Below are 106,719 nucleotides of genomic sequence, written 5' to 3'. Positions count from 1 at the left end.
GCCGCGAGCGGCGGCAACGATGCCTGTGTTTGCGCGAGCAGCGCACGCTGTGCATGCACGTCGGCCCGCGACACGCCACCCGCCGCGAAGCGCGCTTCGACGATGCGCAATTGCCGCGCCTGCGCGTCGACGAGCTGCCGAGTGAGCGCGACCTGCTGCGCGAGCGACGCGCGCAGGATCGCGGTCGCGACGACGTTGCCCGCGAGTGTCAGGCGAGCGGCATCGAGCGTGTACGCCTGATAGTCGACCTGGGCACGCAGCGCTTCGAGTGCACGGCGGTCGCCGCCGAACACGTCGAGTGCGTACGATACGTTCACCGATGCGTCATACAGCGTGAATGGCCCGGGATTCGGCACGCTCGCGGGCAGCCCGAACGCGGCGATGTCGACCTGCTCGCGCGTGGCAGACAGGTTTGCGTCGACGCGCGGCAGCATCGTCGCGCCGGCCTGGGCCACATGGTTCTGCCGCGCCTCGTCGAGCCGCGCGCGGGCCTCGGCGAGCGTCGGGCTGTTGTGCCATGCGGTATCGACGAGGCGGTCCAGCGGATCGGAGCCGAACGCCGTCCACCAGCGTTGCAGCGTGTGTGCGGACGGCTCGAACGTCTGCGCGTCGCCGGCCGGGCTGCCGGCGGCCACCGTGGTCGTGGGCGCCGCATCGCGCGTGTACTGCGGCGTGGCCGGCGGGTCAGGCGCGCGGAAATCCGGCCCGACCGCACATCCGGCGAGCAGTGCGACGGCGGCCAGCACGCTGCCGTGGGCAGCGGGGGAGGCGCGACGCGAAGCCGGTTTCATCGTGCGGCCCCTAATCGAGCGTGCGCCGGTAGAAGCGCAGCGCGATACCCATCGCGACGACGGTGAACAGTGCGACGGGCCACACGGACGGCCACAGGTCGCTCCAGTCGTTGCCTTTCAGCAGGATGCCGCGCACCAGGCGGTTGAAGTAGGTGAGCGGCAGCAGGTTGCCGATGAACTGCGCCCACTTCGGCATCCCGGCGAACGGGAACATGAAGCCCGACAGCAGGATGTTCGGCAGGAAGTAGAACACCGCGAGCTGCATCGCCTGCAACTGGTTCTGCGCGAGCGACGACAGCGTGATGCCGACCGTCAGGTTCGCGGCAATGAAGAGCAGCGCGGCCAGGTAGATCGCGAATACGCCGCCGACGAACGGCACCTCGAACACGTACCGCGCGGCGGCGAGAATGATCGACACCTGGATCAGCCCGATGAACACGTACGGGACGATCTTGCCCGTCATCACCTCGAGCGGCCGTACGGGCGTCGCAAGCAGGTTTTCCATCGTGCCGCGCTCGCGTTCGCGGGTGATCGCGAGGCCCGTCATCATCACCATCGTCATCGTCAGGATCACGCCCATCAGGCCGGGCACGACGTTGTACTGCGTGATGCCTTCGGGGTTGTACAGGCGATGCAGCACAACGTCGAACGCGGGCGGGCGGCCGTTCAGGTGCGCAAGGGGGCCCGTCAGATCCTTGTCCGCGACGGGCTGCACGAGGCCCGGCAGCGCACCGATCGCCGACGCGGTCGCGACGGGATCGGTCGCGTCCGCCTCGACGAGCAGCGACGGATGCTCGCCGCGCAGCAGCCGTTTCGAGAAATCGGCCGGCACGCTCAGCACGAACTGCACGTCGCCGCGCGCGAGCGCATGCCTGCCGGCCGCTTCGTCGGGCAGCGCCGCGACGATGTCGAAATACGCGGAATTGCGCATCGCCGCGATGAAGCTGCGTGCGAAGGGGCCCGGATCGGCGACGATCACCGCGGTCGGCAGATGCTTCGGATCGGTGTTGATCGCGAAGCCGAACAGCGCGAGCTGGATGATCGGCACACCGACGATCATCGCGAACGTCACGCGATCGCGGCGCAACTGCAGGAATTCCTTCATCACGATGCTCCACCAGCGCGTGACCGAGAACGACTCGCGCAGGCTCGTCCACGCGTTCATGACGACGCTCCGTCGGGCGCCGCGGATGCACGGCCCATCATGTAGATGAAGACATCTTCGAGCCCGGTGTCGATCGGCGCGACCTGCAGCGATGCGCGACCGTCCGCCCGTGCGGCGGCCTGCGCCGCAACCTGCGCGAGCGTGGCGTCGAGCAGCGCACGATCTCGGCCGCTCACGTGCAGCGCGGAGCCGAACACGACGGTCTGGTCGACCCCTGGCATCGTGCGCAGTTGCGCGGACAGTTCGGCCAGGTGCCCGCCCGTGATCGAGCGGGTCGACAGGTGCTGCGACGCGACGATTTCCGTCGATGTGCCCTGCGCGAGCAGTTTGCCTGACGCGATGTACGCGAGCTTGTGGCAGCGCTCGGCTTCGTCCATGTAGTGCGTGCTGACGAGCACCGAGATCCCTTGCGCGGCCAGCCGGTGCAGTTCTTCCCAGAAGTCGCGGCGCGCGGCAGGGTCGACGCCGGCGGTCGGTTCGTCGAGCAGCAGCAGTTCCGGTTCGTGCAGCATGCACGCGGCGAGCGCGAGGCGCTGTTTCCAGCCGCCGGACAGCGCGCCCGTGAGCTGGTCCGCACGGCTTGCGAGGCCGAGCCCGTCGAGCGCGCGCGCGACGGCCGCGTGGCGATCGGGCATCCCGTACACGCGCGCGACGAAATCGAGGTTCTCGCGAATCGACAGGTCTTCCCAGTACGAGAAGCGCTGCGTCATGTAGCCGACGCGCCGTTTGATCTGCGCGCTGTCGCGCACGATGTCGTAGCCGAGGCAGGTGCCGCTGCCCGAGTCGGGCGTGAGCAGGCCGCACATCATCCGGATCGAGGTGGTCTTGCCGCTGCCGTTCGGTCCGAGAAAGCCGAAGATCTCGCCGCGCGCGACGCGCAGCGATACGTCCTTCACGACGTGCTTGTCGCCAAATCGCTTGTTCAGGCGGTCGACGTCGATCGCGTACGGAGCGGACGGCAGGTTCATCGCACCCTCACGGCGACGGGTTGGCCCGGATGCAGCTTCGGCGCGTCGGCGAGCGCCGGGCGCGCCTCGACCATGAACACGAGCTTGGTCCGGCTCGCGTTGCTGTAGATCACGGGCGGCGTGTACTCGGCCTCGCTCGACACGTAGGTGATATGTGCGGGCAAGTCGGCCGGGCAGCCGTCGCAATGGACCGAGATCGTCTCCCCCGGGGCGAGCGATGCAATGGCTGCCTCCGGCACGAAGAAGCGCACCTTCAGGTTCTGCGGCGGCAGCATCTGTACGACCGGATTGCCGGCCTGCACCCATTCGCCGACACGGTACAGCGTGTCGTACACGCGCCCGGCGGCAGGCGCGGCGATACGCTTCTGGTCGAGCTTCCATTGCGCTTCGGCTACTGCCGCCTGCGCGGCGTCGACCTGCGCGGCCTGGGCGGCGATCTGCTGCTCGCGGCCCGGCAAACGCGCGACTTCGACCTGGTTGCGCAGCTCGCGCATCTGCGCGGCAGTGGTCTGCGCGGACGTGCGCGTATCGTCGAGCTGCTGCTTCGACAGGCCGCCGGCCGCGTACTGGCGTTCGTCGCGCACGAGTTGCGCGGCGGCCCGTGCCGCCTGTGCGGTGGCCTGCGCGAGCTGGGCGCGCGCGACCGCGACCTCCGGAGGACGCTTGCCGGTCTGCAGATCGGCAAGCTGCGCGCGAGCGGCCGCGAGCTGGTGTTGCGCCTGCCGCAGAGCGGCCGTTTCGCTGACGGCTTCGAGCGCGAACACCGGCGTACCGGCCGCGATGGCCTGGCCGCGCTCGACCGACAACTGGGTCAGCGTGCCCGCTTGCGATGACGACAGGTACACGAATTCGCCTTCGACATAGCCCTGGTAGGTCGTGCCGGTGTCCGCCGATCGTCCGCAACCGGCGAGCAGCGTGGCGGCGGCCAGCGCGAGCGGCAGCGCGCGGGCGGTGCTCACGACGGCCTCCGTGGCGCGCGCGAGCGCGCATCCGGCGCGGTGGCGGGCGCCTGCATGCCTGAGTCGAGCAGCGCGCGGACGTGGCGGTGCAGCACGTCGCGATCGATCGGCGGCAGGCCGCGCGCGCTTTGCCACAGCTTCGCGGTCGCAAGCGGCAGCATCACGAGCGCGATGACCGAATGGAACAGGAATGCGGGTTCGAGCGACGGGTTCAGCGTGCCGGCCTGCTGCGCGGCGCGGATGCGTTCGGCAAAACGCCCGACATGCTCGAGCGGAATGCGGCGGACCATCCGCTCGCGCAGCAGGCCACCTTCGTGGACGATCTCGCGCAGCCAGATCGACGGCAGCCACGGCATGCGATGCGTGACGTCGAAAAAGCGGTCGACGAGTTCCGCGACGAGCGCGAACGGATCGCTTTCGATCTGCGGCGCGGTCGGTCGCCACACGAACGCGATGACCTGCGCGAGCCGCTCCTCGACGATCGCGTCGAGCAGTTGCTCGCGACTCGTGAAGTAGTAGTGGACCATCGCCGATGTGACGCCGGCCGCCGCGGCGATCTGCGCAACCGTCGTCGCGGCGATGCCGCGCTCGGCAAACAGCTGGATCGCGACGTCGAGCATGTGGTCGCGCAGGTCGAAGTCCTCCACCGACGGGCGGCGCCCGCGTGGCCTGGCGACGGTGGATTTCGCATTCATGAAATCGACGCTAATTGATGAGTTAGTTAATTTCAAGGAAGGGTTTTCGCCCGCGTTGATCGAGATCAGGCGAGTGTCGAATGGCGGTGCGGACGAGCGGGGAGGCGCTCGACGGAGGGCCGTGCGCGGGTGGCGGCGTGTAGGGAGCGGTTAATGCGGAAACGGCGGATGGAGACGGCCGAAACCGGTGGGGCACCGGCCCTGAGCCGGCGGGGAAACCGGTCGTGAAGCAGGCGTGCGCGTGCGCCTCGGCACGCGCGCCTGAAACGTCGTCACTGATCGATCGGCGACTTCAGCGGATCGTGCTCGCCGGTCAACCCGAACACGACGAGTTGCGCGGGTTCGGTGGCGCTCGCATTGTGCGACACCTGATGGCGCGAACCGGGCGGCTCGTACCAGCCTTCGCCGGCGCGATAGCGGCGCACCGGGCCGCCGTTCACCTGCGACAACACTTCGCCTTTCGATACGACGGCGAACACCGAGCCGAGGTGCCGGTGCGGTTCCGACGCCTGGCCGGGCGCATAGTCGACGGTCGCGACGACCGCGAGCTTGCCGGGCGCTTCGGGCACGGCCTGGCGCATGATCGCGTGCACGTTGTCGCCTGCCTCGTGCGCATGGACGGCGGCCGGCAGCGCGGCGCCGAGCGCGAGCAACGCGCACAGGAACGTATGACGGAGAGGCGAATGCATCATCATCGTCTCCGTTATTCGGGCATCTTGCGGAACGCGATCGCGAAGCGGTTCCACGCGTTGATCGTCGTGATCAGCAGCGACAGCTCGAACAGTTCTTCGTCGCTGAAATGCGGCTTCACGGCTTCCCAGACGGAATCGGGCACGTGGTTGTCGGCGACCAGCGTCAGCGCTTCGGTCCATTCGAGCGCCGCGCGTTCGCGCTCGGTGAAGAACGGCGTTTCGCGCCACACGACGACGGTTGCCAAGCGGCGCTCGGTTTCACCGCCCTTGCGCGCGTCTGTCGTGTGCATGTCGACGCAGAACGCGCAGCCGTTGATTTGCGATGCGCGCAGCCGGACGAGTTCGGCGAGCGGTTTTTCGATCGTGCTCTTCGCGAGGAATTCCTCGGCGTTGCGCATCACCTTGATGGCGTTCGGGCTGGCGGCGTAGAAGTTCAGGCGCGGTTGCATGGTGGGTCCTTGGCGGGTTGATGCGCACGGCGGCGCGACAGGACCTACTGTATGCCGCTCACTGGCCTGCTTGAATGGCCAATTTCCGGAAAATTCAGGTAACCAGTGGCATGTGACCGGTGTCGTCCGGACCCAGCAGCGCGGCCAGTTTCACGAGCGCCGTGTCGATACGCAGCGCGTCGATCCCGCCATAGCCGAACAGCAAGCCCGCGCGGGCCGGCGCGCCGACATGGAACGCCGAGATTCCGTACAGGCCGATGCCGTCGGCGCGGGCCGCCCGGACCAGCGCGGTTTCGTCGAGCCCGGGTTTCAGCAGCGCGGCGAGGTGAATGCCGGCGGTCGGCACGATCGTGTCGAACCACGGCGCGAGCCCGCCGCGCAGGTGTGCGATCAGCATCTTGCGGCGTGCGTCGTAGTGCTTCTGCACGCGTCGCAGGTGCCGCGCGAAGTCGCCTTCGAGCATGAAGCGCGCGAGCGCGGCTTGCGTCAGCGAGCAGGTATGCCAGTCGACGATCTGCTTGGCCTTGGACAGCGCGCCGCGCAGTGCGCGCGGCGGTATCGCGTAGCCGATCCGCAGTTCCGGGAAGATCGTCTTCGAGAACGTCCCGACGTATGCGACGAGGCCGGTGCGGTCGAGACTCTTCAGCGATTCCACCGGGCGGCCTTCGAAGCGGAACTCGCCGTCGTAGTCGTCCTCGATGATCACCGCGCGGCGGCGCTGCGCCCACTCGAGCAGCGCGACGCGCCGGTCCAGCGTCATCGGCATTCCGAGCGGGAACTGGTGCGACGGCGTCACGTAGACGAGGCGCGCGTCGTCGGGCAGCCGTTCGGTGACGATGCCGTGCGCATCGACCGGCACGCCGATCACCGTCGCGCCGAGCGACGCGAACGCCGCGCGTGCCGGCGGATAGCCGGGATTCTCGACCGCGACGATGTCGCCCGGCCGCACGACCACGCGCGCGATCAGGTCGAGCGCCTGTTGCGCGCCCTGCGTGACGAGCACGTCGTCCCAGCCGCAAGCGACCGCGCGACTGAACCCGACGTAGCGCGCGATCGCGCCGCGCAACTGCGGATCGCCGGCCGGGTCGTGATACTGGCCGGGGCCGCGCGCCTGCTGGCGCAGCGCGTGATGCAGGCAGCGGCGCCACGCGTCGAACGGGAATAGCGTCTTGTCGGTCACGCCGCCGCGAAAGTCGAAGGCAGGCGAATCCTGCGGCGTGGGCATCGCGAGCGCATCGGGCAGGTCGTCCCACAGTTCGCGCGCGTCGACGGCATGAACCTGCGGCGTGGCTTCGACGAGCGACGGCGTTGCCGCTGCCGCCGCATGCGGCACCCGTGCGAGGCCGTCGGCGACGAACGTGCCGTCGCCCGCGCGCGTGTTCAGATAGCCCTCGGCGACGAGGCGCTCGAACGCGTCGAGCGTGGTCTTGCGCGATACACCGAGCTGTTTCGCGAGGTCGCGCGTCGACGGCAGGCGGACGCCGCCTTCGAGCCGCCCGTCGACGATGGCGGTGCGCAGTTGGCGGAAGATCTGTCCGGTCAGGTCGTGACGGCCTTCGATGCGGATCGCGATGTCCATCGCAGTGGTTACCTCGAATGCTGGAATTCGGCATCGATCAGCATACCGGAAGTTCGTGGCTGGATTGGCGCTGGACCGGCGCTCGGGAGGGCGGGCATGTGCGGCTTCGTGCGTCCCGGGGAATGAGCGTGCCTGCGGTCATGGCGAGCCCGGTTTGCGAGCCTGTCCGGATGCACGGGATCGCCCCTCTTCGCGAAGGCGGCCCTGCATCCGCCACACGCCCGGCGCAGCGCCATTCGATTGGACCGTCGCCCGCCGCTGGCTTACGATCCACCATACCCCCCGACCGGAGTGCCGCTCATGTTGTCCGAAGACGAACTCGCGCTGCTCGATGCGATCCGTGCCACCGGCAGCCTGTCGCGGGCGGCCGCGCGGCTCGGCAAGGCGCCGTCGACGGTGTCGCACGCCGCGCGGCAACTCGAAACGCGCTTCGACGCGCTGTTGTTCGACCGGCGCGGCTACCGGCTGCAGCTCACGCCGGCCGGCCAGTTGCTGACCGACGAGGCATCGCGCCTCGCGCTGGACGTCGCGCGGCTCACGCAGCGCGTGCGGCAGGTCGCGAGCGGCTGGGAGGATCGCCTGTGGATCGTCAGCGACGAGGTGCTGGAGTTCGATACGTTGCTGCCGGTCGTGTGTGCGTTCGACGCGCTCGATTCGGGCGTGTCGCTGCGCTTCACGCACGAAGTCCTCGGCGGCACCTGGGAGGCGCTGCGCGACGGTCGCGCCGATCTGGTCGTCGGCGCGACCAACGAGCCGCCCGCAATTCCGGGTTTCAAGTGGTTCGAGCTCGGCGCGATGGAATGGGTGTTCGCGGTATCGCCGCGCCATCCGCTTGCGGCGTCGAGCGAGCGGCTCACGCGGGATGCGATCGGCGCGCACCGCGCGGTCGTCGTCGCCGATTCTTCGCGGCGCTCGGCCGGCCGGGCGTACGGGCTGCTCGGCGGGCAGGCGGTGCTCGCGGTGCCGTCGATGCGCGCGAAGATCCTCGCGCAGCGCGACGCGCTCGGCGTCGGCTGGGTGCCGCGCCGGCGGGTCGCGTCGCTGCTTGCGCGCGGCGAGCTGGTGGAGAAGGAAACGGCCGATCCGCGCGAACCGAACGTGTTGTATGTCGCGTGGCGCGGCGATCGCGACGGTCGCGCGCTGCAATGGTGGCTCGAGCAACTGCGGGAACCGCGGCTCGCGCAGCGGCTGCTCGACGGGATCGACGTGGCGGGTTGAATGCGCGGACCGGGCGAGCCTCCGAAAACACGTTCGAAGATTTCGAACGTATCTGCTGCGCCCGTCGTACGGCAATCCCCGGCGCCGCGCGCATCCTGTGTTCACGGTCAACTCACCGGTTCACAGGAGAACATCATGCAACGCTTCGAAGGAAAAACGGTACTCGTCACGGGCGGCAACAGCGGCATCGGCCTGGCGGCCGCACGGGCATTCGCTGCCGAAGGCGCGCGGGTCATCATCACCGGTCGCGACGAGCAGACGCTCGCCGCCGCGCGCGAGACGCTCGGCGACGGCGCGCGCGCGATCCGCAACGAGGCCGGCGCCGTTGCGTCGGCGCGGGCGCTGGCGGATGCGATCGCGGCGTCCGGCGCGCGGCTCGACGCCGTGTTCATCAACGCGGGCGTCGCGAAACTCGCGCCGTTCGCGGATACCGACGAGGCATTGTGGGACCTCGTGTTCAACACGAACGTGAAGGGTGCGTATTTCCAGATCCAGGCGCTCGTCCCGCTGCTGAACCGCGGCGCGTCGATCGTGATCAACGGGTCGATCAACGCGCACATCGGGATGCCGGGTTCGTCCGTGTACGCGGCAAGCAAGGCGGCGGTCAATTCGTTCGCGAAGACGCTGTCGACGGAATTGCTGCCGCAAGGCGTGCGTGTGAACGTGGTGAGTCCCGGGCCGGTCGAGACGCCGCTGTACGGCAAGCTCGGGCTCGATGCGGCGACGCTCGACGAGACCGCGGAAAAGATCAAGGGGCTCGTGCCGATCGGCCGGTTCGGCACGCCGGACGAAATCGCGTCGACGGTGCTCCACCTGAGCGCGCCCGAGTCAGCGTTCATCGTCGGCGCGGAAATCATCGCGTCGGGCGGGATGGGCTTGCTCTGAGCGTAAAACCGGCCAGGCTGCACCGCCTGACGCGACGTCGGGCGGTGCAGCGTCCCGGCCGGTAATGCGTATCGCTGGCGAGATGGGCCGTCGTCACGGCATCGCGCCGCGTCGCCGTCGGCCCTCGAAGCATCGCGCGGCCCTGCTCGGCGAATACGACGCTGCGATCCGCATCACGCGGCGCAAAGGTCAGGCCCGTCGGCGCCACGCGGCCACCGTTCGCGAACACGTCGACCGAACCGCGATCGATGACGATTTCCAGCCCTGTGGGCGGCCGTCCTCGCACGGCAGATCGGCGATGTGGTCGCGGCTGAACGTGCTCGCGAGAGCCGCTACATCGGAGCGGAAAGGGGGGCGCGATCGACAGCGGACGTTGCCGGATGCGCTCCGTTGCAAAAAGCCATGACGGTGGCAGGGCTGAATCACTGATCTCTAGACGACCGGTCTAATCCGGGGCTATCATCCAGCTTCATGAATGCGACGCCGGGCGCAGACGCGAAAATGCCACATCGTGCTGCGATGCTGCTCGTGCAGGAGAGGTCGTCGTTTTTTTGATGCCGCGACTAGACGACTGGTCTAATAGCGTCGGGCAACCAACATTTTCGATGCGCGACCGGCACGCCGGCGCCCGCCAGCGGACTAACCGGCAGGCGCGCGTTGTTTGCGGCACGCAGCTTGCGCCATGTTGGCTGCCGCGCGACGCGGCCCCGTTCCCCCATTTCGAAGGAGTGTCCGATCATGAAGATTCTGGTTGTCCTGACCTCGCACGACACGCTCGGCGACACCGGCAAGAAGACCGGCTTCTGGCTCGAGGAACTGGCCGCGCCGTATTACGCGTTCAAGGATGCCGGCGTCGAACTGACGCTTGCGTCGCCGAAGGGCGGCCAGCCGCCGCTCGACCCGAAAAGCAGCGATCCGGCTGCGCAAACCGACGCCACGCGCCGTTTCGACGCGGATGCGGCGGCCAAGGCCGAACTTGCCGCGACGCGCAAGCTGGCCGACGTGTCGATCGACGATTACGACGCGGTGTTCTATCCCGGCGGCCACGGCCCGCTGTGGGATCTCGCCGAGGATTTGCATTCGATCGGCCTGATCGAGCGCGCGTTGTCGGCTGGCAAGCCGGTCGCGGCCGTGTGCCACGCGCCGGGCGTGCTGCGCCACGTGAAGGACCCGAAAACCGGCGAGTCGGTCGTGCGCGGCAAGCGTGCGACGGGCTTCACCAACAGCGAGGAAGCGGCCGTCGAGCTGACGGAAGTGGTGCCGTTTCTCGTCGAGGACATGCTGAAGACCAACGGCGCGCAGTTCGAGCGCAGCGCCGACTGGGCACCGCACGTCGTCACCGACGGGCTGCTGATCACGGGGCAGAACCCCGCGTCGTCGGCACCCGCGGCCGAGGCACTGCTCGCGCAGCTCAGCCGTCGATAAAAGTTCGCCCGGCGCCGGCATGACCGGTGCCGCGCCATTTCCGTCGCCGGGCACAGCCGGCCCGACGACGGCCCGAATCGTTCCGCCGCACGCACCTGCGCGGCGGGTCGTCCAGTCGTTTCGCAGAACCAAGCAAAGGAGTGGTGGATGTCTGCCCTGTTCGAACCGTTCAAACTCAAGGATGTCACGCTGCGCAACCGTATCGCGGTGCCGCCGATGTGCCAGTACGTCGCCGAAGAAGGCGTCGTCAACGACTGGCATCACGTGCATCTGGCCGGCATCGCGCGCGGCGGTGCGGGCCTCGTGATCGCGGAGGCGACGGCCGTGTCGCCGGAAGGACGCATCACGCCGGGCTGTGCCGGACTGTGGACCGATGCGCAAGCCGAGGCGTTCGCGCCGTCGGTCGCGGCGATCAAGGCGGCGGGCGCGGTGCCGGGCATCCAGATCGCGCATGCGGGCCGCAAGGCGAGTGCGAACCGTCCGTGGGAAGGCGACGATCACATCGCCGACGGCGATCCGCGCGGCTGGCAGACCATCGCCCCGTCGGCCGTTCCGTTCGGCGCGCATCTGCCGAAGACGCCGCGCGCGATGACGCACGACGACATCGCGCGCGTGCAGGCCGACTTCGTCGCATCGGCGAAGCGTGCACGCGACCTCGGCTTCGAATGGCTCGAACTGCACTTCGCGCACGGCTATCTCGGCCAGAGCTTCTTCTCGGTGCATTCGAACCGGCGCGACGACGAATACGGCGGTTCGGCGGAAAACCGCGGCCGTTTCCTCGTCGATACGCTGAAGGCAGTGCGCCAGGTATGGCCGGAGCACCTGCCGCTGACCGCGCGCCTCGGCGTGATCGAATACGACGGCCGCGATGAAGAGACGCTCGCCGAATCGATCGCGCTCACGCAGCGGATGAAGCAGGAAGGGCTCGACATGCTGAGCGTGTCGGTCGGCTTCTCGACGCCGAACGCACAGATTCCGTGGGGCCCGGCGTTTCTCGCGCCGATCGCCGAACGCGTGCGCCGCGAGGCCGGCCTGCCGGTGTCGTCGGCGTGGGGCATCGACACGCCGCAACTGGCGAACCGTGTCGTCGCCGAGCAGCAGCTCGACCTTGTGATGATCGGCCGCGCGCATCTTGCCGATCCGCACTGGCCGTACTACGCGGCCAGGCAGCTCGGCGTCGAGCGTCCGTCGTGGACGCTGCCCGCGCCGTACGCGCACTGGCTGGAGCGCTATCGCGTCGCCGACAAGGTGGCCTGAGCACGCGTCCGGTCGCGCGGCGGCTCGGCGTTCGCGGCCCGCGCTCGGCGACGTGGCGCGCGACGTCGGCATGCCGTCGCGGCGACGATGGATAGAATGGCGGTTTCGACCGGGTTTTCGGCCCGGGCGAACCGCCATTTTTTCATTTCGACAGAGGTGCCATGCGCGCACATGTCCCGCCCTCCCAGGATGCCGCCGTGCGACCGCGCGTGCAGCAGATTGCCCGCGCCGTGCTGTATGCGGTGTTGCTGGTGCTCGCGCTGTGGGTGATCCGCGATTTCATTCCCGCCATTGCATGGGCATGCGTGATCGCGATCGCGCTGTGGCCGTTGCTGAAACGCTTCGAGTCGGACCGGTGGTTTCGCGACCGGCCGACCCTGACCGCGACGGTGATCACCGCGGGGATTTCGCTGCTCGTCGTGCTGCCGGTGGCGCTCGCGCTCGGGCAGGCGTTCGCGCAGGAGCACGACCTGCGCATGTGGCTGCATTCCATTCAGGACAACGGCATTCCGCTGCCGGACGTGGTCGGGCGGCTGCCTTACGGGTCCGCGCAGATCACTCAATGGTGGCAGGCCAATCTCGGTCATCCGCTGCATGCCGGCACGGCGATGCACGGTGCGAGCGGCGCGAAATTCATCGCATTCGGCCGGCAGTTCGGCACGAAGCTCGCTCACGGGCTGTTCGAATTCGGCTTCATGCTGGTCACGTTGTTCGTGATCCTGCGCGCCGGCCACAAGCTGTCGGGGGCACTGCTGCAGGGCGCGCGGCGCGCGTTCGGGCGCGGCGGCGCGGACCTGATCGAACGGATGGTTGCCGCCGTGTACGGCACGGTGACGGGGCTGGTCGTCGTCGGGCTGGGCGAGGGCGCCATTCTCGGCGTCGCGTATGCGCTCGCGGGCGTTCCGCACTCGGCGCTGCTCGGCCTCGTGACGGCCATCGCCGCGATGCTGCCGTTCTGCGCGCCGATCGTGTTCTGCGGCGCGGCGCTATGGCTGTTCGTGCAAGGGGCGACCGTGTGGGCGATCGTGGTGCTGGCGGTCGGCTTCGTGGTCGTGTTCGTCGCCGAGCATTTCGTGCGGCCGGTGCTGATCGGCAGCTCGACGCGCTTGCCGTTCCTGCTCGTGCTGTTCGGCATTCTCGGCGGCGCCGAGACGTTCGGCCTGATCGGGCTGTTCGTCGGCCCCGCGCTGATGACGGTGCTGACGATGCTGTGGGCCGAGTGGGTTGCATGACGGTGCCGGCCGCTGCGCCGGTCCGCCACGCCGGCGTAACGGTGTATCGGTGTATCGGTGTATCGGCGAGTACGGATGAAAGCCCGTCCGGCATTGCTGCGCGTTACCGCGGTCCGGTTTGCTCGCGGCGTGCACGATCCGCGCGGCCGGACACCGATCTCAACATTTCTTTTCGATCCGAACCCCAAGGTCTAGTAGCATGGGGCTTTCGATCGCGCCGGCACGGCGCAGCAGATTCCTCCAAGCATGCGATTGATTCCGATGTCCCGTCCCGCAGCGACGCTGTCCCTGGCGGCCAGCTGCCTGATGCTGCACGGCTGTGCGTGGTTCGATTCGTGGCTGCCGTTCTCGTATTCGCGTACCCCGCTGGCGAGGGCCGCGTCGCGGCATGGCGCGATGCGCGCCGACGTCGTCCGCGCGGGCGGCAATCCGCGCAGCGTGTGGATGGTCCGTAACGGCAGCGGCGTCTGCTACAACTACTTCATCGAGCACGGCAACGATCATCGGCCTTATTTCGTCGTGTTCGATCATGCCGGCGCCGTTACGCAACGCGGCTTCGATACCTGCATGGACGCCGACCGCAAGGGCGCGCTGCAGCCGGGCAAGGCCGCTTCCCGATAGCGATGCGGCCGTCGGCCGTCGGCCGCGCCTGCCGTATCGGCCTTATCGCGGCCGGGTTTGCCGTTACGCGATCGTGTCGACCACGCCGCCGTCGACACGCAACGCCGCGCCTGTGGTTGCCGATGCCTGTGGCGAGCACACGTACACGACAAGGTTCGCGACTTCCTCCGTCGTCGCCGGCCGCTGGATGATCGAGCTCGCCCGCTCGTTGCGCACGAAATCCACGGCAACATCGTCGATGCTGCGGCCCGTTTCGTCGGCCGTCGCCTTCAGCATCGCCCGCACGCCTTCGGACATCGTCGGCCCCGGCAGCACCGAGTTGACCGTCACGTTCGTGCCGGCCGCGAGTTTCGCGAGGCCGCGCGCGATCGCCAGTTGAGCGGTTTTCGTGAATCCGTAATGAATCATGTCGACCGGGATGTTCAGGCCCGATTCCGACGAGATGAACACGATGCGGCCGGTGTTGCGCGCGAGCATCCCCTTCAGGTAATGCCGAGCGAGACGCACGCCGGACATCACGTTGGTCTGGAAGTAATGCTCCCATTCGTCGTCGTCGATGTCGAAGAACGCCTTCAGCCCGTAGATGCCCGCATTGTTGACGAGGATGTCGGCCTCCGGCGTGTGCTGCGTGATGCGCGCCACGCCGTCTGCGCCGGACAGGTCGGCGGCGACGCCGTCGACGTCCGCGCCGGGCACCGCGGTGCGCAGCAGCGCGAGCGCGGCGTCGACCGACTTGTCGCTGCGGCCGTTGACCACGACGCGCGCGCCCGCGTGCGCGAGCCCTTCGGCGATCGCCAGCCCGATGCCGGCGGTGGAGGCGGTGACGACCGCGGTCTTGCCTTTCAGATCGATGTGCATGAGCGTACCGGTTTGAAGAGGGAACGGAACCCGCCGCGTGTGCCGCGGCGGCCGGAATTCAAAGCTTAGGCGATCCGGCCGCGACGCGTCGGCTCGCGGTTGCGTCGCGTCGCGCAGTCTTGTACGGTGTGCGTTCGCCATCCGATCCGGGAGCCTGTCGCGTGAGCCGTTCCGCCAACCCCCTCGCCGTGCCGTCGCCATTCTGGCGCGACGCCGCGCTGCCGTTCATCGAGGCGCGCACCGTCGACGACGGGCGGACGATCTGCTACGCAAAACACACGCATGACACGTTTTCGCTCGGCGCGATCGTCGGCGGCACGAGCACCTACCTGAACGGTCCGACGAAAGAGCACGTCGGGCGCGGCGTGCTCGTGATCATCGATCCGGAACAGGTGCATGCATGCAACCCGTACGGCCCCGACGCGTGGGCATACCGGATGGTCTACGTCGACGTGCCGTGGCTCACGCGTCTGCAGCATTCGCTGGGGCGCGATCCGAATGGCGATTTTCAGGGCTTTTCGCCGAAGTTGACGCAACGGCGCGACCTGTTCGCGCAATTCGGCGGGTTCTACCGCACGCTCGTATCGCCCGGCGTCGATCCGCTCGGCAAGGAAAGCACGGCGGTCGAATTCTTCACGCAACTGCACGGCGCGCTCGATCGCGACCTGCCTGTGGAGGTCGCGCGCGGCGCCGACAACGCGAAGCTCGCGCGCGCGGCCGATTACATCGCCGCGCATTGCCGGCAGGCCGTCACGCTCGATGCGATCTGCGCGGCCGCCGATCTGTCGCCGTCCTACCTGATCCGCGCGTTCAACGCCCGTTACGGCATGACGCCGCACGCGTTCCTGATCGATCGTCGCGTGCAGTACGGCCGCACCGAGCTGCGCCGCGGCCGGCCGATCGCCGACGTCGCGCTCGATGCGGGCTTCGCCGACCAGGCGCATTTCCAGCGTGCGTTCCGCCGCATCGCGGCCGCAACGCCGGGACAATATCGAAGCGCCGCGAGCTGAGCGGCGGAGCGGGCAAGGGGGGCGGACCTCTGCGGCGCCGTACGGCGGCAGGTCGCCATCGGTTTGCGACGCCGTTCAAATACGGCACTCGGCGTAACGCGCGTATCGCGAAACGACCGCGCTAGAGGTCGAGCAGATAGAGCGCGCTGCCCGCGAGCAATAGCGCCATTGCGCGGTTGAACAGCCGCATCCGCCGCGCATTCGCGAGCCGGTGCCGCAGCGATGCGCCCGCATACGCCCAGCATGCGATCGATGCAAAGCAGATCACCAGATACAGCGCGGCGAATTGCCAGACCTGCGTACGGTCGCCGTCGGCCGCATACGCGCCCATCGCGGCCACGCACGCAAGCCACGCTTTCGGATTCAGCCACTGCATCGCCGCGCCGGCCGCCGCCGACGGGCCGGAGACGTTCGGCGCGTCCGGATCGGTGGGGTCGGCCGACAGCCGGCCGTCGTCGAGCGCGAGCCGCAATGCGAGGTAGAGCAGGAACGCGATTCCCGACCATTGGGTGGCCGTGGTCAGTATCGGCCAGCGCGCGAGCGCCGCGTGCAACCCGAGGCCGATCAGCAGGAACAGGGCGACGAAGCCGAGCGTCGCGCCGGCCGCGTAGCGCAGGCTTGCGCCGAGACCGTGGCGCGCGCCTGCACTGAGCGCGACGATGTTGACGGGACCGGGTGTGATCGACGACGCCAGCGCGAACGCGGCCATCGAAACCAGCATGCTCATCGGAAGTCTCCATGCGAATGTGAAAGTCGCATCGAGACTAAAGAAGCCGGGCGGGCCCGTATTGAAGAAAACTGCCCTCGGCGGCGTGGCCGCCGTCAGTGCATCGCGCGCGGCGCGTGCGCCGGGAGCGGCGCATGCGGATCGGCCGCGTCGGCCGCGCGCAGCGGGGTGCCGGTGAGCGGCTGCGTCGACACCGAGAAGCCGAACGTATTGATGCCGCCCGAGCATGCGACGAACACGCTGCCGCCATGCATCTCCGCGACGGCCTTGACGATCGATAGCCCGAGCCCGTGATTCTCCTTGCTGTTCGCGCGCGCTTCCTCGAGCCGGTAGAAGCGCTCGAACACGTGTGAACGCTGCACGGGATCGATCGGCTCGCCGGGGTTCGCGACCGACACGTCAACGAGCGTGTCGCGGCGTGTGATCGTCACGTTCAGCGTCGCGCCGGGCGCCGAATGCTGGATCGCGTTGATCAGCAGGTTGGTCATCGCGCGGCGGAACAGCGACGGATCGACGGCCGCGCGCGCGTCGCCGTGCAGTTCGGCGCGCAACTGCGCTTCGTCGAGCGGGATTTCGAGAAAGTCGAGCATGCGCCGTACCTCGTCGGCGAGCGACACGTGCTTCAGGTCGGTCGCGCGCTCGCCGCGATCGCTGCGCGACAGGAACAGCATGTCGTTGATGATCACGCGTAGCCGTTCGAATTCCTCGAGGTTCGACTGCAGCGTCTGGCGCATCCGGTCGACCGAGCGGTCACGGCTCGTCAGCGCGACCTGGGTCTGGCCGATCAGGATGCTGATCGGCGTGCGCAGCTCGTGCGCGACGTCCGCGTTGAATGCTTCGAGCCGCGCGTAGGTTTGCTGGATGCGTTCGAGCGCGCCGTTGAACGAGGCGGCGAGATCGCGCAGCTCGGTCGGCAGCGCTTCGGTCTGCAGCCGCTGGCGCCGGTTGGTGGCGCTGACGGCTGCGGCGTCCTGCGACAGCCGTTCGAGCGGCGCGAGCCCGAAGCGCGCGACCGCGCGGCTCAGCAGCAGCGTGATGACGGTGGCCGTCGCGATCAGCGCGGCGAGCGTCCATACGAAACGGCGCAGCATCCGCTGGGTGCGCTCGCACGACGTCGCGACGATCAGCTTCAGTGCAGGTCGCTCGCCGCTGCCCGCGACCGCGACGGTCTTCGTCATCACGTCGTAGCTGCTGTCGTTGAGCGCGTATTGCTGGAACGCACCGAACGGTTTGCCGACGGGCACGCCGTCGACCGGACGACCGAAGCGGAAGTCGGGGTCGGGGCTGTCGACCTGGTAGCGCGTCGAGCCGTCGGGCGGCTCGAGGTCGGCGAGCTTTTCCTGCATCAGCCGGCCGCGCGCGGCCGTGGTCGCGTGCGACACGATCATCTGCGCGACCTTTGCGCGCGTGTCGATCGTCGCGCGCAGTTCGGCGAACAACTGGCGCTCCATCATCACGAACAACCCGCAGCCGACCAGCGTGAACACGAGCAGCGACACGATGCCGAACATCGCCGAAAGGCGCAGGGTGATCGAGCGTTTCATGGGTGCCTCTCGCCGTCGGCGTCCTCGCGCGCCTCGAGCACGTAGCCCATGCCGCGGATCGTGTGCAGCAGTTTCTCGGCGAATGGGCCGTCGAGCTTCGCGCGCAGCCGCTTGATCGCCGTCTCGACGACGTTCGCGTTGCTGTCGAAATTCACGTCCCACACGAGTTCGGCGATCGTCGTCTTCGACAGCACCTCGCCGCTGCGCCGCGCGAGCACGCCGAGCAGCTGGAATTCCTGCGCGGTCAGGTCGAGGCGCGTGCCGTCGCGGGTTGCGCGGCGGCCGATCAGGTCGACGCGCAGGTCGCCGATCGAGATCAGCGTCGATTCCTGCACGCGCGCGCGTCGCGTCAGCGCGCGCAGCCGCTCGATCAGCTCGAGGAACGAGAAGGGTTTGGTCAGGTAGTCGTCGGCGCCCCCGCGCAGCCCGCGCACGCGGTCGTCGACGCGGTCGCGCGCGGTCAGCATGATGACGGGCGTCTGTTTCTGCGCGCGCAACGCGCGCAGCACGCCGAAGCCGTCGAGTTTCGGCAGCATTACGTCGAGCACGACCACGTCGTAGTCGAACTCGACGGCCTTCCACGCGCCGTCCTCGCCGTCGAGCGCGGTATCGACGACCCAGCCTTCCTCGGTCAGGCCGCTTTTCAGGTATTCGACGACTTTCGGTTCGTCTTCGACGATCAGGACTTTCATAGGCTTGTCCGCATAACCGGGTTAGGGGGCCACGCCCGCGTCGTGCCGCGGGGCCGCCGCCGCGACGGCGGTCGACGCCGCGCCGTCCCAGCCGCCGCCGAGCGCCTTCGCGAGAAACACGACGAGCGCCGCGCGCTGGCCCTGGATCTGCACGGCCTGGCGCTCGCTCGTCAGCAATTGCTGCTCGGCGGTCAGCACGTCGATGAACGGCGTCAGGCCACCCGCGTAGCGGTCCTGCGCGAGCGACACGAGCTTGCGCGCATCGTCGACGGCGGCCGCCGCTTGCTGCGCGGCCTGCGCGAGCACCGACAGGCCCGTTACGGCATTCTGCACCTCCTGGAACGCGGTGAGCACGGTCTGCCGGTAGTTGGCCTGCGCGGCCACGTAGCCGGCCTGCGCGAAATCGACCCCGGCCTTCAGCTTGCCGCCTTCGAACAGCGGCTGGCTGACCGACGCGCCCACCGACCACAGCAGCGCCGGCACGGTGAACAGGCCGGCGAAGCGCGTCGCATCCCAGCCGAGGTCGGGCGACAGCGCGATGCGCGGGAAATACGCGGCGCGCGCGACGCCGATCTGGGCGTTCGCGGCGGCCATCGCGCGTTCGGCGGACGCCACGTCCGGCCGCCGCTGCAGCAGGTCGCTCGGCATGCCGGTCGGCAATTCGGGCGCGTTGATCGGCACGACGTGCGCCGGCAGCGAGAACGCCGGGGCCGGCGTGCCGACCAGCGTCGCGATCGCGGTTTCCACCTGCGCGCGCTGCTGGATCAGCAACTGCGCCTGCGTGCGCGTCGCATCGAGCTGCGAGCGTTGCTGCAGCAGGTCGAGGCCCGAGACCGCGCCGAGGTCGTGGCGCGCGCTCACGTAGTCGAGTGCCTTCTGCTGCAGGTCGATCGAGCGCCTGACCACGTCGATCTCGGTATCGAGCTCGCGCAGCGCGAAGTAGCTCGACGCGAGATCGGCGCTCAGCACGAGGCGCGCATTCGCGAAATCGTCGCGTGCCTGCTCCGAGCTGGCCTGCGCGGACTCGACGCTGCGCCGAACGCGGCCGAACAGGTCGAGCTCGTAGCTGACGCTCGCGCCGACCTGGATGTCGTTCTGCACGGTCGACGCGTTCGGCGTCGCATAGTTGGTCTGCGGCCGGTCGGCGGAGATCTTGAAGCGTTGGCCGCTCGCGTTCAGGCCGACAGCCGGATATTGCGCGGACGCGACCGACGCGAGTGTGGCCTTCGCCTGGTCGTAGCGTGCGGCGACGGCCTTCAGGTTCTGGTTGTTGCGCAGCGCATCGGCTTCCAGCGCATCGAGCTGCGCATCGCCGAACGCGGTCCACCATGCCGGATCGAGCGGCGCGCGGGCCGGCGAGGCGGGGTGCCAGTACGCATCGGCCGGGTCGAGCCGCCACGCGGCCGGCGTATCGACCGCCGGGCGGTGGTAATCGGGGCCGACGGTGCAGCCGGCGAGGGCCGCGAGCGCGACTGTCGCCACGGCCGCAGCCGCCGTCGGACACCGGCGGGCGCGCATCGCGATCACGACTTCGCTCCCGCAACCGCGGATGCCGGCTGCGCGGCCGGCGGCTGCACGACGACCGTGTCGCCGTCCGCGAGCGCGTCGCTCGGGTTCGCGACGAGGCGGTCGTTCGGCGCGAGCGGGCCGTCGACTTCGAGCGTCTGGCCGATCGTGCGCACGACCGACACGGCCTTCAGGTGTACGTGGCCGTTCGCGCCGACGGTCGCGACCGTCGGCCCTTCGGCGCGGAACAGCAGCGTGTTGGCCGGAATCTGCAGGCGGCCGACCGGTGTCATCGGCAGCGTCGCCTGCACGTATGCGCCGGGCAGCAGCCGGCCGTCCGGGTTCGGCAGCGTGATCTCGATCTGCAACGAACGCGTCGCGACGTCGATCGCCTGCGACGTGCGCGTGATCGTCCCGTCGAAGGTCTGGCCGGCCAGTTCGGCCTGCGCGATGCTCACGTGCTGGCCGACCTTCACCTGCTGCGCATACGCCTGCGGCACCTGCACGTACAGGCGCAGCCGGTCGGCCTGCACGACGGTGAACAGCGAGCGCCCCGCGTTGCCGGCGTTCACGAGATCGCCGACGTCGACGTTGCGCTGCGTGACGATCCCGTCGATCGGCGCGACGATGCGCTGGAAGCCCTTCAGTTCGGTGAGCCGGCGCACGTTCGCGTCGGCCGCGGCGAGGTTCGCGGTGCCCTGGTTGAACGCGCCTTGCCGGTCGTCGAGTTCCTGCTGCGACACCGCATCGCGCTGTCGCAGCTGCTGCGCGCGGTCGAACGACGTCTTCGCGAGCGCGAGCGTGGCCTGCGCCTGCTGGCGCTGCGCGGTGGCCTGCGCGAGTTCCTGGTTCAGCTCGGGCGTGTCGAGTTCGGCGAGCAGTTGTCCCTGCTTCACATGCGCGCCGATGTCGGCCTGCCAGCGCAGCACGTAGCCGCTCGCGCGCGCGTAGATCGGCGCCTCGATGAAGCCGCGCAGCGTGCCGGGCAGCGTCAGCTTGCCGCCGGTGGCCGCATCGACCGGATGCACGACGTTGACGTACTGGCGCGTGTTCTGCTCGGCAACGGCGTCGAGCTGGTTGCGGTTCAGCACGTTGACGACGATCGTGCGCGCCGCGCCGGCGGCCAGCAGCAGGCCGATCACGATCAGCACGATCCGCCCGCGCCGCGACACCGACGTGCGGCTCGGCAGGTGCATGCCCTGTTCATCGACCTGGATGCCGACGGCGCTGTGATGTTTCTCTTCCATGAATTAACCGGTCTATAGGCGAAAGTCAGTGTCCGGCCTGGCGCGCGCGCCGGCGGGCCAGCCGCGAATGCACGCCGCCGAACACGAGCGGCACGAACAGCAGCGTCGAAACGGTTGCGAACAGCAGGCCGCCGATCACCGCGCGGCCCAGCGGCGCGTTCTGCTCGGCGCCTTCGCCGAGGCCGAGCGCCATCGGCACCATTCCGATGATCATCGCGAGTGCCGTCATCATCACCGGCCGGATCCGCGTCGCGCCGGCTTCCAGCGCGGCCGTGAGCGGCGGCGCGCCGGCCGCGAGGCGCTGCCGCGCGAACGACACCACCAGAATACTGTTGGCGGTCGCGACGCCCACCGTCATGATCGCGCCGGTCAGCGCGGGCACGCTCAGATGCGTGCCGGTGATGAACAGCATCCACGCGATGCCGGCGAGCGCGGCCGGCATCGCGCTGATGATGATCAGCGGGTCGAGCCATGACTGGAAATTCACGACGATCAGCAGGTAGACGAGCACGATCGCCATCGCGACGCCCGCGCCGAGGCCGATATAGGACGTGCGCATCGTCTCGACCTGGCCGCGCACCGACAGGTCGGTGCCGCGCGGCAGCGTCGCCCGGGCGTCGGACACGACCCGGTCGATCTCGCCGGCGACCGAGCCGAGATCGCGGCCTTCGACGCTCACGTACAGGTCGATCGCCGGCCGGATGTTGTAGTGCGTGATCACGGCCGGGGTCTGGGCCGTGCGGATCTGCACCAGGTTGCCGAGCAACTGCAGCGGCGTGCCCGCGCGGCCGCTCGCGGAAACCGGCGTGCCGAGCAGGTCGTCGACCGATGCGATGTTGTATTGCGGGGTCTGGATCTGCAGCGGGTACTGGACGCCGGTGCGCGGGTTGATCCAGAACGACGGGGTCGTCTGCGAACTGCCGGACAGCGAGATCAGCATGTTCTGCGCGACGTTCTGCGCGGAGAGATTGAGCTGCTGCATGCGCGTACGGTCCATGTCGGCCAGCAGGGTCGGTCCGTCGTTGCGTTGCAGCACGTGCACGTCGACGGCGCCGGGGATTTGCCTGATCTTCTTCATCAGGCTGCTCGCGATAGCCATGTTACTCGCGAGATCGTTGCCCAGCACCTGCACGTCGATCGCGGCCGGCTGCCCGAAGTTGAGGATCTGCGTGATGATGTCCGACGGCTGGAAGAAGAACTCGACGCCCGGGAAGCGCTGAGGCAGCAGCGCACGCAGCGTCCGCACGTAATGCTCGGTCGCTCGGTGGCCCGGCTTCAGCGCGATCAGCAGTTCGCCGTCGAGCGAGCCGATCGTGCCCGCATTGCTGTACGACAAGTTGATGCCGCTCACCGGCAGGCCGAGGTTGTCGACGATCGCGCCGAGCTCGTCGGGCGGCACGGTTTCGCGGATCACGCGTTCGACCTGGTCGGCGAGACGCGCGGTTTCCTCGATCCGGTAGCCGGTCGGCGCACGCATGTGCAGCCGGATGTTGCCGGAATCGGCATTCGGGAAGAAGTCGCGGCCGAGCGTGAACACGAGGCCGGTCGACAGCACGCAGAAACCGAGGAAGCACATTGCGTAGAAGCGGCGGCGCACGAGCAGGATGCTGAGCAGCACGATGTACCACGCACGCAGCCGCTCGAACGCGTTGTTGAACGCATGATGGATGCGTGCGAAACGCGACGTCGAATGATCGGGGCCGGTGCTCGCCTGCTGCGGGCGGAACAGCAGCATCGCGAGCGTCGGCACCAGCGTGCGCGACAGCACGTACGACGCGAGCATCGCGAACACGACGGCCTCGGCGAGCGGCACGAACAGGAAGCGCGCGACGCCGGTCAGGAAGAACATCGGCACGAACACGATACAGATGCACAGCGTCGACACGAACGCGGGCACCGCGATTTCGCCGGCGCCTTCGAGGATCGCATCGTGCAGGTTGGTGCCCAGATGCAGGTGCCGCTCGATGTTCTCGATCGTGACGGTAGCGTCGTCGACCAGGATCCCCACCGCGAGCGCGAGCCCGCCGAGCGTCATGATGTTGATGGTCTCGCCGAGCGCCGACAGCGCGATCAGCGACGTGAAGATCGACAGCGGGATCGAGATCGCGATGATCAGCGTGCTGCGCCAGTTGCCGAGGAACAGCAGGATCATCATCGCGGTCAGCACGGCGGCGATCAGCGCTTCGTGGATCACGCCCTGAACGGCCGCGTTGACGAACACCGACTGGTCGAACAGCGGCGTGATCGTGAGCCCTTCGGGCAGTGTCGGGATCACCTTCGGCAGCAGTGCCTTCAGGTCCGACACGACCTTCAGCGTCGACGCGTCGCCGCTTTTCAGGATCGAGATGAGCACGCCGCGCTGGCCGTTCTGGCGCACGACGTTGGTCTGCGGCGCGAAGCCGTCGCGTACCGCCGCGACTTCGCGCAGGTAGGTCGTCGCGCCGTTGACGGTCTGGATCGGCAGGTTGTTGATGTCGGCGATCGTGTCGGCCGACGCGTTCGTGTCGATCCGGTATTCGGTCTGGCCCATCTTCGCGGTGCCGGTCGGCAGCACGAGGTTCTGCGCGTTGATCGCATTGACGATGTCGGCGGGCGTGAGGCCCTTCGCGAGCAGCGCCTGCGGATCGAGGTCGATCGCGACGACGCGTGTGCGGCCGCCATACGGGAACGGGATCTGCGCGCCGCGCACCGTGATCAGCTGCGGCCGCAGGAAGTTCAGCGCGATGTCGGCGAGCGACTGTTCGCTGAGCGTCTTGCTCGACAGCCCGAGCTGGATCACCGGAATGCTCGACGCGGAATAGGTGATCACGAGCGGCGGCGTCGCGCCCTGCGGCATCTGCCGGACGATCGCCTGCGCGGACGACACCGTCTGCGCGATTGCCGTCTGCACGTTCGCGCCCGGTTGCAGGAACACCTTCACGACCGCGATGCCGGGCAGCGACGTCGATTCGATGTGCTGGATGTTGTTGACCGTCGTCGTCAGGATCCGCTCATGGACGGCCGTGATCCGGTTGGTCATATCCTGCGCCGAGAACCCGTTGTAACTCCAGATCACGCTGATGACGGGGATGTTGACCGCCGGCAGCACGTCGACGGGCGTGCGCATCAGCGCAAGCGGGGTGGCCAGCACGATCATGATGGCCATCACGATGAACGTGTAGGGGCGCCTGAGGGCGAGGTTGACGATCCACATGGAGGCGGCGGGACGGGCGGTGATCAGGCGGCGGTGAAGGGAACCCGAATGATAGGCGTCGGGGCTGAACGCGTTACTGACATGAAACTGGCGGAATCGTCAGTTTCGGGTGCGGTGGAAGCCGGGCGATTCGTCCGATGGAAAAGAGGCCGGCGCGGGAGCCGGAAAGCGGCTGCCGCACCGGCTGCGCGCGCCGTATGGACGACGGTTTCGTTCATCGGGCCGCGCTCAGATCTGCTCCATGCCGACCCGCGCGAGCGCGGCCAGGTCGACGACTTCGATCTGGTTGTAGGCGAGCCGCAGCACGCCGAGTTTCTCGAGTTGCTGCAGCGCCTGGTTGATCCGCTGCCGCGACACGCCGACGAGCATGCCCAGTTCCTCCTGCGAGATCGCGAGCGACGGGCCGGTGTCCGGATACAGATCGGGATTGAACAGTTGCGCGAGCGCCTGCGCGACGCGCGCATCGACGTCGAGCAGCCGGCTGTTCTGGATCGATGCGATGAACTCGCCCATCCGGTTGTTCAACTGGTGGATCACGAAGCGTGTGAACGGCAGGCTGCTGTCGAGCAGCGCGTGGAACGTGTCGACCGGCACGAACAGCACGGTCGAGCGCTGGACCGCGACTACTTCGTATTTGCGCAGTTCGCGCTTGATCACGCTGCCTTCGCCGAACCAGCCGCCCGACGGCACGCCGGAGAACGTGCAGCCGCGTCCCGACGCATTGAAGATCGCCAGCTTCAGCAGCCCGCGATGCACGCCGATCCAGTACTCGGACGGCGCGAGTCGCTGCGCGATCACGTCGCCGGCCTCGCGCTGCTCGGCGCGCGACTGTGCGAGCACCAGCGCCTGATGTTCCGGCGCGAGCGCGCGGAACCAAGCGCATTGCCCGAACAGCGTCGACAGCGCCGGCAACGGGCCCGGATCGAACGGCGTGCCGGCCGTGGTGGCCGGGGTGGCGGCCGCGTCGGGCGGCGCAACGAGGTGGTCGTGCATGAGTGCGGGTTTGCGAGGATAGGGATAACGCGCAGCGCTGGAAAGGCACTCTGTCGTTTCGATGACAGACGGCTCACAATAGCGCCCGTTAGGCTGTCGGCAATTGAACCACATCAAGACGAATCGGGGTGCATGCACTCCGGCTGAACACGAGACCGATGCATGCGCCGCGGCGTCGACGCACGCGCCGGTCGACAGAAACGGGAGACAGGATCATGACGCAGATGTTCGAGGCCGGACTCGGCCGCCGCGACGCCAACTACGTGCCGCTCACGCCGATCGACTTCCTGGTCCGCGCGGCCGAAGTCTACGGCGCGCGCCTGGCCATCGTGCACGGCGACGTGCGGCGCACGTGGGGCGAGACCTACACGCGCGCAAAGCAGCTTGCAAGCGCGCTCGCACAGGCCGGCGTTACGCGCGGCGACACGGTTGCGGCGCTGTTGCCCAACATCCCGGCGATGGTCGAGGCGCACTTCGGCGTGCCGATGGCCGGCGCGGTGCTCAACACCATCAACACGCGGCTCGACATTTCGTCGGTGCTGTTCATGCTGCGCCATGGCGAGGCGAAGGTGCTGATCGTCGACACCGAATACGCGGATCTCGCACATCGCGCGGCGCTCGAGGTGCCGGGCCTGAAGATCGTCAGCGTCGCCGACGCGATGCCGGCCGACCCCGCGCGCTTCGCCGGCGCGACCGACTACGAAGCGTTCGTCGCGGGCGGCGACCCCGACTACGCATGGACGTCGCCCGCCGACGAATGGGATGCGATCGCGCTGAACTACACGTCCGGCACGACCGGCGACCCGAAGGGCGTCGTCTATCACCATCGCGGCGCGTATCTCGCGGCGATCAGCAACATCCTCGAATGGGACATGCCGAAGCACGCCGTGTATCTGTGGACGCTGCCGATGTTCCACTGCAACGGCTGGTGCTTCCCGTGGGCCGTCGCGGCGCGCGCGGGCGTGAACGTGTGCCTGCGCAAGTTCGATGCGAAGACGGTATTCGACCTGATCCGCCGCGAACGCATCACGCATTACTGCGGCGCGCCGATCGTGCAGAGCGCGATCGCGAATGCGCCGGCCGAGTACCGCGAAGGTATCGATCACACGGTGCACGCGATGGTCGCCGGTGCGGCGCCCGCACCGGCCGTGATCGCGAAGATGAAGGAGATCGGCTTCGACCTGCTGCACGTGTACGGGCTGACCGAGGTCTACGGCCCGGCGACCGTGTGCGCGAAGCAGGCGCACTGGGACGCGCTGCCCGACGACGAACGCGCGCGGCTCAATGCACGCCAGGGCGTGCGCTATCACCTGGAAGCGGGCGCGACGGTGCTCGACCCGGACACGATGGCGCCGGTGCCCGCCGACGGCGAGACGCTCGGCGAGATCATGTTCCGCGGCAACATCTGCATGAAGGGCTACCTGAAGAACCCGCACGCGACGGATGAAGCCTTCCACGGCGGCTGGTTCCATACGGGCGATCTCGGCGTGCTGACGCCGGACGGTTACATCCGCATCAAGGATCGCCGCAAGGACATCATCATTTCCGGCGGCGAGAACATCTCGAGCATCGAGGTCGAGGATGCGCTGTACCGCCATCCGGCCGTCGAGGTGGCGGCCGTGGTTGCGATGCCCGATCCGAAATGGGGCGAGGTGCCGTGCGCGTTCGTCGAGCTGCGCAACGGGATGAGCGCGACGGAGGAGGAGATCGTCGCGCACTGCAAGCAGCTGCTCGCGGGGTTCAAGGTGCCGAAGGTCGTGCGCTTCGGCGAGCTGCCGAAGACGTCGACCGGCAAGATCCAGAAATTCCAGCTGCGCAACGCGGTCGGATCGGACAAGGCGATCGATCTGGCGGGGGACAAGAAGTAAGCGACCGATGCGCACGCAGACGCGTGACACCGGGACGACCGGCGGCCGACCGCCCAGTGACGGGCGCCGGTCGTCGAGAAGGAGCGCGGTGCGGCCTTGTACTTTGTGATGTCAGGCGTGGGCGAATTCTCGAGGCTCGATGCGTTTCCGGATCTCGCGGCCGTGGTCGCGCTCGGCGATTTTCAGGTCATAGGTGGCTTGCAGGTTCAGCCACGTTTGCGGATCGCCGCCAAAGTAACGGGCAAGGCGCAGCGCCGTATCGGCGGTGATGCCGCGCCGCTCACGGACGATATCGTTGATGCGGCCGGCCGTGACGCCAAGTGCGCCGGCCAACGCGTTCGCGCTCATGTCGAGCGGGATGAGGTAATCCTCACGAAGAATTTCGCCCGGATGGACCGGGCGCATACCGTTTTTGAACCGGGTCATGTCAAGCTCCATTCAGTGACAGTCGGCGATTTCCACATCGGCCGGCCCGTCATTGCCCCATGTAAAGCACACACGCCATTGCCCGTTGATTCGGATACTGTACTGGCCAACACGATCGCCTTTCAGTGCCTCAAACCGGTTGCCCGGCGGTGATTTCATCGCATCCGGCGTCGCCGCGTTGTCGAGTTGCGTAAGACGACGCATTGCGATATCGGCAATGTCCCGTTTCGAAAAGCTGCCGTGCGTCTTTGCATTTGAACGATTGGATCATCGCCATATTTTATGCCGTTTATCGGTAAACGGTAAATCGGTCGCCGGCTGGCAAGACTCGTAAAAATCCATCCGGGCAATGTGCGTCGCGCACCTCAATGCACGACGAGCCACGCGATCACCAGATACCGGCCGACCTTCGCGATCGTGACGATCGCGAGGAAGGTCGGCAGCGGCTCGCGCAGCACGCCGGCAATCATCGTCAGCGGATCGCCGATCACCGGCGCCCAGCTCAGCAGCAGCGACCAGCGGCCATAGCGCCTGTACCAGCCCTCGGCGCGCGCGAGCGCGGCCGGCTTGACCGGAAACCAGCGGCGATCGCGGAAATGCTCGATGCCGCGGCCGAGCACCCAGTTGATCGCCGAGCCGGCGACGTTGCCGACGCTTGCGACCAGCACCAGCGCCCACACGGGCTCGCGCCCGGCGAGCAGCAGGCCGGCGAGCACGGCTTCGGACTGGAGCGGAAACAGGGTCGCGGCGACCATCGACACGGCGAACAGGCCGCCGTAGGTGAGCAATTCGGACATCGCGCGATTGTACCGGCCGCGCATCGGCCGGCGCCGGTCACGCGGCGTCGGCGGTGCCGAACAGCAGGTGCGAGATCACCGACTTGTCGACCGGTTCGTCGTTGAGCGTGCTCGCGAGCAGTTCGCCCGCGAGCTGCTGCGGCGAGAACACCATGTCGGGCTTCAGCAGGCGCAGCCGTTCGAGGTTGCGCTGCTGGTTCACGAGCGCCACCGTGCGCACCGCCGGTGCGATCTCGCGGATCGCGAGGATGATGAATGCGTTCTCTGCATCGTCGGAGCGCAGCGCGAGCACCGCGCGGGCCGTTGCCGCGCCGGCGCCTTCCAGCACCGCGTGGTCGGTGGCGTCCCCGACGATCAGGTCGGTCCCGCCCGCATAGTTGTGCTCGACGCCGGCCGGTACGATGACGGTCACGGCGTAGCCGCGCTTGCGCAGCCCGTCGTGCACCGCATGCGCGACAGGCGTCGCGCCGACGATCAGGAAATGATGCTTGCGGATCACGTTCGAAATGCCTCCCTTGACGATTCGTTTCAGATTGCCGCCGATCACCGGGCCGACGACCGCGCTGATCGACGTCGCGAACACCGTAATGCCGAGTACGATCACCGACGCGGTAAAGAGGCGCGCCGTAGGCGCGTGCGGAACGATGTCGCCGTAGCCGACCGTCGACATCGACACGATCGAGAAGTAGACAGCGGTGGCGAGATCGTGGATCGGCGGCGTGAATTCGTCGCCGAGATAGAGCACGCCGAAGGTCGCGTAGATCAGTAGCGACACGATGCTGAGCAGCGCGAACAGGCTGCTCGCGGCGACGCTCGCGCGGTCGAAGTGCCGCCAGTAATAGATCAGCGCGACGGCGAGCACGGCCGTGTAGACGAACACGGCATGACTGCGATAGCCGCCGACGATGCTGATCGCGGCGGCCGCGACCAGCAGCAGGATCGACAGCACCCATGCGACGCGTGCGCGCAGCACGATGCCGATGGCCATCGTTGCGAGACCGGCCGCGACGACGACCTGCGGCAACACGACGAGGCCCGCGTTGTCGACGAGGCTCAGCGCATCGGCGAGCCACGCATGATGGACACCGAGCTTCGCATGCGCGACGACGGGGCGCAGCACCATCAGTGCATCGAGCGCGAGGAGGAGAGCGAGATACCAGTGCAGGCCGATCGGCGCGAACAGGCGCCGCAGGCGGGTAGCGATGTGCTTCATGCGATCGCCCGGGCGGGCCGGGCATGTCCAAAGAGCCAGGCGCTACCCTAAAGCATTCCGCGACCGGCTGCTTTTTCGAGAGGTGTGGCGGGCGGCGCGGCACCCGCTGGCGCAGCTGCCCGGTCTTCGGCCTCAGTTCCAGCCGACCATGATCGCGCCCATCCCGACCAGCAGCCCGCCCGTCACGCGATTCATCGCGCGCATCCGCGCCGGCCGTTGCAACGCGCGGCTCAGCCGGTGCGAGAACAGTGCCATCGACGCGACGCCGCCGGCGAACAGCACCGCGAAGGTCGTCGCGAGCAGCAGGAACTGCAGGTTCAGGCTCCAGTCGGCGTTCGGGACGATGAACTGCGGAAAGAACGACGGAAAGAACAGCAGCGTCTTCGGATTCAGCCCGGACGTCGCCACGCCGCGCCAGAACAGCGCGCGCCCGGTGTCGGCATCGGATGCGGCAGCACCGGTTTCGGCCGACGCGGCAGGGGCAGGCGCGTTCGCCGGTGCGCGGCCGAGCCATTGCTTGCAGCCGAGCCAGACGAGGTATGCGGCGCCTGCCCAGCGCAGCACGGTCAATGCATGTTCGTTGAGATGGACCAGCGAATTCAGGCACAGCGCGGTCAGCGCGAGTTGCAGCAGCACGGCGAGCGTGCCGCCCCATACGCACGGTAGCGCGCGGCGCCAGCCGGTGCGCAGTGCCTGGTTCATCGTGAGGAGGTTGACGGGGCCGGGGGCGTAGATGAGAACGGCGGATGCAGCGAGGAACGACAGATAAAGCCTGAACGACATGACGGGATAGTACGGGAACAGGGAAGTCGGGCGCCGGCCCGGCAGCCGGATAGGCCGCGCGGGAGGCGGGGAATCGCATGCCTGCAGGTCCGGCGCCGCAACTCGTGATTGCGGCCGGGCGTCCCGGTGCGAAGGGGTTGTCGCGGGGAGCGTGCCGGACAGGAGGCATGGAGAAAATGTATCAAGCCAGCCAGTTAAAAGGCTTCCTGTTTTCCAGTAAAACAGGCCCGAAACAGGAATTCCGTTCAGATAGAATGCCGATTTTAAGTAGAAGATTCTTCCTGTCATGGCTACCCGCGAACGCTCGCCGAAAACCCTCGACAATCAGGACCGCAAGATCCTCGGTGCACTGCAAAAAAATGCACGTCTGTCGAACGCCGAACTGGCCGAACAGATCGGCATGTCGACCACCGCATGCTGGAACCGCACGCGGCAACTCGAACTCGACGGCTACATCGACGGGTACGTCGCGCTCGTCAACCAGAAGATGCTCGGCTACGCCGACATCGTGATCCTCGAAGTCACGCTCGACCGCCACGAGGACGACGCGCTGGCGCGCTTCGGCGCCGAACTCGCGGCCCTGCCCGAGGTGCTCGAGGCGTATCTCGTGTCGGGCGAATACGACTACTGGATCAAGGTCGCGGTGGATGGCACGGCCGGCTACGAACGTTTCCTGCGCGAGAAGCTTTACAGGATTTCGAGTATCCGCCACAGCCGCTCGATGTTCGCGCTGCGGTGCATGAAGGATGTGCCGTCGATTCAGGTCTGACGGGACAGCGTCGGGCCGACGATCCGTCGCGGTAACGATGGATTCGGCTGCGCTGAAAAAAGGCGGTGATCGGGCTGCACGACGCGTGTGCGCGGCCCTGAACCGTAGACGGGCGGGAACATGCCGACGGGGCCGGAAAACGGATGAATCTTCCGCGGCGCCCCGGCCAGGACCATGCGGCCCTGTTTCATGAGATTCGTCCGGCGCTCCGATGCCGGACGCGGCGGCCTTGCGGCGCGCGTCCTGGCACTCGGATCGGACCGGTCATCGTGCCGCCGGCCGGCGGCCAGTTGCCGCGCTTAGTGCGGCAGGCGTGCGTGCGCTTCAGCGATGACTTCGCAGTTTTCCAGGTGGAGCGCCCAAGCTTCTGCGATCAGCTCGCCAACACGTGCGAGCCAGCCAGCGGATTCGGTGGAACGGTTCGAAACATTAGACGTTTGCATGACGAAACCCCAGGTAAGTAGTGGATTAGGGATAACCCTAATCATAAAGAAACTTCCCCGCTTTGTGAAATGCGATTTCGTTATATGAGAATTACTGACATTCTCTGTTGCTGCTGCGCAACACAGAGCGCGCGTATGCGGATCGTCGTGGCGGGCAGGCGCGACGAGGCCGTGGCAAGCACGGCCTCGCATCGAGGAAATGGAACAAGGGAAGTCGGCCGGGGAGGACGAGCGGCGGTGGTGTGGCAGTAGCGGGCGATCAGGCGCCGATCCATCCGAACCGCCACGACAGCCGGCGCGTCGCCGCGAGCAGCGTATGCGCGAGCGCGCTGTCTGGTCCGCGCGGGAAGCCGCGCGACGAGCCGATGATCGCGATCACGAGCCGGATGCTGCCGGTGTGATCGAACACGGGCGCGGCGATCGTGCCGATGCCGGGCACCGGCGCGTCGAACGCAAAATCGAGTTCGTCCGCGCGGATCGCCGCAAGCCGCGCGCGAAACGCGTCGTCGACCTGTGCTGCGCCGCCGGCAAGGCGCACCGGCTCGTCGGCCAGCAACCCGGCCAGCACGTCGTCGGACATGCCGGCCGCGAAGATCCGGCCGATCGCCGTATTGACGAGCGACATCACGGTGCCGACTTGCAGGCTCACGTGCTGTGGCCGCGCCGATTCCTCGAGCCGGATCACGGTCGGCCCGAGCGGCCCGAGCGTCGCGGCCGCCACGCTCATGTCGGTCACCCCGGCGAGCGCGACGATTTCGGCTTCTGCATCGCGTGTCGGCGACACGCGTTGCATCGCGATCAGGCCGAGCGCCTGCGCGAGCGGGCCGCCGCCGAAGCAGCCCGCGTCGTCGCGGCTCAGCAGGCCAATTTTCTGAAGGCTCACCAGATGTGGAAACGCCTTGGCAGCCGGCATCCCGGCCGCCGCCGCGAGGTCGCGCAGCGGCAGCGCGCGGCCTGCGGACACGAGTGCGAGCAGCAGCTCGCCCGTGCTGTCGAGTGCATTGATGCCGCGTTGCGTCTTCGCGTCGTCGCCGAGCGCGGGCGGCACGCGCGGCGTGGCCGGCGCCGCGGCCGGCAGTGCCGGCCGCGCGTCGAGCGACGCCGTGGCCTGCCGCGCGGCGTCGCGCAACGCCGCCGCGATTGGGCCGTCCAGCCGACGTCGATCGACCCGGTCGGACCGATCACGGTCAGCGCGAGTTGCAGGCGCCGTCGGCATCCCAGCACCGGCACGCATCGCGCTGACGCCGGGGCTCGGCCGATCGACGCCGCGCTCGATTCCGCGCGCGCGGATCGCGTCGAGTTCGGCCTGCTGCGCGCGGGCATCGGAAGCCGGCTGCTCGCCTTCCGCGCCGGCGAGCGTGTCGCCCGCGCCGGCCTGGCTGGCCGCCATCGCATCGAGCTGCGCGGGATCGCCGAATGCGCGGAACACGCGGCCCGTGGCGGTCGTGTCCAGCGACATCACCGACCCGACGTGCAGGTTCACGTGCAGCGGATAGCCGCCGTGCTCGATGCGCACGATCGTCGGCCCGAGCACGCCAGGCACCGACAGCGCGACGCTCAGGCCCACCGTTTCCGCGAGCTGCGCCGCGTGCGGCAACGCCGCGCGGTAGGCCGGCTGGCGTTCGATCGACATCAGCCCGAGCCGCAGCGACAGCGGGCCCGGCTCGTAGTTGCCGGTGATCGCGTCGCGTTTGACGAGCGCGAGGCGCGTCAGGCTCACGAGATAGGTGTGCGCCTGCGCGCTCGACAAGTCGGCCGCGCCCGCCAGCTCCGACAGCCCGAGCGGCTTGCGCCGGCGCGCGAACGCGTCGAGCAGCCGGCCACCGACCTCGACGCTCTGGATGCCGCGCTGCGCCTTGGGCGGCGCGTCGTCTGCGCTGACTTCGTGGTTCTGCACGCGATGATTCTTCCGTTGACGAAACCCCGCATGGTATCCGACGCCATTTCCAGCGCCAGCCCACACGTTTACCCGCATTAGACAATAGCAAGTCTATTTGCCATTGACAAATATTTGGCGCGGGACGATGATCCGCTCACTCCCCTCAACACATGGCTCGCAGCCACGGAACGCAACATGGCCAAAGCATTCGCATCCCAAGCCGATCTGGAAGAGAAGAAGGTCACCTGGACGAAGCTGTCCGAGAACGCATACGCGTACACCGCCGAAGGCGACCCGAACTCGGGCGTGATCATCGGCGACGACAGCGTGCTGATCGTCGACACGACCGCGACGCCCGCGATGGCGCAGGACCTGATCGCGAAGATCCGCAGCGTGACGGACAAGCCGATCAAGCACGTGGTGCTGTCGCACTATCACGCGGTGCGTGTACTCGGCGCATCGGCCTATTTCGACGAAGGCGCGCAGCACGTGATCGCGAGCCGCGGCACGTACGAAATGATCGTCGAGCGCGGCGAGGCCGACATGAAGTCGGAGATCGAGCGCTTCCCGCGCCTGTTCGCGGGCGTCGAGACGGTGCCGGGCCTCACGTGGCCGACGCTCGTGTTCGAGCGCGAGATCACGCTGTTCCTCGGCAAGCTCGAAGTGAAGATCATGCACGTCGGCTCGGGCCATACGAAGGGCGACACGATCGTCTGGCTGCCGTCGCAAAAGGTGCTGTTCTCGGGCGACCTCGTCGAATATGACGCGGCCTGTTATTGCGGCGACGCGCAGCTCGAACAATGGCCGACCACGCTCGAGGCGCTGCGCGCGCTCGGCGCCGAGAAGCTCGTGCCGGGCCGCGGCCCCGCGCTGCTGAATCCGGCCGACGTGAACAAGGGCCTCGACTACACGAAGGATTTCGTGACGACGCTGCTCGCGCAGGGCCGCAAGGCGGTGGAGCGCAAGCTCGACCTGAAGGCGTCGATGGCGCTTACGCGCGAAGCGATGGACCCGAAGTTCGGACACGTGTTCATCTACGAACACTGCCTGCCGTTCGATGTGTCGCGCGCGTTCGACGAGGCGAGCGGCATCACGCATCCGCGCATCTGGACCGCGCAGCGCGACAAGGAAATGTGGGACGCGCTGCAGGACTGAGCGGGTCACGGCGGCGGGGCGTCCGGGCGGACGTCCCGCCGTTTTTCTGAAGGCTCGTGAATGGCGGCGGCGTTGTGCCGTGGTCCACGGCGCCGATTTCCGATCTCACAAGAAAGCAGGGCGCATGCACGCCCTCGGAGACTGCTGCGCGCTCGATTCGTGCAGCCCGTTTGGAGAGAGACATGCCCCGATCGCTTCCCGCCGAAGCGACGATCGCGCACCCGAGTGCCGCGGCGTCGACTTCCGCATACGAGACTTCCGCATATGCGTCCGGATCCGAATCCGGCGATGCGCTGCTGTTCCGCAAGATCGCATGGCGGATCGTGCCGTTCCTGTTCCTCTGCTACGTCGTGTCGTTCCTCGACCGCATCAACATCGGCTTCGCGCAGTTGCAGATGAAGCACGACCTCGGCTTCAGCGATGCGATGTACGGCCTCGGCGCCGCCGTGTTCTACGTCGGCTACGTGTTCTGCGAAGTACCGAGCAACATGCTGCTCGCACGCTTCGGCGCGCGCCGCACGTTCACGCGGATCATGCTGCTGTGGGGCCTCGCGTCGACAGGGATGATGTTCGTGTCGCAGCCGTCGCATTTCTACGTGCTGCGCTTCATGCTCGGCGTGTTCGAGGCCGGCTTCTTCCCCGGCATCGTGCTGTACCTGACCTACTGGTTCCCCGCGAACCGGCGCGCGGCGGCGATCTCGGTGTTCTTCGCGGGCGTCGCGGTCGCCGGCGTGCTCGGCGGCCTGATGTCGGGCTGGATCATGCGCGACATGAGCGGCGTGTTCGGCTTGCACGGCTGGCAGTGGATGTTCGCGATCGAAGGCGCGCCGGCCATCGTGCTCGCGTTCTTCGCGTTCACGTATCTGGTCGACCGGCCGCAGGATGCCGCGTGGCTCACGTCCGACGAAAAGGCGCGCGTGGCGGCCCTGTGCACGGAAAGCCGCACGCACGGCGCTGCGCACGACGCGCGCAGCGTGGCGGCCGCGCTCGCGAACCCGCGCGTCTACCTGTTCGCGTTCATCTATTTCGCGCTGACCTGCGCATCGCTGACGCTCAATTTCTGGATGCCGCTGATGATCCGCGACTTCGGCGTGACCGACGTCGTGGCCGTGAGCCTGTACACGGTCGTACCGAACGCGGTCGGCGCGGTGGGCCTGATCCTGATCGCGCGCCACTCGGACCGCACCGGCGAACGCCGCAAGCATTTCGCGTGCTGCACGATCGGCGGCGGGCTCGCGCTCGCTGCATTGACGCTGCATCTGCACAGCTTCGCGGCGATGCTCGCGTGCCTGTCGATCGCGGCGACGCTGATCTTCGCCGCGCTGCCGATCTTCTGGACCGTGCCGACCCGTTACCTGTCGGGCAACGAGGCCGCGGCCGGGATCGCGCTGATCAGCAGCATCGGGATCACGAGCGGCATCGTCAGCCCGTGGGTGATCGGGATGATCCGCACGCGCACCGGCAGCATGGATCTCGCCGTGTACCTGCTCGCCGCACTGCTCGCGCTGAGCGGCGCCGCGTTGATGCTCGGCGTGAAGGGCGATCCCGCGTCGCGCGACTGAACGCGGCCGGTCGCTGCCCGCGGGCGGCGGCGACCGGCGTTCGATTTTCCGGCCCGCATTCGTACCCAGTATTCGCATCCATCGAGGAGACGATCGATGTCAGCCCCTCTTCAGGCGGACGCCGCGCAAGCGGTCGCGTCCGGTTCCCGCGCATCGGACAACGACGCGCTGTATCGCCGCATCGGCATGCGGATCGTGCCGTTCCTGTTCATCTGCTACATCGTGTCGATCCTCGACCGCAGCAACATCGGCTTCGCGCAGTTGCAGATGCGGCAGGATCTCGGCCTGACGGACGCGATGTACAGCCTCGGCGCGGTGCTGTTCTTCGTCGGCTATGTGCTGTTCGAGGTGCCGAGCAACGCGCTGCTGCGCCGTTTCGGCGCGCGCCGGACGTTCGCGCGGATCATGTTCCTGTGGGGCGCGGTGTCGGTCGCGATGATCACCGTCGACAGCGCGAAGCATTTCTACGTGCTGCGCTTCCTGCTCGGGCTGTTCGAAGCCGGCTTCTTCCCGGGTGTCGTGTTCTACCTGACGTACTGGTATCCGGCGCGCCGGCGCGCGTCGGTGCTGTCGATCTTCTATGCGGGCGTCGCGGTGGCCGGGATGATAGGCGGGCTGCTGTCGGGCTGGCTGATGCGCGGGATGTCCGGCGTGCTCGGGCTGCACGGCTGGCAATGGATGTTCGCGATCGAAGGCGCGCCCGCGATCCTGCTCGGCGTGATCGCGTGGTTCTGGCTGTGCGACCGTCCCGAGCACGCGCACTGGCTGTCCGACGACGACCGGCAACGGCTGGCGGCCGACCTTGCCGCCGATCGCGCCGGCGCATCCGCGCATGTGGCGGGGTCGTTGCGGCAGGCGCTGGCCGAGCCGCGCACCTATCTGTTCGCGTTCATCTATTTCTCGCTGACGACCGCGCTGCTGATGCTGCTGTTCTGGATGCCGCTGATGATTCGCGAATTCGGGATTCACGACGTCGTGCGGATCAGCCTGCTGTCGATCGTGCCGAACGCGGTCGGCGCGGCCGGCCTGATCGCGATCGCGCGGCGTTCGGACCGCAAGCGCGAACGGCGCTGGCACTTCGCCGCGTGCGCGTTCGGCGGCGCGGTGGCGCTTGCGTTGCTGACGCTGCATCTGCAGAGCATCGTCGCGATGATGGCGCTGCTGTCGATCGCTGCAATGCTGATCTTCGCCGCGCATCCGGTGTTCTGGGCCGTGCCGTCCGCGTATTTCGCGGGCGCCGGCGCGGCCGGCGGGATCGCACTGATCAGCAGTATCGGCGTGTCGAGCGGGATGATCACGCCGTGGATCGTCGGGGTGATCCGCACGCGAACCGGCGGCATGGATCCGGCAATGCTGATGATCGCGGCGCTGCTGGCCGCATGCGCGGTCGCGATGCTGCTGGGCGTGCGCGCCACGCCGCGCGAGGCGGCGCAATCGTAGCGTTGGAGGCGTGAGCGACGGCGCGCGGTTACGCCTGATAGACCTCGATCCGGTTGCGGCCGTGCTCTTTCGCGGCATACAGCGCCTTGTCGGCACGCGACAGCGACTGGTACGCGCCGAAGTCGGTCATCCGCATCGCGTCGATCCCGATACTGACCGTCAGCGCGACGCGCTGATCCTCGTGCATGAGCCGCGTGTCGGCCGCGCGCTGCTGCACGCGCAGCGCGAGCGCGAACGCCGCGTCGACCCCCGAGCGCGGCAGCACGACCGCGAATTCCTCGCCTCCGATGCGCCCGACGATGCCGTCCGACCCGATCTCCGCGAGCAGCAGCCGCGCGAAATGGCGGAGCGCGCGGTCGCCGAGCGGATGGCCCCAGCGGTCGTTCAGCGCCTTGAAGTGGTCGAGATCGAGCATCAGCACCGCGGCGTCCTGGCCGGTCGCGCGCACGCCGCGCAACGCGGCCTCGCTTTGCCGCATGAACGCGTGGCGGTTCGACAACTGGGTCAGATGATCGGTCGTCGCCATCCGGTGCAGTTCGGCCTCGATGTGCTTGCGCTCCGTCGCGTCCGTGATGAAGCCGTGCCACACCGTGCCGCCGTCGGACGTGCGCTGCGGGCGCGCGTCGCCTTCACGCCAGCGCAGGCCCTGATCCGGCAGCATCACCCGATACTCGAGCCGCCACGGCGTCAGCCGCTCCGCCGACGCTTGCAGCGACTGACGGTACGCGGCCAGATCGGCCGGATGGATCCGGATTTCGACCGCATCCGCGTCGCGGGCGATCTGTTCGGGCGTCAGCTCGTAGATGTCGCGCACGCCGGCGCTCGCATACGAAAAGAAGCGGCGGCCGTCGGTCGCCTGGCGCAACTGGAACACGAGACCCGGCACCTGGTCGGTCAGGCTGGTGACGAGCGTGGCGGAATCGCGCAGCCGGTCGGCGAGCTCGCGCAGCGCGGTGATGTCGGTGGTCGTGCCGACCATGCGCAACGCGCGGCCGTTGTCGTCGCGCGCGATGACCTTGCCGCGGCTGCAGATCCATTTGTACGAGCCGTCCTTGCAGCGGATGCGGTGCTCGACCGCGTAGCTGTCGGTCCGGCTCTCGAAATGCGCGAGCATCGTCGCCTTCACGTCGTCGACGTCGTCCGGGTGCAGTCGCTCGTACGCGTCCTCGATGCGGCTGGTCAGCTCGTGCGGCGCGTAGCCGAGCAGCGCCTTCCATGCCGCCGAGTAATGAATTTCGCCGGTTTCCACGTTGCGATCCCAGACGCCGGTGCCGCTTTCCGTCAGCGCCAGCGTGGTCAGCGCACTGTGTTCCTCGATCGCGCCGAGCCTTTCCCGCAGCGCGGCTTCCGAGATTGCGCGGCCGATCGCACGTTCCGCCAGCGTGGCCAGATCGTCGAGGAGGGTGCGTTGCGCGATGTCGAGCGCGAAGTCGCCGTCGCTCACGACGCACAGCGCGCCGAGGCTCGCACCTTCGGGCGCGATCAGTTCGCAGGCTGCGGCGATGTGCGGTGCGTGACGCGCATGCGCGCTCGCATCGGGCGCGATGAATCGTCTGCCGACAGGCGACGCGTGGGCGACCTGCGGCGGGAACAACCTGGCAGGCAGCGACGCAGGCAGCGTTCCGTCGAACGCGAGCACGCATTGCGCGCCGGCCTCTCCGTGCACGACCAGCGCGCCGGCCGTGCCGGCCTGTGCACGTGCGATCCGGCACAGGGCCTCCAGCTCGGGTAACGGCGCAAACGCGGCCCGGCCATCGGCGGGCACGCGGGAAGAGCCAGGCGTATCGCCCGCCCCGGTGGTGAACATACGGAACCGCATGGTGGAATTTCGCAACGATCAATAGCGCCGATGATCGGACGAATGCCGGGGCGCTGCTCCGGAAACTGCAATCGTAGAGATTACTGTTGCGGGGAGGGCATGGCAAGCGGGTCGGAACGTGCCGGGGACGGGACGAAACGCGGTGACGGTGGCGCATCGCGGCAGCGGCGGCGGCTCGCGGCTCGCATGCCATCGACGCCATTGGAATCGACGGCGCTACGCTGGAAACGGGGCAGTCGCCGGCGAAGGCGAAGGCGAAGGCGAAGGCGAAGGCGAAGGCGATCGAGCGGCTGACGATCGAGCGGAGCCGGCATCCGTTCGACGTGATCGCGAAGGAGGCCGGCTGTTGCGCGACGCGTTCATGCGAGGCTTCGGCGTGCTGCCGCGGGCGATTCGGCGCAGGGACGAGCGCGAGATGGCCTGAAGGGCCCGAACGGGCCGGTCCCGGTTGCGCGGTTGTTCAGCGCGTGACGAACGGCGCCGCGTCGTTCGGCGCCGTGCGCGCATGCTTGCGCTGGCGCAGCAGCGCGACCCGGCAATTCTCGCGCGCGGTTTCACGGCCATCGTCGTCGAGCAGCACCAGATCGCCGCGCATCACATTGAGCGTGATCACGTCTTCGCCGGGCGCGCCGAGCGTTTCCGGCGTGTGAACCGATCCGGCCGGTTCGAGCACCGTCGAGCCGGCCTGCGCGATCCAGTCGTACTCGAGGTAGCGCCACGCCCCCTGCAACGTATGGACGAACACCTCGCCGTCGTGACGATGGCGCGGCAGCCTGCCGCCGGCGGGCATCTTCAGCAGCGCGGTCAGCGTGTCTTCTGCCGCATTGATATGCAGATACTTGATCGCGAGCCCCGGCAGGTCCTCGCTCATCGGCAGCCACGGCAACGCGTCGCCGGGCAGGCACGAAATCGGCGGCAGGTCGGTGGAGAGCGGGGCGGACGGCTGCGTCATGGTGGAAGGCGGTGCGGGAACGGGAAGCCCGCATTATCGCAGAGCCCGATCGGGCCGAAGAGCGGGGCCGGATCGCGTGCAGCGCCGATGAATCAGTCACGCGTCACCCTTGAGGCTATATATACAGTTTAACTGTACAGTTTTCCTGTGGATATGCTATCTTGGGTTCATGAACACACCATCCTTGCCCCCCGACGCGCTGCATCTGGCCGGACTCGCCGGCGAACTCCGCATCTCCGTCAGCAAGCTGATGCGGCGGATGCGCGAGCAGACCCACCCGAACGATCTGACGTCGTCGCAGAAATCGGTCCTGCTGCGTCTCGATCGCGACGGCGCGGCGACCGTTTCCGCGCTTGCGCGCGCCGAAAGCGTGCGGCCGCAGTCGATGCGCATGACGGTGGCGACGCTGGAGTCGATGGGGGCGGTCAGCGGCGCGCCCGATCCGAACGACGGCCGGCAGACGCTGATCGCTCTCACGCCCGCGTTCCGCAAGCGGCTGCAGGCCAACCGCGCAGCCAAGGACGACTGGCTGTTCCGCGCGCTGCATGCGCAGTTGTCGACACGCGAGCAGGCCGAGCTTGCGGCGGCCGTGCAACTGCTGCAGCGGCTTGCGGAATTCCACGACGGCGCGCCCGCGCACTCGATCGACGTGCCTGGCGGGAGGAACGCCGGAACATGAACATCCTGCATCTCGTGTGCTGCTTTTTCGGCGGCGCCTTTCTGGCGAATGCAGTCCCGCATCTCGTCAGCGGTCTGCGCGGCGAGCCGTTCCAGACGCCGTTCGCGAAGCCGCCCGGCCGCGGCCTGTCGTCGTCCACCGTGAACGTCGTGTGGGGCGTCGTCAATCTTGCGATCGGTTATGCGCTGCTTTGCCGGATCGGCCGCCGTTTCGACCTGATGCGTACCGCCGACGCGGCCGCATTCGGCCTCGGCGTGCTCGCGCTCGGCCTGTATCTCGCGCGGCACTTCGGCGCGCTGCACGGCGGCAACGCCCAGGAGCGGCCATGAGCGCGCCGGCCGCGGGCGTGTTCCGCTCGCTGCGCAGCTTCAACTACCGGGTCTGGGCGGCCGGCGCGCTGGTGTCCAACGTCGGCACGTGGATCCAGCGCACCGCGCAGGACTGGCTCGTGCTCACGCAGCTCACGCACCACGACGCGTCGGCGGTCGGCATCGTGATGTCGCTGCAGTTCGGCCCGCAGCTCCTGCTGCTGCCATGGACGGGCTACGCGGCCGACCGCTTCAACCAGCGCCGGCTCCTGATGACGACGCAGGCGCTGATGGGCGGCCTCGCGCTTGCGCTGGGGCTGCTGACGGTCACGGGCGTCGTGCAGCTGTGGCACGTCTATCTGTTCGCGTTCCTGTTCGGCTGCGCGTCGGCGTTCGATGCGCCGGTGCGGCAAACCTTCGTCGTGGAACTGGTCGGCGACCGCGAACTCGCGAACGCCGTCGCGCTCAATTCGACGTCGTTCAACGCGGCGCGGATGATCGGGCCCGCGGCAGCCGGCTTCGTCATCGCGTCGGTCGGCACCGGCTGGGCGTTCCTGATCAACGGTGTCAGTTTCGTCGCGGTGCTCGCGTCGCTGTCGCTGCTGCGCGCGGACCAGCTGCGCGAGAACGCGCGTGCCGGCCATGCGAGGGGGAGCCTGCTCGACGGGTTCCGCTACGTGTGGCAGCGTCCGGACCTGAAAGCGACGCTCGCGATGCTGTTCCTGATCGGCACGTTCGGGCTGAATTTCCCGCTGTTCATCTCGACGATGGCGGCCGGCGTATTTCACGTCGACGCGCGCGGCTTCGGGATCCTGTCGTCGATGATGGCGGTCGGCACGATCTCGGGCGCGCTGCTCGCGGCGCGCCGCGAACAGCCAGTAGCTCGGCGCGATCGCACCGAGCTACTGGCTGTTCGCGGCAGCGCTCGTGCTGACCGGGATCGCCGCGATGACCTTCACCACGTCGACCAATGCGCTGATGCAGCTGTCGACCGAGCCGGCGATGCGCGGACGCGTGATGGCGCTGCGCCTCGCGGTCGCGTTCGGCGGCACGCCGATCGGCGCACCGGTCGCGGGCTGGGTCGCGAACCATCTGGGTCCGCGCTGGGCGCTCGGCGTCGGCGCGGCGTCCGGGTTCTCGGCGGGGCTCGTCGCCGTCTATTTCCTGATGCGGATGGGGCGACGCGCGCAGGCCGGCGGCGGCGCCTGAGCGGGCCGGCAGCCCGGCACCGGTTACGCGTTGCCGTCGCGGCCGGCCTGCTGCGCCGCCGCATGCGCGGCCTCGAGGCACGACTGGAACAGCAGCGCCGCCCGTGACGGCCGCGGCGAGCGCCGCAGCAGGCTCACGAACCGGCACCGGTAGTTGAACCGGTGCGGCGCGATCGCCTGCATCAACCCCTTGTTTTCGAAGCTTTCCGCGTAATGGTCGGGCAGGAAGCCCAGGTAGCGGCCGGACAGGATCAGCGTCGCGATCGATTCCTGGTCCGATGCCGTCGCGCTGCGCGTGAGCTTCGCGCGGTGGCTCAGTTCCATGTTCGGCGAGTGGAAGCCGAGTCCGGCGAACGCATGGTTGCGGATCGTCGTCCACGTGAGCTTGCCGTGCGGCGCGTCGTACAGCGGATGCTGGCGGCCGCAGTACAGCAGCATCCGCTCGTCGAACAATTCCGAATACACGAGGCTGCCCGAGCTGCGGTGCGCGGGAATGATCCCGACCTGATAGCTGCCGTCGATGATCCCGCGCTCGACTTCGTTGATCGACGCGACATGCAGGTTCAGGGCGACGTCGGGCGCTTCGTCGGCGAACTGGCGGATCGCGTCGCCGAGCCGCGCATTCGCGTTGGTGGCCGTCTTGTCGAATACGGCGATGTGGAGTTCTCCGCCCATCTTGTCGTGAATGCCGTCGATCCGGCTGCGAAATGCTTCCATCGACGCGAGCAGCCGCAACGTCTCCTCGTACACGGTCTGGCCTTCGGCCGTCAGCGTGAAGCCCGCGCGGCCGCGCCGGCACAGCACGAGGCCGAGGCGCGTTTCGAGATCCTTCACGTGCCGGCTGATCGTCGAGATGCCGATATTCAGCTCGAGTTCGGCCGCCGCCATCCCGCCGCACTGCACGACGCCCTTGAAGACCCGCAGCAGCCGCAGGTCCATGTCGCTGAGCTGCCCGAGCAGCGCGCGACTCTTCGGTTTCTTTGCTTGCATGATTGCGCAAGTGAACATTGATATTGCGATATTCAAAAGACTAATTGGCGTCCCGACAATGCGCAACATCAACACAAGGAGGAGGGGCGCGCCGCGCCGACCGACATGACCGACACGACCATCGCCAACCAGCACGAAGAGACGAATCTCCGCACCGACGCCGCCTGGCTCGACGCCCACTGGATGCCGTTCACGGCGAACCGCCAGTTCAAGTCGGACCCGCGCATGATCGTGTCGGCCAAGGACGCGTATTACACGGACGGCGAAGGCCGCAAGATCTTCGACGGCCTGTCGGGCCTGTGGTGCACGGGCCTCGGTCACGGCCGCACCGAAATCACGGAAGCCGTGAGCCGCCAGGTCGCGCAGCTCGACTACGCGCCTGCATTCCAGTTCGGCCATCCGAAGTCGTTCGAGCTGGCGAACAAGATCAAGGGCCTGACGCCGGCCGGCCTCGACTACGTGTTCTTCACGGGTTCGGGCTCGGAAGCGGCCGACACGTCGCTGAAGATGGCCCGTGCGTACTGGCGCGCGAAGGGCAAGGGCACGAAAACGCGCCTGATCGGCCGCGAGAAGGGCTATCACGGCGTGAACTTCGGCGGCATCTCGGTCGGCGGGATCGGCGCGAACCGCAAGCTGTTCGGCCAGGGGCTCGACGCCGATTTCCTGCCGCACACGCAACTCGCCGAGAACAGGTTCTCGCGCGGGATGCCCGAGAACGGCGCCGATCTGGCCGATCGCCTGCTCGACCTGATCACGCTGCACGACGCATCGAACATCGCGGCCGTGATCGTCGAGCCGTTCTCCGGCTCGGCGGGCGTGGTCATTCCGCCGAAGGGCTATCTGAAGCGCCTGCGCGATATCTGTACCGCGCACGACATCCTGCTGATTTTCGACGAAGTCATCACGGGTTTCGGCCGTGCCGGCGCGATGACGGGCGCCGACGCGTTCGGCGTGGTGCCGGACATCATGAACTTCGCGAAGCAGGTGACGAATGGCGTGCAGCCGCTCGGCGGCGTGATCGCGACGAAGGAAATCTACGACACGTTCATGGCCGCGGGCGGCCCCGAGTACATGCTCGAGTTTCCGCACGGCTACACGTACTCGGCGCACCCGGTTGCGTGTGCGGCCGGCGTCGCGGCGCTCGACCTGCTCGTGAAGGAAGACGCGGTGAACCGCGTGCGCGATCTCGCGCCGCATTTCGAGGCGGCCGTGCACGGACTGAAGGGCCAGCGCCATATCGCGGACATCCGCAACTACGGGCTGGCCGCCGGCCTGACGATCGCGGCGCTACCGGGCGAGCCGGCACGGCGCCCGTACGAAATCGCGATGCGCTGCTGGGCGAAAGGCTTCTACGTGCGCTACGGCGGCGACACGATCCAGCTCGCGCCGCCGTTCATCGCCGAGAAGCGTGAGATCGACAATCTCGTGAACGCGCTGTCCGACGCGCTGAACGAAGTGGACTGAGCCGCGGCCCGCCCCCAAGCGATAACCGAATTCACGAAAGAGCCAGAAACATGAAACACGACAGCAATGTGACTTCCACCGTCGGCCACCTGATCGACGGCAAGCGCGTCGACGGCGGCAGCCGCGTCCAGCCGGTGTTCGACCCGGCCACCGGCGAATCGGACAAGAGCGTCGCGCTCGCCGACAAGCTGACCGTCGAAGCCGCGATCGCGTCCGCGCAGGCCGCGTTCCCCGCGTGGCGCAACACGCCGCCGCTGAAGCGCGCACGCGTGATGAGCCGCTTCAAGACGCTGCTCGAGGAGAATGCGGAAGAGCTGTGCGCGCTGATCACCGCCGAGCACGGCAAGGTGCTCGCCGACGCGATGGGCGAACTGCAGCGCGGGATCGAGAACGTCGAATACGCGACCTACGTGCCCGAGCTGCTGAAGGGCGAGCACAGCAAGAACGTCGGCCCTGCGATCGATTCATGGAGCGAGTTCCAGGCGCTCGGCGTCGTCTCCGGCATCACGCCGTTCAACTTCCCGGTAATGGTGCCGCTGTGGATGTGGCCGATGGCCGTCGCGTGCGGCAACACGTTCGTGCTGAAGCCGTCCGAGCGCACGCCGTCGTCGACGCTGCGCATGGCCGAGCTCGCGCTCGAAGCCGGCTTGCCGCCGGGCGTGCTGAACGTCGTGAACGGCGACAAGGAAGCCGTCGACACGATCCTGACCGACCCGCGCGTGAAGGCGGTGAGCTTCGTCGGCTCGACGCCGATCGCCGAATACATCTATTCGACCGGCTGCGCGCACGGCAAGCGCGTGCAGGCGCTCGGCGGCGCGAAGAACTTCGCGGTCGTGATGCCCGACGCCGACATCGGCAACGCAGTAAACGCGCTGATGGGCGCTGCGTACGGTTCGTGCGGCGAGCGTTGCATGGCGATCCCGCTGGTCGTGGCGATCGGCGACGAAACGGGCGACAACGTCGTCGCCGGGCTGAAGGCCGAGATCGAGAAGATGAAGGTCGGTCCGGGCAACGGCGCGGGCGTCGACATGGGGCCGCTCGTCACGCAGCAGCATTTCGAGAAGGTGACGGGCTTCGTCGAGGCGGGCGTGGAAGCGGGCGCGACGCTCGTCGTCGACGGCCGCAGCGTGAAGGTCGACGGCCACGACGGCGGCTACTACCTCGGCCCGTGCCTGTTCGACAACGTGAAGCCCGGCATGCCGATCTATCAGCACGAGATCTTCGGGCCGGTGCTGGGCGTGATCCGCCTGAAGTCGCTCGACGAGGCGATGGCGCTGATCGACGCGCACGAATACGGCAACGGCACGTGCCTGTTCACGCGCGACGGCGAAGCGGCGCGCTACTTCAGCGACAACATCCAGATCGGCATGGTCGGCATCAACGTGCCGCTGCCGGTGCCGGTCGCGTATCACTCGTTCGGCGGCTGGAAGCGCTCGCTGTTCGGCGATCTGCACGCGTACGGGCCGGACGCGGTGCGTTTCTACACGAAGCGCAAGACGATCACGCAGCGCTGGCCGTCGGCCGGCGTGCGCGAAGGCACGGTGTTCAGCTTCCCGTCGAACCGCTGATATTGCCGGCGCGCGCCGCGGCTGCGCGCGTCGTCCGCCAGCGTGAGGACGCACCGGCCCGCCCCGGTCTTCGATCGGGGCGGGCCTTTTTACGTGTGCGGCGGTTACGCCGTTGCGGAAGGCGGGGAAAGAACGCTTACGGCGCGACTACGTGCCACATGTTCTTGAAGTTGTCGCCGTTGCGGTCGCCCTGTTTCATGTCCTTCGAGAAGAAGTACAGCGGCTTGCCCTTGTATGCCCATTGCGGGCTGCCGTCTTCGCGCTTGACGATCGAGTAGGGCCCGACCGGAACGTCGGTCGCGCTGGCCTTGTATGGCGGCCAGAAGGTTTCGCACTGGCCCGAACATGCGCTGGTGCCGGCGTTGGGCTTGTCCTTGTCGAACGAATAGACGGTCATTCCGTTCGCGGCGACGAGTGCGCCGTCTTCGACCTTGGTGATCGAGCCTTGAGCCGAAGCCGAAACGGATGCGAGGGCGAGCAGGGCGGAACTGAAGAGCAGCGCGGCTTTCATGGGTACCTCCTGGTAGTCCGGTGGGCGGCGCCGTCGCGGGCATGGCCGGGCGTGCCCGCGACGGTGGGGAATGGTGCCGGAACGCTGCGCCGTGGCCGCCGGTGCGAGCGACCTGGCGTCGAATGGCGGCAAAGCGGGCGCGCTTCTTTCACCATAGGCGGTTTTTGGCGCGGCTGCGAGAAGAACCGGGGGCGTATCCGCGCCGCGTATGTCTGACGCAACGACGCGACCTCCGCAGCCGGGGGACGGCATCCGACGTCCGTCCCGGGCCCGGTGCGAATCGCGTGAAGCACGCACCGCGGGGTCAGTGTCGTGCGCGATTGGTCAGTGCGACACCTGCGATCACGAGCGCGCTCGACAACCGGATCGACCGCGACGCGTATCTCGCGCGCTGCTGGCCGAACAGCGCAATGCTCGCCGGTTTCGAGTGTGTCGACGTTGCCGTGCACGGCGAATACGTGTTCGTCGTGTACGAAGCCGAAACGAGCACCGGCAGGCGGTTCCGCAACGCCGAGCGGCTGCGCGTGCGCGACGGCCGGATCGTCGCGGCCGAAGTGTATTTCGGCTGGTACGTGCCGCACCCGGCGCCCGATGGAGGGTTCGTCGAATCGGGGAGGCTGATGCGGGGCGGGCAGCCGCCCGTCACACCCAGAGCCGGTACATCCAGAACGATTCGTCTTCGGCGAAGCGTCGTACGAACTCGGTCGGCGAGAAGCCCGTGATGCGCCGCGTTGCGCGGCTCAGGTGCGCCTGGTCGGCGAACCCTTCGTCCAGCGCGAGCGTGGCCCAGTCGACCGGCTGCCCGGCGTCCTGCTTTTCCCGCGCAGCGAAGAACACGCCTTCGGTGCGCACCAGCGTCTGCCAGTCGCGCAACGAGCGCCCGCTGTACGACTTGATGCGCCGTTCGACCTGACGCGGGCTGTGGGTGTGGCGCCATTCGCGCGCTTTGGATGCGAGACGCTCGACCCAGCTGCGCCCCGCATCGCGCAGCGACGACAGCGGCGACACGCTGCCGCGCAGCGCGTGCCAGCGGGGGGCAAGGTAGCGGTCGAGCGCGGCCAGCGCGTCGTCGTCGTGTTCGGCATTGCCCAACGCGTCGAGCAGTGGCCGCCAGCTGTCGTCCAGGCACGCGCGCGTATCGACGAAGGTGTCGTGAAGCGCCGGCAGCGCGATGCCGAACAGCGCACGTGCCGCATCGGCATGCAGACAGACGATGCCGCCTTGCCCGTCCGTCGGCGCCCAGCTTGCGATCGGCATCGACTGGCTGCCCGACAGCGTCGCCGATGTACCGAACGGGCGCCACACTGGGCCGTCGTCGGTACGCCGGACGAGCCCCGCGTCGAAACCGCGATACCACGACAGGCAGACGATCGGCGACGCGGGGAAATGCGTGAGCCGTTGCGCATCGGTCAACGTGAAGCCGCGCGTGTCGCGGCTGATGGTCGCGACGACCGCCCCTTGCAGCGCGGCCGACGGCGGATACAGCCGCGTGTGCGGCGACCGGCCGGTGCACGACACGCGCGGCGCGCGCGCGAGCGGATCGGGACACGGCGGCAATGTCGGGGACGGACCGGAGGGCATGACGCCGGAGTATAGGCACCGGCGCCACGCGTGTCGATGTCGTTTGCGTTCAAGACCGCGCGTGTGTCGATCCGGACAATCCGGCGCATGAACCCACGATCCTCTTCCCGATGCCCGTTCGCTGCGGGCGCCGCCGGCGCGTCGCCCGCACTTCACCCGCCCGGCGTTTGGCCGCCGGGGCCGCATGCCGGCCTGACGGGGTGGCGGCTGTTACGCGCGATGTCGCGCGACCTGACCGGTGCGCTCGCGGGCTGGCAGCGTGCGCATGGCGATGTCGTGCACCTGCGCATGTGGCCCGAACATGCGGTGGTCGTGACCGATCCCGCGCTCGTGCGTGAGCTGCTCGTCACGCATCACGATGCGCTCGTGCGCTGGGAGCGCGGCATCCGCGTGTTTTCCCAGGTGCACGGACACAGCGTGCTGGTCGCCGAGGGTGATGCATGGCGCGACAAGCGGCATGCGCTGCAGCCGAATTTCATGCCGAAACCGGTGCAGGCCTTCGTGCCGGCGATCGCCGCGACCGTCGGTCAGGCGCTCGCGCGGTGGCCCGCGCACGACGCGCACTGGCCGATCGAAAGCGCGCTGACGTCGCTGGCGATGGACGTGATCATGCGCACGATGTTTTCGGACGCGCTCGGCGCGGATGCGCGCGTTGCCGAGGACGCCGTGCGCACGGTGGGCGCGGCGGCGAACGCCGAGTTCTATCAGCCGGCCAGCGTGCCGGACTGGGCGCCGTGGAAGCGCGGCAAGGCGAGGGCGCTGGCGGTGCTGAACGGATTGATCGACCGGCAGTTGCGGGTCCGTCTCGATCTGCCGGCGCAAGACTGGCCCGACGATCTGCTGTCGCGTCTGCTGCGCCTGCACCGTGCCGATACGCACGCATGGCCGCAGCAGGCCGTGCACGACGAGTGCATGACGGCATTTCTGGCGGGCCACGAGACGGCCGCCGCCACGCTGACCTGGTGGGCCTGGAACATGGCCGCGCATCCGATCGCGCAAGCAGTCGCGCGCGACGAGGTCGTGCGCGCGCTCGGCGATCGCCCGCCGACCGCCGACACGCGCCCGGCGTTGCGCTATCTGACGCAGACGCTCGAGGAAACGATGCGCCTGTATCCGGCCGCGCCGATCCTGATCAGCCGTCGGGCTGTGCGGCCGGTCGCGCTGGGCGCGTGGCAGTTTCCTGCGCGCACGCTGTTCATGCTGCCGATTCGGCTGATGCATCACGATGCGCGCTGGTTTCCCGAGCCGCACGCATTCCGGCCCGAGCGCTTCGCCGACGATGCGCCGGCGATTCCGCGCGGCGCTTACATGCCGTTCGGGACGGGGCCGCGCGTGTGCCTCGGGCAGCATCTGGCGATGACGGAAATGACGGTGGTGGCTGCGATGATCCTGCAGCGGCACGTGCTGGCGATGCCGTCCGGCACGCCGCCGCCGAGACCGGTGCTGAATGTGACGCTGCGGCCGGAGCAGCCGTTGCATCTGACGATCGCGCCGACTGGGCCGACGGCCGTTATGGTCTCCGCATGACGGGGCATGAGCGGTCGAATCGACCCGACCGGCATCGAATCGCCGGAGTGCGAATGCGTGCCGGCAACGGCTTTCGGCGTCACTGGCGCGGCATCGCCCAGCACCTATGCTTGAAGGGCCCAGGCCGGGCGGAGCCGAAGGAGGATGATCATGCGCATGCTTCTCAACATACGAATCCCTCACGAGCCGTTCAACACGCTAGTGCGCGACGGCAGCGTCGGCGACGTGATTTCACGAATACTCGAAGCGGTCAAGCCGGAGGCCGTGTATTTTACGGAGCAGAGCGGCGGGCGAGGCGCGGTCGTGATCGTCAATCTGGATGACCCGTCGCAGGTACCGGCGCTCGCGGAGCCGTGGTTCCTGATGTTGAATGCCGACTGCGAGTTCCGTGTGGTGATGCTGCCGGACGATCTCCGGAACGCCGGGCTCGCGCAACTCGGCGCGAAGTGGAAGTAGCAGGAAGCTGCGCATGACCATGCCGCCAGGCAGGCGACCAGCACCACGGGCGGCACGAGCACGATCGACGCGGCGCTGACGGCACACAGAAGCAGCCAGCCAAGTCCGACGAGCGGAATGAGCGATATGAATCGGGATTCCTGTTTCGGGGCAGTGTCGTTGTCGACGGAACATTCGTGACCGCTTCACCGGATGACCACGGCTCGATGCGATTCACGGATGGTGCCCGATTCCGCGCCCGTTGCCATTCGTCCTGGTCGATGTGCTCATCCGGCCGCATCTTCCCCCAGGGCCTGAATGAACCGCGAAAACAGCTCCGGTTGCGACGAGATCCCGAGCTTCGCGTAAAGGTGCCGGCGATGCACCTTCACCGTTTCCGGTGAAATCGCGAGCCGCTCCGCGATCGCCTTCGACGAATTGCCGCGCAGCACCATGCGCGCGATCGACATCTCTCGATCGGTCAGCACACCGGCGCCGAAGCGCGCGAGCGCCTGCTCGACGCGCGCGCCGAGGTCGGCGTCGGGCGTTGCGCGCGCGGCGTCACCCACCAGCCGCCAGTGTTGCCGGATGACCGCGAGCACCCACGGCATCGCGGCCGTCAGTTTGCCGAGCGGCTCGACGTCGAAGCGCGTGCCCGCGCCGAGCGACAGCGACAGCAGCATGTCCGGGCCCGGTCGCAGCAGGATCTGGATCTCGTCGTCACCGACCGCGTCGCGGAAATAGCTCAGGAAATATTCGCTCTGCCGGAACAGGTCGGGCGCGACTTCCTCGAGCCGGTAGCAGCCGTCGGCGAGCCCGTCGTGCGCGGCCTGCAGGAACGGATCGAGCAGATATAACCCATTGAGGTAAAGCGGGACCGGCGACGCGCTGTCGGTGCCGCCCGCGTCGTATTCATCGAGCACGAGCGGCACGCCGTCGCGGCCGATCGCGGTCGCGAGCGCGTTGTCGAACGGCACCATTTCGTTGAGCAGCAGCACCAGGAAACGCCAGAAGCGCGGCTGGCCGAGATGATCGATTGCGCGGCCAAGCGCCTGGTGCATCGCGATTTCGGAGAAGAGTCGATCCATACCACCACCGGAGGGCGTAACACGAAGGGGGAATAGCGGTCCTGAATTTGGCTTCCTAGACTGCCACGCAATCAATCGGGCCCGAGTATGGGCGTTCAAAAAAAGGCAGGATAGGAGCTACAGGAGAACGAAATGGCGATGATGTCGGAATCGACGGGCACGCTGCAAGCGACGCCTGCAACGGAAGACGCGCCGCGCGCGTTATCGCAGACGCTCAGCGTGCGCGACGCGGTGATGATCACCGTGTCGGGCGTGACGCCTGCCAGCTCGATCTTCGTGATCGCGCCGTTCGCGATCCAGCAGGCCGGCAGCGGCGCGGTGCTGTCGTTCGTGCTCGGCGGCGTGCTCGCGCTGGCGTTCGCGCTCTGCTATGCGGAACTGAGCGCAGCACACCGCAGCGCGGGCGGCGAGTACGTGATGGCCAAGCGCGTGTTCGGCACGCTGCCCGGCTACCTGACCTTCATCACGGTGCTGTCCGTCAGCGTGTTCATTCCGGCCGTGCTCGCGAGCGGCGCCGCGCCGTACCTGAACAACGCGCTCGGTACGCACTTCGGCAACCAGTCGGTCGCATTGACGATCGTGCTGCTCAGCTACGTGCTCGGGATGCTGAACATCAAGACGAACGCTTGGATCACCGGCGCGTTCCTCGTCGTCGAGATCGGCGTGCTGATGCTGATCGCGGGGCTCGGCTTCGGCTCCCCGCATCGCGGCGCGGACGTGCTGGTCGCGCCGGTGGTCGTGAGCGGCAATGCGCTGGTGCCTGCCACGCTCGCGGCGATCGTGCCGGCGATCGGCACGGCGATCTTCTGCTACAACGGCTTCGGCTCCGCCGCGTATCTCGCGGAGGACCTGCGCGGCGGCAACCGCAATGTCGCGAAGGCGGTGATCTATTCGCTGCTGGTGATCCTTGTCGTCGAGCTGGTGCCGCTCACGGCGATCGTGCTCGGCGCGCCGTCGCTCACGGAGCTGACGAAGAGCGCAGATCCGATCGGCTACGTCGTGCGTTCGCTGAGCAATCCGGTGGTGTCGCGCATCGTCAGCGGCGGGATCTTCCTGTCGGTGTTCAACGCGATCATCGCGATCGTGATCACGATGGGGCGCCTGCTCTACAGCAGCGGCCGCCACGCGCTCTGGTCGCGCACCTGCAACCGTGCGTTCTCGACGATCCATCCGCGCTTCGAATCGCCGTGGCTCGCGACGCTCGCACTGGCGGTGCCGTCGGCGGGGCTGGTGTTCGTGTCGAGCCTCGACGAGCTGACCGCGTTCACGGTCGACCTGCTGCTGCTGATCTACCTCGTCGTCGGGCTGGCCGCGCTGGCGAGCCGGTACGTGCGCCGCGACGTCGAACATCACTACCGGATGCCGCTGTGGCCCGTGACGCCGCTCGTCGCGGTGGCGGGCGCCGCGTACACGCTCTACACGACGCTGGCGACGGCGACGAAGTCGACCGACCTGCTCATCATCGGCGGCCTGCTGGTGGCCGCGCTCGTGATGTACGGCGTCTGGGCGCGCCACAGCGATGCGTTCCGCTCGCTCTGAACGCCGCGTCGAAACCTTGCCGTACCGAAACTTCCAAACATCGACCCATTGAAAGACAGGAGGAACTGCATCATGCGCACGAGGGATCTCGGCATCCGCATCGGACTCGGCACGCCGGGCCGCTTCAACGCGATCACGGACGTACCGGGCGTGCGGGTCGGACATTGCACGCTGCAAGTCGAGAACGGCGACGCGTCGATCCGCACCGGCGTCACTGTCATCGAGCCGCGCTCGGGCGCCGTGCACGACTCACCGTGCTTCGCGGGCGTCCATGTGCTGAACGGCAACGGCGATGCGACCGGGCTCGAATGGATCCGCGAGGCCGGCCTGTTGACGACGCCGATCGCCTATACGAACACGCACAGCGTCGGCGCGGTGCGCGATGCGCTGGTCGCGAACGAGCGCGCAGCGGCGGCCGGCCGCGTGTACTGGTGCATGCCGGTCGTGATGGAAACCTACGACGGTCTGCTCAACGACATCTGGGGGCAGCACGTGAGCGCCGCGCACGTGCTGCGTGCGCTGGCCGCCGCGCAGTCCGGGCCGGTCGCCGAAGGCGGCGTGGGCGGCGGCACCGGCATGATCTGCCACGAGTTCAAGGGCGGCATCGGCACCGCGTCGCGCGTGACCGGGGCCGACGCGGGCGGCTGGACCGTCGGCGCGCTCGTGCAGGCGAACTACGGCGTGCGCGAGATGCTGCGCGTGGCCGGCTATCCGGTCGGCGAAGTGCTGCGTCACGTGCATTCGCCGTTTCGTGCAGCCGACGCGCAGGGCGAAGCCGGGATGGGGTCGATCGTCGTCACGATCGCGACCGACGCGCCGCTGCTGCCGCATCAGTGCACGCGCCTCGCGCAGCGCGCGAGCGTCGGGCTGGCGCGCGTGGGCGGTGGCACCGAGGATTCGAGCGGCGACATCTTCCTTGCGTTCGCAACGGGCAACGACGGGCTGCCGGCCGCGAACTACGGCAGCAAGGGTGCGCCGACGACCGATGTGCGGATGGTGAACAACGATCATATCTCCGCGCTGTTCGTCGCGGCGGCGGAAGCGGTGGAAGAGGCGATCGTGAATGCGCTGGTGGCGGGCGGCGACGTCGAGTCGCGTGGTGCGCGGGTCGAAGGGCTGGGGCAGGCGCGCTTGCTGGATGCGTTGCGCGAAGTGGGCTGGCAAGCCAAGGCGGCGCTTCGAAATGGAGTATGCGCCGCTTCAATCGAAGCGGCGTGGCGGGCAGTCGTGTTGCGGGAGCGGCGATCGGCCGGCTCGCCGTGCGTTCGCGCATGCGCTGCGCGAGCGGCGGGCCTGGCCGTGACGACGCGGCGTCATGCTCAGCTGCCGAAGTAGACGTTGCAGAAGCTGACCGGGCCGACGCATGCGTTCGGGTCTTCCTGCTTCGATTGCGCACGATCGACGCGGCCTGCGGCCTGGACGGATTCGGCGCGGTTCGCCTGCTGTTGCGCGAGCTCGGCCGGCGCAGGCTGTGCGTGTGCGACAGCGGCGGTGAGCGAAAGGGCAACGAGGGCGAGGTGCAGCGGCTTCATTTGGGTTTCTCCTGGGTGATTGCCAGTCTCGCTGGCAGTGAGGAAACTATAGGCTCGCACTGCTTGAAGATTAATCACCGCGGGTGCAGAGCTTATTTCCAGACGGAACAAGGATGACGTTGCACATGCATCGACCGACACCGACGCTCAGCGACGGTGTCGGTTGAACGGCGCGTCCTTGTCCAGCAGCGCACTGCGGATGAAGTGCAGGCAGCCGACGATGCGCTGCATGCGACGACGCGCTTCGGGCACCGCATACCACGCATGCAGCGTGTGCTGTGCCGCGCGGATCGCCAGGTTCACCGATTTCAACGTGCGTGCGTGGTGGCTCGGCGTCGGATCGTCGAAGAAGCGCGGCAGCGCGTGCAGCACCGCGTCGATCGATGCGGTCCAGTGCAGCGTCTGCGGCGGTTTCGCGTCGCAGAACGCATGCAGTTCGTCGCGCAGGTCGATCACCGCGTGACCCACTTCGAGCGTCGCCAGCATCCAGCGCAGCGCGTCGCGATGCTGGCGCGTGCGTTGCACGAGCAGCGTGCGAAGCTGTGCCATCAGGTCGTGCGTGCTCGACTGGAAGCGCGGCGCGAGGCCGTCCCGCACGCCTTCGCACGCGAGCGTGACCTGGCGGCGCAGGTCGTGCGCGATGCGGCCCGTGAGCCACGGCATGCGGGTCGGAAAAACGACGGCGAACACGATCGAGCACGCGAACATCGCGACGACCACCGCCAGACCGTTGTTGATCAGCACCTCGGGTGTATATGCGATGGCATTGTCGGGGCCCGCGAGCAGACAGAAGAACACCGCGAAGCCGATCCCGTAGCCGGACAGGCCCGGTCGCATCGCGAGAAACGCACCGAGGCCGAGCACGGGCGCGAGCGCCGCGCACAGCAGCGGAAAGCCGTCGATGTTCGGATACACGTAGCAGAGGAACACGTAGCCGACGGCGGTCGCGAACGCCGCGCCGACACCCATTTGCGCGACGAACTTCGGTGCACGCGGCGACATCGAGCTCAGCGCGCACGCGATGGCGGTGGCGATTACGGCGAGCGAGCCGCTCGGCCATTCGGACGCGATCCAGAACGCGCTCATCGCGCCGACGGCGACGAGCGTGCGCAGGAACGCGAAGCCGACGAAGAACGCATTGGTCTTCACCGCGTAGTGCGTGACCGAGCGTTCGAGCGCGTGATTGTCCTGATCGAGCGACGCATAGGTGTCGGCATAGCCGAGGTATTCGCCGATGAAGCGATACATCAGCTCGATCGCCGTATCGAAGTCGAGCACGCCGCCGGCCGCGTGTGCTTCGATCTCGCGGCGCGTCGCGCGCGCCGCCTTCGGCAACGCATCGTGAAAGCGGCGTAGTTCGAGCAGCGCACCGGTCGTCGAGGCGATGCCGCGCTGTCGTTCGTCGCGCAATGCGGCGATCCGTTGCGCGAGCGCGTCGATATGCGGGGCGAGCGCGTCGAGCACGGCGTCCGACCGGTTCGCGCGCAGGCGTTTGATGAGCTGGTGCAACGCATGCAGCCGCGTGCACGCGTTCATGAATTCGCTGTTCAGCCGCGCGAGCCGGCGGCTGCGCGCGCGAATGTGAGGATCCTCGAACGATGCGAATGCGCGATTGGCTTCGAAGCCGACGATCTCGTCGACGAAATCGGCAAAGCGCCGTTCGAAGTCGCCACGTGCAAGTTCGCCCGACAGCGCGCCGGCCGCGAACGCAGGGAATTTCACGTGACGGGCGGTCAGCGTGCGCATCAGCGTCTTCGCGGAGCTGAGCGGCAGGATCAGCGCGCTGACCGCGCCGGAGCATGCGATGCCCAGCGCGACTTCCCCGGCGCGCGTGAGCGCCGACTGGAACAGCGTCTGCGGCGTCATCACCGCGGGCAGGCCGATCAGCGCGGCCGTGTAGCCGGCGAGCACGAACCCGTACCAGCGAAAGTGACGGTTGCGCACCGCGAGCGCGATGCAGGCGCCGATCCACAGCGTGATGCCGGCCATGTACAGCTCCGGCTGTTGTGCGAACAGGCCGCCGAGTGCGAGTGCGGCGACGAGGCCCGCCGCCGTGCCGAGCATGCGGTAGAAGCTCTTCGCGAACACCATCCCCGACAGCGGCTGCATCAGCACGAACACGGTCGTCATCGCCGTACGCGGCTGCGACATCTCGAGCCGCATCGCAATGCCCATCGCCAGCAGCGCGGCGAGCACGGTTTTCGCGAGGTGCAACCAGACGAGACCGTCGCTCGCGGCCCAGTCGCGCGCGGCGTCGCCGAGCGGATCCAGCCATCTCCTCCATCGTGCCGGTTCGATGGAAGGTCGCTCGATCGCAGGTTGTTGCTTCATGTAAGGCCTGTTCACGCTGATAACGGGCTTGCGCTGGCCACCGGAAGGGCCGAGCGCAAGGATTGCGACGAAGCGAATACTCGACGTATTCGCGAGGAGCATGACGCGGCGATCGGCCCTTCCGGTGGCCAGCCCCACGAATGAATTTTCCAAACAGGGGAACGTGCCTTGCCGGCCATATTGCGGCGTCGCGCGTCGCTTGTCTGACTCGGCCAAACGGCGCTCCTTGCTCCTTGCACTACGACCGGCAAGGCACGTTCGCAAGCCCGTTATCGGCGTGAACAGGCCCTATTGGGGCGCGTGCCGCGGCGCGTCCGAACGGGTCCGTTCGACTGTTGAGGCGCCGATTGTAGGAGTGCGGCGCGCAGGCATTAACGCAGCTACGGGGAAACGATAGTTGCAGGCCACGTAACAATCTGTCTTGCCCGGTGGAGGAAAATAGCGGCTCCGCTACAGGTTGCTCACAGGAATGGATACGCTACAAAACATGCGGGTGTTCACGCGCGTCGTCGAGACGGGCAGTTTCACCGCGGCAGCGCAATCGCTGAATTCGACGACGGGCGCGATGTCGCGTGCGGTCTCGGAGCTCGAGGCGCGCCTGCGCACCCGTCTGATGAACCGCTCGACGCGCCGTCTCGCGCTGACGTCGGCCGGCGAAAGCTATCTGCGGCGCTGCCGCCAGATCCTCGCCGACGTCGATCGCGCGGAAGAAGAAGCGAGCTGCGCGCACGAACGGCCTGCCGGCGTGCTGCGCATGCACAGCTTCGCGAGCGTCGGCCATCACTACGTGATGCCCGCGCTCACGCGTTATCACACGCAGTTTCCGGACGTGTCGATCGAGCTGTCGCTGTCGCAGCGCATGCCCGACCTGTTCGACGGGACGAGCGACATGGCGGTCGTGACCGCGTCGTCGCTGCCCGATTCGGAACTCGTGTCGCACCTGCTCGGTTCGACCTTCAGCATCCTGTGCGCGTCGCCCGAGTACGTGAAGCGGCACGGCGCGCCGGCACGTCCGCAGGATCTCGGCGCGCATGCGTGCCTGACGCTCTGCACGCCGGCCTTTCCGACGCACGAATGGGTGCTCGAAGGGGCCGACGGCGTCGAGCAGATCCACGTCACGGGGCCGGTGCAGACCAACACCGCCGAATCGCTTGCACTCGCGATCCGCGACGGCATCGGGATCGGCATGCTGCCGCTGTATTCGGCCATCGACGCGTTGCACGACGGCACGCTCGTGCGCGTGCTGACCGGGCACATCCTGCAGAAGATGAACGTGTATGCGCTGTATCCGTCGCGCCGTTTCGTCGACGCGAAGGTGCGCACGTGGGTCGAGATGCTGCGCGCACAGGTGCCGGGCATGATCGCGCGCGACGTCGACATGCTCAACGCGATCGGCCGCGAACCGCAGGCCGCCTGAGCGCGAGTCGGCCGGACGTTGAAGGCTTCGTCCGGCCCGTTCGCTTCATCCCGGTTCGCTACGCGCGCCGCCCGCGGCAGACCATCGGTGCGGGCGGCGCGCGCCGTCATCTCGTTACAGCGTGGGCTTCACCGCCGCGCCGGATTCCGTTGCCGGCGCACCGGCCGGGCCGTATGCGGCTTGCGCGGCTTCGCGTTGCGCGACGCGCTTCGCATTCAGGCGCGCCTGGGCGGCGAGGATGTCTTCCGGATAGTTGCCCACTTCACCGCGCGCCGGGTTGTAGCCGACCGACTCGAGATCGACCAGTTCCTGCAGCACCTGCGCACGCGTGACGTGCGACTGGGCCGACTGGGCGAACGACAGGGCCGGTGCAGCGAGCAGCACGGCAGCGGCGGCGGTAACGACGAGCGATTTCACGATGTTCTCCTGTAGACGGGTGTGTGGCCGGTTCGGCGATCGAGGTTCGATCCGAACCGTCGACGTCAGTCTATGCAGCGCGCGCGATCGCAAAAACCCCGATTCCAGGCAGGCATCTTTCCAGATGGCACAACATTGGCGTGTGCCGCCCGCGTCGAACGAACCCGCTGGGTGCGACGGATTCGTTGCCGGCGGGCAACGCTTGCCGATACCGATCAGAACCGCGTGCGCATGCCGATCGTGCCGACGATCTGGTTCGCGGTGCTCGATGCGCCGCCCGACGTGTTGATGAACGCCTGGTAGCCGCGGCCCGAGGCGTGCTGGTACATCGCTTCCGCGTACACGTCGGTGCGGCGCGACAGCTTGTACACGGCCTGCAGGTCGACCTGGTGCCACTTCGGATCGGTGCCGTGCCTGCTGTCCGGGTTCGATACGGAGGCGTCCGTGTACACGTATGCCGCACCGAGGCTGACGGCCGGCGTGAGCGCATAGCGCACGTTCACGTCGAAGTTGTTGAACGCGACCTGGCCGGTCGAGCCGAACGAACCCGAGTTGTCGTACTGCGAGCGCGTATAGACGAAGCCGACCGTCGCCGGGCCGAACACGTAGCCGATGCCGCCGCCATACGCACGCATGCGATCCGCGCCGACCGACCAGCCGCCCTGGCTCACGCTTTTCGCTTCGGCCACATCGGTCGCGCCGGCGCTCGCGCTCGTCGAGCCCTTCGTGCCGTTCATCTGCAGGTAAGCGCCGGCCAGCTTCAACGGGCCGTTCGTGTAGCTCGCCGCGACGCTGTACGCGCGGTTGCCGGCGAAGTTCGTCGAATTCGAGAAGCCGTACAGCGCGCCGACCTTGAAGCCCGCGATCGTGTCGCTCGTGTACTTGACCGCGTTGTTGATGCGCACCGAATGGTTCAGGTTGTCGTTGTCGAACGGATGGGCGAAGCCCGTGTCGCCGAAGTCGCCGGCCGTGGCGGACAGCGGCCCGACGAAGTCGACCAGCGTGTCGTACTGGCGGCCGAGCGTCAGCGTGCCGTAGCCGTTGCCGCTCAGGCCGACGTACGCGAAGCGGCCGAACAGCTTGCCGTCCTGGCCGAGCCCGCCATTGTTCGCGTTGAAGCCGTTCTCCAGCACGAACAGCGCTTTCACGCCGCCGCCGAGATCTTCGGTTCCGCGCAGGCCGAAGCGGCTGCCGTTGATCGTGCCCGTGGCCATGCGCCACTGGGCCGCGCCGCCGGCGTTGTTGGTGTACGCGATGCCGGCATCGATCAGGCCGTACAGCGTGACCGAGCTCTGCGCATGGGCGAGCGGGGCGAACAGCACGACGGTGCATGCGACGGTGGCGGTGGTTTTTTTCATTTAAGGACTCCTGCGTGTGGGACTATCGATCAAGTTCGGCGCAAGTGTAGGGGCGCGTTCGACCGATTTCGGCGGCGGGTGTGCGAGGGCACCGTTGCGAGTCGCGCAAGAGTGCGTCACACGGCGTTCACAAACCGGCGTGAGCCCGGCGGGTCATGGGTTTTCCATGACGATGAGGTATGTGGCGCGCGGCGGCCGCGCACCCCGTGTCGCGCATCGACAACACGGGCGTCTCCGGGGCGGGAGTTGATCGCCGCGGCGGGTGCGTGGAGAATGAGCAATCCGACGACAGGATCCGGAGACACCCCATGACCACGCCTCGCCGTCCGTCCTTCAGCGCCGCGCTGTGCTATCGCGACCCGAAAGCCGCGCTCGCGTGGCTCGAGCGCGCATTCGGCTTCCAGCGCTTGATCGTCGTCACCACGCCGGAAGGCGACATCGCCCACGCCGAAATGAAATTCGGCGACGGTGTCGTCATGGTCGGCGGTTCGTGGGCCGATTTCATCGCGTCGCCGGAAGATACCGGCGACCGGAACACGCAGAGCGTTCGCGTGCATCTTCCCGACGACGCGGACATCGACGCGCATTGCGAACGCGCGCGTGCCGCCGGTGCGGAGATCCTGCAGGCGCCGGCCGACCAGTTCTACGGCGAGCGTGTGTATCGCGCCCGCGACCCGGGCCGGCACGTATGGACGTTCGGCAAGCACGTGCGCGATGTGTCGAACGAGGAGATGAGCGCGGCGACCGGCCTCAAGATCGAGGATTTCAGATAACGGCCGGGCGCCTTGCCCGAACCGGTTTCCCCACCACGCGGCCCGCCGGGGCCGCATGACGCCTGGACCCACATGAACCTGTTCAATACACGCCTGCGCGACCGCGACGGACTGTTCACGATCGGCATCGACGCCGGCAAGATCGCGCGGATCGACGCGCAAACCGCGCCGGTCACGCCCGTCGGCGCCGACGATGTCGATGCGGGCGGGCGCCTCGCGATTCCGCCGCTCGTCGAGCCGCATATCCATCTCGATGCCGTGCTCACGGCCGGCGAGCCGGCCTGGAACATGAGCGGCACGCTGTTCGAGGGGATCGAGCGCTGGGCCGAACGCAAGGCGACGATCACGCACGAAGATACGAAGACGCGTGCGCACACGGCGATCGGCATGCTGCGCGATCACGGCATCCAGCACGTGCGTACGCACGTCGATGTCACCGATCCGACGCTGGCCGCGCTGAAGGCGATGCTCGAAGTGAAGGACGAGGCGCGCGGGCTGGTCGATCTGCAGATCGTCGCGTTTCCGCAAGAAGGCATCGAATCGTTCGACGACGGGCGCGCGCTGATGGCGCAGGCGATCGAACTTGGCGCGGATGTCGTCGGCGGGATTCCGCATTTCGAGAACACCCGCGAGCAGGGCGTCAGTTCGATCCGCTTCCTGATGGATCTGGCCGAGCGCACCGGTTGCCTCGTCGACGTGCACTGCGATGAGACCGACGATCCGCATTCACGCTTTCTCGAAGTGCTCGCGGAAGAAGCGCGCGTACGCGGGATGGGCGCGCGCGTGACGGCGAGCCACACGACCGCGATGGGTTCGTACGACAACGCGTATTGCTCGAAGCTGTTCCGGTTGCTCAAGCGCGCGGGGCTCAACTTCATCTCGTGCCCGACCGAGAGCATCCACCTGCAGGGGCGTTTCGACACGTTTCCGAAGCGGCGCGGCGTCACGCGCGTCGCGGAGCTCGACCGCGCGGGCCTGAACGTGTGCTTCGGGCAGGATTCGATCAAGGATCCGTGGTATCCGCTCGGCAACGGCAACATCCTGCGGGTGCTCGATGCGGGGCTCCATATCTGCCACATGATGGGCTACCAGGACTTGCAGCGCTGCCTCGACTTCGTGACCGATCACAGCGCGACGGCGATGCATCTCGGCGACGGTTACGGGATCGCGGTCGGGCGTCCGGCAAACCTCGTCGTGCTCGACGCGGGCAGCGATTACGAAGCGGTGCGCCGGCAGGCGAAGGCCACGCTCTCGGTACGGCACGGGAAGGTAATCATGCGACGCGAGCCGGAGCGGGTGACTTATTCAGAGTGACGCCATGACGGGGCGGCGCGCCCGTCGCGGTGCGCCGTCACCACAGTATTCTAAAAATACATGAGTTGATCAGAAAAATACGTTTGTCGCATGATAAGCCGAGGCCTACGATGCGGTCCTGACGGCGGCGTGCATGGTGCGCGCCGTCTTTCGATCCTCGTTCGCCGACCTCATGCGCCCCGATCTCCCGTTCGCTTCCGCGTCTTCTTCGCCGTCCACCAGCCCGTTTGCACGGATCGCCGTCGTCACGGTCCTGACCGGCTTCGGCGCGGGCTTCGGCGGAATGCTGCTCGCGCTGTTGCTGCACGCGATCCAGCATGTCGCCTACGGCTACAGCCTCCAGCACGCGGTTGGCACCGAGAGCTTCCTCACGGGCGTGACCCGGGCCGATCCGCTGCGCAGGCTGGCGGTGCTGGTCGTGTGCGGGCTCGTCGCGGGCGGCGGCTGGTGGGCGCTTTATCGATACGGGCGGCCGCTGGTCAGCATTCGCCGTGCGGTTCGCGCGGCCGACCCGCGGATGCCGTTCGTCAGCACGGCGGTTCACGCGCTGCTGCAGATCGTCACCGTCGCGCTCGGTTCGCCGCTCGGCCGCGAAGTCGCGCCGCGCGAGATCGGCTCGCTGCTGGCCGGGCGGCTCGCGCACCGGGCGGGGCTCACGCCCGCCGACTGTCGCCTGATGGTCGCGTGCGGCGCGGGCGCCGGCCTCGCGGCCGTCTACAACGTGCCGCTCGGCGGCGCCGTGTTCGTGCTCGAAGTGCTGCTCGGCACGTTCGACATGCGCGCGCTGGTCGTGGCGATCGTCACGTCGGCGATCGCGGCGGTCGTGGCGTGGATCGGTCTCGGCAACGAACACCAGTACGCGGTGCCGCCGTTCGTGCTGAGCGCGCCGCTCGTCGCATGGTCGATCGTCTGCGGGCCGCTGTTCGGCTTCGCCGCGTATGGCTTCGTGCGGCTTACGACCCGTGCGCGGGCCGATGCGCCGAAGGGCCGGCTGCTGCCGGTGCTCGCGCTGATCAACTTCGCGGTGATCGGTGTGCTTGCGACGCGGTTTCCGCAACTGCTCGGCAATGGCAAGGGACCGGCTTCGCTGGGTTTCGACGGCTCGCTGACGATCGGTCTTGCCGCCGCGCTGCTCGTGCTGAAGGTGCTGATCGAGGCGGGCAGTTTGCGCGCGGGTGCCGAGGGCGGGTTGCTGACGCCGGGCCTCGCGAACGGCGCGCTGCTGGGTGTCGTGCTCGGCGGGCTGTGGAGCCTCGTGTGGCCAGGCGCGTCGATCGGCGGATGCGCGCTGATCGGCGCGACCGCGTTTCTCGCTGCGTCGATGCAGATGCCGATCACGGCCGTCGTGCTGCTGCTCGAATTCACGCACGCGAATCACGACAGTCTCGTGCCGATGCTGCTGGCGGTGGCCGGTTCGCTCGTTGCGTACCGGTTCGCGCAGAAGCTGGCGGAGCGGCGTGCGAATGCGATGGCGATGGTCGGTACGCCGGCGACGGCTGCTCGCTGAGCTGCGCCGTTATCCATCATCCTCGCAGGCGGAGCCCGAGCCGGCCGCAGTCGTTTTTTCCCCGTTTCCTCGCCCGTTTCTCATCCGTTTCTCGCGCGTATCGCTGCCGGATCACGCCGGGGCGCACGCCGAAGCGCGTCTTTCGGTTCTGTGCAAGAATCCGCGCGATTCCGCGCACCGAACAACGAACCACACGCGCGGACGTCCCTGTCAGGAAACGAGGAGCTCAAGTTGATTCAACGCATTTCCCGCTTTTTCACGCAGGTGGTCCACCGCGTGCTGCCCGACCCGTTGATTTTCGCGATCCTGCTGACGATCGTCACGTTCGCGCTCGCGTTTGGCCTCACGCCGAACACGCCCGCGCAACTCACGACGATGTGGGGTTCCGGCTTCTGGAACCTGCTCGCGTTCTCGATGCAGATGGTGATGATTCTCGTCACCGGCCACGCGCTCGCGAGCTCGCCGCCCGTGCGACGCATGCTCGTTGCGCTCGCAAGCACCGCGCGCACGCCGGGGCAGGGCGTGATGCTCGTCGCGTTCGTCGGCGCGCTTGCCTGTGCGATCAACTGGGGCTTCGGTCTCGTGCTCGGTGCGATGCTCGCACGTGAAGTCGCGCGCCGCGTGGCCGGCAGCGACTACCGGTTGCTCGTCGCGTCCGCATACATGGGCTTCCTGAGCTGGCACGGCGGGCTGTCGGGTTCGGTCCCGCTCGTCGCCGCGACGAAGGGCAATCCGATGGAAAAGACCATCGGGCTGATTCCCGTGTCGCACACGATCTTCACCGGCTACAACGCGTTCATCACGATCGGGCTGATCGTGATGCTGCCGTTTCTCGCACGGATGATGATGCCGAAGCCCGGCGAGGTCGTCAGCGTCGACCCGGCGCTGCTCGCGGAGCCGCCGAGCGTCGAGCGTCAGCTCGGACCCGACGCGACGTTCGCCGAACGACTGGAAGAGAGCCGCGCGCTGTCGATCTTCGTCGCGGCGCTGTGCGCGGTGTTCCTGGTGCTGCGTTTCATGCAGAAGGGTTTCGCGCTCGACATCGACACAGTGAACCTCGCGTTCCTCGCGGCCGGGATCCTGCTGCACCGCACGCCGATGGCCTATGCGCGTGCGGTGGCCGGCGCGGCGCGCGGTGCGTCGGGGATCATGATCCAGTTCCCGTTTTATGCGGGCATCCAGGCGCTGATGGATCACTCGGGTCTCGCGGGCGTGATCACCAAGTGGTTCGTCGATATCGCGAACGTGCACACGTTCCCGCTGCTCGCGTTCCTCAGCTCGGCCGTGATCAACTTCGCGGTGCCGTCGGGCGGCGGCCACTGGGTCGTGCAGGGCCCGTTCGTGATGCCGGCCGCGCAGGCGCTCGGCGCCGATCTCGGCAAGGCCGCGATGGCGATCGCGTACGGCGAGGCGTGGACCAACATGGCGCAGCCGTTCTGGGCGCTGCCCGCGCTCGCGATCGCCGGGCTCGGCGTGCGCGACATCATGGGGTACTGCGTGACGACACTGCTGTTCTCGGGCGTGGTGTTCGTCGCGGGGATGTATCTGTTCTGACGGTGCGCGGCGCGATGCGGACGAGACGGGGTCGCCGCATCGCGCCGGTTTGAATCGCGCGGAAGCTCAGTCGTTCGAGCGCGCATCGGGCCGTTCGTGCCCGTGGCGCAGCGCAAGACTTGCGAACGCCGCGACGACGAGCGCTGCGGCGAGCAGCGTGAGCCCGTTCTTTGCATTGCCCGTCGCCTGTTCGATAGCGCCGACGACAGTCGGGCCGACGAAGCCGCCGAGGAGCCCGCACGTGTTCACGAGACCGAGGCCGCCGGCCAGCGCGCTGCCCGCGAGTCGGGACGCGGGAAACGTGAATACGATCGACTGCACGACGAAGAACATCGACGCGGCGACGCACACGCAAGCGAGGCCGGCCACCGGCGACGCATGCGCGGCGCCGACCATCCCCGCTGCCATCACCACAAGCCCGGCACACAGTATCCGGCGCGAATGGTGCGACTCGCGCGCGAAGCGCGGCAGCGTTGCTGCGCCGAGCGCGGCGGCGAGCCAGGGCAACGCGGTCAGCAATCCGACCGCGAACGGCGAGAAACGCCCTGATGCGCCGATGATGCCCGGCAGGAAGAAGATCACCGTGTAGATCGTCAGTTGGTGGCAGAAGTACACGAAGATCGCGAGCCAGATCTGCGGATCGCGCAGCGCGGCGCCGAATGCGTGGCCGCCGTGGGCGGCAACACCGGCATCCTGTTCGGCCGCCAGCGTGCGTTCGAGCGCCCGACCGGTTTCGGGGGAGAGCCACGGGGCGCTGCTGGGGCGGTCCGGCAGGCGCATCCAGACGACGAAGGCGAGCAGGATCGCGGGAATCCCTTCGACGACGAACAGCCATTGCCAGCCGTGCAAGCCGAGCGAACCGTCGAGTTCGATCAGCGCGCCGGCGAGTGGCCCGCCGACGATGTTCGCAATGCACACGCCCAGCAGGAAATAGCCTGTCGCGCGCGCACGTTCCTCGCGACCGAACCAGTACGTGAGATACAGCATCACGCCCGGAAACAGCCCGGCTTCGGCGACGCCGAGCAGCAGACGCATCACATAGAACGACGTCGGGCCGCCGACGAATGCCATCGCGATCGACAGCGCACCCCAGGTAATCATGATCCGCGTGATCCAGAAGCGAGCGCCGACGCGGTGCATGATCAGGTTGCTCGGGATCTCGAACAGTGCGTAGGTGAGGAAGAACAAACCCGCGCCGAGCCCGTAGGCGGCGGATGAAATGCCGAGATCCACACCCATCGAGTGTTTGGCGAATGCGATGTTGGTGCGGTCGAGGAAGCTGATGACATAGGCGGCGATCAGCAGCGGCATCAGCTTGCGAAACAGCAGCCGGTTCAGCGACGCACTTGCGTCGCAGGCGGCGGAAGGCAGTGCCTGGGCGTGGTGAGTGGACATGCGGACGACTCCGGTAAAGGCGAACGGGCGCACACGGCAAGCACGGCGCGCCGCGTTCGACAGAGGCCGCTGCGTCGCGCGCAGCGGAGGAGCAGACGACGGAGCCGCGCCGGCGGCGCTCGACGGGAGCGGGGCGATGAAGGGCGTCCTGGCGCCGGCGCGGGCCGTCGCCTTGTCTCTGCGCTTGCGGGTCCTGATGCAGGGCGGGTGCGGGCGTTACCCGGCGATCAGAAATTGACCGCGTCGCCGCCCTTGAGCTTGAGCATCGCGCGCGCCTCGGCTGGTGTTGCGATATCCAGCGACAGGCCCTCGAGCACCTGTCGTATCTTCAGCACCTGCGCTGCACTCGATTCGGCGAGCTTGCCGGGCGCGATCCAGAGCGAGTCCTCGAGCCCGACACGCACGTTCGCGCCCTGGGCGGCGCCGATCGTCGCGAGCGGAATCTGGTTGCGGCCCGCGCCGAGAATCGACCACACGTAATCGTCGCCGAACAGGCGGTCGGCCGTTCGGCGCATGTGCATCAGGTCTTCCGGGTGCGCGCCGATGCCGCCGAGCAGGCCGAACACGCTCTGCACGAAGAAGGGCGGTTTCGCGAGCCCGCGGTCGACGAAATGGGCGAGGTTGTACAGGTGCGAGATGTCGTAGCACTCGAATTCGAAGCGCGTGCCGTTCGCGCCGCAGCGCGTGAGGATCGTCTCGATGTCGGCGAACGTGTTCTTGAACACCAGGTCGCGGCTCTTCTCGAGATGTTCGCGTTCCCACGGATGCTTCAGTTCGCGAAAGCGCTCGAGCATCGGATAGAGCCCGAAGTTCATCGAGCCCATGTTCAGCGATGCGATCTCGGGCTGGAAATGCAGCGCCGGCTGCAGCCGTTCATCGACGCTCATGTGCGGACTGCCGCCCGACGTGAGATTGATCACTGCGTCGGTTTGCGCCTTGATGCGCGGCAGGAATTCGGCGAACACGGCGGGGTCCTGCGTCGGCTTGCCGTCCGACGGGTTGCGTGCGTGCAGATGCAGGATTGCGGCGCCGGCCTGGGCAGCCGCGACAGCGGCTGTCTCGATCTGATGGGGCGTCACGGGCAGGTACGGCGACATCGACGGCGTGTGGATCGCGCCGGTCGGCGCACAGGTGATGATGACTTTGCGAGCGTTTGCCACGGATGGATTCCTTTCGGTGAGCGATGCGAGAGAAGCGTCAGAGCACTTCGACGTTGCCGCAGACGGAAATCGCCTGCCCGGTGATGCCGTGTCCGCCCGGCGAGCACAGGAACAGCGCGGTCGCGGCGATCTCGGCCGGATCGGTCATGCGCCGCAGCGAGATCTTCTCGAGATAGCGCTTCTCCATCTCGTCGTAGCCAATGCCGAGCTGCTGCGCGCGCGCCTCGATCACGCGACGCATCCGCGGGCCGCGCACGATGCCGGGCTGAATCGCGTTCACGCGGATGCCGAGCGGCCCGAGCTCGATCGCGAGGCTTTTTACGAGGCCGACGACGGCCCACTTGGTCGCCGCGTACGGTGTGCGGAACGCGTAGCCGAGCCGCCCCGCGACCGACGACAGCGCGATGATCGCGCCACCGTGCTTCGCGTCGCGCAGCAGCGGCACCGCGCGCCTCGCGAACTGGAATTGCGCGGTCAGGTTGATCGCGACCGTTTGCTCCCACTGCACCGGATCGATTTCGTCGATGCCGGCCGTCGGGCCCGCGATGCCCGCATTGTTGACCAGCACGTCGAGGCCGCCGAGTGCCGCCGCTACGTCCGTGAACACGCGCTCGACCGCGGCCGGATCGGCTACGTCGGCCAGCGTCGCGCTGATCGCCGGGCGGGACGGCCGGTCCGCCAGCGCCGCGATCGCGGCTTGCGATGCATCGCACACGTGGACGCGCGCGCCGCATTCGGCGAACGCGTCGGCGATCTCGAGACCGATGCCCGAGGCGCCGCCCGTCACCAGGACGCGCAGGCCGTCATAGGGTTTCAGCAGGTCGGAAGCTGTCATGCCGGGTTGTCTCCATCGTTGAAGTTGTATCGGATGCGCCGCCGCCGGACCGGCTGCTGCGCAATGCGGCCGCTACGGCTTTGCGTTTGCGCGCCGCGGGGTTTGCTCGGCCCGCAACGTCTCGGCGAGATCGTGCGCCGCGCCGCCGATGTCGAGCGCGATGCCGGCGCGCACGCCGGCACCGTCGCGCCGTTCGAGCGCATCGACGATCGCGCGGTGCGCATCCATCGAGCGCCGCATGTGCGGGATATCGAGCGCGACCATGTTGAGGAACGGCCCGACGCGCATCCACAGGTTCTCGACAATCGCGAGCGTGCTTTCGCTTGCGCCGTGCGCGTAGATCGCGCTGTGGAACGCGAAATTGCTCTGCAGGTACGCGCGCGAACGGCCGGCCTCGACCTGTGCCTGCATCGTTTCGCAGGTCTTGCGGACGGCGGCGATCTGAGCGTCGGTCATGCGTGCGCAGGCGCGTTCGGCGATGCAGCCTTCGAGTGCGATCCGCACGTCGCGCAGTTCATCGAGCATGTCGAGCGTCATCGGCGGCACGACGAGCGCGCGATTCGGGCCGTCGACCAGCGCGCGCTCGGCGCGCAGCCGCGTGAGCGCGGCGCGCACGGGCATCGTCGACGAGCCGACCGCCTCGGCGACGCTGCGCAGGCTCAGCGCCTGGCCAGGCGCGAAACGGCCGCTCATCAGCGCTTCGCGCAGTTGCTGATAGACCTTGTCGGCCATCGTTTCCGATTCGATGGCTTTCAGTGCGGGCGGGACGATACGAGGCGCCAAGGCGGGGGTCTCCTGGGTTTGATCTGCGATCTGTGATCACACTTGCGATGTGCGAAGTGTTGTCGATCGGGCGACGGGAGTCAAGACGGTCGGGGTTGGGGAAAACGAGGGGGTGCTTCGCGGGAGGTGGGCGAGGGCAGGACAGGTATCGCCCGATTATTATTACAAAACGCTTTCAGTGAGTGCAGCATGATGTACGGGATGAAGGACCCGAAGCGTTTCGGGAAACCATGAGTCGCGGTGATTTTCCCATGCACTCCAGCCAACCAAGTTAATTCCGATGACAAGGAGTCGAAGTGAAACGACCTTCATTTGCCGTTGCGTGGGCGGCGTCCCAGCGCATTTATGATCCGGCCAATTCCGGCGAGCGGGCCGCGAAAGTGATCGGTGGATACGTTGAGAAGAACGTCAATAATCCGAATCCTTCGGAACGATGGAGCAACATCTGTGCGGTGAGAATGAGCTACATCCTCGGAGAGGCCGGCATGGTGATTCCCCGAGTTCCCGAGCAAACGGTATCGGGCGGAGACAATCGGCAATACTTTTTTCGCGTTCGTGACTTGATTCGATTTCTCGAACAGCGTTGGGGGAAGTCGGACGGAGTCCATTATCCGCCGTCGAACGGTGGGCCGCTGGCCGGCCGACAGGGCGTCATCTTGTTCGAGGTGTCCGGCTGGCGTGATGCTCAGGGCCATGCAACGTTGTTCAATGGACGTACGTGTACGACCACTGCTATTTCAATGAACCAGGCGCACGCTATCGTACGGATCGTGCGGATTTTTGGAGTCTGTCATGAAGGGAGCCTGGATCGCGACCGCACTGGCATGTGCTGCGCTTCATCCTGCAACGGTGTCGGCGAAGGAGGCAACCCGAACGTCGCCGGAAGCCGGCTCACGGACCTACCTCCAGAACTTCAAGGACATGGTGCTCGCGCAGTGCCTGGCTACCGCCTACGCGCAGGCGCCCGCCGTGAGCAAGGATATCGGCAGCAGCACGAACGCGTTGCGCGACTGGACCTACTACGACCTGGAGCGCGCACCGGACGTCGTGCACGCGCTGGTGGCGAAATACCTTGCACGTGATTACCGGAATCCGGTTGTCGAATCGGAAGTCGCGGACGTCAGGTTCGACTACCTGAAGTGCATGGATCTGTATCACGGCAAGGCACTGGACGCCGCCGAGAAGAAGCTCGTCCTGCGCCCGAACAGCACGTACCGGGCCGAGAACCCGCGATAAGCGGTGACGTTCGAACGTCGCCGTCCGCGCGCCGATCGGGCAGAATCGACACTCCGATTCTCCCGACGGACGCCGCATGACCGACCCGAACGAACCGTCCGCCCGCCGCGCGTACGCGAGTTTCGCGCAACGCTATGCGGACATCGCGCCGACCAAGGCGCACAACGCACTCTACGAACGGCCGGCGACGCTGGCGCTGCTCGGCGACGTCGACGGCCTGACGGTGCTCGACGCCGGCTGCGGGCCCGGCATCTGCAGCGAGCACCTCGCGCGCCGCGGTGCGACCGTCCATGCGTTCGACATTACGCCCGAAATGATCGCACTCGCGAAATCCCGCTGCGCGGGGCTCGCGGTCGACGTCGCGGAAGGCGATCTCGCGGCGCCGCTCGACTGGCTGCCCGACCGGTCATTCGACAAGGTCCTGTGCTCGCTCGCATTCGACTATCTGCGCGATCTCGCGCCGACGCTGCGGGAATTCAGGCGCGTCGCGCGGCCGGGCGCGACGCTGGCGTTCTCGATGGCCCATCCGATGCGCGACTGGATGGACGAGCGCACGCACGGGGAGGGCACGTACTTCGACACGAACCGGTTCGGCATTCATTGGTCGGGTTTCGGCGAACCGAAGCCGTATGTCGAGGCATGGCGCCGCCCGCTTGCCGACATCCTGAATGCGCTCGCCGACGCCGGCTGGCGGCTGGAGCGCTTCGTCGAGCCGCTGCCGCTGCCCGAGATGAAGGCCGTGTCGGAACGGCTCCATGCGGAGCTGTCGCTGTCGCCGGCCTTCCTCTGCATCCGCGCGCGCTGCTGACGCCGCGCGGTGGCCCGCCGCCGCTCAGCGGGCCGGCTCGTCGGTCAACGTGCCGAGAAACGCTTCGATATCCTTGATGTCCTGCGCGGTCATCGCGGGCTTGTCGCCGGGCTTGCGATCGAACGGCGCATCGGTCACGTCGACGTTCGCACGGTACTTCGCCGGAATATCGTCGTATTCGTCGATCTTGCCGTCCGCGCCGCGCGAATAGAACTTCTGCGGCGAGATGCTGCGCTCGTTGTAGAACGCCATCACCTGGTCGAGCGTATGGAACACGCCGTTGTGGAAGAACACGTGGCGCGTTGCGGCGTTGCGCAGCGTCGGCGTGAGGAACATTGCGCAATACTGCGTCTGGTCCTTCAGGTCCTCGCGGAACGGTCCGCACACGCCGAGATCGTAGAACGCCGGGTTGCGGTTCTGCGCGAGCTGCCGGTTGCGCGGCGCGCCGAGCGCCTCGTATTGATAGTCGGTAAACATCGGCGGCAAGCCGTCCTTGCCGGGCTTCGACAGGTGGCAGCCGGCGCAATTGGCCTTGTCCGGATCGTTGAAGAGCCGCAGCCCGTGCAGCTCGGCCTGCGTGAGGCGCGCGCGGCCTTCGAGCCAGCGATCGTATTTGCTGTTGTACGGGTGGAACGACGGATCCTCGACCTGATACCGCGCGATCGCGAACATCGCCTCCGATACCGCGAGCTGCGGGCTGTCGAACACGCGCGGCCCGAACAACTGCTCGAACTGCGCGCGATGCGACGACTGCGCGAGCTTGCGCGCGACGTCGTCGATGCTTGCGTTCGCCATTTCCACCGGATTCAGCAGCGGTCCGAACGCCTGCTGCTGCAGCGTATCGGCGCGGCCATCCCAGAACATGCCGCCTTGCGGCACGAGCTGCGGTGCGGCCGACGTGCCGGCCACCTTCTGTGCCTTGACGACGCCGGCCGCCGACGCGGCCTGCTGCGCGACGCTCGGCGCAGCGTCGTTTTCGCCGGCGTCGGGGCCGATACTGAAGTTGGGCTGCCGGTACAGGTACATCAGCGACGGCGGCGGACGATAACCCTGCTGCGTCATCGCGAGGCCGCCCGGCTGCACGTCGAGCCCGTTCGGCGGGCCGTACGCGTGATCGGGGCTATGGCACGACGCGCACGACTGCTTGCCGGAGGCCGACAGCGACGGATCGACGAACAGCGCGCGCCCCAGTTGCGCGACCGCGGACAGCGGCTGAGCGGCCGGGCGCTGCAGCACGACCGGATGCGGATTCGCGCCAGTCCAGTCGGCGACGAGCTCGCCGATCGCCGCCGGCGTGCGGGCCGGAAACGCGATTGCGAACGCGCCGTAGCCGAGCACGACCGCGCCGAGCGCGAGCGCCGCGCGGCGCAGCGCGCGGGAAGGGGAACGCGGCGCGGCGGCGCCGGATGCGTCGGGAGACGGGTACGCGGGACGAGCTGTCATGCTGTCGGTCGAAAGTCGGAGTGCGGGCGCCGCACGAAGCGGCGCGTTGAATGGAAACGGCCGGCGCACGATGCGCCGGCCTGCTGCGTGCTGCTACGTGTTATGCAATGCCGGTCAGATCGCCGGCGCTGCGCTCAGCACGGTGCCTTGCGTCGGATCTAGATACAACGGCGCCGTATTCGGCTTCGACGAGAAGTCGAACAGGCCGCGCAGATCGCCCGCCGACGCATCGAACGAGCCGCCGCCGATGCGCTGGCTGCCGAGCCAGTTGTCCTCGATGAAGCGCACGACGGATGCCTGGTCGATCTGCGTGTGGTCGACGTAGTTCTGCTTCGCGTACGGCGAGATCACGACCAGCGGAATGCGCACACCCGGGCCGCAGCGGCCGTTCACGGTGCCGCCGTTCACGCCGGTGGTGCCGCCCGAGCCGCACTTGCCGTTGCCGTTCACCTGGTCGACCGCGTCGGACGACGAGCGGGTCGGCGTCGTGTATGCATGGTCGTACCAGCCGTCCGAGTCGTCATACGTGACGATCACGGCCGTGCTCTGCCAGTCGGGCTGTTGCTGCAGGAAGTTGACGACCTTCGTCACGAACGCCTGCTCGTCGAGCGGATCCGAATAGCCTGCGTGTGCGTCCTGTGCGGCCGGCGCCTTCAGGAAGCTGACCGACGGGAAGTTGCCGGCCTTCACTGCCGCGAAGAAGTCGTCGGTGTCGTACTGGTGGTTCGCCGGTTCGGCCGTCTTGCCGTCGGTTTCGAGGCTCGAGCCGATCGCCGCGACCGAGCTCGGGCGCGTGTGCTGCGGGTTCGACGTCGACGCGTAGTACTGGAACCAGTTATGGTGCGGGATGTAGTCGGCCGTCGCGGCGTTCACGGCGGTGGCGATCGTGCTGCGCGCGCAGCCCGTCGTGCCGTTGCTGTTGGTCGTCGACAGGTTGAAGCCGCCCATGAAGCCGCCCCACGTGATCTTCGCGCCGTTCAGCAGGTCGCCGATGTTCTTGCCGGTCATCATCGCCTGGTCGGTCGTGCTCGAGCACACGTCGTAGCCCGGGTCGACGTCGTTGATCATCGTGAAGCCGCCCTGGCCGTCATTGATGTAGTACGAGCTCTTCGCGAGCGTCGACGGCTGTGCCGACGTCTTGACGATCTGCATCCCGTTGGTCTGGCCCGACACGACGTTCAGCGCTCCCGGCGTCGACGGGCCGTACACCGTCGTATATGCGTTGTCGCTCATCGCGAAGCGCTGCGCGTAGTTCCACAGCGCGGTGACGGTGTTGCCGTCGAAGAAGCCCATCACCTGGCCCTTCGTGCCGAACGCGCCGGCGCCGCCGGACGAGCCCTTGCCGGTGTATTTCGGGAACAGGTCGGCGAGGCCGTTGTCCTCGGCCTGCTGCTCCGCCGTGTATGCGTGGTTCTGGTCGGCGGTCGCGGCCTGCGTGCGATCGAGGCGGAACGGGTTCGCGGCGTCGGTGCCGTTGGCCGTGTTCGTGAAGTTCGGGTTCGCGCTCAGCAGCGTGCCGGTCAGCCCGTTGACCGCCGGCGTGCCGGACTTCGCTGTGAATGCCGGTTCGCCCGACGGGTTCGACGCGTTCGGGTAGGTGCCGAAGTAGTGGTCGAACGACACGTTTTCGCCATAGATCACGACGACGTGCTTGATCGGCGTGGCGGTCTTCAGCGCATCCTGCGACGACACGGCGGGCGTCGACGTGGGATCGTCGCTGCCGCCGCAGGCGAACAGCGCAAGTGTTGCGCCGGCGCAGGCGGTGACGAGCAAGGCTTGACGGAACATCGGGAAGCTCCAGATAGGTTTGCGATGGTGGAGATCGGCCCCGTCGCCGTGTCGGTTCGGCGCGGAGCTCGTTGATAGAGCACCGGCATTGAAACAGTCCGGTATGAAGATATGGGGGCGGAGCGGTTTCGCGGCGGTTGCGTTGCGGTATCGATTTCATTACGGCGCGGAGGGCGGTGAAAGACAACGGAAAGGTATGATGTGTCTGCCACCTTTGCGACACATTCGGCCGGGGGCCCGGTCACTGCCCCGGGCGCCATGTCCGGCGGGCGATAGCGCGCAGCGGGCAGGGTCGGCCGGGCGGTCGAGCAGCCGGTCGTTTTTGACAATCGCGTGACGCATTCATACGATGTACGGCCCGCGGCGACGATTTCGCGTTGCCGGCCGTCAGCGAGTATTCAGCGTGCCGATTCCCGTTTTGTTTGCCGTGTTGTGTGCCGCGTTCCTGCACGCGTCATGGAATGCGCTCGTGCGCAGCAGCGGCGACCGGCTGCGTTCGGCCACCGTGCTGCAGATTGCGATCGGGCTGTTCGCGCTGCTGTTCCTGCCGGCCGCCGCGCCGATCTCGCTCGCGAGCTGGATCTGCGTCGCCGCATCGGCGGTGATTCATGTGGTCTATACGCTGCTGCTGGTGCGCGCGTACGAACACGGCGACCTGACCGTCGCGTATCCGGTCGCGCGCGGCACCGCGCCGCTGCTCGTCACCCTGGGCGCGGCGGCGTTCGCCGGCGAGCGGCTGAGCGCGGGCGCGCAATGCGGGCTCGTGCTGATTTGCGCGGGGATCATGGCGATCGGGCTGGAAGGAGGACGCGGTGCGCGGCACCGGATGACGCAGGTGTTGCCGACCGCGTTTGCGACCGGCGTGTCGATTGCCGCATACAGCGTGGTCGACGGGATCGGCGTACGCGAAAGCGGCAGCACGATCGGCTATACCGCGTGGATGTTCGTGCTGACCGGGCTGATGATGGCCGTGTACTACCGGCTGCGGGCGGGGTCGCTGCGGCTCGCGCAGGATGTCGGCGAAACGGCGAAGGCCGCGTGCGGCGGCGTATTTGCGGCGCTCGCGTACGGGACCGTGATCTGGGCGATGGATCGCGCACCGATGGGCCCCGTGTCGGCGTTGCGCGAGACGAGCGTGGTGTTCGCGGCGCTGATCGCGCGCGTATATCTCGGCGAGCGGCTGACGCGGCGCCGGGCGGCCGGGTGCGCGGTGATCGCGGCGGGTTCGTTGCTGATCAGTGCGTTTGAAGCGGTGCGGTAAACACGGCAATCGAACGACGCATGGCTCGGTGCATCACTCGACGCTTTAGCTTTCCACCGGCATCGCACTCGTACACTTGATCTCGTCGAGGCACACGCTCGAATGCACGCCGCTCACGCCGGGAATGCGCATCAGCGTCTCGAGCAGGAACGTGGACAGCCCCTTCAGGTCGTGCGCGACCACCTTCAGCACGTAGTCGATGTCGCCGGTCACCGAGAAACATTCCTGGATCTGCGCCAGATCCGACACCAGCTTCTGGAACTTCGACAGGTCGCGGATATGCCCGCGCTCCATGGTCACGTGCACGAACGCGGTGACGCCGAAACCGAGCGTATCGGGGCAAAGACGCGTCTCGTAACGGCGGATCGCGCCGATCTCTTCCAGCCGGCGGTGGCGGCGCAGTGTCTGCGCGGGCGACAGGCCGACGGCCTTCGCCAGATCGAGGTTCGACGCGCGGCCGTTCTCCTGCAGCACCGACAGCAAGTGGCGATCGATGCGATCGAGAACCGGTTCAGGCATTTTTGTTTCCTCATCTGTCTCCTGGATGCAATCTTATCTCATAATGTAGGGTTTGCATGAGCAGGTTACGCAACCCGATTTCGTCGTCGCGACGCTAAACTGACGCCGGATTTTCGTGTGCGGCCGCAGCAATGCGGCGAAGACGACAGTCGGCGGCCGGTCTGGCGGGGCCGTTGACGCGAATCATCAGGCGTTGCCACGCGAAGATTGCAGTCCCCAACCCGGTGGCTCCACGAACGGTCGCCGGCATAGCAAAACAGCGCCCGGCACACCGAGGCGCGCCGCACCGCTTCCGGCGGGCGGAGAGAGTGGAGAAGACATGGTTTCTGGAAACGAGAAGGACGGCCTGAAGCGGGGGCTGAAGAATCGCCACATCCAGCTGATCGCGCTCGGTGGCGCGCTCGGCACGGGGCTGTTCCTCGGCATCGCGCAGACGATCAAGATGGCAGGCCCGTCCGTGCTGCTCGGCTACGGGGTGGCCGGCATCATCGCATTCTTCATCATGCGCCAGCTGGGCGAGATGGTCGTCGACGAGCCGGTCGCCGGCTCGTTCAGCTACTTCGCCGACAAGTACGTCGGTCACTTCACCGGCTTCCTGTCGGGCTGGAACTACTGGGTGCTGTACATCCTCGTCAGCATGGCCGAGCTGTCCGCCGTCGGGATCTACGTGCAGTACTGGTGGCCGGGCGTGCCGACCTGGGTGTCGGCGCTGGTGTTCTTCGTCGCGATCAACCTGCTGAACCTGGCGAGCGTGAAGTCGTACGGCGAGACGGAATTCTGGTTCTCGATCATCAAGGTCGCGGCGATCGTCGGGATGATCGGCTTCGGCGGCTGGCTGCTCGCGAGCGGTCATGCGGGGCCGGAAGCGACCGTCGCGAACCTGTGGCAGCACGGCGGCTTCTTCCCGAACGGCGTGTCGGGGCTCGTGATGTCGATGGCGGCGATCATGTTCTCGTTCGGCGGGCTGGAGCTGATCGGCATCACCGCGGCCGAAGCCGATGATCCGAAGCACAGCATTCCGCGCGCGACCAACCAGGTGATCTACCGGATCCTGATTTTCTACATCGGCGCGCTCGCCGTGCTGCTGTCGCTGTATCCGTGGGAAAAGGTCGTCTCCGGCGGCAGCCCGTTCGTGCTGATCTTCCACGCGCTGAGCAGCAACATGGTGGCGAACGTGCTGAACGTGGTCGTGCTGACGGCCGCGCTGTCGGTCTACAACAGCGGCGTGTACAGCAACAGCCGGATGCTGTTCGGCCTCGCGAAGCAGGGCAATGCGCCGAAGGTGCTGTGCTCGGTGAACAAGCGCGGCATTCCGCTCGCCGCGCTCGGCGCGTCGGCGCTCGCGACCGGCGTGTGCGTGCTGGTCAACTACTTCATGCCGGGCAAGGCGTTCGAGGTGCTGATGGGCCTCGTCGTGTCGGCGCTGATCATCAACTGGGCGATGATCACGCTGATCCACCTGAAGTTCCGCCAGGCCAAGCGTATCGCCGGAGAGCAGACTTCCTTCCGCAGTCTGGGCTATCCTTTCACGAATTACCTGTGCCTGGCGTTCATGGCCGGCATTCTCGTCGTGATGTACCTGACGCCGGATCTCCGTCTGTCGGTGTACCTGATCCCGGTATGGCTCGCGGTGCTCGCGATCGGGTATCGCTTCCGTCAGAAGAATGCGGTCTACGCGGTGCGCGACGGCGCGTCCATCCGCTGACACTGACACGCAGGCCAGGCCACAACCGATCATTCTTCCAAACGAGACCGACATAGCCATGTTCGAACACATCGACGCGTACCCCGGCGACCCGATCCTGACGCTCAACGAGAACTTCCAGAAAGATCCGCGCGATCAGAAGGTCAACCTGAGCATCGGCATCTATTTCGACGCCGAAGGCCGGATTCCCGTGATGGACGCCGTGCGCGAAGCCGAAACCGCGCTGCAGCGCGACATCGGCCCGAAGCCCTACCTGCCGATGATCGGCCTGGCCGCGTATCGCGACGCCGTCCAGTCGCTGGTGTTCGGCGCCGATCACCCGGCGCGTGCGGCCGGCCGCATTGCCACCGTGCAGACGCTCGGCGGCTCGGGCGCGCTGAAGGTCGGCGCGGATTTCCTGAAGCGCTACTTCCCGGACGCGCAAGTGTGGCTTAGCGATCCGAGCTGGGAAAACCACCGCTTCATCTTCGAGCGCGCGGGCTTCACGGTGAATACGTACCCGTACTACGACGAAGCGACGGGCGGCCTGAAGTTCGACGCGATGCTCGCGGCGATCGACACGCTGCCGGCGCGCAGCATCGTGCTGCTGCACGCGTGCTGCCACAACCCGACCGGCGTCGATCTCGACGAAGGCCAGTGGGAGAAGCTGATCGACGTGATCGAGGCGCGCGGGCTGCTGCCGTTCGTCGACATGGCGTACCAGGGCTTCGGCGCGGGGCTCGACGCGGATGCGTTCGCGGTGCGCGAACTGGCCCGCCGCGGCGTGCCGGCGCTCGTCGCGAACTCGTTCTCGAAGAACTTCTCGCTGTATGGCGAGCGCGTCGGCGGCCTGAGCGTCGTCTGCGAGGATGCCGCCGCGGCCGACCGCGTGCTCGGTCAGCTGGCCGGCGCGGTGCGGTCGAACTACAGCAACCCGCAAACCTACGGTGCGAAGGTCGTCGCGGCCGTGCTCAACACGCCCGCGCTGCGCAAGCAGTGGGAAGAGGAACTCGCGGCGATGTGCCGGCGCATCGCGCGGATGCGCCAGTCGATCCACGACGGCCTGCGCGACCACGTGAGCGGCGAGGCGCTGACGCGCTACGTCAAGCAGCGCGGGATGTTCACGTACACGGGCCTGACCGAATCGCAGGTCGAGGCGCTGCGCGAAGTGCACGGCGTGTACATCCTGCGTTCGGGCCGCATGTGCGTCGCGGGCCTGAACGACTCGAACGTCGGCATCGTTGCGGATGCAATCGGCAAGGTGCTGAAGAGCGGCGTCTGACCGGTTCGCCGGCGCGTGCCGGATCGCATCGCCGAAACCGGCTGTCTCCATGCGGAGGCAGCCGGTTTTTTCTTGCGCGGCTGCGGCGCGGCGGTACGATGGGGGATCGAACGCGACGAAGGAGCGGCATGGCTATTCGAATCGTACGGCTGGGCACGCCACGCGCGCCCGGCGAGGGCCTGAGGATCGGCACGGTGCGGCGACCGCCGCGCGGCGTACCGAAGGCGGAATTCGCGTCGCGAAACTACTATGATGTATGGCTGCCGACGCTGTCGCCGAGCGCCGAACTCGTCGCGCAGGCGCTGACGGCCGAAACCGACGCGCAATGGCGCGCGTTCACGCGTTCCTTCCGCGCGGAAATGGCGCATGGCGACGCGCCGAAGGTGCTCGACCTGCTCGCGGCGTTGTCCGCAACGAGCGCATTCTCGATCGGCTGTTACTGCGAAGACGAGCATCGCTGCCATCGCAGCGTGCTGCGCGAGCTGCTGGCGCAGCGCGGGGCGACGATCGACGCGGACGCGGGCTGAACCTGCCCGGCCGCGCGTCATGTCGCGTGGCATCGCATGGCCGGGCGAACCGCTTGACGTGAGTCAAGCGTGCGGCGGCGCACACCACTATGCTCTGATCACGGAGTCGTTACGACGATGACAGGCGGACAGATGCAGATTGCCTTTCCACCGGACCCGCCCGAATACTGCGCACGCGATCTGGTCGTCGCGTTTTCGGCGCTGGTCGACGGTCGCTGCGTGCAGTGCGCGGTCACGGCCGAAGCACTGGAGGACCATTTCGGCGCGCGATCGCTGCTCGAGCAGGATTTGCTGGGTGCGTTCGACGCGCACCGGCCGGCGATCGAGGCGATGGCACGGCGAATGCTCGACGAAATCGGCGGCCGGCCGGTGTTGCTGCATAGCGGTCACTTCCGGCTCGACGACTGATACCCGCAGGAGGGTGCATGACACTGCAGGGCAATATTCATGAACGCGACTGGTCGGTCGAAGTCGAGACGCGGCCGTGCGAATCGGGCCAGTTCCGCTGTCGCGTGTCGGTCGAGCACGGCACCGGGCCGGCGCGCTTTCATCACACGTTCGAGCACAGCCACGCGTATCCGACCGAGCACGAGGCGGCGATCGAAGGGCTGCGCGCCGGGATGACGTGGATCGAAATGAAGACGTCGCAGACGTTCAGCGTGTGAACGGCGGCACGTCGATCGATGCGATCGAGTCGCGCACGTCCGCCGACGGGAGCCGGATTCGCGACGTGCGGCTGGATCAGGTCATGTCCGGCTCTGTGCACCGGCATCGCTGCCATGCTGCAGCGGTGACGACGTCGCGGAGGCGATGCGTGGCGCCGCGACCGGCGACGCGTCGCGATGAAGCGAACGCAACCCCGACGCCGGTCAGACTTGCGCGAGCGCCTGTGCGTCGATGATCCGCACGCGCTTGCCGCGCGTTTCGACGAGCGCGTCGCGATGGAACCGGGAGAACATCCGGCTGACGGTTTCGAGCTTCATCCCGAGATAGCAGCCGATTTCCTCGCGCGTCATCCGCAGGTTGAATTCCGATGCCGAATAGCCGCGCGCCTCGAAGCGCGCCGACAGGTTCAGCAGGAAATGCGCGACGCGCTGCTCGGCCGACATCGTGCCGAGCAGCAGCATCTGGCTCGATTCGCGGACGATCTCGCTGCTCAGCATCTGATAGAGAAAATGCTGCATCGACTTCATCTCGCGGCAAGCGGCTTCGAGCGCGCCGAACGGGATGACGCACACCACGCTGTCCTCGAGCGCGATCGCATCGCAGCAGTGCTGGCCGCTGCCGATGCCGTCCATCCCGAGCGTTTCCCCGGCGATCTGGAAACCCGTCACGTGCTCGCGGCCGTCACGGTGCATCATCACCGTCTTGAACGAGCCCGCGCGCACCGCGTAGATGCTGTGGAACGGGTCGCCGGTGCGGAACAGCGCGTCGCCCTGGCGTATCTGCCGCGTCGCGCAGATGATCGCGTCGAGCCGGCCGTATTCTGCCGCCGTCAGGTCCGGCGGCAGGCACATCGAGCGCATCGCGCAGACGGAGCAGCGCGCGGCCGGATGTTTGGCCGCGTCGGCGGACGCAACCGCACGGAGGGGAAGCGTTGGCCGGGGCTCGACGAACGGGTCGGCTGCACAGGTGGCGGCGGTGGACATGGGTCACTCTGGCTCGGTCAGGGATGGTGCGCGCGAGCGTGCACCAGGGATTCGATGGCACGGCATGCGGCGTCGAATTCGGCGGTCTTGTCGAAGAAGTAATCGGCTCCGGCCGCCGCGCATGCCTCTCTGAATGCCGCTGCCGAATGATTCGTCAGCACGATCGTGACGACGCGCGGCGTCGCCTTTGACAGCATCCCGATCAGGTCGAGGCCGCTGCCGTCCGCGAGCCGCAGGTCGACGAGGACCACGTCCGCGTGGCTGCTGCGGATGTGGGCCCACGCGTCCTGGCCGTCTTCCGCTTCGCCGACGACCACGACGCCGCCGATCGCGCCGACGCGTAGCGCGATCCGTTGCCGGACAGCGACGGCATGATCGACGAGGAATACCCTGAGCGTGGTGGGTGGCAGGCTGGCATTCATGCGGGCAGTATCGTGGCCCGCCGCCGAAAAGGAAATCGGCCGAATTGGAAGTTTGTGTAGGCGGCTTCGCCGTGTTGTAGGGCGATTCCTACAACGCGTACCGCCATGCGGCGGCGCGCGTACGTCGCGATGACGGGCATGCGGCAGGCAGCGGGGCGCTGCCGCCGAATCAGTTGCCCAGGCGCGCGTCCAGTGCGTCGCGCGCCGTGCGGCACGCGGCGAGATCCCACGCCGCACAGCCGACGCTCTTGAACAGCAGCGGGCCGCTGCGCTCGAATGCGCCGCGCAACACGTCCGCGAGCGACGCGACTTGCCGCCAGTCGACCTGCGCGACGATCAGGTCGCCGGCCTCGTGGCGTGCGCCGGCCGGGTCGTCGACGACGAGCCGGCTATGGCGCACGGTGTCGGCGTCGATTTCGGCGGCGTCGGCGGTGAATGCGCCGACGCCGACCACGAGCCGGCCCTCTCGCGCCGCTTCGCGATAGACGGGCGTGCGGCTCGTCGTCAGCGTGACGACGACGTCGATCGCATCGGGAATCGCGTCGCCGTCGAGCGGCGCGAGCCGCGGCGCCTGCGCACGGTGCGCCGCGCAGAACGCGGCTGCGCTGTCGGCGCTCGAACCGCGCACGTGCAGGCGCGCGTCCGGGAAAATCGCCGCGAGCGCTTCCGCGTGATTGGCCGCCTGCTTGCCGGTGCCGATCAGCAGGATGTCGTGCGGCGCCGTGCCGTGCAGCGCCTGGATGCCGAGTGCCGTGACGGCCGCCGTACGGCGTCCGGTGACCGTCGGGCCGTCGAGCACGAAGCGCATGGCGCCGGTGGTCGCATCGCACGCGATCACCTGGCCGAGAATCGTCGGGAGCCCGCGCGCGCCGTTGCCGGGGCAGACGTTCACGAGCTTGTGGATCGCGAGATCGCGTGCGCTCGACGGCATCGACAGCATCACGCCGCCGGCCTGCAGCGGCACGACCAGCCGCTCGGGGCTGACGATTTCGCCTGCTGCATATTCGGCGACGGTTTGCCTGAGCGTGGCGAGCAGCGCCGGGTAGTCGAGCAGCGCGGCCGTTTCGGTCGCGTCGAAAGCGGGAATCCGGGAGAGGGCGGTCATCGTGTAGGTCGGTTGCATCGGAGGGCATGGACGACGGGCGCGGGGGGGCGCTCGCCACGGAGGCTGCCAGGTACCGCGACAGCGAATGTTCTGGATCAAATCTATACCAGTTTAAGGTCGCCCCGCAATCCGGAAAATCGAGCGGATTGCCGATTTTGGTTCTAATATCCGTCCAGATGGGCTGTTGCGCGTATCGGCACTGGTGTCGCTCCGGTATAGTGCGAACCCCTTTCACGTCCACGCCCGCCCGGGCAGGAGCCTGCCGATGATGTCCGCCCGTCCCGAGTCGCCCGAAGCCGGTTTCCGGCCGCTGCAGATCTACGAGCAGGTCGCCGAGAAGATCCGCGACGAGATCCGCGCGGGGCGCTATGCGGCCGATTCCCGGCTGCCGTCGGAGCGCGAACTGGCGGCGCTGTTCCAGGTCGGCCGGCCGGCCGTGCGGGAGGCGCTCGGCGCGCTGCAGAACGAAGGCCTCGTGTTCACGAAGCGCAATTCCGGCACCTACGTCGTGCCGGCGCCGCTCGACGTGCTCGCGCTGCGCGGCGACACGCACGGCACGCCGGACGCGGACTTCAGCCCGACGTCGACGCTCGACGTGCGGCTCATTCTCGAACCGGCGATCGCACGCCTCGCGGCCGCGCACGGTCGCGCCGATCCCGTCGCCGAGGGCTATCTTGCGCAGATGGAAACCATCACCGACGTCGACGATCCGCAGCAGCGCGCGGTGTGGAACGAGAGCGACCGACTGTTCCACCGGCAACTCGCGCTGATGACCGGCGACGCGCTGATCGTGAAGATCGCGGACGAAGTCGCGAAGACGATGGACCAGCCGCTGTGGAAGCGGCTGAAGGACGACGGAATCTACGACGCGGGCCGCATCCGGCTCTACGTGTCCGAGCACCGGCTGATCTACGAGGCGATCGTGTCCGGCGACGCCGATGCGGCCGCGTTCTATGTGGAGCAGCACATCCGTCGCGTGCGGCGCGACATCGCGCCGAAATGACTCTTCGCATTGTTCTGGTATTGAAAGAAACCAGATTATAAAAGGTAATTTTTAAATTGCTTGATTATTGACCAGATGTGACATACATTGGTTTCACACAAAACCAATCAGGAGACGCCATGCGACACGTCGTTACAGCACTCTCGGTGGCCATTGCCGCCGGCGCGCTGACTTCCGCCCACGCGCAGGAAGTCGTGATGATCGGCCATTCGGCGCCGCTGACCGGCCCGCAGGCCGCCAATGGCAAGGACAATGAAAATGGCGTGCGGCTGGCCGTCGACGAGCTCAACAAGGCGGGCGTGAAGGTTGCCGGCAAGACCGTCACGTTCAAGCTGCTGTCCGAGGACGACCAGGCCGACCCGAAAGCGGGCGTGCAGGTCGCGCAGAACCTGATCGACAAGGGCGTCGTCGCGGTGCTCGGACCATACAACTCGGGCGTCGCGATTCCCGCGTCGCGCGTGTACGCCAATGCCGGCGTGCCGCTGTTGCCGGTTGCGTCGAACCCGGCGCTCACGCGCCAGGGCTTCAAGAACATCTTCCGGATCGGCGCGAGCGACGAACAGCTCGGCGGCACGATGGCCACGTTCGCCGCGCACACGCTGCACGCGAAGACGGCCGCCGTGATCGACGACCGCACCGCATACGGGCAGGGCGTTGCCGAGCAGTTCATGAAGGTCGCGAAGGAGAGCGGGATCAAGATCGTCGACCAGGAGTACACGAACTCGTCGGCCAGCGATTTCCTCGGCATTCTCACCAAGATCAAGGCCAGCAACCCCGACGTGATTTTCCTCGGCGGCTATGCGGCGCAGGGCGCGCCGATGGCCAAGCAGATGAAGCAGCGCGGGTTGCGCGCGAAGCTGCTCGGCGGCGACGGCATCTGCTCGGCCGACATGGGCAAGGTCGCGGGCGACGCGGCATCGATCGTCTACTGCGCACAGGGCGGCGTCGCGCTCGAGAAGACCGCGGCCGGCCGCGAATTCCTGAAGAAGTACCACGACACCTATCACACGGATACGCAGGTCTACGGCGTCAACTACTACGACGGCATGAAGCTGCTCGCCGACGCGATGGTCAAGGCGGGCACGACCACCGACAAGGCGAAGCTGATCGCGCAGCTGGCGAAGACGAACTACGTCGGCGTCGCAGGCACCTACTCGTTCGATTCCAACGGCGACCTGAAGGGCGCGCCGACGACCGTCTACGTGATCCGCAACGGCCTGCCCGAGCCGTACGCGAAGTAATCGTCAACCGTCACCGGACGGCCGCGGAGCCGCCGTCCGTCGTTTTCACGCATTCGATCGCCCATGAGAATTTCCCGATCCCTTTCCACCGTCGAAGTCCACACCGGCGGCGAAGCGTTCCGTATCGTCACGAGCGGGCTGCCGCGCCTGCCCGGCGACACGATCGTCCAGCGTCGCGCGTGGCTCAGGGAGAATGCCGACGAGATCCGCAAAGCACTGATGTTCGAACCGCGCGGCCATGCCGACATGTACGGCGGCTATCTGACCGAGCCGGTTTCGCCGAATGCCGATTTCGGCGTGATCTTCCTGCACAACGAAGGCTATAGCGACCACTGCGGGCACGGCGTGATCGCGCTGTCGACCGCGGCGGTCGAACTCGGCTGGGTGCAGCGCACCGTGCCGGAAACGCGGGTCGGCATCGACGCGCCGTGCGGCTTCATCGAGGCATTCGTCAAATGGGACGGCGAGCACGCGGGGCCGGTGCGCTTCGTCAACGTGCCGTCGTTCATCTGGCAGCGCGACGTGTCGGTCGACACGCCGTCGTTCGGCACCGTGACCGGCGACATCGCGTATGGCGGCGCGTTCTATTTCTATGTCGACGGTGCGCCGTTCGACCTGCCGGTGCGTGAAGCGGCGGTGGAAAAGCTGATCCGCTTCGGCGCGCAAGTGAAGGCCGCCGCGAACGCGAAATATCCGGTCGTGCATCCGGAGATCCCGGAAATCAACCATATCTACGGCACGATCATCGCGAACGCGCCGCGCCATCCGGGCTCGACGCAGGCGAACTGCTGCGTGTTCGCGGATCGCGAGGTCGACCGCTCGCCGACCGGCTCCGGCACCGGCGGGCGCGTCGCGCAGTTGTACCTGCGCGGCTTGCTCGCGGCCGGCGATACGCTCGTCAACGAGTCGATCGTCGGTACCGTGTTCAAGGGGCGCGTGCTGCGCGAGACGACCGTCGGCGACATCCCGGCCGTGATCCCGGAAGTCGAGGGCAGCGCGCATATCTGCGGATTCGCGAACTGGATCATCGACGAGCGCGATCCGCTGACCTACGGCTTTCTGGTGCGCTGAGCGTCGGCGCCCGGCTCCCCCCGTTGTACCAGGTTTGGCGCGCCGTCCCGTTGCGGGACGCGCGCCTTTTTTTGCACGTGAACACTCGCGGCCGGATGCCGTTCTCGCATGCGCGGGGCGGCTACCCGCCGGTGTGGCGCGCGAGTTTTGGTACGATGCAGCCTTTCCAGCAGATCCCCCACCCGCGTGAATCGCCGAAACGTGTCGTCTGTGCGTGACTTCTGTGCCAAGTGGGTCGCGCGCGCCCAACCCGTCGCCGCCGCTGCCGCCGTGCCCGTCAAGCGTGTCCTGGCCGTCGCCTGGCACCATCTTCGTCATCCGACGCGCCGCGGCGTACTGCTCGCGGCCGCCGCGGTGCCGGCGCTGTTTGCGCTGTACGTGCTGCTGCTGATCCCGTTCACGCCGAGCATCGGCGACATCCGCAAGGCGCGGGTCGACCAGCCCGCTCAGGTGCTGTCCGCCGACGGCAAGCTGCTGGCGGAATTCAAGCCGTCGAACCGCGAATGGGTGCCGCTCAAGCAGATCTCGCCGCACATGGTCGACGCGCTGATCGCGACCGAGGACCACCGTTTCTACGAGCACCACGGCCTCGACTGGAAGCGCACGGCGTCGGCCGCGCTCCATACGTTCTCGGGCGACCGCCAGGGCGGCTCGACGATCACCCAGCAGCTCGCGCGCAACCTGTACCCGGACGAGATCGGCCGTGCGCCGACGCTCACGCGCAAGGTGAAGGAAGCGATCACCGCGCTGAAGATCGAGGCCGTCTACAGCAAGGCCCAGATCCTCGAGACCTACCTGAACACGGTGCCGTTCCTCTACAACGCGTACGGCGTCGAGATGGCCGCGCGCACCTACTTCGACAAGTCGGCCGACGAACTCGACGTGCTCGACAGCGCGACGCTCGTGGGGATGCTGAAGGGCAACAGCTACTACAACCCGGTGCTGAACCCGGAGCGCGCGCTGCAGCGGCGCAACACGGTGCTCGGCCAGATGGTGAAGTACGGCAAGCTGTCGCCCGCGCAGTTCGCCCAACTGCAGCGCCGGCCGCTGCGCATCGACTTCGAACGCCAGAAGGAGTCGCCGGGGCCCGCGCCGCACTTCGCGCAGCAACTGCGCAAATGGCTGATCGGCTGGGCCGACCGCAACGACTACAACATCTACTCCGACGGGCTGGTCGTGCGCACCACGATCGACTCGCGGCTGCAGCAGATGGCGACCCAGGCGCTGACGCAGCAGGCGAACCAGTTGCAGGGCATCGCGAACAACGCATGGAGCGGCCGCGACGGCTGCGGAACCGACAACGAGGTGTTCCGTACCTTCATGCGCGAGTCGCCCGAGTACAAGGCTGCGCTGGATGCGGGCAAGAACGATGCGGCGGCGATGAAGCAGCTCGCGGCCGATCGCGGCTTCATGCGCGCGCTGTGCAAGGCGAAGACCGACGTGCAGGCCGGCTTCGTCGCGATCGATCCGCGTGACGGGCAGATCCGCGCGTGGGTCGGCAGCCGCGACTTCACGAACGAGCCGTTCGATCACGTCGCGCAGGCGCGGCGTCAGCCGGGTTCGACGTTCAAGCCGTTCGTCTATGGCGTCGCGTTCGCGAACGGGATGAAGCCGGACGACACGCTCGTCGACCAGCCGGTCGAGATTCCGCTGAAGGGCGGCGAGATCTGGCGCCCGAACGACGACGTGCCGCCGTCGGGCAAGCCGATGACGCTGCGCGACGCGGTCGCGCTGTCGCGCAACCGGATCACCGCGCAGGTGATGGAGAAGGTCGGGCCGGCCGCCGTCGCCCGGCTCGCACGCGACATGGGCGTGCGCGAAAGCCCGCTCGAGCGCGTGCCGTCGCTCGCGCTCGGCACGAGCCCCGTGACGCTGAAGGAGATGGTCGCGTCGTACGCGACGATCGCGAACGGCGGGCTGTACATCGAGCCGCAGATGGTGACGCGCATCGAGAATCGCCAGGGCGACGTCCTGGCCGAATTCGCACCGGCACCGCCCGAGCGCGCGCTCGATGCCGAGACCGACAAGACGCTGCTCGACGTGATGCGCGACGTCGTCACGCGCGGAACCGGCGGCAGCATCCGCACCCGCTTCGGTATTCGCGGCGACGTGGCCGGCAAGACCGGCACGACGCAGGACAACGCGGACGGCTGGTTCATCCTGATGCAGCCCGGCCTCGTCGCCGGCGCGTGGGTCGGCTTCGACGACGGCCGCGTGACGCTGCGCAGCGACTACTGGGGGCAGGGCGCGCACAGCGCGCTGCCGATCGTCGGCGAGTTCTTCCTGCGCGCGCAGCGTGCTCGGATCATCGACACGAAGGCGAAGTTCGACACCGAGCCGTCGCCGGGCTGGTTCGCGATGGTGCGCGACCGCGTGACGGACCTCTTCGACGGCTGGTTCAAGCCCGAGCCGACGAAGCCGCCCGCACCCGTCAGGACGCAGCGTATCGAGCGTCAGCCCGAGGCCGATGCCGATGCTGCGTCGGCTGCTTCCGCCGCATCGGCGCCCGACGCGGCATCCGGCGGCGTGGTCGAGGAGTGGGTGCCGGCGTCCGAGGTGGCGGCGTCGGCGGCTGCGCTGTCGGCGGCTGCGCCGCAACTGCAACCGATGCAACCTGCGCAACCCGCACCGCCGCCGGCCGCGGGTGGCAGCACGGCGGGCGCGGGCAGCACGGGCAGCGGCGCCGCGCCGGCCGCTGCGCCGCCACCGGCGCCGGCTTCGCCGGACGCCACCGGCGGTTCGGAGTAACCGAGCCGTTCAGTTTTCGCGCGAAGTTGCCGTAATGAAGGTGTTGCGACAACTCGCGCGCTCGCCCCGCGCCTTTCCGATGCGGCTTACCACCGATCACGTCGCGCTGGCGCGCGACGACTTCTCCGCCGGCGTCCCGCTCGGCTTCGATCTCTACGATGCGAGCGGCGCCGCGCTGTTGCCGGCCGGCACGACGCTGCGCGATCCCGCGCAGCACGCATTCCTGTTCGAACATTTCCGCCCTGTGCGCAAGCGCGACGGCACCGAGTCCGACCCGCGCACGCGCGACACCGCGCCGGCCGCGACGCGGATGACGCTGTCGGCGGGTGCCGCGATCGGCATTCGCCGCCGCGTCGGCACGACGCGCGCGCTGCAGCGTTGCCGCCTGATCGGCGTCGGCGCCTCGGGTGTGCTGTTCGTCGAGCCTCGGACGGCGGCGGAGTTCGATTTCGCACCGGGCGACGATGTCGAGGCGGTCGCGATCGGCCGTTCGGCGGTGTCGCGTTTCGGCGCGACCGTCGAATCGGTGCACTTGTCCGGTGCCGCGCCGTTCATGGTTCTGTCGCGGCCGGGCTTCGTCGACCGGCTGCGAACGCGCGCGGAGCCGCGCGTGCCGGTACGGATCGCGGCGTGCTGCTCGGGCGGCCCGGCGGGGACCGAAAGCATCGGGATCGTCCGCGACCTGAGCCTGAGCGGACTGTCGATCGCCGTCGACCGGCCGATCGCGGCGACCGGCGAGCCGCTGCACGTGCAGCTTCCATGCCTGGCGGCCGACCGCGTCGAGTTGCTGACGCTCGCCAGCACGGTGCGCGCGGTGCACGCCGATCCCGCGGCGCCGGCATGGACGCTCCATCACGCCGCGTTCGACGAAACGACCGCGACCGACCGGATCCGCCTCAAGGCATTGCTGTTCGACCTGTCGATGGCGTCGGGGGAGGCCGATCCGGTCCGCTGACGTCGACTCGCGGCGGTGGTTCGATCCGAGGCAAACAGGCGCGGCTGGCCCGTCCGCTCCGATGGGGCCGGCCGGCGCGCGTTCGGCCGCATTGCATTTGAATGCGGCGGAAATCATCTGACGATTGAGCGGAATGCGCGCCGATTGTACGGTTTACGTCAACAGTGAATTAGCGATTTAGGTATTTACCCTGATGTTGGCCGAGCCTAGACTTCTACTCATGCGCAACAGACCACGAGTCCTGAGCGCCTGACAAAACAATCTGGAGGTAAGCATCATGAAATCGCTGATCAAGGCAGTTGCACTGGCCGCTCTGGTGGCCGCACCGGTCGTCTCGTTTGCGCAATCGAACCAGCAGCCGCTGACGCGCGCCCAAGTGCGTGCCGAACTGGTCCAGCTCGAAAAGGCCGGTTACAACCCGAACGACTGGATGAACTACCCGGAAAACATCCAGGCTGCACAGGCGAAGATTGCCGCAGCGCAGGGCACTGGCGCGTCGGTTGACGCCACGGGCTACGGTTCGAACCCGAGCGCGACGTCGCAGTCCGGCCAGCGCGTGGTCGTGCCGGCCGCAGCCGATCGTGCGTCGGTGTACTTCGGCCACTAAGCCGTTCGCTGCACGGCGGTTTTCGAACCGCCGCCCGGTCGTATCGAAAAGCCCGCACTTCAAGCGCGGGCTTTTTTGCGTCCGCGGCCCGCGCGGCGCCGGCTGACAATCCGGTGCGCGTGCGCTAGCATCGCGGTCGATACCGACGCGGTACGACAGCCGTTGCGCCTGGGGGGCCAGCGCCGGCCTGTCCGCAGCACCGCGTGCCGGCGCTCGGCAGCATCGCCGGTCAGGCATCGGGTTCCACGACATCAACGAACAACAAACAATCCAGGAGCATCCATGCGTGTGTTGACCGGTCTGCTGTGCTCGCTGGCGCTGACGGCGAACCTCGCCCATGCCCAGGCGAATTGCGCGGACGCGACGGATCAGGCGGCAATGACCGCGTGTGCCGATCGTGCATACAAGAAATCCGATGCGGAACTGAACCGTACGTACCAGGCCGTCGCCGCCAGGCTGCACGACGCCCGGCCGCTCGCCGAGAAGCTCGTGAACGCGCAGCGCACGTGGATTGCCTACCGCGATGCCGAATGCAACTTTTCCAGCGCGAACGCCGAGGGCGGCAGCGTGTATCCGATGGTCGTGTCGACCTGCCTCGACGATCTGACTAAGACGCGCACCGAGACGCTGAAGGGCTATCTGGCGTGCGAGGAAGGCGATCTCGCGTGCCCGGTGCCTGCCAAGTAACACAACCGCGCTTCGTGCCGCCGGCCGCACGAAGTGCAGTCGGCGCGGCGGGCCGGCTTCGTCCGTTACACGTCGTCCGTTACACGTCGTCCGTTTCGTCGAGCAGCTTGTGTCGCATCGCGTAACGGACCAGCGCCGCTTCGTGCGGCATCTGCATCTTTTCCAGAATCCGCGTCTTGTAGGTGCTGACCGTTTTCGCGCTCACGCACAGCGCCTGCGCGATCTCGGTCAGCGTCTGGCCGGCGGCGATGCGCCGGAACACGTCGAACTCGCGATCGGACAGCCGCTGGTGCGGCAGCGTTTCGGCCGGCTCGTTCAGGCTCTGCGCGAACTGTTCGGCCATCGCGAGGCTCACGTAGACGCCACCCGACGCGACCTTCGTGACCGCGCCGACCAGCTCCGCGCTCGCGCTTTCCTTCGTCAGGTAGCCCGACGCACCCGCGCGGAACGCGCGCACCGCGTATTGCTGCTCCGCGTGCATGGTCAGCACGAGCACGCGCAGCGCGGGCTTCTCGTCCTTGATCTGCTTGATCAGCTCGACGCCGTTGCGACCCGGCATCGACAGGTCGAGCACGAGCACCTGCGCGGGCGTCGAGCGGACGAGCGCGATCGTCGACGGGCCGTCGCACGCCTCGCCGGCCACCTCGAATCCGGTGGCGTTCTGGAGGATGTGCCGCAGACCGTCTCGCACGAGCGTATGGTCGTCGGCGATGAGCACCTTGATCATGAGAGGGTGGTTTCCTGTTGAACGGTGCTGAGGGGAAACGCGACGGTGATCGAGAAGCCGCGCGCGAGCGCGGTGTCGATCGTCACGGTGCCGCCCAGCATGTGTGCGCGCTCGCGAATGCCGATCAGGCCGAACGATTTGTCCTCGTGGGCCGGACCGCCCGGCGCCGCGCCGCGGCCGTTGTCCGCGACGCGCAGCACGCAGAAGCCTTCCTCGACGTCGAGCCGCAGCGCGACACGCGTCGCATCCGCGTGGCGCGCGACGTTCGTCAGCGCTTCCTGCACGATGCGGAACAGCGTGGTCGCACCCGCGCTGGTGAACGTCAGGCCGCCGGTTTCGATGTGGCGCTCGACGTCGATGCCGTAGCGATTCGTGAAATCGTTCGCGAGCCACTCGATCGCGGGCACGAGGCCGAGATCGTCGAGCATCACGGGCCGTAGGTCGGCCGCGATGCGCCGCACCGACGCGACCGTCGCGTCAATCAGCCGGCGCATGGCCTGCAGGTGCGACAGCATGCCTTCGTCGGGCTGCGCGCGCCCGGGCGTGCGCAACTGCTGTTCGACGACGGACAGGTCCATCTTCAGCGCGGTGAGCTGCTGGCCGAGGTCGTCGTGCAGTTCGCGCGCGATGCGGGTCTTTTCCTCTTCGCGCACGTTCTGCAGGTTCGCCGACAGTTCGCGCAGTTCCTCGCGCGACTGCTTCAGCGCATTATCGGCGCGCTGCCGCTCGGTGATGTCGCGCAGCATGACCGTGTAGAGCTTGCCCGACGCATCGCGGATCTGCGAGATCGACGCCTCGATCGGGAATTCCTCGCCGTTGCCGCGCAGCCCGAACAGTACGCGCTGACGGCCCATCTGACGTTCGGACACGCCCGTCACGCCGAACTGGTCGACATGCTTCGCGTGCGCGGCGCGGAATCGCTCGGGGATGAAGCGCGACAGCGGCGCGCCGATCGCTTCCATCGCCGACACGCCGAACACTTGCTCGGCCATCGGATTGAAGATCACGACCGTCTGCTTTTCGTCGATTGTGATGATCGCTTCCATCGACGAACGGATGATGCCCATCATCCGCGCTTCGTTGAGGATGCCGCGGCTGCTGGCGCCGGCGTCGGCGCGGCCGCGCAGCAGCGCATGGACGAGCGCCGCGAACACGAACGACGCGATCAGTCCCGCCGCGAGCACCGTGCCGGCCGCGCGTTGAGCGCCGGTCGCGCTCGGGCGGCCATCGGCGGAATAGGCGAGCGTCAGCACCGTGCCACCGAAATTCAGCTGTTCGGACCGCCGCATCAGGTCGGGCGACATCGACGCTTCGTCGGTCGTCGTCTCGGCGCTCGCGAACGGGTGCGGGTCGTCGCCGGCGGTCATCCGCAGATCGAGCCCGCGTTCCGCGTCGAGCGCGCGCTCGACCAGGTGATTCGGACCCACTTCCGCGCACAGCACGCCGTCGGCGCCGGGCTCGTGCGGGCTGGATGACGCGACGGCCGTGCGCGGCGGGGCCGTCGCGGGCAGGAACAGCGTGAGGGTGCGCGTGTCGCGGGACGTATCGTCGTCGGCCGGGTGGATGCCGAGCGCGACGTCGCCGGTGCGCAGCGTACGCGCGAGCGGCGCGGCGTCCGACGCGCCGAAGCGGACGACGACCGAGCTCGATGTCGGGGCGCTGAGCGTGGCGACGGCCAGCGAGCCGGCCGGCATCGGCGCGTTGCCGGCGAGGGCGCTGCGCGCGGCCGGCGACAACGGCGCATAGCCGATCTGCCGGACCGGCGAATACCCGTTGTCGAGACCGAGCGTGTCGGCGTACCGGCGCCATTGGTCGGGTGTCATCTGCGGCGCGAGACCGTACGCGCCGCGCGCGCTTTCGAGCACGGCGACGCCGGACTGCAGTTCGTGGCGCAGCATCGCGGTCACATGCGCGGTGCGGCGTTCGAAGCGCGTATGGACGGCGCCCTGCCACTGCTCGCGAACGAGCAGCGCAACGCCGAGCGACAGCGCGGCGCCGGCGAACAGCGTGACGACGCCGGCCGCGAGCGGCTGGCGTAACATGGTCTTGAGGCGCGTGGGCCCTCGGGCATCACGCGGCGGGGTTCCACTGGCGGTCATTCGATGGCCATTCTGGTGTCGGGGCCGCCTGTGGCACGCAGGCGGCGCGGCAAAGCCGGGAAAAACCCGCACCGGCCACGTGCGGCGTCTATTTTCGAGATGAAATTGTGCGCGGTTTACACGCTTTTTGTAATAGGGGTCAGTTAAAAAGACGGTGACCGGGCGTTGCAGCGCGCGTACCGGCCGCACTTGACGCGCATCAACCGGCGCGCCGGCACGTGGGGCAGACTGTTCGGCAGGCGAGCGGGCATCGGGCCGGCTCGCGGTGACGGGCCTGCGTGGCGCAAAGCGCAACGCAGGCCCGGTCGGAGGGTGGACCATGTACAAGCGGATTTTCGTCGGGCTCGACGGCAGCCCGAGCGCGCGTCTCGCGCTGAACGAGGCGATCCGGATCGCGGCGGCGTCCGGCGGCGAAGTCATGTGCGCATATGTCGTCGAGCACCGGCCGCAGCTAGTCGACGTCGATGCAGGCTTTGCGGCCGAACGCGACGGCGATGCGGCGGCATCCGATGCGGCGACGCCGGTGCTCGACGACGCGAAAGCCGTGCTCGCGCAGCAGCATGTGCCGGGCACCGTGCGCGCGCTCGACGCGTACGGCGAGGACGTTGCCGCGGTGCTGATGCGCACGGCCGCCGAAGCCGGCGCCGATCTGATCGTGATGGGCACGAGCGGGCGCCACGGCCTGCGCCGGCTGCTGCTCGGCAGCGTCGCGGAATCGCTGCTGCGCGCGGCCGATCGGCCCGTGCTGCTGGTGCGCCACGACGAGGCGGCGGCAGCGGCGACTGCGTGACGGTCGCCTGGCGGCGCTGACGCATGGCGGGGCGGGCAGGGCCTTCGCGAGCAGATCGCTGTTGCTGGGCGATCGCGTGTCGCGCACGCTGATCGTCGCACCGCGTATGCGCATGCCGGCATGTCCGCCGCGCGGGACGGCCGGTTGCGTCGTGCCCCGTCCTTCTGGCAGCATCGACGCGGGTTCGCCCCTGTCGTCGCGCGCTGCATTGCGCGCGCGGCCCGGTTGCCGCGCGCATGGTCGCGGCGACCGATGCAGCGGTACGCCCCTCACGGCCTCGCGTCGTCGCTCGGCCGTGAGTCGCATACCGGTTCCATACTTGGTCCACGTCATCCGCCATGCCGATTTCCGCCGCCGACCTGATTCTCCAGTTCAACCTGCAGCCGCATCCGGAAGGCGGCTATTTCAGGGAAACCTACCGCGCGACCGATCCGGTCGTGCGCCCGGCCGACGGTGCGCCGCGCGCGGCGTCCACCGCGATCTACTACCTGTTGTGCGACGGCGCGTATTCGTCGTGGCACCGGATCCGTTCCGACGAGGTCTGGCATTTCTACGCGGGCGATCCGCTCGAAGTGTGGGTGCTCGACGAGCAGGACGGGCTGACGATCCACCGGCTTGGCAATCCGCTCACGCATCCGGGCACCGTGTTCCAGGCCGTCGTGCCGGCCGGGCGCTGGTTCGGCGCGCGCTGCGCGTCGTCCGGGCACGTTGCGCTCGTCGGCTGCACGGTGGCGCCGGGTTTCGAGTTTTCGGAATTCGAGCTCGCGGATGCGGCAGCACTGAGCGCCACCTTTCCCGAGTACGCCGAATACGTCGCGCGGCTCGCGCAGCGTTCCGACGCGTAAGTACGCCGGCGACGATCGTGCCGACCGCTCTGGCGGCCGCGGTCGAGCGCGGCCGCTGCGCGCGGCATTGACCAAACCCGTTTAGAATGCCCGTGATGCAGGGTTGGCTGCGGGCGTGCCGCGGCGACCGCTGCCAGCCGTATCGGCGGCCGCCCCGCCGCACGGTTCGCCAGTCTTCCAGGAGCGCCGCCGTGTGGCACTTTCCCATCGCGATTCCCTCGTCGCTCGGCCCGTGGGCCGTGTTCGCGAGCGTGCTGATCACGCAGCTCGGCGTGCCGGTGCCTGCCGTGCCGATGCTGATTCTCGGCGGCACGATGGCGGCGATGGGGCAGGCGTCCTGGGCGAGCATGTTCGCGGCGGCGATCGGCGCGACGATGCTCGCCGATTCGCTGTGGTTCTTCATGGGGCGCACGCGCGGCCGTCGTCTGCTGAACGGGCTCGTGCGCTTCTCGCTGTCGCTCGACACGACGTTGCGCTTCGCGCGTAACGTATTCGAAAGATACGGTGCGCCGCTGCTCGTCCTGTCCAAATTCCTGCCGGGCCTCGGGCTCGTGTCGGCGCCGCTGCTCGGCACGACCGCGATCGGCGTCGGCGTATTCCTGTTCTGGGATCTGGCCGGTGCGTCGTTGTGGGCCACGGTGTGGCTCGTCGGCGGCGCAGCCGTTCACGACCAGATCGTGCAGTTCGTGCTGTGGGTGCGCGCGAGCGGCGGCACGATCCTCGACGCATTCCTCGCGATCTTCATCACGTTCCTGCTGTACCGCTGGGTGCGCCGCGTGCAATTCCGGCGTTATCTGGCACAGGTGCGGATCTCGCCGCCGCAACTGGTCGAGATGATGACGTCGAACGAACCGCCGCTGATCTTCGATGCGCGCCCGCGCGCGGTGCGCGAGCGCGAGCCGTTCAGGATCGCCGGCGCGGTGCCGGTCGATCTCGATTCGCCGGACCTGCTCGATCCCGAGGTGCTGAAGCGGCCGATCGTCGTGTATTGCGTGTGCCCGAACGAGGCGACCGCGAAGCGCCTGATCGCGAAGATGCAGCGCAAGAAGATGATCCACAACATCCGCGCGCTGAAGGGCGGGCTCGACGCGTGGGAAAAGCACGGGTACCCGGTCGAGCCGCTGCCGGCCGATCTCGATGCGTCGCGTTATTTCGTGCGGCCCGACCACGGCGGGCTCGACGGCGAATATACGGTGCGCGCGACGTTGTCCAAATAAAGCGCACACCGCGCCGCCGATTCGAATTTCATTCCCTGATTTCAGACCAACCGGTCACTACGAAAATCGGTTGGCACGAAACGTCTGATTATTCATATAATCCCGCCTGCATATTGCGTGCGCTTGATTGCGCACATTCGACGCGAGTCCGTTCGCGCCGAAAGCGATTGATCCCGTTGCCGCCTGCTACGCGCACAGCCGCGTCGCGCGGGCCGCACGGGCGTATTCCGTGAAAGGCCCGATCCGTCTTCCGGATTGTTCCGGAACATGCCGATAATCTTCGGCGATTCCAATCGGAGTGGCGCAGTATCCGCAACGTTTTCATCTGGAAAACGGCGGCGGGGATTTTTCGTTTTCGGTTTGCCGGGATCGGCATGAACGGTCGCGCATTGACATCGACAATGACGGCGGCCGGTTCGCGGCTGCCAGGAGACGGACTTGAAACAACCAGAAGACCAGCTGCACCGCGGGCTGGAAGAGCGGCACATCAACCTGATGGCGCTCGGCGCCACCATCGGCGTCGGCCTGTTCCTCGGCTCGGCCACCGCGATCCGCACGGCCGGCCCGGCCATCCTGCTGACCTACCTGCTGGGCGGTATCGTGATTTTCCTGATCATGCGCGCGCTTGGCGAAATGGCGATCACCAATCCGGTAGCAGGCGCATTCAGCCGCTATGCACGCGACTACCTCGGTCCGCTCGCGGGCTACCTGACCGGCTGGACCTACTGGTTCGTGTGGATCGTCACCTGCATGGCGGAAATCACCGCGGTCGGCGTCTACATGCACATGTGGGTTCCCGGCGTGCCGAACTGGATCTGGGCCCTCGCCGCGCTCACCGCGATGGGCGCGGTGAACTTCATCGCGGTCAAGCTGTACGGCGAATTCGAGTTCTGGTTCGCGCTGATCAAGATCGTCACGATCGTGTTGATGATCGTCGGCGGCGGCCTGATGATCGCGTTCGGCATCGGTAACGGCGGCGTCGCGACGGGCATCTCGAACCTGTGGGCGCACGGCGGCTTCATGCCGCACGGCATCGACGGCGTGATCGGCGCGCTGCCGATCGTGATGTTCGCGTATCTCGGCGTCGAGATGCTCGGCCTCACGGCCGGCGAGGCGCGCAACCCGGAGAAGTCGCTGACGAAGGCCGTCAACTCGGTGTTCTGGCGCGTGCTGATCTTCTACATCGGCGCACTGTTCGTGATCATGTCGCTGTATCCGTGGGACCAGATCGGCACGCAGGGCAGCCCGTTCGTGATGACGTTCTCGCGGCTCGGGATCCCGGCCGCCGCCGGCATCATCAACTTCGTCGTGCTGACGGCGGCGCTGTCGTCGTGCAACAGCGGCCTGTTCAGCACCGCACGGATGCTCTACAACCTCGCGCAGCAGGGCCAGGCGCCGGCCAGGCTTGGCCGCGTGAACCGCAACGGCGTGCCGGTGTACGGCGTACTCGTGTCGGTCGCGCTGCTGCTGATCGGCGTGCTGCTGAACTATCTCGCACCGCAGCACGTATTCGTGTGGCTGACGTCGGTGTCGACGTTCGGCGCGATCTGGACGTGGTGCGTGATCCTGATCGCACAGATGCGCTTTCGCCGGACGCTGTCGGCCGACAGGGTCGCGCGCCTGCCGATCCGCGTGCCGTTCTATCCGCTCGGCTCGTTCGCCGCACTGGCGTTCCTCGCGCTGGTCGTCGTGCTGATGGCGTTCTCGCCGGATACGCGTGTCGCGCTCGTGATCGGCCCGGTGTGGATCGTGCTGCTGGGCATCGCGTATGCGGTGTTCTACGCGAACCGCCCGGCGACGTCGGTCTCGACGGAGTCGTAAGCGACCCGGGCGACGGGCGCTGCGCCGCGCACCCGAAATGTGCGCGCGGCGCAGCGCGGCCGGCACGTGTGTTGATCGCAATCATGCACGCGCGGCCCGGGCATCATATGCTGTTTGAATTGCTTGTCCGCGCTTCGCATGGCCATCCGCCGATGCCTGCGACCGCGCCGGCCGTCCGGCCGCCGCGCGTCGATTCCGCGCGAAGCTCCGGGCGTCGCTTCACGACGATGCACCCGCAAGGAGGCTTTCGCCATGCAATCCACCCAGTCCATCCCGCCGCTCGCCCGGATCGCGCTGGTCGTCGATCCGACACCGGAATCGCTGTCCGCCGCGCGCTATGTGAGCACGCTGCTGCGTCCCGGCATGCGGGTGCGCATCGTCTGCGCAATCGACAACCCGCGTCTCGTGCTGCCCGACATCCCGCGCATCGACGCGCTGCTGACGTCGGCGCGCGACGACATGGTGCGCGAAGCGCAGGCGGTGCTCGAGCACACGGCCGCGCTGTTCGCCGGCGCCGGCGTGGAACTCGAGCAGGCGATCGTCGATACGTCGGTCACGGGCGGCTCGGTGGCCAATGCGCTCGCGAACGATACGTCGACCTGGCAGGCCGATGTGCTCGCGGTCGGCGCGAATCCGCATCATGGGCTGCTGCGGCTCGTCGAAGGCGCGATGTCCGACACGCTCGCCACGCGTGCCCGCTGCGCGTTGCTGATCGTGCCGGCCGACTACGCACGGCCGTCGGACGGGCCGCTGCAGCGCCTGATGTTCGCGGTCGACGGCAGCGAGCCGTCGTTGCATGCGGTTCATGTCGGGCTCGGCTTCGCGGCGCCGACGACGCTGCTGTACGCGGCCTATGTCGTCGATCGCGCGGTTCGTCTGACCGATATCGTGCCGGTGCGCGCGCTGGAGGATGCGTATCGCGCGGAGGGCGAGGATGCGCTCGCGCGCATCGGCCCGGTGTTTCATGCCACCGGGAACCCGACCAAGCGCGGCATCGTCGAAACTCGTCCGACCAGCGACGACGTCGCGCACGCGCTGATGCGCGACGCCGTGCACTGGCATGCGGAACTGTTGGTGGTCGGCACGCACGGCCGGCGCGGTATCGCCGCGTGGCTGATCGGCAGCGTCGCGCGGCGCGTCGCCCATCTCGCGCAGGTGCCGGTGCTGCTGGTGCGCGGTGCCGCATGAATGTCGCGATGAAGCACAAGCGAAGCGGACATTCGTTGACCTGCATCAGAAACGGCGTGAATGTTGCGTGAGACATTGACGCAATATTGCCGGTGGAAGACGGTTCGTCCGTGTGCGATGCGTGCGCACGGATACATCGGTCGCGCGACGCGTCGAAACGTGCCGACAATGCCCGCGATCGAACGCGCGGCGGGCGTCGTTTCTCACCGGTCATTTTCCGGAACCGGGCCATGCATCGCATGGCGCGATCCGATCAAGCACTCTCTGGCACGAGGGTAGGCAGCAGGCTGCTGCCTTGGGCGACGGACGGGGTGTCGATCACCCCGTCCGCTTCCCCGGCCCCGTCGAACAGCTTTCCTCGCAGGAATGCTTCGTTGATGTCGCCGTGCGGAACGGCGCGTAATGACACGTAATCACCTATCACGGCACGCGATCGCGCGGTTGCGGATCGGTGTGGACGTCGGCATGCGATGCGCTGTCACGCACTATGCGCTCGCTGCCGGAGCGTCGACGCAGTCGTGATGCGGCCTCGTGCCGCGCGGGCTGCGTTCGGGCATGCAGGCGTCACGCCGTTATGTGATGCGAAGGGCGTGCAGGGCATGCCGACGGCCGGCGCCGCGGCATACGCGTGCGCGGCGATGCGCGCCATGCAATCGTCCTCGTGTGCCGGGCGCGCGATTGCGCAGCCGCGGCCAGCCGGGGCGCGTCTTGCGGCGCGTTCCCGGAACGACCGGTGCATCGGCAGCGGCGCGTGCGCACAGCGCGGTGGCGAACCGCTGCAGCGCGAACACCGACCCCGCGACGCTCTGGTATTTTTCGCGGCCGATCTGCCCGTCGAGCGTGACGAGCAAACCCGACTCGCGCGCGAGCGCGAGCAGCGCGTCCAGATCTGCGGGCGGGCGGATGCCGGCCTGCACCGCGGGCGCGGCGTGCTCAGGTGTGCGCCGCTGTCCGTCCCGGGTCCGGAAGTTACGAGGTGTCATGGTTGGTCTCCTGCGCCGGACCCCGCGTACCGGCTCGACGGCCGGCTGAGCGATGACCCGGTATGAACGCTCGGTTCATGACGTCAGTATCGGCCCGGCGGCCGGCATTGCCAATCGGCGCGTGCTGAAGTCGCTGTCAGGCATTGCGCGCGACCTATCGGAATCCGCTGACACGCGAGGCGAACGATCTGCCGCGGCGCCGCGGTTCGATTCGGCCGCGCACGGCACCCCGTGCCGCGATCCGCTGCATTTCAACTGACGAATCGTGGCCGTTGCCGGCGCTTGACGCAGGTTTTCGACCGGACTAAGTTCCTCACTGCATCGACGTCGCGCGGCGCTCCATCTGCCGCCTGATCGACGGTGCCGCGCCTCGGGGCGGCGTGGCAAGGCTTCCAGTCTTCCAGTGGTTCGCGGGCGATCTGCCTCGCGGGCGCTGTGCGCGCACCGGTCCTTCGGCGGATCGGCGCGACGGTATGCAACATACCGTTGATCGAGCGCAAACACGCTTCGGCGCATCGCACGCCGGGCGGCCGTCCAGTCTCCAAACTTCCGGTAGCGTCATCTTTTTGTTCCTCGACCGTCAGGAGCTCGTCGATGTCACAGGACAATCTGCTCGATTCACTCAAGGAAGTCGCCGAACGGCGTGCAATCGGCGCCGACCAGTTGCGTACGATGCTCGACGACGAAGTGCGTGCACTGTCGTCCGACGCGCGCGTGCACGACTACATCCATGTGTTCGCGATTCGCCACCTGCGCGAACGGATGCGCAGGCAGGACGAGCTCGAACGCGATACGCCGGCCAGCACACCGCACCGCGAACCGGATCAGGCGACGAGCCGCCGTCTGTGAAACACGGGCGCCGCGGGCCGGCCCAGCCCCCCGCGGCGTCTGCGCAATCGTCCTGACAGCGGGCTTGCGACGGTCGGCGGATTTCGTCAGACAATTGACTGAATTGTCGCGACGGCCTCAAGTAAGCGGCGCAAATGCCGTATACCCGGTGAATTCGTCCACCGGGCGTTCGCGCTCCCTTACCGAGTCGTTGCCATGTTCTCGTCCATCCGGACCCGTATCCTCGCCGCGTGCGTTGCCATCGTCGTATTCGCACTCGTCGCCACCACACTGATCAATTATTTCATCGCGCACACGTACAACGACGACGCGATCGACCGCAACCTCACTTCCGTCGCCAGCGGCCACGTGGTCGGCATCGGCGACTGGGTCGCGACCCGGAGCCGGATGATCGTGTCGCTGCAGGACGCCGCCCTGTCGCCCGATCCGGTGCCGGTCTTCAAGCAGATGGCCGAGGCCGGCGGCTTCACCAACGTCTACGTCGGCTACGCGGACAAGGCGTTCCATTTCTCCGACCCGACCGGCATCGGGTCCGACTACGATCCGACCAGCCGTCCGTGGTACAAGCAGGCCGCGCAGGCCGGCAAGCCGGTCGTCACGCCGCCGTACATCGACGCGGGCACCGGCAACCTGGTCGTCACGTTCGCGGTGCCGATCCTGCGCGATGGCGGGCTGAAGGGCGTCGTCGCAGCCGACGTCGCGATGGACAGCGTGATCGCGAACGTGAAGTCGATCCGCCCGACGCCCGCGAGCTTCGGGATGTTGATCGACAGCAACGGCCACATCGTCGCGCATCCGGACGCGAAGCTCACGCTGAAGCCGGTCACCGACGTGTCGCCCGATCTCGCCGCGCTGAGCGCGCCGGTCGAAGTGCACGTCGGCGGCGACGCGAAGCTGGTGCGAGCGCAGGCCGTGCCGGGTACCGACTGGTATGCGCTGGTACTGCTGGACAAATCCGAAGCGACAGCCGGGATGCGTTCGCTGCTGACCGCTTCGCTGATCACGCTGGTGGTGATCGTCGGCGTCGCGTCGCTGATCGTCGGCGCGATCACGGCGACCGCGTTCCGCCGCCTGTCGCAGGTGCGTCAGGCGATGGCGTCGATCGGCTCGGGCACGGGCGACCTCACGCAGCGCCTGCCGGCCGAAGGCCGCGACGAGGTGGCCGACATCGCGCGCTCGTTCAACAGTTTCGTGGACAAGCTGAACGACGTGATGCGCCAGATTCGCGATGCGAGCGAGTCGGTGCGTACGGCCGCGAACGAAATCGCCGCCGGCAACCAGGATTTGTCGTCGCGCACCGAATCGGCGGCGGCGAGCCTGGAGGAAACGGCCGCGTCGATGGAAGAAATCACCGCGACGGTCGGCCAGTCGGCCGCTGCCGCCGGCCAGGCCGACGAACGCGCGGCCGCCGCGTCGCGGATCGCGTCGCACGGCGGCGTGGTCGTGTCCGACGTCGTCGCGACGATGGAGAGGATCGAGGAAGCGTCGGGCCGGATCGGCGACATCATCGGCGTGATCGACGGGATCGCGTTCCAGACCAACATCCTCGCGCTGAACGCGGCAGTCGAGGCGGCGCGCGCCGGCGAGCAGGGGCGCGGTTTCGCGGTGGTCGCGCAGGAAGTGCGCAGCCTCGCGCAGCGCAGCGCGCAGGCCGCGCGCGAGGTGAAGGTACTGGTCGAATCGACGGTCGCGAGCGTGTCGGCCGGGTCGGGGCAGGTGCGCCAGGCCGGCGACACGATGCGCGAGATCGTGTCGAACGTCGCGAACGTTACAACGATCATCTCCGAGATCACGCACGCGGCGAACGAACAGACGCGCGGGATTCAGGAAGTGAATCGCGCGGTCACGCAGCTCGACGAAATGGTGCAGCAGAACGCGGCGCTCGTCGAACAGTCGACCGCGGCCGCGACCGCGTTGCAGACGCAGGCGAACGCGCTCGCGTTGACGGTCGGGCAGTTCAAGGTCGCATGACCTGGGCCTGAGCCGGGCGGCGCGATCGGCAATCGGCCGATCCGTGTGCTCGCAATGCGCGTGACGGTGCCGGCCGTCAAGTGTTGCCGTCGTCGCGCATCAACGCGAGACGGTTGTAGAGGGTCTTCAGGCTGATGCCGAGCGCTTTCGCGGCTTGTGGCTTGTTGCCGTCGAAGTGATCTAACGTCGCCGCGATAAAGCGCTGCTGTACATGGTGCAGCGTCGCGCCGAGCGGCAGCGCCATGGCATCGTCCGACGTATGGCCGGGCAGTATCGTCGGCTTCGGCAGCGCGACGTCGATCCCGTCGTCCGCGAGGATGTACGCGCGCTCGATCGTGTTGTGCAACTCACGCACGTTGCCGGGCCACGAATACGCGCGCAGCGCCGCGATCGCCGCATCGGTCAGCTGTTTGTGCGAGCGGTGCCGCGCGTTTAGCGTGTCGACGAATTCGTGCGCGATCGTCTCGACGTCGCCGTCCCGCTGGCGCAGCGGCGGCACGTACAACGCGAACGCGGCGAGGCGGTAGAATAGGTCCTCGCGCAGCCGGCCGTCGCGCACGGCCTCGGCCGGATTGTGACGGGTCGCCGACAGGATGCGCACGTCGAGCGGGATCGATTCGGTGCCGCCGACCCGCACGATCGTGTTGGATTCGAGCGCCCGCAGCAGCTTCACTTGCAGCGCAGCGGGCATTTCCGCGATCTCGTCGAGCAGCAGCGTGCCGCCGCACGCGGCTTCGAAGAACCCTTCGCGCTGCGCGACCGCGCCGGTGAAGCTGCCTTTCTCGTGGCCGAACAATTGCGCCTCGGCGATATCGGCCGGAATCGCGCCGCAGTTCACGGGCACGAACGGCCCGTCGCGACGCGTGCTGAGGTCGTGCAGCCGGCGGGCGACGATATCCTTCCCGACCCCGCTTTCGCCGGCAATCATCACGCTCGCGCGGGTCGGCGCGATTTTCTCGATACGGCCGAGCAACGTGCGCATCGCGGCGGAGCGGCCGGACAGCCGGCGTGCATCGGCGCGTTGTTTTGAACGGGGGGCGGATTCAGCCATGGGTTCAGGCGGGCCGGTTTGAAAATAGGCACCGCGCGTTTCCTTCGTTGCAATATTTATCATCGACAGCGCAACGGAACGGAAGGTGCCGCGGTATAGAAATTTCCAATGCCGGGGCCGATGCTGCAAGGAATACTCGATCGCGGCGGTCGGGTCGCCCAGCGGTGCGTTTTTACATCGCTGCAATGAAAAATCGAAAGCCGCGTGCAATCGCATCCGCGCAGATGCGGCGTCCGGCCGACCGGCACGCCGGCCGTGGTCCGCGGTGCCGGGGGCGGTGCGGCGCGGTAGCGAACGGTCTGGCCTCGGGTACGTCCGTTGCGGGGGCGCGTAGGCTCGCCCGATGCGTTCGACGGCATGCCGTCGCATGACGGTCGCTGGCGCGATGCAAGGAAACGATGAGGACTTATACCCGTGAGCTGTTCCGGCAGGGTGCATGGGTCGTGCTGGCCGTCGGGGCGGCGTCCGCGCTGCAGGCGTGGGCGATGCGCGTCGTCGGCGCGCATGAACCGTTTGCACCGCTGCCTTTCTATGCAGGCGTCGCAGCCGCCGCATGGCTGACGTCGTTCGCCGGCGGGCTGGCCGCGACGGCTGCCAGCGTGGCCGCGATCGCCGTGCTGTGGTGGCCGGATGCGCCGATGGCCGCGCTGCTCGCGCAGGCCGGCGCGTTCGTCGCGATCGGTTTCGTCGAGTGCGTGCTGGTGATGGCCGTGAAGCCGCTGCTCGCGAGCGAACGGCTGCGCGGCGCGGTCGATGCCGCCGAGGACGCCGGGCGGATGCCGCGACACGAACCGGCTCCCGCGGCGCGCTCGCTCGACGACATCCTGCTGCGCCGCGTGGTCGATGCCTCGCCCGATGCGATCGTCGGCGTCGATGCCGACCGGCGGATCACGAGCTGGAATCCGGCCGCCCGGCGCATCTTCGGCATGGATGCCGCGACGGTGCTCGGACACGACGTGACGACGCTGATCGCGCCGCGCTGCCTGCCCAGGCATCCCGTCCCCGTGTCGTTCGCGCACGCGCGCGAGCCCTCCGGCCCGCTCCCCCTCCTCCGTT

Annotated in this window: 92 protein-coding genes and 7 pseudogenes; 52 read left to right on the top strand and 47 right to left on the bottom strand. The window is 67.7% G+C overall.

Translation table 11 applies throughout. The annotated features are described in order from the left end of the window. From J7024_RS14445 to pdxR, 8 genes are all read right to left on the bottom strand, one after another. Positions 1-791: TolC family protein (locus tag J7024_RS14445; protein WP_234745140.1), on the bottom strand; the 791-nt coding region annotated here is incomplete at its 3' end. A gap of 10 nt (positions 792-801) precedes the next feature. After that, positions 802-1,956, bottom strand: coding sequence for an ABC transporter permease (locus tag J7024_RS14440; RefSeq protein ID WP_175760351.1), 1,155 nt, complete (start codon positions 1,954-1,956; stop codon positions 802-804). Continuing rightward, positions 1,953-2,924: an ABC transporter ATP-binding protein gene (locus J7024_RS14435; RefSeq protein ID WP_124826102.1), complete on the bottom strand. Its 972-nt coding sequence runs from the start codon at positions 2,922-2,924 to the stop codon at positions 1,953-1,955. The genes J7024_RS14440 and J7024_RS14435 overlap by 4 nt, the downstream gene beginning before the upstream one ends. After that, positions 2,921-3,883 carry an HlyD family secretion protein gene (locus J7024_RS14430; protein ID WP_124826101.1) on the bottom strand — a complete coding sequence of 321 codons (963 nt, stop codon included), beginning with the start codon at positions 3,881-3,883 and terminating at the stop codon, positions 2,921-2,923. The genes J7024_RS14435 and J7024_RS14430 overlap by 4 nt, the downstream gene beginning before the upstream one ends. Next, on the bottom strand, positions 3,880-4,578 hold the full coding sequence (locus J7024_RS14425) for a TetR/AcrR family transcriptional regulator (protein ID WP_124826100.1): 699 nt from the start codon (positions 4,576-4,578) through the stop codon (positions 3,880-3,882). Before J7024_RS14425 ends, J7024_RS14430 begins: the two co-directional genes overlap by 4 nt. A 272-nt stretch (positions 4,579-4,850) precedes the next feature. Next, positions 4,851-5,270, bottom strand: a complete 420-nt coding sequence (locus J7024_RS14420) for a cupin domain-containing protein (RefSeq protein WP_234745139.1) — start codon at positions 5,268-5,270, stop codon at positions 4,851-4,853. An 11-nt stretch (positions 5,271-5,281) separates the two neighbouring features. Further along, positions 5,282-5,719, bottom strand: a complete 438-nt coding sequence (locus tag J7024_RS14415; RefSeq protein WP_124826098.1) for a carboxymuconolactone decarboxylase family protein — start codon at positions 5,717-5,719, stop codon at positions 5,282-5,284. 94 nt (positions 5,720-5,813) lie between these two features. Next, positions 5,814-7,298, bottom strand: a complete 1,485-nt coding sequence (gene pdxR, locus J7024_RS14410; RefSeq protein WP_234745137.1) for a MocR-like pyridoxine biosynthesis transcription factor PdxR — start codon at positions 7,296-7,298, stop codon at positions 5,814-5,816. 300 nt (positions 7,299-7,598) lie between these two features. Here pdxR and J7024_RS14405 point away from each other — a divergent pair, with 300 nt between their 5' ends. Together J7024_RS14405 and J7024_RS14400 are read left to right on the top strand one after the other, a co-directional pair. Beyond that, entirely contained in the window at positions 7,599-8,516 is a 918-nt protein-coding gene (locus J7024_RS14405; protein WP_175760349.1) for a LysR family transcriptional regulator, read from the top strand. Between the two features lie 135 nt (positions 8,517-8,651). Further along, a complete protein-coding gene (locus J7024_RS14400) occupies positions 8,652-9,401 on the top strand; it encodes an SDR family oxidoreductase (protein ID WP_124826096.1) in 750 nt (249 codons plus the stop codon). Between the two features lie 106 nt (positions 9,402-9,507). Here J7024_RS14400 and J7024_RS37500 read toward each other — a convergent pair. Continuing rightward, positions 9,508-9,746, bottom strand: a pseudogene (locus J7024_RS37500) (GH32 C-terminal domain-containing protein); the annotation flags it as partial. A 393-nt stretch (positions 9,747-10,139) separates the two neighbouring features. Here J7024_RS37500 and J7024_RS14390 point away from each other — a divergent pair. The 4 genes from J7024_RS14390 to J7024_RS14375 all read left to right on the top strand — a co-directional run bounded on the left by J7024_RS14390 (position 10,140) and on the right by J7024_RS14375 (position 13,936). Next, positions 10,140-10,826, top strand: a complete 687-nt coding sequence (locus J7024_RS14390) for a type 1 glutamine amidotransferase domain-containing protein (RefSeq protein ID WP_175750563.1) — start codon at positions 10,140-10,142, stop codon at positions 10,824-10,826. Positions 10,827-10,973: 147 nt separating this feature from the next. Next, a complete protein-coding gene (locus J7024_RS14385; RefSeq protein WP_124826094.1) occupies positions 10,974-12,083 on the top strand; it encodes an NADH:flavin oxidoreductase/NADH oxidase in 1,110 nt (369 codons plus the stop codon). A 161-nt stretch (positions 12,084-12,244) separates the two neighbouring features. Beyond that, positions 12,245-13,315: an AI-2E family transporter gene (locus J7024_RS14380; protein ID WP_175750564.1), complete on the top strand. Its 1,071-nt coding sequence runs from the start codon at positions 12,245-12,247 to the stop codon at positions 13,313-13,315. A 246-nt stretch (positions 13,316-13,561) separates the two neighbouring features. Then, positions 13,562-13,936, top strand: coding sequence for a hypothetical protein (locus tag J7024_RS14375; RefSeq protein ID WP_124826092.1), 375 nt, complete (start codon positions 13,562-13,564; stop codon positions 13,934-13,936). Positions 13,937-13,999: 63 nt separating this feature from the next. Here J7024_RS14375 and J7024_RS14370 read toward each other — a convergent pair whose 3' ends face one another. Beyond that, a complete protein-coding gene (locus J7024_RS14370; protein WP_124826091.1) occupies positions 14,000-14,794 on the bottom strand; it encodes an SDR family NAD(P)-dependent oxidoreductase in 795 nt (264 codons plus the stop codon). Positions 14,795-14,955: 161 nt separating this feature from the next. Between J7024_RS14370 and J7024_RS14365 the strand changes: the two genes are divergently transcribed. Beyond that, positions 14,956-15,804: an AraC family transcriptional regulator gene (locus J7024_RS14365; protein WP_124826090.1), complete on the top strand. Its 849-nt coding sequence runs from the start codon at positions 14,956-14,958 to the stop codon at positions 15,802-15,804. A 121-nt stretch (positions 15,805-15,925) separates the two neighbouring features. On the opposite strand, the gene J7024_RS14360 is transcribed toward J7024_RS14365, so the two are convergent. The 7 genes from J7024_RS14360 to J7024_RS14330 all read right to left on the bottom strand — a co-directional run bounded on the left by J7024_RS14360 (position 15,926) and on the right by J7024_RS14330 (position 25,706). Further along, a complete protein-coding gene (locus J7024_RS14360; RefSeq protein WP_124826089.1) occupies positions 15,926-16,531 on the bottom strand; it encodes a LysE family translocator in 606 nt (201 codons plus the stop codon). A 95-nt stretch (positions 16,532-16,626) separates the two neighbouring features. Then, entirely contained in the window at positions 16,627-18,075 is a 1,449-nt protein-coding gene (locus J7024_RS14355; protein ID WP_124826088.1) for a heavy metal sensor histidine kinase, read from the bottom strand. Continuing rightward, on the bottom strand, positions 18,072-18,767 hold the full coding sequence (locus J7024_RS14350) for a heavy metal response regulator transcription factor (RefSeq protein WP_124826087.1): 696 nt from the start codon (positions 18,765-18,767) through the stop codon (positions 18,072-18,074). Before J7024_RS14350 ends, J7024_RS14355 begins: the two co-directional genes overlap by 4 nt. 21 nt (positions 18,768-18,788) lie before the next feature. Further along, on the bottom strand, positions 18,789-20,285 hold the full coding sequence (locus tag J7024_RS14345) for an efflux transporter outer membrane subunit (protein ID WP_175760413.1): 1,497 nt from the start codon (positions 20,283-20,285) through the stop codon (positions 18,789-18,791). A gap of 5 nt (positions 20,286-20,290) precedes the next feature. After that, a complete protein-coding gene (locus J7024_RS14340) occupies positions 20,291-21,520 on the bottom strand; it encodes an efflux RND transporter periplasmic adaptor subunit (protein ID WP_124826085.1) in 1,230 nt (409 codons plus the stop codon). A gap of 25 nt (positions 21,521-21,545) precedes the next feature. Further along, positions 21,546-24,713 (bottom strand): efflux RND transporter permease subunit, encoded by a 3,168-nt coding sequence (locus J7024_RS14335; RefSeq protein WP_124826084.1) that lies wholly within the window; start codon positions 24,711-24,713, stop codon positions 21,546-21,548. A 228-nt stretch (positions 24,714-24,941) separates the two neighbouring features. Then, complete coding sequence (locus tag J7024_RS14330; RefSeq protein WP_175750566.1) at positions 24,942-25,706, bottom strand: Crp/Fnr family transcriptional regulator; 765 nt, start codon at positions 25,704-25,706, stop codon at positions 24,942-24,944. A 215-nt stretch (positions 25,707-25,921) separates the two neighbouring features. On the opposite strand from J7024_RS14330, the gene J7024_RS14325 reads away from it, so the two are divergent. Beyond that, a complete protein-coding gene (locus tag J7024_RS14325; protein WP_124826083.1) occupies positions 25,922-27,574 on the top strand; it encodes an acyl-CoA synthetase in 1,653 nt (550 codons plus the stop codon). A 111-nt stretch (positions 27,575-27,685) separates the two neighbouring features. On the opposite strand, the gene J7024_RS14320 is transcribed toward J7024_RS14325, so the two are convergent. The 5 genes from J7024_RS14320 to J7024_RS14300 form a co-directional block, all read right to left on the bottom strand. Next, entirely contained in the window at positions 27,686-28,000 is a 315-nt protein-coding gene (locus J7024_RS14320; RefSeq protein ID WP_124826082.1) for a HigA family addiction module antitoxin, read from the bottom strand. A 12-nt stretch (positions 28,001-28,012) separates the two neighbouring features. Beyond that, positions 28,013-28,204: a type II toxin-antitoxin system RelE/ParE family toxin gene (locus J7024_RS14315; RefSeq protein ID WP_175750567.1), complete on the bottom strand. Its 192-nt coding sequence runs from the start codon at positions 28,202-28,204 to the stop codon at positions 28,013-28,015. Between the two features lie 161 nt (positions 28,205-28,365). After that, a complete protein-coding gene (locus J7024_RS14310; protein ID WP_096499311.1) occupies positions 28,366-28,797 on the bottom strand; it encodes a YqaA family protein in 432 nt (143 codons plus the stop codon). Between the two features lie 37 nt (positions 28,798-28,834). Beyond that, complete coding sequence (gene kch, locus J7024_RS14305; RefSeq protein ID WP_124826081.1) at positions 28,835-30,010, bottom strand: voltage-gated potassium channel protein; 1,176 nt, start codon at positions 30,008-30,010, stop codon at positions 28,835-28,837. Between the two features lie 132 nt (positions 30,011-30,142). Further along, positions 30,143-30,793, bottom strand: a complete 651-nt coding sequence (locus J7024_RS14300; RefSeq protein ID WP_175750568.1) for a LysE family translocator — start codon at positions 30,791-30,793, stop codon at positions 30,143-30,145. A gap of 286 nt (positions 30,794-31,079) precedes the next feature. On the opposite strand from J7024_RS14300, the gene J7024_RS14295 reads away from it, so the two are divergent. Further along, positions 31,080-31,562, top strand: a complete 483-nt coding sequence (locus tag J7024_RS14295; RefSeq protein ID WP_096498814.1) for an Lrp/AsnC family transcriptional regulator — start codon at positions 31,080-31,082, stop codon at positions 31,560-31,562. A gap of 702 nt (positions 31,563-32,264) precedes the next feature. Here J7024_RS14295 and J7024_RS14290 read toward each other — a convergent pair. Continuing rightward, positions 32,265-33,902 (bottom strand): annotated as a pseudogene (locus J7024_RS14290) (IclR family transcriptional regulator). Between the two features lie 177 nt (positions 33,903-34,079). Here J7024_RS14290 and J7024_RS14285 point away from each other — a divergent pair. From J7024_RS14285 to J7024_RS14275, 3 genes are all read left to right on the top strand, one after another. Then, the gene (locus tag J7024_RS14285) at positions 34,080-35,039 is read left to right on the top strand and encodes an MBL fold metallo-hydrolase (protein WP_124826077.1); all 960 of its coding nucleotides are present in this window, start codon (positions 34,080-34,082) and stop codon (positions 35,037-35,039) included. Positions 35,040-35,221: 182 nt separating this feature from the next. Beyond that, positions 35,222-36,601, top strand: a complete 1,380-nt coding sequence (locus tag J7024_RS14280) for an MFS transporter (RefSeq protein WP_124826076.1) — start codon at positions 35,222-35,224, stop codon at positions 36,599-36,601. A gap of 96 nt (positions 36,602-36,697) precedes the next feature. After that, positions 36,698-38,041, top strand: coding sequence for an MFS transporter (locus J7024_RS14275; protein ID WP_124826075.1), 1,344 nt, complete (start codon positions 36,698-36,700; stop codon positions 38,039-38,041). 28 nt (positions 38,042-38,069) lie between these two features. Here the strand turns inward: J7024_RS14275 and J7024_RS14270 are convergent, their stop codons facing one another. After that, positions 38,070-39,848: a sensor domain-containing diguanylate cyclase gene (locus tag J7024_RS14270; RefSeq protein WP_175760338.1), complete on the bottom strand. Its 1,779-nt coding sequence runs from the start codon at positions 39,846-39,848 to the stop codon at positions 38,070-38,072. Between the two features lie 230 nt (positions 39,849-40,078). Between J7024_RS14270 and J7024_RS14265 the strand changes: the two are divergent. Continuing rightward, positions 40,079-40,284: pseudogene (locus tag J7024_RS14265) on the top strand (GlxA family transcriptional regulator); the annotation flags it as partial. Between the two features lie 36 nt (positions 40,285-40,320). On the opposite strand, the gene J7024_RS14260 reads toward J7024_RS14265, so the two are convergent. After that, positions 40,321-40,812 (bottom strand): 2,4'-dihydroxyacetophenone dioxygenase family protein, encoded by a 492-nt coding sequence (locus tag J7024_RS14260; RefSeq protein ID WP_124826073.1) that lies wholly within the window; start codon positions 40,810-40,812, stop codon positions 40,321-40,323. A 169-nt stretch (positions 40,813-40,981) separates the two neighbouring features. Here J7024_RS14260 and J7024_RS14255 point away from each other — a divergent pair, with 169 nt between their 5' ends. The 3 genes and pseudogenes from J7024_RS14255 to J7024_RS14245 all read left to right on the top strand — a co-directional run bounded on the left by J7024_RS14255 (position 40,982) and on the right by J7024_RS14245 (position 43,008). Next, positions 40,982-41,491 (top strand): MarR family winged helix-turn-helix transcriptional regulator, encoded by a 510-nt coding sequence (locus tag J7024_RS14255; protein WP_124826072.1) that lies wholly within the window; start codon positions 40,982-40,984, stop codon positions 41,489-41,491. After that, positions 41,488-41,820 carry a hypothetical protein gene (locus J7024_RS14250; protein ID WP_124826071.1) on the top strand — a complete coding sequence of 111 codons (333 nt, stop codon included), beginning with the start codon at positions 41,488-41,490 and terminating at the stop codon, positions 41,818-41,820. Before J7024_RS14255 ends, J7024_RS14250 begins: the two co-directional genes overlap by 4 nt. Continuing rightward, positions 41,817-43,008: pseudogene (locus tag J7024_RS14245) on the top strand (MFS transporter). Before J7024_RS14250 ends, J7024_RS14245 begins: the two are co-directional and overlap by 4 nt. 23 nt (positions 43,009-43,031) lie before the next feature. On the opposite strand, the gene J7024_RS14240 reads toward J7024_RS14245, so the two are convergent. Further along, complete coding sequence (locus tag J7024_RS14240; protein ID WP_175750570.1) at positions 43,032-43,997, bottom strand: LysR family transcriptional regulator; 966 nt, start codon at positions 43,995-43,997, stop codon at positions 43,032-43,034. Between the two features lie 105 nt (positions 43,998-44,102). Between J7024_RS14240 and J7024_RS14235 the strand changes: the two genes are divergently transcribed. Together J7024_RS14235 and J7024_RS14230 are read left to right on the top strand one after the other, a co-directional pair. Continuing rightward, a complete protein-coding gene (locus J7024_RS14235; protein WP_124826068.1) occupies positions 44,103-45,461 on the top strand; it encodes an aspartate aminotransferase family protein in 1,359 nt (452 codons plus the stop codon). 50 nt (positions 45,462-45,511) lie between these two features. Beyond that, complete coding sequence (locus J7024_RS14230) at positions 45,512-47,029, top strand: CoA-acylating methylmalonate-semialdehyde dehydrogenase (protein WP_124826067.1); 1,518 nt, start codon at positions 45,512-45,514, stop codon at positions 47,027-47,029. Between the two features lie 136 nt (positions 47,030-47,165). Here the strand turns inward: J7024_RS14230 and J7024_RS14225 are convergent, their stop codons facing one another. Further along, on the bottom strand, positions 47,166-47,540 hold the full coding sequence (locus tag J7024_RS14225) for a COG4315 family predicted lipoprotein (protein WP_124826066.1): 375 nt from the start codon (positions 47,538-47,540) through the stop codon (positions 47,166-47,168). 344 nt (positions 47,541-47,884) lie between these two features. Between J7024_RS14225 and J7024_RS14220 the strand changes: the two are divergent. Then, positions 47,885-48,154, top strand: a pseudogene (locus tag J7024_RS14220) (nuclear transport factor 2 family protein); the annotation flags it as partial. A 28-nt stretch (positions 48,155-48,182) separates the two neighbouring features. On the opposite strand, the gene J7024_RS14215 reads toward J7024_RS14220, so the two are convergent. Beyond that, positions 48,183-49,121: an AraC family transcriptional regulator gene (locus tag J7024_RS14215; RefSeq protein ID WP_234745136.1), complete on the bottom strand. Its 939-nt coding sequence runs from the start codon at positions 49,119-49,121 to the stop codon at positions 48,183-48,185. Positions 49,122-49,340: 219 nt separating this feature from the next. Here J7024_RS14215 and J7024_RS14210 point away from each other — a divergent pair, with 219 nt between their 5' ends. Continuing rightward, complete coding sequence (locus J7024_RS14210; protein ID WP_234745135.1) at positions 49,341-50,648, top strand: cytochrome P450; 1,308 nt, start codon at positions 49,341-49,343, stop codon at positions 50,646-50,648. 150 nt (positions 50,649-50,798) lie between these two features. After that, positions 50,799-51,104 carry a panthothenate synthetase gene (locus J7024_RS14205; RefSeq protein WP_124826297.1) on the top strand — a complete coding sequence of 102 codons (306 nt, stop codon included), beginning with the start codon at positions 50,799-50,801 and terminating at the stop codon, positions 51,102-51,104. 266 nt (positions 51,105-51,370) lie between these two features. Here the strand turns inward: J7024_RS14205 and J7024_RS14200 are convergent, their stop codons facing one another. Then, positions 51,371-52,171, bottom strand: coding sequence for a helix-turn-helix transcriptional regulator (locus J7024_RS14200; protein ID WP_124826064.1), 801 nt, complete (start codon positions 52,169-52,171; stop codon positions 51,371-51,373). 132 nt (positions 52,172-52,303) lie between these two features. On the opposite strand from J7024_RS14200, the gene J7024_RS14195 reads away from it, so the two are divergent. Beyond that, positions 52,304-53,710 (top strand): APC family permease, encoded by a 1,407-nt coding sequence (locus tag J7024_RS14195; RefSeq protein WP_124826063.1) that lies wholly within the window; start codon positions 52,304-52,306, stop codon positions 53,708-53,710. A gap of 72 nt (positions 53,711-53,782) precedes the next feature. Beyond that, positions 53,783-54,874 (top strand): annotated as a pseudogene (locus J7024_RS14190) (DmpA family aminopeptidase); the annotation flags it as partial. A gap of 155 nt (positions 54,875-55,029) precedes the next feature. Here J7024_RS14190 and J7024_RS14185 read toward each other — a convergent pair. Both J7024_RS14185 and J7024_RS14180 read right to left on the bottom strand, forming a co-directional pair. Continuing rightward, positions 55,030-55,242, bottom strand: a complete 213-nt coding sequence (locus J7024_RS14185; RefSeq protein ID WP_124826061.1) for a hypothetical protein — start codon at positions 55,240-55,242, stop codon at positions 55,030-55,032. A 147-nt stretch (positions 55,243-55,389) separates the two neighbouring features. Beyond that, on the bottom strand, positions 55,390-57,573 hold the full coding sequence (locus J7024_RS14180) for an FUSC family protein (RefSeq protein ID WP_124826060.1): 2,184 nt from the start codon (positions 57,571-57,573) through the stop codon (positions 55,390-55,392). A 469-nt stretch (positions 57,574-58,042) separates the two neighbouring features. On the opposite strand from J7024_RS14180, the gene J7024_RS14175 reads away from it, so the two are divergent. Next, positions 58,043-58,990 (top strand): LysR family transcriptional regulator, encoded by a 948-nt coding sequence (locus J7024_RS14175; protein WP_124826059.1) that lies wholly within the window; start codon positions 58,043-58,045, stop codon positions 58,988-58,990. Between the two features lie 114 nt (positions 58,991-59,104). Here J7024_RS14175 and J7024_RS14170 read toward each other — a convergent pair whose 3' ends face one another. Together J7024_RS14170 and J7024_RS14165 are read right to left on the bottom strand one after the other, a co-directional pair. Beyond that, entirely contained in the window at positions 59,105-59,407 is a 303-nt protein-coding gene (locus tag J7024_RS14170) for a DUF4148 domain-containing protein (protein WP_175750574.1), read from the bottom strand. Between the two features lie 215 nt (positions 59,408-59,622). Next, a complete protein-coding gene (locus J7024_RS14165) occupies positions 59,623-60,765 on the bottom strand; it encodes a porin (protein ID WP_124826057.1) in 1,143 nt (380 codons plus the stop codon). Between the two features lie 308 nt (positions 60,766-61,073). On the opposite strand from J7024_RS14165, the gene J7024_RS14160 reads away from it, so the two are divergent. The 4 genes from J7024_RS14160 (at position 61,074) to J7024_RS14145 (ending at position 65,913) form a co-directional block, all read left to right on the top strand. Beyond that, positions 61,074-61,538, top strand: a complete 465-nt coding sequence (locus tag J7024_RS14160) for a VOC family protein (RefSeq protein WP_124826056.1) — start codon at positions 61,074-61,076, stop codon at positions 61,536-61,538. A gap of 72 nt (positions 61,539-61,610) precedes the next feature. Continuing rightward, positions 61,611-62,852 (top strand): cytosine deaminase, encoded by a 1,242-nt coding sequence (gene codA, locus J7024_RS14155; protein WP_124826055.1) that lies wholly within the window; start codon positions 61,611-61,613, stop codon positions 62,850-62,852. Positions 62,853-63,024: 172 nt separating this feature from the next. Then, on the top strand, positions 63,025-64,359 hold the full coding sequence (locus J7024_RS14150) for a chloride channel protein (RefSeq protein WP_124826054.1): 1,335 nt from the start codon (positions 63,025-63,027) through the stop codon (positions 64,357-64,359). Positions 64,360-64,590: 231 nt separating this feature from the next. Then, entirely contained in the window at positions 64,591-65,913 is a 1,323-nt protein-coding gene (locus tag J7024_RS14145; protein WP_096498761.1) for a TIGR00366 family protein, read from the top strand. Between the two features lie 66 nt (positions 65,914-65,979). Here the strand turns inward: J7024_RS14145 and J7024_RS14140 are convergent, their stop codons facing one another. The 4 genes from J7024_RS14140 to J7024_RS14125 form a co-directional block, all read right to left on the bottom strand. Next, a complete protein-coding gene (locus J7024_RS14140; protein ID WP_175760327.1) occupies positions 65,980-67,308 on the bottom strand; it encodes an MFS transporter in 1,329 nt (442 codons plus the stop codon). Between the two features lie 227 nt (positions 67,309-67,535). Next, positions 67,536-68,468, bottom strand: coding sequence for a 3-keto-5-aminohexanoate cleavage protein (locus J7024_RS14135; protein WP_124826052.1), 933 nt, complete (start codon positions 68,466-68,468; stop codon positions 67,536-67,538). 37 nt (positions 68,469-68,505) lie between these two features. Then, on the bottom strand, positions 68,506-69,303 hold the full coding sequence (locus J7024_RS14130; RefSeq protein WP_124826051.1) for an SDR family oxidoreductase: 798 nt from the start codon (positions 69,301-69,303) through the stop codon (positions 68,506-68,508). A 72-nt stretch (positions 69,304-69,375) separates the two neighbouring features. Beyond that, complete coding sequence (locus J7024_RS14125) at positions 69,376-70,086, bottom strand: GntR family transcriptional regulator (RefSeq protein WP_124826050.1); 711 nt, start codon at positions 70,084-70,086, stop codon at positions 69,376-69,378. 458 nt (positions 70,087-70,544) lie between these two features. On the opposite strand from J7024_RS14125, the pseudogene J7024_RS14120 reads away from it, so the two are divergent. From J7024_RS14120 to J7024_RS14110, 3 genes and pseudogenes are all read left to right on the top strand, one after another. Further along, positions 70,545-70,781 (top strand): annotated as a pseudogene (locus J7024_RS14120) (T6SS effector amidase Tae4 family protein); the annotation flags it as partial. Between the two features lie 97 nt (positions 70,782-70,878). Next, positions 70,879-71,322, top strand: a complete 444-nt coding sequence (locus J7024_RS14115; protein ID WP_234745134.1) for a type VI secretion system amidase immunity protein Tai4 — start codon at positions 70,879-70,881, stop codon at positions 71,320-71,322. Positions 71,323-71,398: 76 nt separating this feature from the next. Then, a complete protein-coding gene (locus tag J7024_RS14110; protein ID WP_175750575.1) occupies positions 71,399-72,130 on the top strand; it encodes a class I SAM-dependent methyltransferase in 732 nt (243 codons plus the stop codon). A 24-nt stretch (positions 72,131-72,154) separates the two neighbouring features. On the opposite strand, the gene J7024_RS14105 is transcribed toward J7024_RS14110, so the two are convergent. After that, positions 72,155-73,573 (bottom strand): cytochrome-c peroxidase, encoded by a 1,419-nt coding sequence (locus tag J7024_RS14105; RefSeq protein WP_175750576.1) that lies wholly within the window; start codon positions 73,571-73,573, stop codon positions 72,155-72,157. A 114-nt stretch (positions 73,574-73,687) separates the two neighbouring features. After that, positions 73,688-75,361, bottom strand: a complete 1,674-nt coding sequence (locus J7024_RS14100; protein WP_124826046.1) for a phospholipase C — start codon at positions 75,359-75,361, stop codon at positions 73,688-73,690. A 349-nt stretch (positions 75,362-75,710) separates the two neighbouring features. On the opposite strand from J7024_RS14100, the gene J7024_RS14095 reads away from it, so the two are divergent. Then, positions 75,711-76,622, top strand: coding sequence for an EamA family transporter (locus tag J7024_RS14095; protein ID WP_234745133.1), 912 nt, complete (start codon positions 75,711-75,713; stop codon positions 76,620-76,622). A 45-nt stretch (positions 76,623-76,667) separates the two neighbouring features. On the opposite strand, the gene J7024_RS14090 is transcribed toward J7024_RS14095, so the two are convergent. Next, a complete protein-coding gene (locus tag J7024_RS14090; protein ID WP_006479071.1) occupies positions 76,668-77,141 on the bottom strand; it encodes an Lrp/AsnC family transcriptional regulator in 474 nt (157 codons plus the stop codon). 319 nt (positions 77,142-77,460) lie between these two features. On the opposite strand from J7024_RS14090, the gene J7024_RS14085 reads away from it, so the two are divergent. The 5 genes from J7024_RS14085 (at position 77,461) to J7024_RS14065 (ending at position 81,299) form a co-directional block, all read left to right on the top strand. Further along, entirely contained in the window at positions 77,461-78,846 is a 1,386-nt protein-coding gene (locus J7024_RS14085; protein WP_124826044.1) for an amino acid permease, read from the top strand. A 58-nt stretch (positions 78,847-78,904) separates the two neighbouring features. Beyond that, entirely contained in the window at positions 78,905-80,107 is a 1,203-nt protein-coding gene (locus tag J7024_RS14080) for an amino acid aminotransferase (RefSeq protein WP_124826043.1), read from the top strand. Positions 80,108-80,235: 128 nt separating this feature from the next. Then, positions 80,236-80,634 carry a DUF488 domain-containing protein gene (locus tag J7024_RS14075; protein ID WP_124826042.1) on the top strand — a complete coding sequence of 133 codons (399 nt, stop codon included), beginning with the start codon at positions 80,236-80,238 and terminating at the stop codon, positions 80,632-80,634. Positions 80,635-80,751: 117 nt separating this feature from the next. Further along, entirely contained in the window at positions 80,752-81,042 is a 291-nt protein-coding gene (locus J7024_RS14070; RefSeq protein ID WP_124826041.1) for a DUF1488 domain-containing protein, read from the top strand. A 17-nt stretch (positions 81,043-81,059) separates the two neighbouring features. Continuing rightward, positions 81,060-81,299: a UDP-glucose 4-epimerase gene (locus tag J7024_RS14065; protein WP_096498726.1), complete on the top strand. Its 240-nt coding sequence runs from the start codon at positions 81,060-81,062 to the stop codon at positions 81,297-81,299. A gap of 204 nt (positions 81,300-81,503) precedes the next feature. Here J7024_RS14065 and J7024_RS14060 read toward each other — a convergent pair whose 3' ends face one another. The 3 genes from J7024_RS14060 to lhpI form a co-directional block, all read right to left on the bottom strand. After that, complete coding sequence (locus J7024_RS14060) at positions 81,504-82,283, bottom strand: helix-turn-helix domain-containing protein (RefSeq protein WP_124826040.1); 780 nt, start codon at positions 82,281-82,283, stop codon at positions 81,504-81,506. A gap of 17 nt (positions 82,284-82,300) precedes the next feature. After that, positions 82,301-82,705, bottom strand: coding sequence for a response regulator (locus tag J7024_RS14055; protein ID WP_175760321.1), 405 nt, complete (start codon positions 82,703-82,705; stop codon positions 82,301-82,303). 169 nt (positions 82,706-82,874) lie between these two features. Continuing rightward, entirely contained in the window at positions 82,875-83,810 is a 936-nt protein-coding gene (lhpI, locus tag J7024_RS14050) for a bifunctional Delta(1)-pyrroline-2-carboxylate/Delta(1)-piperideine-2-carboxylate reductase (RefSeq protein WP_124826038.1), read from the bottom strand. 265 nt (positions 83,811-84,075) lie between these two features. On the opposite strand from lhpI, the gene J7024_RS14045 reads away from it, so the two are divergent. The 7 genes from J7024_RS14045 to J7024_RS14015 all read left to right on the top strand — a co-directional run bounded on the left by J7024_RS14045 (position 84,076) and on the right by J7024_RS14015 (position 92,122). Beyond that, a complete protein-coding gene (locus J7024_RS14045; RefSeq protein ID WP_124826037.1) occupies positions 84,076-84,813 on the top strand; it encodes a FadR/GntR family transcriptional regulator in 738 nt (245 codons plus the stop codon). Between the two features lie 119 nt (positions 84,814-84,932). Further along, positions 84,933-86,054 (top strand): branched-chain amino acid ABC transporter substrate-binding protein, encoded by a 1,122-nt coding sequence (locus tag J7024_RS14040; protein WP_124826036.1) that lies wholly within the window; start codon positions 84,933-84,935, stop codon positions 86,052-86,054. Between the two features lie 63 nt (positions 86,055-86,117). Then, positions 86,118-87,125 carry a trans-3-hydroxy-L-proline dehydratase gene (gene lhpH / locus J7024_RS14035; RefSeq protein WP_175769991.1) on the top strand — a complete coding sequence of 336 codons (1,008 nt, stop codon included), beginning with the start codon at positions 86,118-86,120 and terminating at the stop codon, positions 87,123-87,125. A gap of 210 nt (positions 87,126-87,335) precedes the next feature. Next, complete coding sequence (locus J7024_RS14030; RefSeq protein WP_233409990.1) at positions 87,336-89,873, top strand: penicillin-binding protein 1A; 2,538 nt, start codon at positions 87,336-87,338, stop codon at positions 89,871-89,873. A 79-nt stretch (positions 89,874-89,952) separates the two neighbouring features. After that, positions 89,953-90,828 carry a PilZ domain-containing protein gene (locus J7024_RS14025; protein ID WP_234745132.1) on the top strand — a complete coding sequence of 292 codons (876 nt, stop codon included), beginning with the start codon at positions 89,953-89,955 and terminating at the stop codon, positions 90,826-90,828. A 277-nt stretch (positions 90,829-91,105) separates the two neighbouring features. After that, positions 91,106-91,435 (top strand): DUF4148 domain-containing protein, encoded by a 330-nt coding sequence (locus J7024_RS14020; protein WP_124826032.1) that lies wholly within the window; start codon positions 91,106-91,108, stop codon positions 91,433-91,435. 282 nt (positions 91,436-91,717) lie between these two features. Next, the gene (locus J7024_RS14015) at positions 91,718-92,122 is read left to right on the top strand and encodes a lysozyme inhibitor LprI family protein (protein ID WP_124826031.1); all 405 of its coding nucleotides are present in this window, start codon (positions 91,718-91,720) and stop codon (positions 92,120-92,122) included. Between the two features lie 79 nt (positions 92,123-92,201). On the opposite strand, the gene J7024_RS14010 is transcribed toward J7024_RS14015, so the two are convergent. Both J7024_RS14010 and J7024_RS14005 read right to left on the bottom strand, forming a co-directional pair. Next, a complete protein-coding gene (locus J7024_RS14010) occupies positions 92,202-92,849 on the bottom strand; it encodes a response regulator (RefSeq protein WP_006755659.1) in 648 nt (215 codons plus the stop codon). Further along, a complete protein-coding gene (locus tag J7024_RS14005) occupies positions 92,846-94,948 on the bottom strand; it encodes a PAS domain-containing sensor histidine kinase (protein WP_234745141.1) in 2,103 nt (700 codons plus the stop codon). The genes J7024_RS14010 and J7024_RS14005 overlap by 4 nt, the downstream gene beginning before the upstream one ends. A gap of 319 nt (positions 94,949-95,267) precedes the next feature. Here J7024_RS14005 and J7024_RS14000 point away from each other — a divergent pair, with 319 nt between their 5' ends. From J7024_RS14000 to J7024_RS13980, 5 genes are all read left to right on the top strand, one after another. After that, positions 95,268-95,738: a universal stress protein gene (locus tag J7024_RS14000; RefSeq protein ID WP_124826029.1), complete on the top strand. Its 471-nt coding sequence runs from the start codon at positions 95,268-95,270 to the stop codon at positions 95,736-95,738. Positions 95,739-96,076: 338 nt separating this feature from the next. Then, on the top strand, positions 96,077-96,583 hold the full coding sequence (locus J7024_RS13995) for a cupin domain-containing protein (RefSeq protein WP_124826028.1): 507 nt from the start codon (positions 96,077-96,079) through the stop codon (positions 96,581-96,583). Positions 96,584-96,774: 191 nt separating this feature from the next. Continuing rightward, positions 96,775-97,800 (top strand): DedA family protein/thiosulfate sulfurtransferase GlpE, encoded by a 1,026-nt coding sequence (locus J7024_RS13990; RefSeq protein WP_124826027.1) that lies wholly within the window; start codon positions 96,775-96,777, stop codon positions 97,798-97,800. A gap of 438 nt (positions 97,801-98,238) precedes the next feature. Beyond that, a complete protein-coding gene (locus tag J7024_RS13985; RefSeq protein WP_124826026.1) occupies positions 98,239-99,621 on the top strand; it encodes an amino acid permease in 1,383 nt (460 codons plus the stop codon). Between the two features lie 252 nt (positions 99,622-99,873). Next, on the top strand, positions 99,874-100,809 hold the full coding sequence (locus tag J7024_RS13980) for a universal stress protein (RefSeq protein WP_124826025.1): 936 nt from the start codon (positions 99,874-99,876) through the stop codon (positions 100,807-100,809). Between the two features lie 572 nt (positions 100,810-101,381). On the opposite strand, the gene J7024_RS13975 is transcribed toward J7024_RS13980, so the two are convergent. Continuing rightward, complete coding sequence (locus tag J7024_RS13975; RefSeq protein WP_124826296.1) at positions 101,382-101,792, bottom strand: hypothetical protein; 411 nt, start codon at positions 101,790-101,792, stop codon at positions 101,382-101,384. A 594-nt stretch (positions 101,793-102,386) separates the two neighbouring features. Between J7024_RS13975 and J7024_RS13970 the strand changes: the two genes are divergently transcribed. Together J7024_RS13970 and J7024_RS13965 are read left to right on the top strand one after the other, a co-directional pair. After that, on the top strand, positions 102,387-102,641 hold the full coding sequence (locus tag J7024_RS13970) for a DUF3562 domain-containing protein (protein ID WP_175750580.1): 255 nt from the start codon (positions 102,387-102,389) through the stop codon (positions 102,639-102,641). A gap of 195 nt (positions 102,642-102,836) precedes the next feature. Further along, positions 102,837-104,612, top strand: a complete 1,776-nt coding sequence (locus J7024_RS13965) for a methyl-accepting chemotaxis protein (protein ID WP_234745131.1) — start codon at positions 102,837-102,839, stop codon at positions 104,610-104,612. A 76-nt stretch (positions 104,613-104,688) separates the two neighbouring features. Here the strand turns inward: J7024_RS13965 and J7024_RS13960 are convergent, their stop codons facing one another. Further along, entirely contained in the window at positions 104,689-105,726 is a 1,038-nt protein-coding gene (locus J7024_RS13960; RefSeq protein ID WP_124826022.1) for a sigma-54 interaction domain-containing protein, read from the bottom strand. A gap of 335 nt (positions 105,727-106,061) precedes the next feature. Between J7024_RS13960 and J7024_RS13955 the strand changes: the two genes are divergently transcribed. Then, positions 106,062-106,719: PAS domain S-box protein (locus J7024_RS13955; RefSeq protein WP_234745130.1), on the top strand; the 658-nt coding region annotated here is incomplete at its 3' end.

Origin of the sequence: Burkholderia sp. WTPI3, from assembly GCF_021483755.1 — a bacterium.
Lineage (GTDB): Bacteria > Pseudomonadota > Gammaproteobacteria > Burkholderiales > Burkholderiaceae > Burkholderia.
This window is presented reverse-complemented; position numbering and strand designations above follow the sequence as displayed.

Bases quoted from the DNA above. Each gene is read 5' to 3' on its own strand.
- J7024_RS14025 (WP_234745132.1), top strand. From the start codon at position 89,953: ATGCGGCTTACCACCGATCACGTCGCGCTGGCGCGCGACGACTTCTCC.
- J7024_RS13980 (WP_124826025.1), top strand. From the start codon at position 99,874: ATGCAATCCACCCAGTCCATCCCGCCGCTCGCCCGGATCGCGCTGGTC.
- J7024_RS14095 (WP_234745133.1), top strand. From the start codon at position 75,711: ATGTACGGCCCGCGGCGACGATTTCGCGTTGCCGGCCGTCAGCGAGTA.
- codA (WP_124826055.1), top strand. From the start codon at position 61,611: ATGAACCTGTTCAATACACGCCTGCGCGACCGCGACGGACTGTTCACG.
- J7024_RS14255 (WP_124826072.1), top strand. From the start codon at position 40,982: ATGAACACACCATCCTTGCCCCCCGACGCGCTGCATCTGGCCGGACTC.
- J7024_RS14440 (WP_175760351.1), bottom strand. From the start codon at position 1,956: ATGAACGCGTGGACGAGCCTGCGCGAGTCGTTCTCGGTCACGCGCTGG.
- J7024_RS14375 (WP_124826092.1), top strand. From the start codon at position 13,562: ATGCGATTGATTCCGATGTCCCGTCCCGCAGCGACGCTGTCCCTGGCG.
- J7024_RS14360 (WP_124826089.1), bottom strand. From the start codon at position 16,531: ATGAGCATGCTGGTTTCGATGGCCGCGTTCGCGCTGGCGTCGTCGATC.
- J7024_RS14200 (WP_124826064.1), bottom strand. From the start codon at position 52,171: ATGGATCGACTCTTCTCCGAAATCGCGATGCACCAGGCGCTTGGCCGC.
- J7024_RS14295 (WP_096498814.1), top strand. From the start codon at position 31,080: ATGGCTACCCGCGAACGCTCGCCGAAAACCCTCGACAATCAGGACCGC.
- J7024_RS14210 (WP_234745135.1), top strand. From the start codon at position 49,341: ATGTCGCGCGACCTGACCGGTGCGCTCGCGGGCTGGCAGCGTGCGCAT.
- J7024_RS14400 (WP_124826096.1), top strand. From the start codon at position 8,652: ATGCAACGCTTCGAAGGAAAAACGGTACTCGTCACGGGCGGCAACAGC.
- J7024_RS13970 (WP_175750580.1), top strand. From the start codon at position 102,387: ATGTCACAGGACAATCTGCTCGATTCACTCAAGGAAGTCGCCGAACGG.
- J7024_RS14320 (WP_124826082.1), bottom strand. From the start codon at position 28,000: ATGACCCGGTTCAAAAACGGTATGCGCCCGGTCCATCCGGGCGAAATT.
- J7024_RS14345 (WP_175760413.1), bottom strand. From the start codon at position 20,285: ATGCGCGCCCGCCGGTGTCCGACGGCGGCTGCGGCCGTGGCGACAGTC.
- J7024_RS14175 (WP_124826059.1), top strand. From the start codon at position 58,043: ATGGATACGCTACAAAACATGCGGGTGTTCACGCGCGTCGTCGAGACG.
- J7024_RS14010 (WP_006755659.1), bottom strand. From the start codon at position 92,849: ATGATCAAGGTGCTCATCGCCGACGACCATACGCTCGTGCGAGACGGT.
- J7024_RS14020 (WP_124826032.1), top strand. From the start codon at position 91,106: ATGAAATCGCTGATCAAGGCAGTTGCACTGGCCGCTCTGGTGGCCGCA.
- J7024_RS14270 (WP_175760338.1), bottom strand. From the start codon at position 39,848: ATGTTCACCACCGGGGCGGGCGATACGCCTGGCTCTTCCCGCGTGCCC.
- J7024_RS14330 (WP_175750566.1), bottom strand. From the start codon at position 25,706: ATGCACGACCACCTCGTTGCGCCGCCCGACGCGGCCGCCACCCCGGCC.
- kch (WP_124826081.1), bottom strand. From the start codon at position 30,010: ATGAAGCACATCGCTACCCGCCTGCGGCGCCTGTTCGCGCCGATCGGC.
- J7024_RS14385 (WP_124826094.1), top strand. From the start codon at position 10,974: ATGTCTGCCCTGTTCGAACCGTTCAAACTCAAGGATGTCACGCTGCGC.
- J7024_RS14435 (WP_124826102.1), bottom strand. From the start codon at position 2,924: ATGAACCTGCCGTCCGCTCCGTACGCGATCGACGTCGACCGCCTGAAC.
- J7024_RS14425 (WP_124826100.1), bottom strand. From the start codon at position 4,578: ATGAATGCGAAATCCACCGTCGCCAGGCCACGCGGGCGCCGCCCGTCG.
- J7024_RS14275 (WP_124826075.1), top strand. From the start codon at position 36,698: ATGTCAGCCCCTCTTCAGGCGGACGCCGCGCAAGCGGTCGCGTCCGGT.
- J7024_RS13965 (WP_234745131.1), top strand. From the start codon at position 102,837: ATGTTCTCGTCCATCCGGACCCGTATCCTCGCCGCGTGCGTTGCCATC.
- J7024_RS14060 (WP_124826040.1), bottom strand. From the start codon at position 82,283: ATGTCCACCGCCGCCACCTGTGCAGCCGACCCGTTCGTCGAGCCCCGG.
- J7024_RS14340 (WP_124826085.1), bottom strand. From the start codon at position 21,520: ATGGAAGAGAAACATCACAGCGCCGTCGGCATCCAGGTCGATGAACAG.
- J7024_RS14110 (WP_175750575.1), top strand. From the start codon at position 71,399: ATGACCGACCCGAACGAACCGTCCGCCCGCCGCGCGTACGCGAGTTTC.
- J7024_RS14005 (WP_234745141.1), bottom strand. From the start codon at position 94,948: ATGACCGCCAGTGGAACCCCGCCGCGTGATGCCCGAGGGCCCACGCGC.
- J7024_RS14225 (WP_124826066.1), bottom strand. From the start codon at position 47,540: ATGAAAGCCGCGCTGCTCTTCAGTTCCGCCCTGCTCGCCCTCGCATCC.
- J7024_RS14370 (WP_124826091.1), bottom strand. From the start codon at position 14,794: ATGCACATCGATCTGAAAGGCAAGACCGCGGTCGTCACCGCCTCCACC.
- J7024_RS14315 (WP_175750567.1), bottom strand. From the start codon at position 28,204: ATGCGTCGTCTTACGCAACTCGACAACGCGGCGACGCCGGATGCGATG.
- J7024_RS14185 (WP_124826061.1), bottom strand. From the start codon at position 55,242: ATGAAGCCGCTGCACCTCGCCCTCGTTGCCCTTTCGCTCACCGCCGCT.
- J7024_RS14085 (WP_124826044.1), top strand. From the start codon at position 77,461: ATGGTTTCTGGAAACGAGAAGGACGGCCTGAAGCGGGGGCTGAAGAAT.
- J7024_RS14150 (WP_124826054.1), top strand. From the start codon at position 63,025: ATGCGCCCCGATCTCCCGTTCGCTTCCGCGTCTTCTTCGCCGTCCACC.
- J7024_RS14420 (WP_234745139.1), bottom strand. From the start codon at position 5,270: ATGATGCATTCGCCTCTCCGTCATACGTTCCTGTGCGCGTTGCTCGCG.
- J7024_RS14140 (WP_175760327.1), bottom strand. From the start codon at position 67,308: ATGTCCACTCACCACGCCCAGGCACTGCCTTCCGCCGCCTGCGACGCA.
- J7024_RS14165 (WP_124826057.1), bottom strand. From the start codon at position 60,765: ATGAAAAAAACCACCGCCACCGTCGCATGCACCGTCGTGCTGTTCGCC.
- J7024_RS14250 (WP_124826071.1), top strand. From the start codon at position 41,488: ATGAACATCCTGCATCTCGTGTGCTGCTTTTTCGGCGGCGCCTTTCTG.
- J7024_RS14415 (WP_124826098.1), bottom strand. From the start codon at position 5,719: ATGCAACCGCGCCTGAACTTCTACGCCGCCAGCCCGAACGCCATCAAG.
- J7024_RS14310 (WP_096499311.1), bottom strand. From the start codon at position 28,797: ATGTCCGAATTGCTCACCTACGGCGGCCTGTTCGCCGTGTCGATGGTC.
- J7024_RS14405 (WP_175760349.1), top strand. From the start codon at position 7,599: ATGTTGTCCGAAGACGAACTCGCGCTGCTCGATGCGATCCGTGCCACC.
- J7024_RS13995 (WP_124826028.1), top strand. From the start codon at position 96,077: ATGCCGATTTCCGCCGCCGACCTGATTCTCCAGTTCAACCTGCAGCCG.
- J7024_RS14100 (WP_124826046.1), bottom strand. From the start codon at position 75,361: ATGTTCCGTCAAGCCTTGCTCGTCACCGCCTGCGCCGGCGCAACACTT.
- J7024_RS14230 (WP_124826067.1), top strand. From the start codon at position 45,512: ATGAAACACGACAGCAATGTGACTTCCACCGTCGGCCACCTGATCGAC.
- J7024_RS14015 (WP_124826031.1), top strand. From the start codon at position 91,718: ATGCGTGTGTTGACCGGTCTGCTGTGCTCGCTGGCGCTGACGGCGAAC.
- J7024_RS14205 (WP_124826297.1), top strand. From the start codon at position 50,799: ATGCGCATGCTTCTCAACATACGAATCCCTCACGAGCCGTTCAACACG.
- J7024_RS14285 (WP_124826077.1), top strand. From the start codon at position 34,080: ATGGCCAAAGCATTCGCATCCCAAGCCGATCTGGAAGAGAAGAAGGTC.
- J7024_RS14055 (WP_175760321.1), bottom strand. From the start codon at position 82,705: ATGAATGCCAGCCTGCCACCCACCACGCTCAGGGTATTCCTCGTCGAT.
- J7024_RS14380 (WP_175750564.1), top strand. From the start codon at position 12,245: ATGCGCGCACATGTCCCGCCCTCCCAGGATGCCGCCGTGCGACCGCGC.
- J7024_RS14215 (WP_234745136.1), bottom strand. From the start codon at position 49,121: ATGCCCTCCGGTCCGTCCCCGACATTGCCGCCGTGTCCCGATCCGCTC.
- J7024_RS14040 (WP_124826036.1), top strand. From the start codon at position 84,933: ATGCGACACGTCGTTACAGCACTCTCGGTGGCCATTGCCGCCGGCGCG.
- pdxR (WP_234745137.1), bottom strand. From the start codon at position 7,298: ATGGACATCGCGATCCGCATCGAAGGCCGTCACGACCTGACCGGACAG.
- J7024_RS14335 (WP_124826084.1), bottom strand. From the start codon at position 24,713: ATGTGGATCGTCAACCTCGCCCTCAGGCGCCCCTACACGTTCATCGTG.
- J7024_RS14130 (WP_124826051.1), bottom strand. From the start codon at position 69,303: ATGACAGCTTCCGACCTGCTGAAACCCTATGACGGCCTGCGCGTCCTG.
- J7024_RS14160 (WP_124826056.1), top strand. From the start codon at position 61,074: ATGACCACGCCTCGCCGTCCGTCCTTCAGCGCCGCGCTGTGCTATCGC.
- J7024_RS14350 (WP_124826087.1), bottom strand. From the start codon at position 18,767: ATGAAAGTCCTGATCGTCGAAGACGAACCGAAAGTCGTCGAATACCTG.
- J7024_RS14075 (WP_124826042.1), top strand. From the start codon at position 80,236: ATGGCTATTCGAATCGTACGGCTGGGCACGCCACGCGCGCCCGGCGAG.
- J7024_RS14000 (WP_124826029.1), top strand. From the start codon at position 95,268: ATGTACAAGCGGATTTTCGTCGGGCTCGACGGCAGCCCGAGCGCGCGT.
- J7024_RS13975 (WP_124826296.1), bottom strand. From the start codon at position 101,792: ATGACACCTCGTAACTTCCGGACCCGGGACGGACAGCGGCGCACACCT.
- J7024_RS14045 (WP_124826037.1), top strand. From the start codon at position 84,076: ATGATGTCCGCCCGTCCCGAGTCGCCCGAAGCCGGTTTCCGGCCGCTG.
- J7024_RS14065 (WP_096498726.1), top strand. From the start codon at position 81,060: ATGACACTGCAGGGCAATATTCATGAACGCGACTGGTCGGTCGAAGTC.
- J7024_RS14115 (WP_234745134.1), top strand. From the start codon at position 70,879: ATGAAGGGAGCCTGGATCGCGACCGCACTGGCATGTGCTGCGCTTCAT.
- lhpI (WP_124826038.1), bottom strand. From the start codon at position 83,810: ATGACCGCCCTCTCCCGGATTCCCGCTTTCGACGCGACCGAAACGGCC.
- J7024_RS14180 (WP_124826060.1), bottom strand. From the start codon at position 57,573: ATGAAGCAACAACCTGCGATCGAGCGACCTTCCATCGAACCGGCACGA.
- J7024_RS14300 (WP_175750568.1), bottom strand. From the start codon at position 30,793: ATGTCGTTCAGGCTTTATCTGTCGTTCCTCGCTGCATCCGCCGTTCTC.
- J7024_RS14070 (WP_124826041.1), top strand. From the start codon at position 80,752: ATGACAGGCGGACAGATGCAGATTGCCTTTCCACCGGACCCGCCCGAA.
- J7024_RS14390 (WP_175750563.1), top strand. From the start codon at position 10,140: ATGAAGATTCTGGTTGTCCTGACCTCGCACGACACGCTCGGCGACACC.
- lhpH (WP_175769991.1), top strand. From the start codon at position 86,118: ATGAGAATTTCCCGATCCCTTTCCACCGTCGAAGTCCACACCGGCGGC.
- J7024_RS14105 (WP_175750576.1), bottom strand. From the start codon at position 73,573: ATGACAGCTCGTCCCGCGTACCCGTCTCCCGACGCATCCGGCGCCGCC.
- J7024_RS14240 (WP_175750570.1), bottom strand. From the start codon at position 43,997: ATGCAAGCAAAGAAACCGAAGAGTCGCGCGCTGCTCGGGCAGCTCAGC.
- J7024_RS14090 (WP_006479071.1), bottom strand. From the start codon at position 77,141: ATGCCTGAACCGGTTCTCGATCGCATCGATCGCCACTTGCTGTCGGTG.
- J7024_RS14325 (WP_124826083.1), top strand. From the start codon at position 25,922: ATGACGCAGATGTTCGAGGCCGGACTCGGCCGCCGCGACGCCAACTAC.
- J7024_RS14195 (WP_124826063.1), top strand. From the start codon at position 52,304: ATGGCGATGATGTCGGAATCGACGGGCACGCTGCAAGCGACGCCTGCA.
- J7024_RS14260 (WP_124826073.1), bottom strand. From the start codon at position 40,812: ATGACGCAGCCGTCCGCCCCGCTCTCCACCGACCTGCCGCCGATTTCG.
- J7024_RS14235 (WP_124826068.1), top strand. From the start codon at position 44,103: ATGACCGACACGACCATCGCCAACCAGCACGAAGAGACGAATCTCCGC.
- J7024_RS14080 (WP_124826043.1), top strand. From the start codon at position 78,905: ATGTTCGAACACATCGACGCGTACCCCGGCGACCCGATCCTGACGCTC.
- J7024_RS14280 (WP_124826076.1), top strand. From the start codon at position 35,222: ATGCCCCGATCGCTTCCCGCCGAAGCGACGATCGCGCACCCGAGTGCC.
- J7024_RS14355 (WP_124826088.1), bottom strand. From the start codon at position 18,075: ATGAAACGCTCGATCACCCTGCGCCTTTCGGCGATGTTCGGCATCGTG.
- J7024_RS13960 (WP_124826022.1), bottom strand. From the start codon at position 105,726: ATGATAAATATTGCAACGAAGGAAACGCGCGGTGCCTATTTTCAAACC.